Origin of the sequence: Mycobacterium sp. 4858 (assembly GCF_900240975.1) — a bacterium.
Taxonomy (GTDB): Bacteria; Actinomycetota; Actinomycetes; order Mycobacteriales; family Mycobacteriaceae; genus Mycobacterium.
This window is the reverse complement of record NZ_LT968775.1, coordinates 115,344-227,696: the sequence shown is the minus strand read 5'-3', so window position 1 is coordinate 227,696 and position 112,353 is coordinate 115,344. Positions and strand designations below refer to the sequence as shown.

Genomic DNA, 112,353 nt, shown 5'->3' with positions numbered 1-112,353 from the left:
GACCAGCAGGTCGCCGAGCTGCTCTTCGACGTGCTGGGCCCGATCGCGCTGGACAGCGGTTCCGGCGCGGCGCTGCACGGGGCCATCGAGGACCATTGGCGCTACGCCCAGGCGGCCACTGTGGCATCGGGCACGATCGAAGTGCAGAAGATGCTGGTGGCCCGGGACGTTTTGGGAGAACACCGATGAAAACCGAACTGCCCCAGGACATCAGCGACTTCGCCGCGGTCGCGGCCAAGCGATTCACCCGGCTCGGCGGCCCGCAGGCGGCGTTGCGCGCCGAGACCGACGACGGCGTCCGGGACGCCGCGCGCACCGCCCTGGGCGAGGTCGGCGCGTTCGACCTCGATGTCCGCTCGGAGGCGGACGACCTGCTCGCGGGGGCCGTGCTGTGCCGGGCCGCCGGCGCGGCAGCGTTGCCCTATCCGGTGGCCGAGGAGCTGTTGGCGATCGACGGCGCCCGCCTTGCCCTGGTCAACCCCGAGGCGCCGCGCATCGACCACGGCGACCTGCCCGGCGATTGGCTCGCCGCCGACCTCGACGGCAACCGCTACCGCCCGCGCCCGGCGTCGCGGACCGCCGCCAAACTCGGGCCGTTCCTCGTGCCCGCTTCCCTCGGCGAACCCGACGGAACCATTCCGGCCAGTGACGTTAACCTTCATCTCGTGCTGGGATCATGGCGGATTCTGGGGTCGGTGGAGCAGGCGCTGCACATCGTCACCGACCACGTGCGCGCCCGCATTCAGTTCGGTAAACCGCTGGCGGATTTCCAGGCCGTCAGGTTCGCCGTCGCGGAGGCCGCCGTCGCCGTGCGCGGACTGTACGAATTGGCGAAATTCACCGTCTGCCGGCCGGAATCGCTACCCATAGAGATCCATTCGGCGGACGCACTCGTTCTTCGGCTCAAGGCATCCGACACCGCGCGGCAAGTGCTACGCACCGCCCACCAGCTGCTGGGCGCGTTGGGTTTCTGCGATGAGTCCGACGTCAGCGTGCTCGACCGGCACACCCAACCGTTGATCCGCCTGCCGCTGGGCGCCGAGGCGCTGGCGTTGCGCCTGATCCCGGACGTCCGCGACGGCTCGCTGGAAACTCTGTTCAGCGGGCCGGTATCGGCGTGACCGAATCGCCGGCGGCCGAAGCGACGGCCAACCCGCTCGCCGACGGAGTCCCGTTCGGCGTCAAGCTCCACGAGCTCGCCGAGCAGCGCCCGAATGACCCTGGGGTCACCATCGTCGCCCTCGACGGCACCGCGCAGTCGCTGTCTTTCGGTGAACTCGACGCCCGCGCCAACCAGTGGGGCCGGGCGCTGGCCGCCAACGGCGCTGACACCGGTTCCCTCGTGGCCCTGGCGATTCCCAACTCCGAGCACCTGGTGCTGGCCACGCTGGGGTGCTGGAAGGTCGGCGCCGTTCCCGTGCCCATGCACTGGGACCTGCCCGAGTGGGAGCGCGACAGGGTGCGCGAGGTGATCAACCCCGCCGTGGTCGTGGACGAGGCGAGCCGGTGGCGCCTGGAGGCCCAAGCGGACGCTGAGGCCGCCGGCGCCCTGCCCAAGGCCGTCTCCCCCAACGTCAACGGCATCTGCAGCAGTGGTTCGACCGGCGTGCCGAAGGTGATCCTCAGCCTGGCTCCCTCGCTGTGGACTCCGCAGCACGGCGAGCCGTTCCTGTCGAACTGGACGCCGGTGGCCCAGCCCCAGACCATCATGGTGCCCGCGCCGATGTACCACACCAACGGCTTCGCCACCTTCTTCTTCCTGCTGGCCGGCGATCACCTCGTGATACTCGAAAAGTTCGATGCCGCTTTGGTTCTGGACGTAATCGAACGCTTCCGGATCACCAACTTCACCGCCACGCCGACCATGCTGGCGCGCATCGCGGCCCGGCCGGACGTCAGGCAGCGAGACCTGTCCAGCATCGTGTTCGTCCTGCAGGGCGCCGCCGTGATGCCTCCCTCGCTGATGCACACCTGGTTCGAACTGCTGAGCCCTCAGCAGAGCGTGTCGGCCTACGGCATGACCGAGAATCTCGGGCTCACCGCGCTGCGCGGCGACGAGTGGCTGGCTCATCCGGGCAGCGTCGGCCGCGGTTTCCGCGACACCGAGATCCGGATCCTCGACGCAGGAACCAGACAGCTGGGTCCCGGTGAGCACGGCGAAATCTATCTCCGCGCACCGATGAGCGCGGGCTCGCGCTATGTCGGCGGCGCGCCGCCGCTGCCATCGACCGGAGACGGCTTCCGCTCGGCCGGCGACATCGGCTATTTGGACGAGGACGGCTACCTCTACATCGTCGACCGCCGCGTCGACATGATCATCACCGGCGGGGCGAATGTGTTTCCGGCGGAGGTGGAGTCGGCGTTGGCCGGCCATGCCGGCATCGCCGACGTCGTCGTCATCGGCCTCGCGGATGCGCGATGGGGACGCCGGGTGCACGCGGTGGTTCAGCTCGCCGACGGCGCGAAGCTCACCGAGGAACAGGTGATCGAGTACGCGAAGAGCCGGCTTGCCCATTACAAGGCGCCCAAGACGGTCGAGTTCGTCGACGCGATTCCCCGGACCGCGGCGACCAAGGTCAATCGCTCGGCGATGATCGAGGCGCGCGGCGGCTGAGGGCGGCGCCGAAACCGTCAACCGATGGCGGCGATTCCGGAACTCGAGATGATGAAACCGCGACCCGACGTGACCGTGCACGTCACCCCGTCGGTCTCCGAACGGCACATGAACGGGCCGGTTCCCTTCGCCTGCCCATAGCCGAGGGTCGGCGTGCCCTCCGGCGGGTTGGCCAGACAGCTTTCGCCGGTGCAGCGCGAGAGTGCCCCCGTGGGATCCATCGTCACCGACTGCGGCGGGGAGATGCTGAAGCAGAACGCCGAGTCGGGGATTCCCCGGCGCTGATAGTCGATCTCGCAGCTGATGTTGCGTGACGGGGACAGGAAGGCCACGTAGTTGTCCTGATCCGCGGCGGCCCGCGGGACGAACAGAATGGCGGCGGCGCCGCCCAGGACGGTTGCCGCGACGGTCAGCGCGTATCTCAACACCCGCCAACCGTGCCATAGCGGGGGCACGCGACGCACCGATTCGGTGCATCTCGTTACCGACGTTCGCGTTCGACAGCGAAAGTGTTCGCGGCCATCGTCAGCACAGCGCGTCCCGCGTCCTCATCATCAAATACCCCGTATGGGTATATATATCAGGCCGGTGTATCACCGCCGTTGCAGAATGCACTTGAACATCGGTTTTGGACAGCATGATTCGTTAATCGTCAACTCGTCGTCAAGGGTCCGTCGGGCTACCTGACATATACCCCCGGGGGGTGATAGCATTTCCACTGCCATGCACCTGCAGATCACCCACACCAACCAGTGGCTGCGCTACACCACCGCAGTCCTGGCCCTTTTCTGGGCAGTGGGCGTCGCCGCGGGGTGCCATCTGCCGCACGTGCCCACAGCGATTCCGGGGACGTCATCCCATGCGGCGACTGCGGGCGGCCCCGAAGTCGCTACGCCGGCCCACCTTGCACCAGCCGGCGGCGATTCGTGCTCGCCGCTGGACCAGGCCTGCAAGCATGTGGCGCAGGCATGCTCCACAAGCGATCTGGTGGCGCTTGACGTCGTCATCGCAGCGATCGCGTTGGCCGGTTCACTGGCCGGCCCGGTGGTGTGGGCGCGGCGAGGCCCACCGCGAACCGCTCGATTCGTCTTTCATTGTTCGGGTCGAAATCTCTTGACCCGCTTCTGTATCGCTCGTATCTGATTGGTCAGCGTCAGGCCGCCGTGGGTTCGCCCGTCGGCCGGCCGCCGCTGTCCATGTTCATCGCCGCAGGCGAATCGCCAACGGCATTCATTGTGAGAAACGAGAGATAGATGAGTCTTGCCCTGTCTGCATGTCGAAATCATTCCGGCAGTCCCACTTTGGAGATCCGACGGGAGGCGCGGTCATGACGGCGCGCCCGGACCGGCCAGGCGCGCTGGTGATCGGGGCCGGGGTGAGCGGGTGGACCACCGCGCTGGTGCTGGCCCGCCGCGGCTGGCGCGTCGTCGTAGCCGCGGACCGGTTCGGCGTCGACACGGTGTCGACGGTGGCCGGCGCCCTGTGGGAATGGCCACCGTCGGTGTGCGGCCGCCACCACGACCAATCCGTATTGGGCCGTTCCGCGGAGTGGGCGCGCTACTCCTACATTCGCTTCGCGCGGCTCGCCGCCGATCCGCGAACCGGGGTCAGCCTGCGTCCGGCGGTGTTCTATTTCTCCCGGCCGGTCGATGAGGATCCGGCTGAGCTGACCAAGATGATTGAGGTCGAACGGTTCGTGCCCGGGTTCGTGCGCGATCCCGACCTGATCGCCGCCCACGGTGTCAGCCCCGACGCCGGGGTGGTGGACGCCTATTCCTACCTGGCACCCACCATCGACACAGCCTGGTACCTGGCGTGGCTGGGCCGCCAGTCAGAGGCCGCTGGAGTCACCGTCAGCCGGCACAGCGTCCGCGGCCCGCTCGCGGACCAGGAGGACGAGCTGCTGGCCGAGTACGGGGTCGAGCTGATCATCAACTGCTCGGGGCTGGGGGCGCGCGAGCTGGCCGGTGACCCGACCGTGGTGCCGCACCGAGGCGCGCTCCTGCGGGTGGTCAACGACGGCAACTACATGCCGCGTGTGACCGCGGCCCACGCGGTGGCCAACGACACGAGCACCGACAACCAGGACATGGTCTTCATCGTGCCCCGTGGCGCCAACCGGCTATTGCTGGGCGGCCTGGTCGAGACCGGTGAGTACAGCACCGACCTCGCCTTGGACAGTTATGCGCCCCTGCGGGAGATGCTCGACCGCTGCACAAGGTTCCTGCCGATTCTGCGGGACGCCCGACTGGACCCTGTCGACCCTGTCCGGGTCGGGCTGCGGCCGTTCCGCGAAGGCGGCGTGCGGCTGCAACACGAACCCGGCACCCGCGTCGTGCACAACTACGGGCACGGCGGTGCGGGCGTGACCCTGTCGTGGGGCTGCGCTGACGAGGCTGCCCAACTGGCCGACGCCGTGCTCGCCCAGCAGGGTGTCGCATGAACCGCTGCTGCGAGCGACCAAGGGCGAATTAGTCAGCACTTCAAGGGGCTTCAGCTCCTCTGGACATAGAAAGGATCAAATTCATGATGTCCATGCCTGCACCCGAGTGGGTGACGCTCTCAGCCTGGATTGTGACCGGCCTCGGCGCGCTCCTTGCCGCAGCCATCCTCGCGGATATCTACGTGGGTGGTCATCGGCAGCCACTACGCGCGATGGAGCTAGTCTGGCCGATCACCGCGATCTATGCCGGTCCGCTGGTGTGGTGGGCCTACTATCGCTGGGGCCGGCCGGCGACTCCACGCTGGCAGCGCCAACACGGGCGCGCGCCCAGGCCGGGACTGGCCGCGACGGCGGCGGTGCAGACGATTCCCGGCGGCGCCGTCTCGTTCGTCGGCCACATGATCGCCATGCCGTTGGTGATGTTGACCGGGGTGACCATTGCCGGTCAGGGCGTGTGGCCGATGATGTTGCTGATTGCGGCTTTTGCGCTTCCGTTGCTGATCGCCTTCGAGTATCACTCGCTAGCCCTGACCGGCCGGAACCAGTCCGTGGGCCAGCGACTGTGGGCGGCGTCGCGAATCTCGGTTCTCGCGATCGTCGCGTTCGACGTGGGCATGGGAGCCTCCATGCTGCTCGTCGCGTTCGTCTTCGCTTACTCCCCGGCCTCCATGGCGTTCTGGCTCGTCATGTGGGGCGGCATGTGGCTCGGGTTCGCCACCGCCTATCCGATGGTGTGGTGGCTGCTTTCCAAGGAGGCGACCGAAGCGGAGGGCACGTCCGCGGTCACCCGCACCTCGCGGGTAGAGACGGCACACTAACTACCCGCAACCTCGAAAGACGTTGTCGCCGTCGTCATTTACACAATCCGAGAACAGGCACCGGCGCCCCGGCCGATCGTCAACCCGCCGGCGGCGCCGAGGCCTGCTCCATTCGCCGAGCGCTCCTGAGCACTCCTTTGGCCGCTCGCATCGACAGCGCCGGCGAGAGCCGCTCGAGGTACCAAAATGCCTTCCACCACGCAGGCACCACGATGATCGCGTCCCCACGCAACACGGCATGTAGCGCGCGCTCGGCAAATTTGTCGGGCGCCATCGGGTGCAGCCGCTCCCACATCTTGAGGATCTGCTCGTCGCTGATGCCTGCCAGGCCGGTCCGTCCGTACTTGCCGCCGGTGAGAATCGGAGTCCGGATCACGCCGGGGCAGAGCACCGAGACCTGCACCCCGTGGCGCTCTCCCTCCAGACGCAACGTCTTCGAGAGCGCGACGACGGCGTGTTTGGCGGCGGTATAGCTGGCCTGGCCGGCGGTCGTCATCAGGCCGGCCATGGAGGCGGTGTTCACGATATGCCCGGAGTGCTGCCTGATCATGATCGGATACACCGTTTGGATACCGTGCACGACACCGCGCAGGTTCACATCGAACACGTCGTTCCAGTCGTCGAGCGTGTATTTGTCGACCTCACCGGCAACTCCGATGCCCGCATTGTTGAACAGGTAGTCGATCCGCCCGGAGTGCTGCACCGCCTCGGCGACGGCGCGCTCAAACGCCGGATAGTCGCGCACGTCCAGCTCGATCGCGTGCGCCTTGCCGCCGCGGCTGTTGAGGCGTTGTGCGAACTCCTGCGCGGGGCCGACCTGCCGATCGGCGATCCATACCTCGGCGCCCCCGTCGACCAGCGCGGCGGCCAACGCCGCGCCGATGCCGGACGCGCCGCCGGTGACAAATGCGACTTTCCCGGACACGCTCGCCGCCATTGCAGCAGCCTAAGCGCGGTAACCTCATTCTCATAGCGCGCGCCGCGCGCCGAGGAAGGGGACCACGCGCTCATGACCGACCTGGGCGACGACGTCGAAGTGACGCGCGGCGACCGCTTCATCAAGACGGCCGTCGCGATCCTGGGCGAAACCGGGCGCACCGACTTCACCGTGCAGGAGGTCGTCGCCCGCTCCAAGACGTCGCTGCGCGCCTTTTACCAGCACTTCAACAGCAAGGACGAACTGCTGCTGGCGCTGTTCGACCGGACCATCGCCCAGTCGGTGAAGACCTGGCGCGCCGAAACCCAGGGGCTGGACAGCACCGCCGCGCTGAAACTCGTCATCGACCGCATCAGCCAGCAACCGGAATCGAGCACCCAGGACAGCCTCAATCGCGCATTGACCCTCTACAACCAGCACCTGGCCGAGACCCGCCCCCGCGACTACGCGCGCGTGCTCTCCCCCTTGCATCAGCTCCTGCGCGACATCGTCGGGCAGGGCATCACCGAGGGGGTCTTCAACCCGGGACTCGACGTCGGCGCGGCGGCCGCCATCGTCATGCAGACGGTGATGGGCGCGCAGCGATTGCATTGGCTGGGAACGGAATTGAACGGAGCACCCGTTGACGCGGGCCAATTGTACGACTTCTGCAGCCGCGCCCTCGGCATCCGCGAGAGCGACGAGGAAGCGCCCACGCCGTCGCTGACCGAGCTGTTCGCCCAGATCGGCATGCGGCCGGGCACCCGCGCCGGCGAGTTCGCGATGACGATGCCCGTCAGCCCGGCCGTCGTCAACACGTCCGGCGCGCTGCAGGGCGGCCTGATCGCGACCCTTGTCGACGTGGCGGGCGGACAGTTCGGGCTCGAACATCTCCGGCCGGGCACCACGATGACGACCGCCGACCTGTTCATCCGTTACCTGCGCCCCATCCGGCAGGGTTCCGCGTATGCGGTGCCCCGGATGCTGCGGTCCGGGCGGCGGGCGATGGTGATGCAGGTCGACATCTACGGCGACGGCGACGACGAACTGCTTGCCACGGCGACCGTCAACTTCGCGATCATCAGCGGGCCGACGCCGACGTCCGGCCTGAGCGCGGACGGCTAACACCCTCTTGCGCACAAGTGGTAACGTCATTACCACCTACAGAGAATTCAAGACTTCTCCCGAGGAGATCGCCATGCCGTCTCGCGAACTTTCCTTCCCCGTGTTCGACGCGGACAACCACATGTACGAGCCGCAGGAGGCGCTGACCAAGTTCCTGCCGGAGAACCGCAAGCGCGTCATCGACTACGTGCAGGTTCGCGGTCGCACCAAGATCGTCGTGCGGGGCCACATCAGCGAGTACATCCCCAACCCGACGTTCGAGGTGGTGGCACGCCCGGGCGCTCAGGAGGAGTACTTCCGGCACGGTGCGCAGGGCAAGTCCTACCGCGAGATCCTGGGCGAGCCGATGAAGGCCATCCCCGCCTTCCGCGAACCGGGTGCCCGGCTGGAGGTGATGGACGAGCTCGGCATCGACTATGCCCTGATGTTCCCGACCCTGGCGAGCCTGGTCGAGGAGCGCATGAAGGACGACCCGGAGATGACCCACGACGTCATCCACGCGCTCAACCAATGGATGCACGAGCAGTGGTCGTTCAACTACAAGGACCGCATCTTCGCCACCCCGGTCATCACCCTTCCCATCGTCGAGCGCGCGCTCGAGGAACTCGAATGGTGCCTGGAGCGCGGTGCCCGCACGGTGCTGGTCCGCCCGGCGCCGGTGCCTGGCTACAAGGGCAGCCGGTCGTTCGGACTCGAGGAGTTCGACCCGTTCTGGCAGGCCTGCATCAAGGCCGAGATCCCGGTCTCGATGCACGCCTCCGACAGCGGCTACTCCGAATTCGCGAACGTGTGGGAACCCGGTGACGAGTTCCTGCCGTTCAAACCGACCGCCTTCCGCAGCTTCGCGATGGGCCACCGGCCGATCCTGGACGCAATGGGTGCGCTGGTCTGCCATGGTGCGTTGTCCCGCAACCCTGAGTTGCGGATCCTGTCGATCGAAAACGGCGCCGACTGGGTGCCGGACCTGTTCAAGGGCCTCAAGGGCGTCTACAAGAAAATGCCGCAGTCGTTCAGCGAGGACCCGATCGAGGCGTTCAAGCGCTGCGTCTACATCACCCCGTTCTGGGAGGACAGGTTCACCGAGATCGTCAAGATGGTCGGCACCGACCGGGTGCTCTTCGGCTCCGACTGGCCGCACCCCGAAGGCCTCAAGGACCCCATCTCGTTCGTGGACGAGCTCACCGACTTCGACGAGGCCGACATCGCAAAGATCATGGGCGGCAACCTGATGAAGCTGATGAAGGTTTCCGCGCCGGCCAAGAAGCCCGTCTCAGCCTGACTGTCATCGAGGCCTCAAGTTAACTTGCAGCGCTTCACGTTTGCTTTGCCGACTCCGCCATCGATAAACCGTGGCGCGGGTGCGGCTCCGTCGTGCGGGGCCAGCTGGTAGCCCCTAATCCGCCCATTGCGCGGTGAACGCCGCAACCGAGTCGGCGACGCGCTGACGAGCCGCTGCGGGGACGGCGAAGGCCTCGGTCAGGCCGTCGACAGCGCGGTCCACCAGTGGCCGCCATTTTGCCGCCCAGCCGTTGATGATTGCGCGGTTGCCGGGATTGGCGGCGATCGCGTAGCGGGCCAGGGCCGCGCTCCAGGCTCGGCTGCGCGTGGTATCGACGCGGGAGTCCTGCAGCAGGGCGGCGGTAAGGCCGTCGCCCTGGTCGTTGGCCAGATCGACGAACGCTTCCTTGAACAGCGCGTCGAGTGCGGGCTTGACCACGAGGTTGAGTGCGGTGAACGCCTCACCCCAGTCATAGGCCAGCAGGAGGCGTTCGAGGTTTTCGCGGGCGGGCTGCCATGCCGAGTCGGTTTCCCAGATCCGCCGTGTCGCTTCAGTGTTGGCCAGCTGCGTGCCGTGCGCGAGTGACAACGACTTAGCCCGGTACGCGGTCCATTGCAGGGCCCGCAATTCGTCGGCGGCCTGGAAGAATGCCGCGTTCGTGATGTAGGCACTGGGCGCCAATTGGCCGACGTAGAGGCTGGTGATCTGCAGAACGTGAAACAGGTAGCGGGCGGGCACGTAGATGCGGTTGAGCGTCTCGACCCATTCGGTGCCAAGCTTGGCGTCGTGGTCGACTGCCTCGTACTGGTCGACGACGCCTTCGGCATAGATCTCGCGGTCGTGTTGCAGCGCGATGTAGCGGCGGTAGTTCAGTGCGGCGGGATCGCGGAAGCCTTCCCAGTCTTTGGCTTGCAGGGGTGAGCCTTCGCGATGTTTGAGGTACCAGCGGTTGATTGCGCTGTCGGGGTCGAGGTCGAAAGGGGCAGGCTTGCGGTTGAAGTGGTAGTGAAACTGGCCGGTGACGGCTTCGTACTCGGTCGGCTTGCGCCGGGTGTCGCCGGCGATGCTCCACGTCTTGAGCCGCCGGGGCTCCGCGGTGGTCATGCGTTAGTCCTCTCGGTCCAGGTACCAGTGCAGTTCGTCGTCGCCGACGTAGCGGATCCGGCCGGCGAAACCCGCGAGTGCCGGCTCGAGCGTAGCGAGCGGGAAGGGTTGTCCTGCAGCGTATTCCAGGCTGACTCGAGTGACGCGCAAGAAACGCGGCGCGTGAATGCGCACATAGCCGGCGTGGTCTTCGATGGTGATGGCGGCGCCGGGATTGTCGGTGTAGATGGCCTCGGTGAGCGCGGAGACGATCTCGGGATCGAAGCCCCGCACGACGGGACCGACCAGCTTGGCCTGTTCGGCGGCTGCGGTCATCAATGGCTCCATTCTTCGTTGAGCGATACCACGATTTGGTCGCCCTCACGGCGCACCTCGTGGCTGCGCAGGCGGCAGGTGGCGGGATTGATCCCGGCGCCGGTCGACAGGTCGAATTCCCAGTTGTGCGCCGAACACGTCAGGAAGTCGCCATCGACGTCCCCGTCGGCCAGCGGGAAGCCCGCATGCGGGCACAACCCGTCGTAGGCGCGGATCTGTCCGGTGCGTAGGTGCGCGAGCAGGATGGGCCGGTCGCCGACGAAAAACTCTGCGACCTCACCTTCCCACAGGTCGTCGATGGTGGCGACGGGGATCCAGGTTTGGGCGCTAGTCATAGAAGGCCTCGACATGGTCGAGTGGGCCGACGCCAGACGCGCCAATACCGGCCCGCGGGTCCAGGACTATCCCGTTGTGGCGCAATCGGATCGGCGCGTCACGACGGGCCACCCGGTGTCCGACGACATGATGGGCGATCGCCGCACCGACGGCTTCGACCGTATCGGTATCGTCGACGGGGATCAACAGTTCGAGCACGTCGCCCTCAAACAAGGCGGTCAGCGGGAGCAGTGCCATGGCATTCAGCCCTTCGATCCGTTGGTTGATCCATTCAGCGCCCACGCGTATCCGTCGGCGTCTTGACCCTGCTCCTCGAGTGACAGCCCGAAATACTTCAGCACTGTTCCGAGTTCGGGTGGGCTGATCTCCCCAGAGAGCACACGGTCGATCAGCGACTGGTGGCCGGCGAAACGGTCGGGTCGCTGGGCGAAGATCCACCGGCATGGCTCCGAGCAGAACAGGTATTTGCGGCTGTTGTGTACATGCGTGAGCGGCGCGGGGTCGGTGTGAGCTCCGACAACGACCCCCGCGGCGCGAACGATCGGCAGCTGGCACAGATTGCAGGTGATCGGCAGCGTCTCGGGCAGGGTGGCCGCGATATCGCCGTTGCGGATGTTGTCGGTGATGACGTCCCAGTGCCTGCCGAAGTCACGGTTCCAACCAGGGTACTTCTCCTCGAGCCACAGCCGCTCGGCCTCAGATACCCCGGCATCCGGATTCCACCACACCGTCGGCCGGTAATACCACACGCCGAGGTGGATGGCGTGGTGATACCACGTCAACTCGTTGATGAATTCATCCCAATACCAAGGGAATTCGAGTCCGTAGTCGCGGAATTGGTCGGCGAACTGTTTGACCACCCAGTCCTCGATGAACTCCTTGAAGCTCATCCGCCGGCTTTCCAGCGGGGTGTAGTAATCCATCGACAGACCGGTCAGCAGCGCAAAGATGCGCCACGAACGCCAGAACATGTGGTCGATGAGGAACTGACCCCACTCGGCCTCGCCGTTGTCGATGAGCACCTTGATCGTGGGCTCGCCTTGTTGGGCATGGCGCGCCTCATCGGTTTGGATCGAGCTGATCAGCGCGCCGAACTCCAAATCACCCACATCGATGGCGTCAGCGGCCATGCCAAGGAACTGCAGGTTGGTGAAACCGGTCTCCAGCGTGAAGGTCAGCTGCAACGCGATCGACAAGGCATCGTTGGCGACGAACATGTCGTCGAACAGGTAACGCACCGCAAGGACGATCCAGTCATTGGTATGGAATGCCTTGAGCGCCCAGTCCCCTCGCGGCTCCTTTTCGAGCAGGCCGTAGGGAAAGAACGCCTGGATTTGACCGTGGCGAACCTCGTCGAGGGTGCCGAACGTCGCGGTGTTACGCCACGCGGCGGAGCGGCCGAAGCGCCCCATCCTGGCCTCGCCGATCGACGCCAAGTATTCGGGCATCGTGATCGCGCCGTAATGCGCGACGATCACCGATTTCCAGCCCGGGTCGAGTTGCTCGAAGAGCTTCGAGCGCCCGATCGCGTTCTTCAGCGAATAGGTGGTGGTGTCCTTGGTGACCTGGTTATGGACGTACTCGCGGTAGCCGATCTTGTACGGCTCGTCCCACTTGAGCCAGCCCTCGGAGGAGACGCGGTGTGTCCCGGAAAGCTCTTCGGGAAAAACCTCGTCCTCCGTGACGTAGCGGAACGTCCAGTTGGTGTCGCGGGCGAGGTCATACCAGTCGCTGCGGGAGAGTTTGGGCATATGTCGTCCTCGGTGTGGGCTGCGATCTGTGCCGCGTTGACTGCGTTGATGACGCGAACGCAACCTATGATTCCTCATGTGTTGAGGAGTCCTAAGGATTACGATCAGCCTGATTCACACCCCTCATCCGACCCGTCCGCCGGGCATACGCTCCGGTGCGAACAACCAGCCGACAGCAACCGAACAGGAGAACGTCCGCGTGAGCGTCACCGACGAACACCTCGCCAACAACCTCGCCTACGCGCGCGGTTTCACCGGACCACTGCCGCTGCCGCCAAGCAAGCACGTCGCGGTGGTCGCGTGCATGGACGCCCGGTTGGACGTCTACCGCATGCTCGGCGTGAAAGAGGGCGAGGCCCACGTCATTCGCGACGCCGGCGGCGTCATCATCGACGATGAGATCCGTTCCCTGGCCATCAGCCAACGACTGCTGGGGACCACTGAAATCATCCTGATCCACCACACCGACTGCGGCATGCTGACATTCACCGACGTCGAGGAGGACGTTCGCCAGTCGCTGCGCCGGATCGAGCGGAGCCCCTTCGTGACCAAGCATGAATCGTTGCGTGGCTTGGTGTTCGACGTGGCCACCGGCAAGCTGAACGAGGTCACGCTCTGAAGCCCGGGGAAGCACGCCACCGCAGTCTCGACTCGAAGATCGTCGCGGCGCTCGACCGCGTGGGCGATGCTCTGCACGTGCTGGCCAGGAGAGCAGCGGAAGCACACGATCTGTCGAGCACCCAGATGCGGGTATTGATTTGGCTTTTCGTCGGGCCGCCTCCCGCCGCGCGTAGCACCGCCCTGGCACGAGAACTCAACGTCGCCGACCCCACCGTCAGTGATGCCGTCGCCGCGCTCGTCCGCAAAGACCTGGTCGTGCGCAGCCCCGATCCAGACGACAGACGAAGGCACCACCTGGTGCTCACCCAAGTCGGCCGCAGGGCCGCGGCTGAACTATCCCGCTGGACCGCACCCGCTGAGATCGCTACATCCAAGCTGGACCGTGTCGAGGCCGAACAGCTGCTGGACAACCTGCTGCTCGTCATCGCGAAACTGCACGGGGCGCAACTCCTTCCGGTCGTCCGCGCGTGCAGCACCTGCGCGCAATTAGAGATCACATCGGTGGAGTCGCGAAGCTATCGCTGCAAGTTCTACGACACGCCGATGCACATCGACGACCTCCGTGTCGACTGCGCCGAACACGTCACCATCTAGCCGCGCGATCACCCGAGGATCGGGAGGCCACTGGGTGCGCAAGCACCCCTCGCGGGTGGCATGTAACCCCACTTCGGGGGGTATACGGCACAGTGGGGTCGCGGCCAGAACGACGGGAGGACACATGAGCGTGGCATCGGACGGGCGGGTGCCGGTCGCGATCGACGCCGACGTCGAGATGTTGACCCGGCAAGTCGAGGCCCTTCAAGCCTTGGGGCGCAAGGGGTCGGTCGAGGACGGCGAGGTATACGACGTCAGCGTTCGTTGGGGCGCGGCACTGGCCGGACGACTGCCGAGGTTGGTGCACTACAGTTCGCTCGGTCTGCTCGATGAAGCGGACCGGCGGCGCTTCGAGTCCTTGTGCGAGCAACTCCGCGAAGTTTCCGGTCTCGCCGAGAAGTTGGGCTTGCCGCGCCCGGTGCTACCCGGCGAGGCGACCGCGGCGGCGAAAAGACGTCACCGCCTCAGGATGCGGTCGCGTTCTGCGGAGCGGACGTCCCCAGGCTGAGAAAGTCCCTCTCCGGCAACACGATCCCGGTGCGCGGCTTCGGACATTCCGGATTGCGACACGTCAGCGCCACCATGTAGGCGTCCTCCTCCTCGTTGAGGAAGAGGAATCCCAAGTACAAGGCGTGTCCCACCTCGAAGTCGGTTCCGCCACACGCCTCGCAGTGGCCACCCTTGGCGGAGACGTTCTCCATAACACGGTGCCGCGCAGCGGAATTCAGGTCGATGAGCTCGGGCCGCACCATCGGTTCGGTCATGTCAAATCTCCACGTCTTTGTCGTAGTGCACATGGTCCTCACGCCAGCCGCCCAACCCTTTACCGATGCGGGAGTAGTCGTCGACGAACTCGATTCCGTTGATCCACTTGACCATCTTGAAGCCAACCTGCGTCTCCACCCGCAGCCGCAGCGGGGCGCCATGCTTGATGGGCAACGGGCGGCCGTTCATCTCATACGCCAGCAACGTCTGCGGTTTGTAGGCCAGTTCGAGGTCCATCACCTCGTAGAACTGGCCCCCTGGAGTCTCCGCCGCGGGTTCGTCGCGCCCGGTGTCCTGCATGCTCAGGAAGCAGATGTACTTGGCTTGCGGCAAAGGCCGCACCACATCCGCCAGCTGGGCCAGCGGAATGCCGCTCCACTCACCGATGCTGGTCCAGCCCTGCACGCAGTTGTGCAGCGTCCGCTGCGTCTGCCGCTCGGCGAGTGCCCGAAGCGCGGCCAGATCCAACGTCACCGGGTTTTCGACGAGGCCGCCGACCGGCAGCCGCCAGTCGACGAAGTTGTGGACCGCCATGACCTTGTATTCGGTGCTGGCGGGCGGCTTTCCGTTCACCCGGTGATCTTTGGTCACCTTGCGGACGGGGTAGTCCTGCCGCGAGTTCAGCGGGCGCAACAGGAGCAGCCGGGCGCCGGTGACCACGGCGCCAAGGATGCGGTGCACCTGGACGGGATGGCGCAGGCTCCATTTGGTGGCCGCGACGTGGACGGCGATGATCGCCCCGATGATGATCAGCGACAGTGCCGTCGCCCAATTGATGTTCCGGACGGAGCCGAAGATCATCGACGCCGTCAGCTGGCCCCAGCCCCAGAAGAAGATCATCGACAGGTGAACCAGGATGAAGACGACGAAGGCCAGCAGCCCCAGGAAATGCAGGCTCCGCGCCCATTGCCGGCCACCCCACATCCGCACGTACCACGGGAACCGGGCTTCGATCGCCGGGGACTGCGCGGCTCCCGTCAGGATCTGGAATGGCGCGAGGATGAAAACGACGCCGGCATAGGTCAGCTTCTGGATTGCGTCCATGGGCTCACCGGGCAGCAGCGGCGGCAGGTTGAACGACATGTAGGTGACGATGTCATTGGCGGCCTCGGGAAAGATCGACCACGAATAGGGCCAATAGCGGTGCCATTGACCGGTCGCGAAAAGCAGGACGTAGTAGGACAGGCCGAGCAGAATCCAGCAGATCACCGAGAAGAAGTGCCAATGGCGCCCCATGCCCAATTTCTTGTGACCGGGCAGCGCCACCAACGAGCTGTAGGACTCTTCTTCGTCGAGCGTGTCGTAGAGGCGATGGCGCGGCATGACCTTGCGGGTGAAGCGCGCCCATTCGCTGCCGGGTTTGCTGTCGTCGTGCCAGTACAACTTGGGGTGGGTGCCCAGGACCTCGATGCCGCTCCGGATGATCAGGGTTACGAAGAGGACGTTGAGCCAGTGGTCCACTCGTAGCCACACCGGGTAGTCAAGCGTCGTCATGCAGGGCTCCAGTCAGTCGTACCACTGCTGCCGTTGCGGGTAGGCCACGTTGACGCCGGACAGCACGGTCGCGTGCACCGCGATGAACCCCGCGGCGAACGCGAAAGCGAAGGTGCCCGGCGCCACGTCCCAACGGCCGGTCAGCGCTTCCAGCCCAGGCAGGGTGCCCCACCGGCTGGCCAGGTAAACCGCGAGGAAGGCCAGGCAGACCACGCTGCCGAAGTACCAGCCCGCCTCGGGGACGCGCGGTTTGAGGGCGAACGTCATCGCCGCCCCGGCCGCCAGGCAACAGATCGCCAGCACAGCTGCGTAGACCACGAAGTACCCGGGCACCGCCGGTTCGGTCATGACGACATAAGCGTGGACGGCCACCAGGCCGGCCAGCAGCGATACGCCCAATGCGGTCACCGTTCGCGGCAGGTTGAAGGCGACCCAGCCGTTCAGGGTGAAGACCGGTGCAGACATGACGCTTCGCCACGTCAAGATCAACCGCCGCGGCACGACATCGACCATGAGCGCGTGATACCCGCGCCGAGTAATCACAAACCGTACTGATTTAATTGCCGGACGGAATCCGGGCCGCGGCGCCGCCGCGCGCCACGCGCGAAACTGCTGCATCGAGCATCCGGACGCCATTGATACTCTTAATGCCTGCGCCTGGCGCGTGCACAGCGCTTTATGACCAGCTTGCGGAACTCGGTCCGAGAAAGGGTCCGTAGGAGGGACAGCCAAATGGCGGTCGAAAGGAACTGGAATGCGACCGTCGGTGCGGCCGACGACGTCCGCCGCGTTTTCGATCACGTTCCCGCCCTGTTGGTTGGCCTCGAAGGCCCCGACCACCGCTTCATCGCCGTCAACGCCGCCTACCGCGCCCTCAGTCCGCCGATCGACACCATCGGCCTGCTCGTGCGCGAGGTGTATCCCGAGCTGGAGAGCCAGCAGATCCTGCCGATGTTCGATCGGGTGTACGAGACGGGCGAGCCACAGTCGGGGACCGAGTGGCGGGTGCAGGCCGACTTCGAGGGCTCGGGGACGGCGCAGGAACACTTCTTCGATTTCATCGTCACGGCGCGACGCGGCGACGACGGCACGATCGAGGGTGTGCAGCTCGCCTTCATCGATGTGACCGACCGGGTGCGGGCCCGGCTGGCCGCTGAGTCGCGGATGCAGGAGTTGTCCGAGCGGTATCGCAACGTCCGCGACTCGGCCATCGTCATGCAGCAGGCATTGCTGGCACCCTCGGTACCCGTGGTTCCCGGCGCCGATGTCGCGGCCGAGTACCTCGTCGCCGCGGAGGACACGGCCGCCGGTGGCGACTGGTTCGATGCGATCCCTCTCGGGGACCGACTGGTTCTCGTCGTCGGCGACGTCGTGGGCCATGGCGTCGAGGCGGCCGCGGTGATGTCGCAACTGCGCACCGCGCTGCGGATGCAGATTTTGGCGGGTTACCCGGTCGCCGAGGCGCTCGCGGCGGTCGACCGCTTCCACGAACATGTGCCGGGGTCGAGATCGGCCACCGTGTGCGTGGGCTCGCTCGACTTCGTCACGGGCGAATTCCAGTACTGCACCGCCGGTCACCCACCGCCACTGCTGGTCGGGGCGGACGCCGACACGCGCTACCTCGTGCCGTCCGGAGCCGGCCCGTTGGGGAGCGGCACGGGTTTTCCGGTGCGCACCGAATTCCTCGACGTGGGCGACGCGGTCATGCTGTACACCGACGGCCTGATCGAGCGCCCCGGCCGGCCGCCGGCGGCCAGCACCGCCGAATTCGCCGACTTGGCCGCGACCATCGCCGGCGGTCAGGGCGGGTTCGTCATCGAGTCCTCGGCGCGTCCCATCGACCGTATCTGCTCGGAGACATTGGAATTGCTGCTGCGGCCGACCGGTTACAACGACGACATCACGCTGCTGGCAGCGCAGCGGCGCACGCCTCCACCACCGCTTCACATGACGGTGGATGCAACCATTCAGGCCGCGCGCGCGGTGCGCGGCCGCCTGCGTCAATGGCTCTCCGACGTCGGCGCCGCCTCCGACGACATTTCCGACATCGTGCACGCGATCTCGGAATTCGTCGAGAACGCGGTCGAACACGGTTACGCCACAGAGGTTTCCGACGGCATCGTCGTCGAGGCGTCGCTGGCCGGTGACGGCAATCTGTACGCATCGGTCGTCGACCATGGGCAGTGGAAGGATCACCGCGAAGGCGAGCAGGGTCGCGGCCGCGGCCTTGCCATGGCTGAGGCCCTGGTGTCCAGCGCACACGTCGCCCATGGGCCCGATGGGACAACCGCCAGGTTGACGCACTGCCTGTCGCGGCCGGCCAATTTCGTCACCGACACGCTCCTCAACCGGGTGGATCAGCACCGCTCGATCAACTCCGAATTCGAGTCGGTGGTCGCCGAACCCGGCCGCATCGTCGTCAGCGGCGACGTCGACTCCTCCAGCGCGTCCACGCTGGACCGTCAGATCGCCGTCGAAAGCCGTTCCGGTGTCGCGCCGCTGACGATCGACCTCAGCAACGTCACCCAGCTCGGCTCGGCGGGCGTGAGCGCGCTGGCCGCCGGCCGCGAACGAGCACAACGACACGGCAGTGAGTACGCGCTGATCGCCCCGCCCGGAAGTCCGGCGCACCATGTTCTGTCGCTGGTACAACTCCCGGTCGTCGGGGGTCTCACCGAGAATCTGGTCGCGGAAGGCTAGGGGCGGTCAGACCGCTGGCCGTGCCGCACCTGCTTGAACGGCACCCCCCGGTCGGCCGCGTATTCCCTCGGGAAGCCCAGCACCCGCTCACCGATGACGTTGCGCGCCATCTCCGTTGTGCCGCCGCCCATCGCGACAGTCTGGCGGGACAGGTAGCGCAGCCCGGTTTCCAGGCCGTCACCGGGTTCCCCGACCACGCCGGCACTTCCCGCGATCGCCATCGAGGTGTCGACATCCACGAACACGGTCTCGGCGTGGAACAACCGGATCAGCGTCCCGGCGGCCGGCGGCAGCGTGCCGTCTCGGACGCTGCGGTACACGTGACCGATCAGCTGCTCGGCCACCGCGCGCTGAACCAGTGCGCGGCCGGCCAGCTGCTGCACGCGTTCGTTACCGGCCTGTCCGGTCTTCTCGATAAGGCTCACATAGTCAACGGGATTCGCGTTGCCGCCCTCGCTGCCGCTACCACTGGCGAACTCGGACCCCTGCCCCACCGCCCGCCGCTCGTGGTATAGCTGCCGCGACGCGACCGCCCAGCCGTCGTTCACCTCACCCACGACGGCGTCATCGCCGACGTCCACCCCGTCCAGAAACTCCTCGCAGAACTCGGTGGAACCGCTCAGCATGGTGATGCGCCGCAAGGTGATTCCCGGATGAGCGATGGGCACCAGGAACATGGTCAGGCCCTCGTGCTTGGGCACATCCCAGTCAGTCCGCGCCAGACACAATCCGTAGTCGGCGGCGAACGCGCTGGTGCTCCACGTCTTGGCCCCGTTGAGCACCCAGCGATCGCCACGCCGCTCGGCACGGGTGATGACACCGGCCAGGTCGGATCCGCCGCTCGGCTCGGAGAGCAACTGCACCAGCACCTCGTCGCCGCGCAGGGCCGCACCGATGTGCTGCCTTTTCTGCTCCTCGCTACCGGTATCGAGCAGGGTGGCGCAGCAGATGGTGAAGGTCGGGGTGTTGAGGATCAGCGGCATTTCGTAAGCCAGGGACTCGGCGTCGAAAGCCTTCTGGTACTCGTAGTCCAGGCCGAGGCCACCGTACTCGCGCGGGAAACAGATCCCGGCGAATCCGCCTTCGTAGAGCCGCTTTTGCAGTTCTCGGGCCCTCCGCCAGGATCGTTCGTCGTCGCGCGGGGCGGGCGGCGGCGACTCCGGGTCGATGGAGGGCATGTTGTCCGCGAGCCATGCCCTGGCCCGGGCCGCGAACTCGGCGACGGATTCGGTCGGCGTCATCTGTTCGAACGTCCGGCCTTCTCGTATTCGTAGACGCGCAGATTGTGTTCCTCGGGCGTCCCGAACATCGAGCGGTACAACGTGATTCGGCGCAGGTACAGGTGCAGGTCGTGCTCCCAGGTGACGCCGATGCCCCCGTGCATCTGCACGCAGTCCTGCACGATCCGGCCGGCCATCTCACCCACGTAGGACTTGGCGACACTCGCGGCCAGGCCCGCCCCCGGCGAGTTCGCGGCAACGTCGGCGATCGCGGCGGCCGTGGTCGCGCGGCAGGCTTCCAGCCACAGCTTCATGTCGGCGAACCTGTGCTTGAGGGCCTGGTAGGAGGCGAGCGGCCGCCCGAAGGTGTGGCGGTCCAGGGCCCACCGGACGGTCAGGTCGAACACCGTCTGCAGGATGCCGACCACCTCTGCGCACTGCAGGATCTGGGCGATGTGGCCCAGACGGTCGATCAGCGCGGAGGTGTCGGCGGGCGCGCCGACGGCCGCCGACGACTCCACCACGACACCGTCGAAACGCACCCGGGCGTAGTGCTTGACCAGGTCGACCGACTGCTGGGGTTCGATGGTGACTCCCGGCGCATCCGTGGGGACCAGGAACTGGCAGATCTCGTCCTCGCAGCGTGCCACCACCAGCAGCACCGCGCTCTGCGCGCCGGCCTCGACCCGGTCCTTGGTGCCGTCGATGCGGAAGCCCGATTCGGTCGGAGTTGCCGTGGCCGTCGGGCTCAGCGGTGCCCAGCCCCGGCCCGGTTCCGAAACCGCCCACGACGCCACCGTTTCACCGGACATCAGCGCCTCGATGGTGCCGGTGTGCGGTTGCCAGTCCCCGCACTCGACGAGTGCGGCCAGCACGACGCTGACCGGATACAAGGGCCCGGGCGCCACCGTCTTTCCCAGTTGTTCGGCGACCATGGCCAGGTCCGCCAGGCCGCTGTCCGAGACACTGCCGCCGCCCAGTTCCTCCGGCACCAACAGCGCGGTCCAGCCGAGCTCCGCGGCGCGCCGCCACCAAGCCGGATCGAACGACACTCCCGCGGCGTGCAACTCCCGCACGCGGCGCAGCGGCGCTTCCTTTTCCAGGAACGCTTGGGTCGTCGAGGCGAACAGCGTCTTCTCGGGAGACTCGAGTGTCGTCATGCTGCCTCTCGTGGAGAATTCGCCGGCGTTTCCGATCGTAGCAACGAGCGCTACGGTAAGAGATACCGGAGTTCCCTCGATAGCGCTGTTCGTCGCTACATGGCGAACACGCGGCGCAGCGAACGCGCGTGTAGGGCCCGGTTCTCCTGAGAAACAACCCAATCGGGAACGAGCGAGTCGAATCCGTTGAATGCGGCTGCGATCACGTGCAATTCGGTGTGCACGTAGGCGTGCAACAGCCGGTTCGCGTAGTCGATGGCTTCGTCGCGGCACGGATCGATCTCCGCGCAGCTGACGAACGTGGGCGGCAGGCCCTCGAGGTTCGCCCGGTGCGCGGGGACGTGTTGACCGCTGGCGCTCGCGTGCCCGAGGTAATGGCCCCACGCCCGGCTCACGGCCGGCCCGTTGAGGCCCGGCGTGCGCTGGAATTCGCGCCGTGACTGGGTGGCGTCGGAGTCGAGCATCGGCTGGTGCAGGATCTGCATCAGGATCTGTGGGCCCTCGTCGTCGAACATGCGCTGACTGAGGCCCGCGACCAGCGCCGCACCGGCGTCCCGGCCCATCACCGCGATGCGGTTGACGTCGACGTTCAGCTCGGCGCAGTTGCGGATGGCGTAGTAGAAACCGGCCTCGACGTCGTCCAACGCCGCCGGGCAGGGATGTTCGGGCGCGAGCCGGTAGTCGACCGATACCAGCAGGCAGCCGGCCTCCCTGGCGAGCTCTGCGCATTGCGCGTGGTCGGTGTCCAGGTTGCCGGTGACGAAGCCACCGCCGTGGGCGTACAGGACAAGGGGGGAACCCAATCCCGCGCGATCGAGATCGGGACCGCGGTAGATGCGGAGGTTCAGCTGATGCCCGCCGGGCCCGGCGATGGTGCGCGTGTCGATGGCCACGCCGTCGGTGTTGGCCGCCGCGGCGCGTTCGGCGGCGAGCCGGTTGGCGTGTTCACGTTCGGCGGGCAGGGTTTCGGCGCGGAATTCGACGACGCCGAGCGCGGTGGCAGCCTCCCGGAGCACGGGGTCGATGCGAGTAAGGCCCTGCGGCCGCGTCAGATTCGTCTGTGTCATACCTTCTGGTCTTCCGGGCGCGTGATTGGGGGTTCGCCGGCCCCGGCGCGGGCGGCGCCGGAACCCCCTTCAAGGTAGACCCGCGATTCCGTGTGGTGAAGGACGAGATGCTTGCGCACGAGCGCGGGCCGAATTCACCGTTCCCCGGGGAGCGCCTTGACCGTCGCCGGCAGGCCATAGAGCGCGGTCGCGTTGCCGCGCATGATCCGCTCCCGTTGGTCGGCCGGGAATCGGTTGATCGCATAGGTGGGCGAGTCGTAGCTCCAGTGCGGGTAGTCCGTCGAGAACATCAGGTTGTCGCCCAGGTCCATCATCTCCAGGTACTCGCGGAAGTGCACGGTGTCGGCGTCTTCCAGCGGCTGGGTGGTGAATCGAACGTGTTCGCGCACATACTCCGAGGGGCGGCGCCGCACGTGGGGCAGGTCGCCGCGGCGAGCCTCCCAGATGCGGTCCATCCGCGACATCACAGGCATCGCCCACGTGAAGCCACCTTCGACGAACACCACCCGCAGCTCGGGGTGGCGGTCGAAAGCGCCGTCGAACACCAGGCTCATCAGATGCGAGACGTACAGCAGTGGCCAGGACGCGAAGAAGTCGTGCCAGTGTGCGGGGTTGCCAACGGGATACAGCGGGATCAGCTCGAACGGCGTCTGACCCATCAGGTGGGTGGCCACCGGGAAGCCGTTGCGCGCCGCGGCTTGGTAGAGCGGGTCGAAATGGGGGTTCCCGAAGGGGATCCCACGGGTCTGCGGTGTCATCAGCACCTGGGCCATGTAGGGGTGGCCCGCCCACCGTTCGACCTCGCGCGCCGCCTGCTCGGGGGTCTGCGCGCTGACGCTGATCGATCCGCGCCAGCGGCCGTGCCCATTGTTCTTGTCGAGCCAGACGTCGGCGAGCCAGTCGTTGTAGGTCGCCTTGAGCACATGCTCGGCCTGGGGCAGCTGCGCATCGCACATCGGCTCCAGCGTCGCGATGCTGACGCCGGCGTCGAGCAGCAACTGCTTGGCGGCGAACTCGGGGTCGCTGCCGGCGACCCCGCCACCCGGCGGGGCGGCGTCCATCCGCAGCGACATGGTCTTGTACGAGTCGGGCGTGTCGTAGAAATGCCGCACCGGGCTGACCGCGTTGCCCGTCGGCCAGATCTTGTCCACCCATTCGGCCGGCGCGTAGGACTTGAGCACGTCGGCCGACACCGGCAACGGGTGTACGTCGGTGTCGACGATGGTGACCGCTATCTCGTCCTCTTGACCGGTCGGTGAATCGACCCGTTCGATCGTCGTCATCACACACGCTCCTTGAGCCCGTAGAGTTCACTGGCGTTGCGCCACAACATCTTTTCGCGCTGGGCGCCATCCATCCCGTCGGCGATCGCCTCCGGCGCCGAAGTCGACCAATGCGGATACGCCGAGCCGTACATCAGCAGGTCGGACTTGCCACTGAACTCCATCCAGCGCTGCATGTCGCCGGTGTCGGTCGGTCCGTCGAACGCCGACGAGCAGAACCGGACGTGGCCAGGCAGGTATTCGCTCGGGTAACGGTCGACCCACGGCGTCTGATCGCGCATCGACACCCAGAAGGTGTCCAGCCGCCAGATCAACGGGGTGAGGATGTCGTAGCCGCCGTCGGCGAAGACGAACTTCAGGCCGGGGTGCCTGCCGAACACGCCCTCGACGATGAGGGTGGCCAAATGCACGAAGTAGTTCAGCGGCATGAACGCCGCGTAGCCGGGATAGGTGTGGGCGTGCCCGGCGAACGTGGGCGGGTAGTCGACGCCGTTGCCGCCGTTGATGCGTACCGCCACCGGCAGTCCGTGGGCGGCGGCGGCCTCCCAAATCGGCTCGAACATCGGCTTGCCGTAGGGCTCGCGGGACTGCATCGGAACGCCCACCTGTACCAGCTTCGGGTGACCGGCCAGGCGCTCGATCTCCGCGACGGCTGCCTTGGGGTCTTCCGGGTTGACGCGGATGGTGCCCCGGAACCGGTCGGCGGAGTCGGGTTCGAGCCAACGGTCGAGCAACCAGTCGTTGATCGCCGCGCAGATGCGGCTGTTGAGCAGGTAGTCGGCGATGTTGCCGCGGGTCAGCGGGTTGAGGATGGCGTAGTCGACACCGTGTGCCAACAGGTGGCGACGGACGGTGTCGGGGTCCGACCCCGGGTAGTGCTCCCCGTAGAGGTCTTGCCGGTAGTCGCCGCCGGGCGCTTGGTACCACTGCTGTTCGACGTCGGGAATCGACCGCAACTGGTGCGCGGCCGGGAGATAGCGCCGGATCTCGGCGTTGTAGCGGAAGTGCGGTTGCACGTTGGCATCGATGATCATGCGGTCAGGTACACCTCCCCGTCGGTGACGTCGACCGGGTAGGTGCGGACGCGACGCGTGGGGTCGGCGAGGTTTTGCCCGGTGGTGATGTCGAATTCCCAGTTGTGCCAGGGGCATCGGACGATCTGGCCGTCGCGTACCCTGCGCAGCCCGCCGGGTTCGTCGGGGGCGAACTCGTTGGTGCCACCGAGCAGACCGAGACACAGCGGGGCGCCCTCGTGCGAGCAGTAATTCACGATCGCATACAACTCGCCGCGCACGTTGTACACGCCGACGCCGAACTTCCCGACGTCGACCAGCTTCATCCCGCCGGGCGGCAGATCGTCCAGCGAACACACAAATCGCCGCTCGGGCATTCACCTCACCGCCTCAGGACGCCACCAGCATCAATACTGTGCCCGTTACGGTAACCTCGACAAGCCGTTGGGCTTAGTTGCTATTTATACTATGATAGCGATATTCCCGGCGTATCCAATCCGCTTACCGGCTGCTCAGGAGGAGCGCTGATGACGCTCAGCACCGACCCCGCCAACCAGCCCGCCACGCTCGACCTCACCGGCGAGACCAGCCCCTATCCGTTCTTCGAATACATGAGGCGCACGGACCCGGTTTGGCACGGCGCGCTGGCGGACCACTCGCAGATGCCGGAAGAGCTGCGGCCGGACGACGAGTGGGTGCTGTTCGGCTACGACCCGGTGTTCCAGGCGTTCCGTGACGACCGCATCTTCAGCTCCCACAAGTACGACGAGACCATCGGTTTGGTGATGGGACACACCATCCTGGCGATGGGCGGCAAGGAACACCACGACCACCGCAACCTGGTGGCCAAGGCCTTCCGCGCCACCGCGCTGGAACGCTGGGAGCCGTCGGTCATCGGACCGGTGTGCGATCGATTGGTCGACGAGATCAAGAACGACGGCCACGCCGACCTGGTCAAGGCGGTGACGTTCGAATTCCCCACCCGGATCATCTCCACCCTGCTCGGGCTGCCCCCCGAAGATCTCGACTTCTTCCGACGGCTGTCCCTCGATCTCATCTCCATCCCGACCGACATCGTCGCCGGGCTCAACGCGGCGGCGGAGTTACACGGCTACTTCCTCGAACAGGTCGAACAGCGGCGTCGCAAACCCACGAACGACATCATCGGCGACCTGGTCACCGCCGAGATCGACGGCGAAAAACTCAGCGACGAGGCGATCATCGCGTTCCTGCGGCTACTGCTGCCGGCCGGACTGGAGACCACCTACCGCTCGTCGGGCAACCTGCTGTACCTGTTGCTGACCCACCCCGAGCAACTGGCCCTCGTCTACCACGACCGGTCGCTGATTCCGATGGCGATCGAAGAGGGCCTGCGCTTCGAAACCCCTCTGACGATGGTCATGCGGACGACGACCGAAGAAGTCGAAATCGGCGGCAAGACAATCCCATCGAACGCTCAGATCGATATGTGCATGGGATCGGCCAACCGAGACGAGACCCGCTGGACCGACCCCAACACCTTCGACATCCGCCGGCCGCGCCAAGCACACATCGCCTTCGCCGGCGGCATCCACATGTGTCTCGGCATGCACTTGGCCCGGCTCGAGACGCGCGTCATGTTGAACAGCCTGTTCGACCGCGTCAAGGACCTGGCCTTGGTGGCCGACGACGGAACCGGCCAGGAGTCCAAGATCGTCGGGCTGACCTTCCGCTCCCCCAACAAGCTTCCGGTCACCTTCTCCCCGGCCGCATAGGAAGCCGCTTGAAAACTAAGGGAGCGCTCCTACACGACGTCGGCGGACCCTGGTCCGTCGAGGAAATCGAACTCGATCCGCCGCGCGCCGGCGAAGTCCTGGTCGAGATGGCGGCGGCCGGGCTGTGCCACTCCGACGATCACATCCTCAAGGGTGACATGTCGGCACCCAACGAGGTGATGCGATCCCTCGGCCTGCCGACCATGTTCCCGACGATCGGCGGACACGAGGGATCGGGCATCGTGCGGCAAGTCGGCGATGGTGTAACGGACTTCGCCCCCGGAGACCACGTGGTGATGTCGTTCGTCGCGGTGTGCGGCCAGTGCCGGTGGTGTGCGACGGGCATGGAATACATCTGCGATGTCGGCGCCTTAACCCTGACGCCGGGCATGCCCACCGACGGCACCTTCCGTCATCACACCGCCGACGGGCGGCCGCTCGGACATCTGGCGAAGGTCGGTGCGTTCGCCGAACACACTGTGGTGTCGACGAATTCACTGGTGAAGATCGAGCCGCAGCTGCCGCTGGCTCCGAGCGCGTTGCTGTCGTGCGCCATTCCGACCGGCTACGGTTCGGCCGCCAATCGCGCCGGCGTGCGGGGCGGTGACACCGTCGTCGTCATCGGAGCTGGCGGGATCGGCACCGGCGCGATCCAGGGTGCGCGGATCAGCGGTGCCGCGCAGATCGTCGCGGTGGACCCGGTGGAATTCAAGCAGAAATCCGCTTTGCAGTTCGGCGCGACCCACAGCGCCGCCACGGTCGCCGAGGTGCAGGACCTGGTGCGGGACTTGACCTATGGCGTCATGGCCGACGCCGTGGTGGTCTCACCGTCGCTGATCACCGCCGAGGATGTGCGCGATGCGCTGCAGCTCACCCGCAAAGGCGGGACGTGTGTGCTCACCGGCATGACCTCCCAGCTGACCCGCTCGGTCAAGATCGATCTGCAGGACTTCATCCTGATGAACAAGACGCTGGCCGGAACGATATTCGGCTCGTGCAATCCGAGGGCGGACATCTCGCGGCTCGCCCGGCTCTATCAAACCGGACAACTTCAGCTCGACGAGATGATCACCCGGCGCTATCGCCTCGAGGAGATCAACGACGCCTACGACGACCTTCGCAACGGCAAGATCGTCCGCGGCATCATCGATTTCGGGATCAGCTGAGGCCCTTTCGGCCCATCACCCGCTGCAATTGGCCGTAGGCGTCGATGGGGCTGTGCAGCGCCAGGCCGCCGTCGGCATGCACGACTTGGCCGGTCACCCAAGGCAATTCGAGCACGCCCACGATCGCGCCGGCCACGTCGACGGCGTCCCCCAAACCGCCCAATGCGGTCCGTTCGGACAGGGCCTCCACCCAGCCGGGCAGCTGTTCGGGTTTGGCCAGCATCGGCGTCCGCGTGACACCCGGGCCGACGGCGTTCACCCGGATGCCGTGCCCGCCCCACTCCGCCGCAGCGACCTTCACCAACATGTCCACCCCCGCCTTGGACACGCAGTAGGCGCCCATATCGCGGTCGGCGAGGGTACCGCTGATGCTGGAGACGGCAACGACCGAGCCGCCCACCCCGGCGTCGATCATCGCCCGCGCCGCGGCGCGGATCGTCAGCCAGGTGCCCGTGAGGTTGACGGTCAACACCCGGTTCCATTCTGCGGGCGACTGTTCGAGCAGCAGGCCCGAGGCGCCGATGCCGGCGCAGGTCACGACTCGGGTGGGCGCGCCGTGGTCGCGCACGGTTTGCGCCATAACGGCCGACACCGCGTCGGGATCGCTGACATCGCAGGCGATGTCGGCGCCGGCGAGGTCCCACACCACGACGTCGTGGCCCGCTTCGCGCAGTCGTGCGGCGACTTCACGGCCGATCCCGGACGCGCCTCCGGTCACCAGCGCCGTCATTGCGCCGGTCCGATCAGCTCGACCAGTACGCCGTCGGGCGGGGTGATGACGGCCGTCGGCGTTGTCTTCCCGCCGGCAGCCGGCGCGGTGATTCGATGAACACCGTCGGCGAGTGCGGGGCCGTCGCGCCAGAACTGCTTCGAGCGTTCGACGTCGGCCGTACGGATCGCGGCATGGTGAACACCCAACATCGGCTTCCTCTCGATTGCAGACCTGTCCACCATCATGCAACGTCGATTGTTGACGCGGAACTTTTGCCTACATCTTGATCGCGGGTATCAGCCTGCTCAGATTCCAGACCCGGTCTCTTCGTGCGCACAGGCAGGAGATCGCCAGTGCGCCAGCCGTTATCCCCACCAGCACGATGATCGCCTGCCATAGTCTGGCGTCGATGCCGCCCAGTATGAGCTGGCGGAGCCCGTTGACCCCGTAGGTCATCGGGTCGAAGCGGTGCAGAACCTGGAAGGGCCGTGACGTGGTTTCTACGGGATACATGCCGCCCGCGCTGACCAACTGCAACATAAGCAGAGCCATGATCAGCACCCGGCCCACCGCAGCACCGACGAGTGCGTTGATCGCCTGCGTCGCGGCCACGAACGCGCCGGATATCAGCATCATGAACCCCAGCATCGCCGCTGGGTGCACGGCGTGCACACCGAGGGCGAACCGGACCACGCAGTAGAGAATGACGGCTTGGAATACCGCGATCGCGGCGGCCGGCAGGTAGCTGGCGAGCACCACGCGGATCGCGAGCACCTCGGCGGCGATCGCGCGACTCTGCAAGGGCCGCAGCACCATCCACAGCACCAAGGCACCAAAGAACAAGGCGAGGGTGAGGAAGAACGGAGCCATCCCGGTGCCGAAGTTGGGCGCGGCGTTCTCATGTGAAGCTTCGAGTTGCACCGGACCTCCGATGGTGTCGGCGACCGCATCCTTTTGCTGGGTTGTCCAGTTGGGCACCTGCTTGGCCCCGTCGGCGAGTTTGGTCGCCAGCTCGGCCGATCCCGTCTTGAGTTGTCGTGCGCCGTCGTCGAGTTTGGCGATGCCGCCGGCCAATTCGGCATTGCCGGTGGCAACCTGCTGGGCTCCGTCGCGCAGCTGGGTCAGCTTGTTCGTCAGCTCCTGTCCCTTGCTTCCGACCTGGTCGAGCGCCGACCCGAGCGGACTGCCCGGGGTACGCAACCCCGCTGTCAAGGCGATCGCGGCGTTCTGCGCATCGGTGAGCTGCTGGCGAATCTGGGGCGTGAACTGGTGACCCCGGAGCTGATCTTGGATGCCGCGCAGGTTGTTCGCCAGCGGATCCTGTCGCGCGGAGAGCTGATCGATCACCGATGAAAGCGAGTTTGCGGCGGCATCCTGCGCTGTGGCGATGGCACCGATCTGGTCGTTGGCCTGCTGAAGCGCGGCCGCGCCCTGTTGCAGTTGCTGCGTGCTGCCGCCGATTTCCGACACCGCCTTGCTCACCGCCAGCAGCGGGTCCGTGGCCTGGTTGATTCCGTCTGACAGTTGCTTGGCCCCCGTGGCAAGCGTTGCCGAGCCGGACCGGGCGGTGTCTAGACCGGCCACCAGCTGACCGGCGCCGTCATCGAGTTGAGCGGCACCGTCGGCGGCCTGCTTGATACCCGCTCCCGACGAAACCACCACCGACAGCATCTGATTGACGGCTTGGCCCGAGATTCGGCTGGACACGGCGTTGAGCACCTGGCCGATGGCGGTGCGACCGATACTCGTCGAGATGTAGTTGTTGGCGTCGTTGTAGACGGCGATCAGGTTGGCCTTCTTGGGTTGCCCGGTCACCGGTGATGCGATCGCCGCGCTGAAGTCCGGCGGCAACTCGACCATGAAGTAGTACTTGCCGTGGTCGACTCCGTTGCGCGCCTCCGGCAAGTCCACGACGTGCCAGTCCAAACCGCCGTCCGCGGTCAGACTCTTGGCGATCTCCGCGCCGGCGTTGAATTGCTGCCCGGACACGACAGCGCCACGGTCGGAGTTGACTAGCGCCACCGGCATCTTGTTGGTGTGGCCGAAGGGATCCCAGAACGCCCACAGGTAGAGCGCCCCGTACACCAGCGGCAGCAGCATCAGCACGATGATGGCCACGCGCGTCAATCGGCTGCGGCCGAAACGTTTGATCTCCGAGCCGAATGCGAGTCCAGCCAGCATCTTCAGTCCTCTCCGGTCAGGATGCGATGATCGTGTAGTTCGTGGTCGGGCGCGTCCGTGCCGAGCGGGTTGGTCACCCCGACGACAACGGTGCGCCGCTTGGCGATCTCGCCGAGCCTGTCGACCGCGATCGCTCGCCGGGAATTGTCGCGAACCTGTTCGAGGTCGCCGACCACCAGGATCGGACGGTTCGACAGCAACGCCAGCGTGATTCGGAGAAAAAACAGCTCCAGGTCTGACAATTCAACGATGTAGGTGTCATGGGACGGTGGGGGTATTTCGTCGAAGACCTCGGTCAGCTCGGCCGGACCCGATTGCAGCGGCACCGATGAATACCACGGCGCCAGCCAACGGCGTTGCTCGGCGAGCACGGTCCCCACGGTCACCGATTCCTCCAGGTCGTCGATGTCTTCGAAGGCCGCGATCGAGCAGTGCCGACGGATCGCGCGCGCGGTCGTTTCGCCGAGGACGGTCAGCGTGCCGTGGCTCGGTTTGAAACGTCCCGCGAGCGTCAGCAACAGCGCGGTCTGGCCGGGTCCGCCGGGCATCTGAATCGCGTGAAACCCCGGCGTCAGGGCCAGGTCGACCCCCGAGAACAGCGGCCCGTGCTCGCCGTCGACCCCCAATCCGGCGGCGATGATCACGGGCGCGATGTCGTCCGGTTCGTCTTTGGCATCCATGGTGTGGCTTTCCCTAATCGCCGGAATTCGGAATCGATTCCAGCAGTGCGGTGATCAGTTGTGCGAGCAGATCGGGGTTGATGGTTCCCGGACGCAGCACCTCTTCCATCGCGACGCCCAGGTTGAGGGTGACGACGAGCTGGGCGATGTCGGTCAGCCGCCGGTCGCCCGGCACGGTGTCGGTCGATTCGACGATGTGCAGCGCCTGGTCGGCCGCGGCGCGACGGCGCTCGATCAGACGTTCCCGAATCTGCGGATCGCGCTGGGCGCGCAGCCAGTACTCGACGAGCAGCACGTAGTAGTCGGAATTGTCGCGGACCGAGTCGAGCACCGACCGGCTCACCTCGCGCGCGGCCGCGGTGGTGTCGCCGTCGCTGCGGTCCAGCGCTACCGCGATCTGCTCGCCGCGCAGCTCGAACTCGCGGTCGAGCAGGGCCAGGAACAGCTCGTCCTTCGACTCGAAGTTGGAATAGACCGCGCCCTTGGTGAAGCCCGCGGCCTGACCGATCGTGTCGATGGTGGCGCCGGCGAAACCCTCGGCGGCGAACACCTTCGACGCCGCATCCAGGATTCGGTCGCGAACCTCGCCCCGGGTGGGGCGGGTGCGAAGCGGTTTGACGGGCGACATGGCCAACAGCATACCCTTTAGTATCGAGTGGATACCAGCTGGTATCGAGGGAGGCGCGGAGCGGGCCAGTTCGGGCTGGATCCCGCGATCGCCTAAGCGAGCTTGGCCAAGGTGCGATCCCACAGCTCGCGCGCGAGCACGGGATCGTCGGCCGCGCGGTTCGCCCTGGCGACTTGGCCCTTCGCGTAGTACTCGCCGGGGGACCAGTCGAGGCCTGGTGTGGTGGAGGCCAGCCAGACCAGCTGGTCCGCGCCTCGATCCGGGGTCTTGATGAGGCGGCTCACCGGGGTGCGTTGCAGTCCTCCCGGGGAAGGTGCCGACCGGGATCGTCGCACACGCTGACTAAGCGGGTTGCTCAGCCCGGCCGCCGCTCAGGCCAGCGTGTAGCGCACCGGCAGGTGCTTGAGGCCGCCCACGAATGTGGTGGCGACCAACTCCGGCTCCCCGGTCAGCTCAATGGATTTCAGCCTGGGCAACAGCTCGGTGAAGAAGCTGTTGACCTCCATGCGGGCCAGGGCGGCGCCCATGCAGAAGTGCACCCCGTAGCCGAAGGCCAGGTGTTTGTTGGGCTCACGCCCGACATCGAAGCGGAACGGCTCGGTGAAAACCTCCTCGTCGCGGTTGGCCGACACGTAGGACAGCAGCAGTGAATCGCCGGCCGCGATGGGCACCCCCCGCACGGTGGTGTCTTCGGCTGCGGTGCGCATGAATTCCTTGACCGGGGTCACCCAGCGGATCATCTCCTCGGTGGCCAGTGGCATCAGGTCGAGGTTGTCGCGCAGTCGCGCAAGCTGGCCGGGGTTTTCGATGAGCGCGTGCAGGCCGCCCGAGATGGTCGCGCTGGTGGTGTCGTGGCCGGCGGTGGCGACGATGAGGTAGTACGACACCGTGTCGATGTCCGACAGCGGCTCGCCATCGACGCGGGCGTTGGCGATGGCGGACGCGAGATCCTCGGTCGGGTGCTCGCGGCGCGAATCGGTCACCTTGTTGAAGTACTGGAACATGTCGAACAATGCCGGCAGCTGGTCCTCGTTGGTGGCGCCGCGCTTGAATTCGGAGTCGTCGCTGCCGAATAATTCCTGGGTCAACTTGAGCATCCGGGGGAAATCCGCCTCCGGCAGGCCCAGGAGCGACATGATCACGTAGAGCGGGTAATTGACCGCCACTTCCTGGACGAAGTCACACTCGGGACCCGCGGCCATCATCTTGTCGACGTAGATCTTGGCCAACTCGTCGACGCGAACCCTCAACGCCCGCATCGCCTTTGGCCGGAACCAGTCGGACCCGATCGCGCGCACCACCCGATGCTGTGGATCGTCGAGGTGGATCAGCGTGCGCACGCCCGCGGCCGCCTGCATCTCGTCGCCCTCGGCCGTCGTCAGGACGGGGCGGGGCCAGTTGGTGAACAGCGTGTTCTCGCGTTCGATGTCCATGATGTCAGCGTGCTTGGTGATCGCCCAGAAGGGCCGGTAATCCGGCACCTCGACCCACGACACCGGTGCGTTCACGCGCAGGTGAGTCAGCGCCGCGTGCAGTCGCCGCTCGTCGGTGTACGCCAGGGGGTCAGCCAACAACCGTCCGGCGTCATCCATCGTGGCTGCGGTCATCGGCGAAACTCCTTCATCGCGGCGGTTATACAGGCATGAGTGGCGTTGTAGAAGATCGGCAGCACACGGTCGACCGCGCCCTCACAACGACTTTTCAGGGCGGCGCCGACCGTGTCGACGGGGCCCACGACCGCGAAAGCCGCGAGCATTTCGTCGTCGATCAGCGATCCCATCGCATCCCATTCACCTTGCTTGGACAGCAGGTTCAACTCGGTGTGCAAGTCGCCCCAGCCGTGCAGCGCAAGCACTTTCTGGTATGCGGGCGTGGATCCGTAGAAGGCGATCTGCTTTCGGGTGGCCGTCATCGCCGCCGCCAGCTCCGCTTCGTTCTCGCCGGTCGCCACCATCACCTCGCACGACACCTGGAAGTCGGCGCGGTCGCGGCCGCCGCGCTGCATGCCCCGCAACAACGCCGGCATCGTCACTTCGTCGAGGTAGCGCCTGGACACCATCGGGTGACCGAGGTGTCCGTCGCCCACCTCGCCGCACATCTCGGTCATCGCTTCGCCCACCGCGGCGATGAACACCTTGGGGGCCGGATACGGCTGGGGCTCCGGTGTGAACATCGGGGTCATGATCTTGTGGGTGTAGAAGTCTCCCTCGAAACGCAACTTGCCGTCGTCGTGCCACGCGGACCAGATCGCGTGCAGGGCGGCGACGAACTCCCGCATGCGACGGGCGGGATGACTCCACGGCATGCTGAAGCGCTTTTCGATGTGGGGCTGAATCTGGGTGCCCAGACCGAGGATGAACCGGCCCTGCGAGTACGCCTGTAGGTCCCAACCGATGTTGGCGACGATCATCGGATTGCGGGCGAAAGCCACCGCGATGTTGGTGCCGAGTTCGAGCCGCGACGTGTGTTCGGCGGCCAGCAGTAGCGGCAGAAACGGGTCATGACTGGTTTCTGCCGTCCAGCCGCCGTCGTATCCCTCGCGTTCCAGGGCGACCGCCGCATCGGTCACCCGCGCCAGCTGATTGGGAATGCCCCCGTCGACCTTGAGGCGGGCGGCGTCGGCCATGCGGGTAACTTTACAGTAAGCAATCCAGTATGTGACCCCGCAGATCTACTCGCGAGACGAAACTCCCATGAGGTAGGACATAGGCATGACAAAACCCCCGGATTGGGAGGAGACGCTCGAGGACCTCGACCGGCGCCGTCAGAAAGCGCGGGAGATGGGCGGTCCGGAACGGCTCGACAAACACCGCGGCAAGGGCAAGCTCGACGCCCGCGCGCGCATCGGCCGCCTGGTCGACCCGGGGAGCTTCCGCGAAATCGGCACGCTGGTCGGCGGCGACATCGCGGCCGACGGGCTGGTCGTCGGCTCCGGATCGATCAACGGTTCGCCGGTGATGTTGGGCTCGGAGGACTTCACCACCATGGCCGGCAGCATCGGACCCGGCGGTAACTCCAAGCGCTACCGCATCGCCGAACTCGCGCTGCGCGACAAGGTTCCCCTGGTGATGTTGCTCGAAGGCGCCGGTTTTCGTCCTGGCGGTGGGCATTACGGCCGGAGCCCGACCGACCTGCTCGCCCAGGCGCAGTGTTCGGGCCGGGTACCGACCGTCGCCGCCGTGCTCGGCCCGTCGGCCGGACACGGTGCGCTCGTCGCCCCGGTCTGCGACTTCCGGATCATGAGCAGACAGGGAGCGATCTTCACCGCCGGACCGCCGGTGGTCAAAGAGTCCACCGGAGAAGAGATCTCGAAGGAGGACCTCGGCGGACCCGTCACCGCCCTGCCGAGCGGGGTGATCCACAACGTCGCCGAAGACGACGAAGCCGTGATCGCCGATATTCGCCGGTACCTGTCGTACTTCCCGCCGAGCGCGTGGTCGTACCCGGCACCGCTGCCGCCGGACGAGGCCAGCGGGCCACGTGCGACGCCCGAACTGCTCAACATCGTCTCCCGCGACAACCGCCGCATCTACGACATGCGCGCCGTGCTCGACGTGGTCTTCGACCGGCCCGACTGGTTCGAGGTCCAGCCGCGGTACGGCAAGGCGATCATCTGCGCGTTGGCTCATCTCGGTGGCCACCCGGTCGCGGTCGTCGCGAATCAGCCCAATGTGCTCGCGGGCTCCATCGATGCCGACGCGGCGGACAAGGCGGCGCATTTCATCATGGTGGCCGACTCGTTCCACCTGCCCATCGTGTTCCTTGCCGACAACCCGGGCATGCTGCCCGGCAGTCGGTCCGAACGCAGCGGCGTGCTGCGTGCCGGTGCGCGGATGTTCGCCGCGCAGACGACGGCGACCACGGTCAAGCTGCACATCACGCTGCGCAAGGCATACGGATTTGGCTCCATGGTCATGTCGCTGTTGGGTTTCGATCACCAGAGCGCGACCTTCGCGTACCCGGGCGCGACTATGGGCGCCATGAGCGCGGCGGCGTTGGGACGGGCGACGCATGCCGGTGAGGACGTCACCGCGAAGCTGCGTGACGCCGAGTTGCAGGCGTCCTATCGCTCGGCCGAACATCTGGGCTTCGACGAACTCATCGATCCCCGCGAGACCCGCGACGCCCTGCTGAGTTCACTGCTTCGCGGCCTGTCCAGCAGACAGGCCGTGGCGGAGCCGGTCAGCCGGACCGTCATCCTGCCCTAGCGCGCGAGTTCCCTTGGGCGCGAACGTGCGTGCCTGCTCACGACACGCCGGTGCAACGTGTCGTTACGCGCACGCTCGAGGCGTTAGGCTCCCGCCCGGTACGCCGCGATGACGGGCTCCAGTTCGTCCGGCGTCGCGCCGTGCATGATCACCGCGTCGGCCCCGTAGTCGAATTCCTTGCGGACGCGCCCCGCGCATTGCCGGGCCGACCCGGTGGCCGACGGTTCCAGCCACTCGTCGGGAATCAACGTCGCGATGTGCTCGATCTGCTCGGCCGTGGCCTTGTGGTCGATCCCGCCCGCGATCGAGGTCACCACGGGGTCTTCCCGGAAGCGTTGCAGCACAGCGGGATCCCAGTCGTTCGTCCGCACCATCAGGTCGCCGTAGCCCTGCAGATAGGTGGCGAGGCGCGCGACCGTCTTCTTCAGCCGAAGCCCCTCGGGGAGGTGGTCACCGACCGTGGCGAAGCACGACCACACCCGGACGCTGTCCGGGTCGCGGCCGGCCTTCTCAGCCGCGGACTTGACGGTCTTGACGCAGCGCCGCAGCGTCTCGGGGGTGAAGTAGGTGTGCAGGATGACGTCGTCGAAGACCCGGCCCCCGAGTTCCAGGGTATTGGGCCCGAAAGCCACCAGCGCCAACCGGATGTCCTCGTCGAAGTCCGAGTCGAGGAACAGGATCGGGTATTTGCCCATGGGCCCGTCGTGGTTGAAGATCAGCTCCCCGCGCCACAGGCGGCGCATGACCTGTGCCCAGTCTTCCATCTGCGCGGTGGTGACCGCCGGTATGCCGAACGCGCCGTAGATCGCCGCGATCCCGCGGCCGATACCGAGCGTGAAGCGCCCGCCGGAGAGCCGGTGCATGGTGGTGGCCCACGACCCGGTGATCAGCGGGTGGCGGGTGTTGTGATTGGTTGCCGCGGTAGCGATCTGCATCCTGTTCGTCACCGCGCACGCGGCGCCGACGAGGGACGACGCCTCCTTGACGTTCCAGCGCTCGGAGATGAAGGCGGTGCCCATGCCGAGCTCCTCGCCGCGGCGGGCCTCGTCCATCAACGCCGCCGGGCCTTCTCCACCGGCACCGGCCAGCAGGTAGTACCCCAACTCATCAAGCGTGCGATCGCTCAACTCCAAACTCCTTGTTTGTAGCCGCAATTCCAGACTTCGGCGATCTTCCCATCGACGACGCGGAACACCTCGATGCTGGCGACGTTGGTTTCGGTGCCGCCCTTGGCGGTCATCGACGAGTCGTAGACGATCGCGACGTGCTCGCCGTCGTCCCCGGCCACGACGATGTTCAGATCGAAGCGCAATGTGTCGAGTATCGCCCAGACGTCCTCGATCCGGTTGACCGCCTGTTGGCGGGTGAGAGTGTGCGCCTCCCCCACCTCGTGCCGGATCACGGTGTCGGCGAACAGCTCCTCGGCCAGGGTCAGGTCGCGCTCGTTCCAGACCACCAGGTTGTAGAGCTCGACGACCTCACGGGCCGTGCGTGCGGTGGCCATCAGCCGGCGACCTCGCGCAGGAACCGATCGGTCACTTTCTGCACTCGCCGGGAGAAGACGTGCCCGACGTGGCTGCCGTCATACCAGAACAGTTCGCCACCCCAACGCTCCTGCAACGCGACCGCGGGATCGCGCATGGCCATCCGGTCGTGCCAGGCGCCGACGATGAGCCGGCGATGCGGCGGCGGTGCCGGATCGACTCGCAGCGGATCGATTACCGACGTCAGTTTCGCCACCTCCGGGGATGTCAACAGGTCGCGAAAGTCGTCCTGGGACGATCCCCAGCGGCCCAGGTGGCGGGCGATCATCGCGTTCAGCCCCAGGATCGGCGTGTACAGCGCGACCGCGTCGACCTGCCTCTCCAGGTGGGACACCAACGCCGCGACCGGAGTCCCCATGGAAATCCCGGCTACCACAACCGTGCTCGCTTGAGGTTGTGCCCACCGCACCACCGCTCGGACCTCCGACACAGCGCGCATCATGCCCGCGACGTTGCCCAACGGATCCATGTCCGGGTACGCGGGCCATTCGCGGCGCCGGCAGCCGTGGCCGGGCTGCACCGGCAGCGCAACGTTGAAGCCGAGCTGGTGATGTATTCGGCCGATCCGGCTCAACAACAGGTCTTCGGTGCCGCCCTGGCCGGCGCCGTGCACCCAGATGAGCCAGGGTCTCGGGCCGTCGCGGTGCCGGCACAGGTGCACCACAGCCCTCGCCGGTCCGCCGAGTCCCTCGGCTTGCAGGGTTTGCGGCAACGCCGGATCGTGCTCGAACGCCATCCGCTCGTACGCCAGGTTGCCGACGCGGCGCCGCCGCACCGAGGTCGCGCGCAGCGGCATCGGGTCCCCGTGCGCACGGTCGATGCCCAGAGCGGACAACTCCTCTGCCGCGGCCATGCAACCAACGAGGGGCCGCATTTCCGCCGGGCTCCCACCCAGCAGCGAAAAGCCGCTCAGCACAAGCTCGTCCAGGATGACCTCGCCGAACTGTCGCACGCCACGCGGTGACACCGGAGTCCAGCCGGTCGATTCGTTCAGCCCGGCCACCGTCCGGGGCAACAACATGGCGAGCTCACGGGTCGCCTCCCTGACCAGCCCCAGCCCGCGCGTCACCTTCGACATGCCATTCCCCTACGCCGGCTTTGAACCGGTATATCCGTCGGCCGCGCCCAGCGCCGTCGGCGCGACGAGCGCGATGCCCTGTGTCATTTCGCTCCTTGCCGTGCGCGGGCCGGACTGCTGAAATCTATACTGTAATCCACTTAGTATCTGGCAATCGGAGGCACCGGCGTGAAAGTGCCCTTCACCTGGAAGGTCACCGGGTGGTTCATGGTCGGGTGGTCGCCCGAATTCCCGGTTGGCCAAGTGCGGCCGCTGAAGTACTTCGGCGAGGATCTGGTCGCCTACCGGGACGAGTCCGGCGAGCTACACGTCCTGGAAGCACACTGCAAACACCTCGGCGCCCACATCGGCCACGGCGGCAAAGTGCTCGGCGACTGCGTCGAATGCCCCTTCCACGGCTGGCGCTGGGGCCCGGACGGCACCAACCGGTACATCCCCTATCAACCCGACCGGCCCAACCGCGCGCTGCGGCTGCGGGTGTACCCGGTGTGCGAGCAGTACGACTGCGTGTTCATCTGGCACCAGCCGGAAGGCAAGGAGCCGCAGTGGGACATGCCGGACATCTTTAGGAAATTTCCGCAATTCGAGACCGACCCGACGGCGTATTACCGCGCGTACCCGGAGTTCTCGCGACGCACCGAACACGAGCCCGTGCATCCGCAGATCGTCGCGGAGAATGCCCCCGACAGCGCACATTTCGAATACGTACACCATGCCACGGTGACGCCGCGGGTGCTGGACTGGAAGATCGTCGACCACGAGTGGCAGTTCGTCGCGGGCTGGCCGGACGCACGCAGCGACAACCCCGACGATCTCGCGCTGCGGTTCCACAGCCACCTGTTCGGCCTGGGCGGAGCGATCAGCGTCTTCGAGGGGGCCCAGAACCATCGGCTGATCTTCACCTGCACGCCGGTCGACGACGAGTGTTCGGACCTGTTCTACTCGATCTGGTGGCCGCGGGTCCCCGGCGACACATCCGAGGTACCGCAGGGCAAGCTGCGCGACGTGATCGAACAGCAATTCCTGTCCACCGTCTTCGACGATCTGCGAATCTGGCGGTACCAGAAGTACGTGGAGAATCCGGCGCTCTCCAAGGTGGACGCGAAAGGGTATATGGCACTGCGGAAGTGGGCCAAACAGTTCTACGAAGTACCGGCATGACACCGAAACTCTCCGAGATCGCGGCACCCGAGCGCACCGCGATCGTCACGCAGGAGTGCCAGGGGGCGGTGATCGGCCCGAACGCCGGCCTGGGGATGCTGGCCACCGAGGCGCGCCGAGTCGCCCTGCCGAATATCGTCCGGCTGTTGCCGGCGGCCCGGGCGGCCGGTGTCCGCGTCGTGCACTGCTTGGTGCAGCGGCGGCCCGACGGGCTCGGCTCCAACCACAACGCCAAGATCTTCGCCATGGGGCACGGTCAGGTCGACATCACCCCGGGCACCCCCGGGGCGGCCGTACTGCCCGAATTGGGACCGGAGCCAAGCGATCTGGTGCTCAGCCGCTGGCACGGCGTCGGGCCTATGGGCGGCACCGACCTGGACGCCATACTGCGCAACCTCGGGGTGTCCACCATCGTCGTCGTCGGGGTGTCGCTGAACATCGCCATCCCCAACGTCGTCATGGACGCCGTCAACGCCGCCTACCGCGTCGTCATGCCCCGCGATGCGGTCGCCGGCATACCCACCGAATACGGAGAGGCCATCATCGCCAACACCCTGTCGCTGCTCGCGACCATCACCACCACCGACGAATTACTCGACGTGTGGACGCGGCCATGACCGACACCGCACCCGGTGTTCGTGGCGGATTCCCCGACGTCAAACCCGTCGAGGACGCGCCCGAGGAACTGGGTCCATTCGTCGCCGCGCTGCGCCGCCTGCAGGACCTGACCGTGTCCACCAAGCCCGACCCCGCGCTTTGGGCCGCCGCGACCATGCACCTGGAGAGCGCTTGCGCGCTGCTGGACGGCCACCAGGTCCCGGAGACCGAGTCGGTCGCCGGCCGAGTGCTGAGCCTGCCCGGGTTGGCCCACCCCTTGATGCCGCCCTGGATGGTGACCGAGTCAGGCCCCGACCGCGTAACCATGGCCGGCCACTTCACCACAGCACACATCGGCGGAAACAACGCCGTGCACGGCGGCATGATCCCGCTGTTCTACGACTGGCTGCTCGGCATGGTCGTGTCCACCGCGGACATCCGGCCGACCCGCACGGCCTATCTGCACGTCGACTATCGCAAGATCACCCCGATCGACGAGCCGCTGACCGCTCAGGGACGAATCTCCGGTATCGACGGCCGGAAGGTTTTCATTGACGCTACTATGACAGCCGCCGATGGAACCTTGCTCAGCGAAGCCAACGGCCTGATGGTCCGCCTGCTACCCCACCAGCCGTGAGAGGCCAGATGTCCGACACAGCAACACAATTCACGGTGGCCGCTGTCGCGAAGGCCGTGGCGGCCGCGATTCCCGACCGGGAGCTGCTGATCCAGGGTGAACGGCGGTACACATACGCACAGGTGCTCGAACGGTCGCACCGCCTCGCCGCGTACCTGCACTCCCGCGGGCTGGGCTGCCACACCGAACGCTCCGGGATCCCCGGCCACGAGGCCGGTCAGGACCTGCTCGGCATCTACGCCTACAACGGGAACGAATTCGTCGAGGCACTGCTGGGCGCGTTTCAAGCCCGAGTCGCCCCGTTCAACGTCAACTTCCGCTACGTCAAGAGCGAGCTGCAGTATCTGTTGGCAGATTCGGGGGCGACCGCGCTGATCTACCACGCCGCATTCGCGCCACGGGTGGCCGAAATCCTGCCGGATCTCCCGCAGCTGCGGGTCCTGATCCAGATCGCCGACGACTCCGGCAACGAATTGATTTACGGTGCAGTGGATTACGAGACCATCATCGCGTCCTCCACGCCGGAGCCACCCCCGGTGCGGCCTTCGCCCGACGACCTGTACGTCCTGTACACGGGCGGCACGACGGGCATGCCGAAAGGTGTGCTGTGGCGCCAGCACGACATCTTCATGACGTCCTTCGGCGGGCGCAACCTGATGACCGGCGAGCCGTTCGGGTCCGTCGAGGAGATCGCGGCGGGAGTGGTCGCGGGCCCCGGCACCAAGTTGATGATCCTGCCGCCGCTGATGCACGGCGCGGCCCAGTGGAGCGTGATGACGGCGATCACGACCGGGCAGTCCGTCGTCTTCCCTTCGGTCGTCGATCGTCTGGACGCCGACGAGGTCGTCCGCACCATCGAGCGCGAACGGGTGGCCGTGGTGACGGTGGTCGGTGACGCGATGGCCCGCCCGTTGGTGGCCTCCATCGAGAAGGGGATCGCGGACGTGTCGTCGTTGGCCGTGGTCGCCAACGGGGGCGCGTTGCTCACCCCGTTCGTCAAGCAACGATTGATCGAAGTCCTACCGAACGCCGTGGTGGTCGACGGCGTCGGATCCTCGGAGACCGGCGCGCAGATGCACCACATGTCCACCTCGGGGGCGGTGTCCACCGGCACCTTCAACGCGGGGCCGGACACGTTCGTGGCCGACGAGGATTTCGGCACCATCCTGGAACCGGGCCACGACGGGATGGGCTGGTTGGCGCAGCGCGGCTACGTCCCGCTGGGCTACAAGGGCGATGCCGCCAAGACCGCCAAGACATTTCCCGTCATCGACGGGGTTCGCTATGCGATCCCGGGCGACCGGGCCCGCCACCGCGCCGACGGCACCGTCGAACTGCTGGGCCGCGATTCGGTGACGATCAACTCAGGCGGCGAGAAGATCTTCGTCGAGGAGGTCGAGACCGCCATCGCGTCGCACCCGGCGGTGGCCGACGTGGTGGTCGCCGGCCGTCCCAGCGAGCGATGGGGTCAGGAGGTCGTGGCCGTCGTCGCGCTGGCCGAAGGCGCCCGCGCGGACGCCGAGGAGTTGGTCGCCCACGCCGGGCAATCGCTGGCCCGCTACAAACTTCCCAAAGCGGTCGTGTTCCGCGCGGCGATCGAACGCAGCCCGTCGGGCAAGGCCGACTACCGGTGGGCGCGCGAGCAGGCAGTGAACGGCTGACGGCCGCGTGAACGCCCATATTGTCTACTGTAAGAATTACAGTATGATCTTGCGCAAGGCGCCTTGCCGTTCCCGCTGACGATGCTGGAGATCTAGGGTGACCACCGACGTGCATGCGGCAGCCAATGGCCAGACCGTCAGCCTGCGCGACCCCTACCCGTTCTTCGCGCGAAAGCGCCGCGAATCCGGGGTGTTCCGCGGGACGGTCATGGACTACTCCAAGACGCCCGAGTCGTTGATCCCCAAGCGCGAGTTCTCCGCGGTTTCGTTCGATGCGGTGAACAAGGTCTTTCGGGACGGCCGGGTGTTCAGCTCCGCGCCATACGACAAGACGATCGGCCTGTTCATGGGGCCGACCATCCTGGCGATGGAGGGAAAGAAGCATCGCGACCACCGCAACCTGGTGTCCGCCGCATTCAAGTCCAAGGCGCTGGCCCGGTGGGAGAACACCATCGTGCGGCCGATCTGCAACGCCCTGATCGACGAGTTCGCCGGCACCGGCGAAGCCGACCTGGTCCGGCAATTCACCTTCGAATTCCCCACCCGTGTCATCGCCCGGCTGCTGGGCTTGCCCGCCGACGACCTGCCGACGTTCCGTAAGCGCGCCGTGCAGCTGATCAGCTACCACGTCGACTACGAGCATGCCTTCGAGGCCTCGGCGGCGCTCAAGGACTACTTCCTGGAGCAGATCGCACTGCGCAAGTCCCGCCCCACCGAGGACATCATCGGCGACCTGGTCACGGCGGAGATCGACGGTGAAAGGCTAAGCGAGGAAGCGATTTACTCCTTCCTGCGGCTGCTGTTGCCGGCCGGGCTGGAGACCACGTACCGGTCATCGGGCAACCTGCTGTACCTGCTGCTCACCCACCCGGACCAGTTCGCCGCGGTACAGGCCGACCGCGCGCTCTTGCCGCAGGCCATCGAGGAGGGCGTGCGCTTCGAGACGCCGCTGACGACGGTCCAGCGATTCACCACCGAGGACACCGATCTCGAAGGCGTCGAGATCCCGGCGCGTTCGGTGGTCGGGGTGTGCATCGGCTCCGCGAACCGCGACGAGCGGCGCTGGCAGGACGCCGAGGAATTCGACATCTTCCGCACGCACCTGCCGCACATCTCCTTCGCCGCCGGCGAGCACACGTGTCTGGGCCTGCACCTGGCGCGGCTGGAGACCCGCGTCGCGGTCGAATGCCTGCTGGATCGGGTGACCAATGTCCGGTTGCTCACCGACGACGACCCCCACATCCACGGCCAGCCCTTCCGTTCTCCGACGGCGCTTCCCGTGACGTTCGACGCGAAGTAGGGTCCGAAAATGGTCAAAGTGATGTCGGGCTTCCGGGTCCTGGAACTTGCGCAATTCACGTTCGTCCCGGCGGCGGGCGCCATCCTGGCCGATTGGGGCGCCGACGTCATCAAGGTCGAACACCCGCTGCGCGGTGATACCCAACGCGGCTTCCTCAACATGGGCGGCATCCAGATCGATCCGGAGCGGCATCCGCTGATGGAGCATCCCAACCGGGGCAAGCGCAGTGTCGGAATCGACGTCTCCACGCCGGGTGGCCAGGAGGTGATCTACGAACTGGCCAAGACCGCCGACGTGTTCCTCACCAACTACATGCCGGCGCAGCGCCAGAAGCACAAGTTCGACGTGGAGCACATCCGCGCGGTGAACCCGAACATCGTGTACGCGCGCGGATCGGCCTACGGCGACAAGGGCGCCGAACGTGACACGGGCGGCTATGACGGGACGGCATTCTGGACGCGCAGTGGCATCGGATACGCGCTGACGCCCGAGGAGCTGGGTGGCGCACTGGGGCAAGGCATTCCGGCATTCGGCGACTCCATCGGCGGCATGTTCATCGCCGGCGGCATCTCGGCCGCGTTGCTGCATCGCGAGCGCACCGGCGAAGCCCTCGAGCTCGACGTGTCGTTGTTGAGCACGGCCTGGTGGGCCGCGGGAGCGAGCGTGACGCAGGGCATGGAGACCGGACAGGTGATGCGCACTCCCATGCCGGGCTCCGCCACCGCGATGTCGGTGAACCCCTTCATGGGCAACTACGAAACCTCCGACGGCGGCACCATCAACCTGTGCATCATCAGCCCGACCGGATTGATCCGCGACACTTTCGAGCATCTCGGCATTCCCGAGGCGGCTGATGATCCCCGCTTTTCCGACGTGCTCCCGCTGATACAGAATGCCAACGCGGCCGCCGAACTGATCGCAAAGGCCTTCGCCGGCAAGTCCTTCGACTATTGGCGGCAACACCTGAAGACGATGAAGGGCCAGTGGGCGCCGTTCCAGAGCTTGCTCGACCTGGTCGACGACGAGCAGGCCCTGGCCAACGACATGGTCAGCGAGGTCGAGCTCGCCAGCGGCGGAAAGCCTTTCCGCGTCGTGCGCGGTCCGGTGCAGTTCAACCACGAACCCCTGGTGACCACGCGTGCGCCCCAGGCCTCCGAGCACACCGAGCTCGTGCTGATGGAACTGGGCATGGATTGGGACCGCATCGAGGAACTGAAGGACTCGGGAGCCATTGCGTGAATGCGCCATGCCATGACTGACGTGGCGATCATCGGCGGCATTACCTAGCGATGCTCTGGCCGCAGGTGCATCGTTGATCGATCGGCACCTGCTTCATCACGCTCTCGGCGTGCGCGCCACACCCCGCCCAGGTGATCTTTCCGCAGCGCCGGCAGCGAACGGGGTAACACATGGTTGCTTCCTATCGTCCAGGGCGAAGCGAGTGCGCCACTACGCCCTCACAGCAGCTTTACGCTCGGCGATCTTGGCGTGGACCTTTTCCATGTCAAGACCCTTGACCTGATCGATCAAGTCGTCGAGCACGGCTGGTGACATCGCGCCCGGCTGACTGTAAATGAGGATGCCGTCGCGGAACGCCATGATCGTCGGCACCGAGCGGATGCCTACCGTCGCGGCCAGATCGCGCTCGGTGTCGGTGTCCACCTTGGCGTGCACGATCTCCGGGTGGTTCTGCGAGGACCGGTCGAAGACCGGCGCGAAAGCCCGGCATGGCCCACACCAAGGGGCCCAGAAGTCAACGAGCACAATCGGGTTTGCGACTACGGTCGACTCGAAATCGGCGGCGGTCAGCGTCTTGACGGTCATGGTTGCTCCTTTCGGATGATGGTGAGGATCGGGCCGAGGCGGCGGTCGCCGCTCATTGGGCCGGCCCGGCGGCGTCGTCCGCGATCTTGTCGGCGAATTCGCAAAATGCGCTGTAGGCGCGTGCCCCGTAGATCGTCGCCGGGCCACCATGCATGAGAATGCTGACGCCGATGGCCTCGGCGGCCTCTTCCTTGGATGCTCCGGCACGGGCCGCCCCCTGAGCGTGGGAGGCGATGCAGCCGTCGCATCCGGCAACGACCCCGATCGCCATCGCGATCAGCTCCTTGAACTTCTTGTCCAAGGCGCCCGAGGTCAGTGCGCCGTTGCTCATTTCGGCAAAACCCCGGTACACGTCCGGGATCATCTTGCGCAGGGCGCGGTGCTGGGGGTTGAGGTCGTCCAGCACCTGTTGGTAGTGGTTGTGTTCCGTCATGCCATGTACAATACCTATACGGGTAGGGGTATTCCGCGATATGCGCCCGATTTTTTCTTCGGTGCGCATATGCCCCGGCCATAGAGTCCATCGGCCCTAGGAACGCGTCACCGCGGGGCGCAATCTGGCCTCGGAGCGCCCGGCGTTCCCACGCGGCAACCATGTCGTGCGGCGATGCCGGCGCACGGGATAAGGAGCAACAATGGCACGAGTCGTCGTCCTCGGCGCCGGTATCGCCGGGCATACCGCCGCGCTACACCTTCGCCGGTGGCTGGGCCGCAGTCACGAAGTCGTCGTGATTTCTCCCAATGCCGACTGGAACTGGATTCCGTCCAACATCTGGGTCGGGGTCGGCCGCATGGATCCCGCCAAGGTTCTCATTCCGCTCGAACCCATCTACCGCCGCAAGGGCATCGTGTTTCATCAAGCGCTTGCCACCCTGATCCATCCGGAGGGCACCAAAGATCAGTCGGCGCCGTCGGTGGACTTCGCCTACACCGATGAGGAACACAACGGCCAGAGCGGCACCATCACGTATGACTACCTCATCAATGCCACCGGGCCGCGCCTGAACTTCGCGGCGACCCCCGGACTCGGCCCCGCCGGCCACTCATACTCGGTGTGCACCGCGGCTCACGCCGTCGAGGCGGCCGAGGCGCTCGACCGGGTCATCGCCAGGCTGAAGGCCGGCGAGAAGCAGCGCCTGGTCATCGGCGTCGGGCACGGCACCTGCACCTGCGAGGGCGCGGCCTTCGAATACGCCTTCAACGTCGAGCACACGTTGCGGGCCGCCGGTGTGCGGGACCTGGCCGACGTCGTCTACCTCACCAACGAGTACGAGCTGGGCGACTTCGGCGTCGGTGGCATGAGTTTCGTCGAAAAGGGCTTCGTGCAGTCCAGCCGGCTGTGGACCGAGTCGCTGTTCCGTGAGCGCGGCGTCAAAGCCATCACGCAGGCGGCCGTCCACGAGGTGATGGACGGCAAGCTGCGCTACGAACAACTGGACGGCAGAGAGCACGAGCTGGACTTCGACTTCGCCATGCTCCTACCGCCGTTCAAGGGAGCAGAACTGGCGGCATACGACAAGGACGGCAACGACATCAGCTCCGTCCTGTTCGCGCCGTCAGGCTTCATGAAGGTCGACGCGGACTACTCGGGCAAACCCTATGACGAATGGTCCGCCGAGGATTGGCCACACACCTACGAGTCCCCCGCCTACCCGAACATCTTCGCCCCGGGCATCGCGTTCGCGCCCCCGCACCCCATCTCCCGGCCGCGCACGAGTCCCAACGGGACCGTGATCACGCCCAGTCCGCCGCGCACCGGCATGCCGTCGGGCGTTATGGCCAAGACGGTCGCTGAAACCATCCGCGATCGAATCACCAAGGGAACGGCCGCGGTTGCGCACCGCGCCTCGATGTCGAGCATGGGCGCCGCATGCGTCGCCTCCGCAGGTACCGGTTTGCGCGAAGGCTCGGCCGCCGCCATGACGATGTTCCCGGTGGTACCCGATCCGGTGAAGTACCCGCAAACGGGTCGTGACATCGCCGGCACCTCCGGTGAGCTCGGGTTGGCCGGCCACTGGATCAAGCTGCTGCTGCATCATCTCTTCATTTACAAGGCGAAAGCCCGCCCATTCTGGTGGCTGATCCCCGAATGAAAGGCACTTCGATGGACGACGAAAACACCTATTCGGACGTGAACGCGCTGACGGCCGAGCGCATCGCCGATGCACCGCTGCCCACTCCGGCAACACTCCGGACGCGGCAGAACATCTTCGTGCAATTCGGGCGGTTCATCCGTATCAATCTCAAGATGCTGCGGATCATCTACGGGCACGGCTGACGGGCCGCCCAGGTGTGCGTCGACGAACTGGAGTTCGCCGTGCCATGGTGCGCTTGCTATTTCGCGTTCAAGGCATTTGGTAGGCGCACCTGCCGGGCTTGTGCTCGGTGAGCGGGACGGGTTGGCCATCGACCCGAATCGCACAGTCATGGGTACCGTTGTGGTCGGTGTAGTTCAACGCCAGAAGTTTGCTTCCGGTCACCTCCACCGTCTGCGACCACGGCGTCGAAACCCACTTGGTCGTGCTGGGCGGATACACCGGCGTGCCTGGGTCGGGGATGACCGAGAAAACGTCACCGCCGCCCAAGACCTGATAGGTAATGGTGTGTTTGCCCGGCCCGGGTGCGTTGTTTTGCGGCTGCAGCCCGCCGGTGGCGCCGACGCCCGCGTTGGCGTTCTCCTGCCACGTTTCTTGCCGTCGCTGTGGGGTGACGCACACCGCGTCGCCGTCGTATCCTTCGCGCCATACCAGGCCCGAAACACACGTCTTAGGCCCATAAGGGCCACCGCCTGCATAGCCGTCGCCTCGGGCGGCGGCGGCATTCTCATTCTGAACCTCTTGAGCGATGCCCGGCGGCACACAAACGTTGTCGCCGGGTCGCGTCAGCCGCGGAACCTGGCCGGCGATGTCGCCGGGAATGCATCCGCCGTTGGCCGAAGCGGGCGGTGACGCGACGACAGCTCCAGCGACGGTGAGGGCAGCCGCACAGACCGGCAACATGGGTGATTGCCACGTGCCGCGAATGAGCTTGGCCACGGGCGTGGGCTGCGATGCGAAGTGACTAGACATGCGAAGGCCTCCTAGAGGGTCCCGGCTGCTTCCGACGCGATGGCGGGCACGGCGGACAGAGAAATACGTTGTTCCCCAACGAATATGATGGGGCAGCGGTTTGGCGCGAATTTGCGCGTCAGAACTCACAGGCCGCCGGTGACGTCTTGTTCGACGTGGCCGAACTCGTCGTCTTGGCCATTGAACGTGCCGTGGCATGAGACCACCAAGTGATACTTGACGCCCAGCGGTGGCGCCAGGAAGTCAAGTCTGGTGGCATCATTCGGGTTGACGTTGAAGTCACGGTGCACCGCCGGCATCAAGAGCCCGTTCTTCGGCGCGGCGTCATACGTGCACTTGCCAGGCAATGTCGAGGTGTTCTTGACGTTCACCGCCACTGACGTCGGTGACTGCTCGACATTGACCGCGACCGCGTTCTTCGGCGGCTTCGGCGCAGGAGGCGACGGATTCGGCGTCTTGGAGCAATCCGAGCCGGCAGGCAGCTCGTAGTTACCGGTACACCGCACCGGAAGGTTGTTCGGGATCGCTGCTGCCTTACAAGTCTGCCCAGCCGGAACGGTCGGAGTCTCCGAACCCGCCGGACACTGGACGGCCGCCGGCGGCGCTTGGGGCGCGGCGGCCGGCTTACCGAGCACGACGGCGACGGCATCGTCATCTCCCTTGCGGAAGAAACCCACGCCGAAGTCCTTGTTGCTGCAGTCGTTGATGGCAGGAGCCGCCTCGCCAACGGCGATGCGGGTAGCCCCCTCCGCGTTGTTCGCGCTGCCGAAGGGAAAGGCCGTCGTGACGGCGAAGGTGCCCTTGTACTGTCCGGTCGGGGGCACCCCCGGCAGGTTGTTGCCGATGGCATGCTGCGCCTCCCCCTCCAGGGGGATGCTGTAGTTCAAAGGGGGACAAGTCGATCCTGCTCGCGCGTTGTTAACCCCCTGCCGGATGGCAGCGAGTGGATCGGCGGACGCGATCGGCGCCATCGTCAACGCGAGCGCCGAACCCGTCAGCGCCGCGAACGCAACTGCAACTGCTGCCCGGGTTCTGGTCATGGTGATCTCCTTTTCGTCGCCACCCGCGCACGCCGGATGCGGCAGGCCGGCGTGTCGGTGTCCGTCCGACATGCACGACGCTAAGTGGAATGGTCAGATGCGGTAATAAGGAGAATCCCTACTCTTGTGCGTTCATTGACCTGTCGGGGTTATTTGGGTACCTGCGGGGCAATTTCGTGAGCAAGTTTCACGGCGGCGGCGTTGGCCTGCTCCGCGGAGAGCCTCAACACGGCCACCTGCACGGTGTTGACGCGATTCCCCGCGGCGAACTCGACCCCGCCGCCACCCATGTACCGCATGCCGTCCGGCCCCGGCGTGCTGGGGTCGGGGAAGCCGGCCGCCGGCGGAGGGAGCTTGTCGTTCAGGGCGGTCCCCGGATTGCTGATGGTCAATGAGACCGATTCGTCGGTCGCCGTGTTCGTCCACATGCAGTCCCCCTGATCGGGATCCTTTCCTGTCGACACCCCTGTCGCCGGAGCGCCCAGCAACGACGTAATCTCCTGTGGCGCAATCATGGAGCACGCGTCGATGCGGGTTCCTGAGCGCGGCGTGGCGTTGGCCGCCGACTGCGACGGCCCTGATCGGCCCGCAGCGTTCCCCGGCCCGCTCGACCCGCATCCGGCCATCACACAGGACAGCGCGGCGACGATGGCCAGTGCTTTCGTTCGGTGGACCTCACCACCGGTCGTCCGGAGCCAATACCGTGTCCTGTCGATGGCCGTGCCCGCTTGTTGTCGCACAGGCGTCTCTTTTCTACTCGAATCTGGTTCACTGCAGGGATTTTCGTTCGGACGCACCTATTGCTTGGCCAGCACTACGGTAACGACGTCGACGCTGCGGTCATCGTGTCGGACGAAGCCCACACCGAAGGTCGTGTTACTGCAGTCGGCAATGGCGGGATTCGCTTTTGATGTGGCGCTTTGGATGGCCTTGATAATCGGGTCACCGGAACCCAGGAAGCCCACTTCGCCTGCCCTCAGTGCGGCGTTCTCGGTTCGCGCGTATTGCTGGGCCTCGTTTTCAAGGCTGGTCCGATACGTCAATGCTGGACAATGGGATTGGCTGCGCGCCTGGATGACAGAATCCGCCGCCACACCAAGTCCGGGACCAGGCTGCTGGTTTTGCGGCGGCGCGACTGACGGTTTGGTCGACTGGCCCAGCACGATCGTGACGACGTCGACACTGCGGTCATCGTGCCGGATGAAGCCCACCCCGAAGTCGGTGTAGTTGCAGTTCGCCAGTGCACTTTTCGCCTTGGCCATCGCGCTGTCATCAGCCTTGGCGAAGGGATCACCCGAACCGAGAAAGCCGACCACCGTCCCGGGATATCCGCCGGCCTGCGGCGGCTTTTCGGTGGTCGCGTACTGCTGGGCGATGCTGTCGAGGTCGCTACGCGCCGTCAGTCCTGGGCACGTCGTGGTGCCGCGAACATTGTTGACGTAGTCGCGCGTTTGCTGTTGATCGGCGTGGGCGATGCCGCTCGGTATTGCGCCCACGAACACGACAAGGCCGGTAATGGCGGTCGCGACCCCAAGCGGTGCTGATTGTGCTGTTCTCGTCATGACGGTTTCCTTCATCAGTGTTAGACGCGCCGCCGCGCCGGCGCCCGGGCCATCCCTGCGACGGTTCGTTGTGCGCCCAGCGTTACTAGGACTGTGGTCTCAGCGGGCGTTCGGGAGAAATAGGGGATTTCCCTATCGCTGCGATGCGGTCGGGTCGAATGGCACGGACGCGGGTCGCGGGGAGCGTACGGCCGGGCGGGTCAGCGGTCCCGGAATCGCACCCATCCGACAGCCGAACTGATCCGTTGCGCTGGGTCGCCGGCATCCTGGCAAACCTGGGCAACGAGCGCGGCCGACTCGGCAGCAAAGACACCGAACGCGTAATCGTCCGCCGGCACGCCCATCGCCGTCAGCAGCCGGACCTGCTTGCCATCAGTCGACACGGATGCGGCACTGGTGTTGAGACGATCAACGACGTCGCCGATCGAGTGGGCGGGTGCCTGCGGCCCGTACCACTCGACGAGGAACCCCTGTGTGTGCTCCTCGATATTCGCCATCGGCACCACGCTACCGATGCCGGCGATCGTCAACATCAGGGTTTTCCCTAGCACGTATCGGGTTCCCATTTCGGGGCTGCGAGTGCTCGGTGTAGCTGCACACGCCGACGTCCTCGCGAGGATTACCCGTTCGCGCTGATCGAAGACACCTTCTTGACCGGCGGCGCGTACGCGGGCTTGCCCAGCCCGAGGGTGTACTGGGCGATCATGTTGCGGAAGACCTCCAGTGTTCCGCCATAGATGCCCACCAGTGGGGCGAACCGGTAGGCGTATTCGGCGCTGCCGTCGTCGGCGGCCGCCTCGGCTCCGTACGGCAACGCGGACGCGGCGCCGAGGATGTCCATCAGTTCCGGGGAGATGTCGCGCATCGTTTGTGCGATGGCCACCCGGCCGAAAACGCTCGGGGTGGCCAGCGCCACCTCCAGTCGGGCAACGCTGCGGCCCAGTCGATACGCGACCGACTTGTCTTCGATGAGTCGGCGGCCCTCGCCGTCCGTGCGCGCCACGCAGGCCGCCGCCTTGTCCACCGCCTCGGACAGAAAACTGGCCTGGTGCATCATGATTGACGTATCCTGCAGACCGTCCGGGGCGGCGGCGACGGCGCCGTGCTCGACGTTGAGCGGTTCGCGCAGCACCGTCCAGCCCCCGTTCACCTCGCCCAGCCGGTATTTGTCGTCCACGCGGACGTCGCTGTAATAGACGATGTTGGTCCGATCGCCATCCACCGTGCGGATACCCTGGATTTCGATGCCGGGCGAATCCAGCGGCACCAGGAACATGGTCAGGCTCTTGTGTTTCGGCGCGTCCGGGTCGGTATTGGTGATCAGGAAGACGTATTGGCAGTTATGGGCGCCGGTGGTGAACATCTTGGAGCCATTGATGACCCAGCTCGATCCAACCGCCTCCCGTACCGCGCGGGTCTTACAGGTGGCGACATCGGAGCCGCCTTCGGGCTCGGTGTAGCCGAGGCACAACCGAACCTCGCCGCTGAAGACTTTCGGGAGCACCTCCTCACGCAGTTGCGGTGACCCGAACTTGTCCACCGAGCGGGCCACCATCGCGGTTGTCCCCCACGTCACCCACGGCACATGTGCCCGCCGCTTCTCCAACTCCCAGATGCGCCGCCGCACCCGGCTGAGACCACCGTCGGACTCCGGTTTCCATTCCGCCGCCAAATAGCCTGCGGCGCCGAACTTCAGGTGCAGGCCCTCGTCGAAGTTGTCGCCGGTTTCCCTGTCGCGGCGCCTGACCTCTTCGGTCATGTGCGTGGCCAGAAAGCTGCGCGCTTCGTCGCGGAATGCCTCGTCGGCTTCGGACAGCTCGACGCGGGAGAAATCCATCGTGTTGCCCCTTCCTACGCCGGCTGCGCCGCGCTCTCGCGGGCGGCCACGATCTCGGCCACCCGTTGGGACGTAGCCGCCGGATCGCCGCCAGCCAGTGGCCACCCGCGGGCGCGCACCAGATACGCCGTCGCCGCGGCCTCGGCCGAAACCCCGAGGCCGCCTTGAATATGGACCGCCATGGTCGCCGCCCTCGCCGCCTCCTCGGCCATGAAAACAAAAGCGGAAGGCGCCAATTCGGGCCGCTCGCCGGGTTCATTGTCCAGGAACCAGGCGGCGCGGCGAGCCAGGTTGCGGCCACCCTGGACGGTGATGGCCATATTTGCCAGCGGGTGGGAGATGGCCTGCAGCGTGGAGATGGGCACACCCAGCGTGTATCGGGTCTTGGCGAACTCAGCGGCGATGGTCATGGTCTCCTCCACCAGCCCGACGAGCGCCGCCGCGGTCAGCAGCCGCCATTCGTCCAGCGCCAAAAGGTAACTCGCCAGTGCATCGGGCCCCTCGGCGATGACCTCGCGCGTGTCGGCCACCGCGGGGTCCACCCAGGCCATGGGCAGGCGGCCGATATTGTCGACCTTCGCCGGGCGGGTGGCGAAGGTCAGGCGCACGACTTCCTCGCCTTCGCGGACGACGACGTGGTCAGCGATCGACCCCGACGGAATCAACCGCGGGCCGCGCCCGGCGTCGATGCGCGGGTCCAGCGCGGCAAGCTGTTCCCCGTCCGCGATCCCGGCGGCAGCCTCGCCCAGCGCGCCGAGCCGCCCCAGCAGCCGTGCGGTGCAGACGTGGTCGATCCACGGAACCGGTGCCAGCGTCCGGCCGACCTCCTCGGCCACCAGGGTGAGGTCGACCAGGGTCGCGCCGTCACCGCCGCAGGACTCCGGCAACGCCATCGTGGTCGCGCCCATCCCACACAACCTCTCCCACAGGTTCTTGTCGAAACCCGACGGCTCTGCGGCACGGACGGTTTCGATGGAGCAGTGCGTCTTGAAGAACTGCTTATAGGCGTCCCGCAGGGCCACATGATCGTCGGACAGGCTGTAGTCCAGTCGGCGTAGTTCGAAGCGGTCCATCGTCAGTGCTCCCGTTCTCGGTCAGGCGCGGTCGCCGAAGAAAAAATCCTGCGCGTTGTTGTAAAGGTAGTTATCCAGCACGTCGGCCGGCAGATCAAGGGCACGGGCCTCGGGGATGACCCGCCGCATGGGCAACACCGGCCAGTCGGACGCGTAGATCACCTTGTTGCGACCGCGCGTGCGCATGTAGTGCAGCAGGCTCTCCGGCAGCCGCTTGGGCGACCACGCCGACGTCATGAGGCGCAGGTTCGGGTACTTCAGCAGCAAGCGGATCGCGACGTCCCACCACGGGTCGGCGCCGTGAATCATGCACAGCCGCAGTTCGGGGAATCGTACGCACACGCGATCCAGGTGCATGGGGTGCTGGACCTCGCCGGGTATGGGCGGCCCCGGGATGCCGGTGTTGATGCACAGCGGAAGGTCCAGTTCCGCACATTTGGCATAGAGCGGGTAGTACACGGCGTCGCTGGGCGGGTATTGGCCGTCGCCCCAAAAGCTCGGCCCCACTACGGCATACGCGACGGGCAGGTCGCCCGCGATCTCGGCGAGCTTGCGCAGCGACGGCACCGGGCGCAGCAGGTTGACCCCGCCCTCGGCCAAGGCGAATCGATCCGGTTTGGCTTCGGCGAATTTGCGCGCGGTGGTGGACGGGTTGGTGAGCGAGTCCATCAGGATCGCCTTGTGCACACCTTGTTCGTCCATCTCGGCGAGCAATTCGGAGAGATCGACCGGGGCGAACATCGACTCGGGGCCCTTGAAGTAGTCGTCCCTGACCTTGAGCATCCACGTCGGCTGAGATTCGGCTTCGCCGAAGTGGACGTTCACCAGGCAGTCAATCACTTTGTCATTCATGACTTCCTTCGGCGTCGGACCCTACCAGCGCGCTCACCGGAGGGTGTTGAGTGGCTTGTTCTCTGGCCCATCGGTAGTTGGGCTTGCCGTTGCCGAGGCGTTCGATCTGCTCGACGAAGATGACGGCCTTCGGCGCCTTGAAATGCGCCAGTTGTGCCGTGCACGCGTGGTAGAGGCCGTCCGGGGTGAGCCGGGCGCCGGGTTGCATGGCGATGAGCGCGACGACCTCTTGACCCCACCGCTCGCTTGGTCGGCCGACGACCAGGGCATCGGCGACGCCCGGCTGAGCGCGCAGTACCTCTTCGACCTCTTCGACGAAAACCTTTTCGCCACCGGTGTTCACGACCAGCGAGTCGCGGCCCAGCAGGCGGATGGTGCCGTCCCTCTCCAGCGATGCCCGGTCGCCGGGTATCACCACCCGCCGGCCGTCGATCTCGGGGAAGGTCCGTTGCGTGGCCTCGGCGTCACCGAAATACCCGAGCGGGATGCGGCCTGTCCTGGCGGCCCAGCCGACTTCCCGCTCACCGGGCCGCAGAAATCGGCTGCGGTCGGCCGACACCACGCTGGCCCCCTCCCTGGGTTGGAAGGTTTCGCTGGCGGTCCCCCCGCGGCTGTGCCCGAACGCCATGTTGCCGCTCTCCGACGACCCATAGCCCTCGATGATGGTGATGTGTGGCAGGCATTCCATCAGTGCGCGTTTGTGTTTCGCGTTCGTCGCGGCGCCTCCGGTGCCGATCGCACGCAGCGAGGACAGGTCATAGGAACGCGCGCGCAGCTCGGCGATCAGCGGGCCGGCGTACGCGTCGCCCACCATGGTCATCATGCCCACCTTCTCGCGCTCCGCGGTTTCCCACACCGACCGGACGTCCAGCCTGTTGCTGTCGTCGTAAAGCACTACGGGCAGGCCGGCGCAGAGCGCGGAGAACGCGGTCCACATGCCGGCGGCGTGCATGAGCGGGGAGACGGCGAACCACGGCTGGCCGCCCGCGGCGACCTTGTCGTGAATCTCCGTGACGCTGGCATGATCGGCCCCGACCATCGACGACACGTACATGTCGCTCTGTCGCCACAGCACGCCCTTCGGACGCCCCGTCGTCCCGCCGGTGCACATCATGATGAGATCGTCCGGAGATCCGGTCTCCTCGCGATCGGGGCCGACGGACGCCAGGGCGTCGTCGAGCGAGATCGCCTTCGGCAGTTGTGGAACCGTACTGCCGTCCTCGATGGAGATCAGCAACTCGGTACCGATCGGCGGCAGGACGTCGGCGAACCGGGCGCCGAGGGAGCGGTGGTAGATGATCCCCCGTGGGCGGACGTAGTCGAGCAGGTCGCGGATTTCCCGGGGCGAGTAGTGGTGGTTCACGTTGACCGGGACGGTGCGCGCCTTCAGGCAGCCGACGACCATGTCCGGGTACAGGTCGTTGTACATCAGCAACGCGATGCGGTCCTGTCCACATTCCCAGCGCTGCAGCGCGTCACGGGTCGCGTAGACGCCGAAACCCCTGCCTTCGAGGTAGTTCGCCAACCGGTTGGTGCGGACCGCGGAGTCGGCGAAGGTGCTCTTGCGGTCGCCGCAGACGGTCATCAGCCGGTCCGGCACGGCGTCGGCGATGGCGTCCAGAACCGCGCCCACAGTCCATTCACTCATGGTGGGGCGCTAAACGGCCGACGGGACCGGAACGCCGAGCAGGTCGAGAGCATTGTCGCGCATCACTTTTCGGGCATCGGCTTCGCCGAAGCCGTTGAGTTCCCCGGCGAACGACACCGGCGTCTCGAGGCCTTCGCCGTGCGGCCAGTCGGACCCGAACAGGATCTTGTCGATGCCGATGACGTTGGCCAGCTCTTGCAAATCGTCCTCGTAGTAGGGGGCGATCCACACATTGTTGCGCAATTGCTCCACCGGGTCCTCGGGGAAATGCCGCGGGTAGTTGTTGGCGACCTTCTTCAGCCGCTTGATCAGCCGATGCACGAAATAGGAGCCGTTTTCGATGCTGACCGCCCTGAGCCCGGGGTGGCGGGTGAACACACCGTGCACGATCATCGAGGCCATCGTGTCGTGGATGGCGCGGTCGTCCAGGAGAACCTGATCCAGTGGGTCCTTTTCCCCGAACCCCTCGAAGGTCGCCTTGCCGCCCCACTGCGCGGCGATGTGCAGATAGCCGCTGTCGCTGAGGTGGAAGCCGACCGGCACCCCCGCCTCGGCGAGCCGGGCCCACACCGGGTCGTGGCTGGGATCGCCCAGCGATCTCGGCTTCACCACACCGGGCACCGGCGCGGGCCGCACCAGCACCAGCTTGGCGCCGCGCGCCAGCACGAACTCGACCTCTTCGAGCGCCTTGGCCGGGTCTGCCAGCGAAATGATGGGCGCGGCGATGATGCGGTGATCGGGCCGGTCGAAGCCCCAATCTTCGTCGAGCCACAGGTTGAACGCGTGCAGCGAGGCCATCGTGGCCTCGATGTCTCCCTTGAGCGCCTCCTCGACGCCGCACGCGAAAGTCGGCAGCATGAACACCGTTTCGACGTCCTGGGTCTCCATCACCGCGACCCGCGCGTCGCGGTTCTGGTACTCGGGGTGGCTGGCCAGCCGCTCGACCTTCATCAGCGAGGCGGGGTCGACGCCGTCGGGGATTTCGCCGCGGAACAACAGGTCCAGGCAGCCCGGCACGATGATCGGGTCAAAGGTCGGGTTGGGGATGAAGTGGTTGACCCGATCCCCGATCACGGCCCAGGTGCGCTTGCCGTCGTTGAGCATCTGCACGCCTCGCCGCTTGAACTTCTTGTCCAGGTGGCGGGTGAAGGCGTCCAGTGGTTCGTAGTAGTGGTTGTCGACGTCAATCGCCTTATAACCCAAGCTGGTCATGATCATCCTTTCCGGCATCACCGGCGAACACTAAGCGTCGGTCGGGTCGAGCGAAGGGAATCGGGGGGGCCGCTTCTCCAGAAAGCTGGTGATGCCTTCGATGACGTCCGGCCGCGGCATCGCCTCGTGCAGCAGCACCTCGGCACGCGCCGTGGCGTCCACGACATCGCGAGTGGCGTCACCGTATACCTGCCGCTTGATCACTTCCATGGACGCCGGCGAGCAGTTGCGTGCGATGTCCTCCGCGTATTCCAGCGCGCGGTTCATCAGATCCTCGGGCGCGACCACGTCCTTGACGAGGCCGAGGTCGGCCGCCTCCTCGGCGAGGAAGGTGCGGCCGCTCAACAGCAGATCCAGGGCGACGCCCCAGGTTGTCAGTCGCGGCAGTATCCAGGAGATGCCGAACTCGGCGATCAGTCCGCGGCGGGCGAAGACCGCGGCGAACTTGGCCCCGGCGGCCGCGAACCGCACGTCACACATGAGCGCCTGGGTCAGGCCGATGCCGACGCAGGCGCCGTTGATGGCGGCCACGACGGGCTTGCGCAGCGTGGTCACGAAATGCGGCGGCCGTTCCCCGACCAACTCGGCGAGGTTGGTCTGACTCGCCTTCTCCATCGTGTCGCCGTAACTCGGTGCGGAATTCGGCGTGCCCAGATACGCGCCGGCGCAGAATCCTTTGCCCCGGCCGGTCAGCACGACCACCCGGATGGCCGGGTCCTGTTCGGCGCGGTCGATCGCCGAGTAAAAGCCGGCGGCAATGTCCGGCCCCCAGGCGTTCAGGCGTTCAGGACGGTTGAAGGTCAGAATCGCCACGCCGCTGCCGGTGGACTCGTAGAGCACTGCGGCCTCGGAAGCGTCGTCCCCGCCGGACATCTCCCCCGCCACCTCCTCACGACCGCTACCCGATCCCGCGACGATTTGTACGCATACTGTATACCTATCGGTACCGTTTTCCACAACCGCCTTCGGGTGCCCACGAACCCCGGCCGAACAGGGGATTTCGGCTTGCTGAACCTCACCCCTGACCGCCGTCGACGGGGCTACTCATGACCAGGAGTGGCACGGATATCCCGGGTGTGGCGAGCACCACGCGCCGATCGCGTTTCCTCCTGGCGGCGAAAAGGGAAAGCCAACACAGATACCCACTACCGGGAGGGGAAACGCAATGGTTGACATCAAGAGCGGTCCGGTCGAGCTGATCCAGGGCATCGTCGAAGCCGTCTTCGGCAAGGCCAAGGAAATCGTGGGCACGATCATCGGCCGCAACGATCTGGTCAACGAGGGCCAGGCGCAGCAGGACAAGGCCGACGCGCAGCGCAGCGCGGCGAAGAAGGAAGCCGCGGCCGAGAAGGCCCGCGGCAAGGCCAAGGCCGCGGAGGCGCGCGAGCAGGCCGAACAGTAGACGGTTAGGCACAGGCCCGGTCACCTCGGTGGCCGGGCTCTGCTATGTATCCCGATGTGGCGCAGCGGTTTTGGCCGCCGATTAGGCCTCGATGAGCCCAAGCCGGCGGTATGCGTTCTCGATCTGCGACTTGGCCTCCGTCGGCAACTCCGCCTGCGGTGGCCGGGAATGCGGATACGCGCCTATCGGCAAGCCGAGAAGCGAGGCGGCGTACTTGAACGCGCCACCCCAGTGAGTGAAGTAATCGGCCCGTCCCGGATAGCACGTCCACCAGGATCCGACGTCGAGGTCGAATTGGTCCAGGCCCGACTCGCGGCCGAAGTCCATCGCCTCGAGCAGCTTGTCGCTTTGTACCAAATCCCAGTATTCCGAGAACAATCGCCGCCGCGGCGTCTCGAACAGATAGCCCGCGGTGCCCAGTTGCGCCGGACAGACGATCCCGTCGCGCAGCCAACCGGCGCGATACACCGTCTTGTCACACTCCCAGAGCACCAGGCCGGGCGCCAGCTGGTGGAGCATCCGGCTGCTGGCCGGCCTGAAGGCGCCCTCCTTGGTCGCGCACACGGCGGGCACCTCATCGTAGATCCGCGCGCTTTCGGCGGCGGTCAGCACGTAGCCGGACGACGGCGAGTTGAACATGCCCAAGGCGATGTCGGTGCGCGAGGCGATGTATTTGAAGAATCGCAGAACGCCCTCGCCGCCATGCACTTCCATCATCGGCGTTTGGATGTAGACGATGTCGGCGCCGGCTTCCTGGGCGTGCAACGTCAACTCCAGACAGTCCTTCGCGGCGATGGCGGCCGTGCAGGCTTGCACGACGACGTCGGGATTGACGGCACGCCCTTCCTCAATCGCTACCTCTAACAAGCGTTTTCGCTCATCGATGGTCAGCGACCAGAACTCCGAGAGACCGCTGGTGCACCACAACATCGGGTGCCCGAGGTCGCCGACGCAGTAACGGACCAGCGTCCGATAGGCCTCCCAGTCGATGTCGTCGCCGTCCGGCCCGCAGAACGGGGTGTAGAGCGAGTCACCGATTCCGCGCAATGCGCCGCGCGCCCAGGCGCGGGCCTCGCTTGCCGTCGCCACTTTCGACTCCTTCTTTCGGCCGAGCTTTTCGTTCCGGGCGGTCAGGTGAAGTCCGAACCACCGTCGACGTTGATGTTGGCCCCCGTCATGTAGGAGTTGCGCCGCGACGCGAGGAATGCGGCCACCGGCCCGATTTCCTCCGGCAGCCCCGCCCGTGGCATGTGGGCCGGATGGCCGAAGTGCTTGTCGATGGCGTCCATCAACGCGTAAAGATCGCCGCCGTCGACGCCCACCGATTTCGCCCAACCGACGAGCGACTCGGACGCGATGCTGCCGGGCGACACCACGTTGACCAAGATCTCGTCCTTGGCCAAGAACAGAGACAGATTCTTGGACACGCTGGTCAGCATCGACTTGGCCGCCGTGTAGGCGGGCAGCATGACGCTCTGCCGCTGGGTCGAGTGGGCCGAGAAGTTGACGATCCGCGCCCATTGCGCCTTGCGCAGCAGCGGAAGTGCCGCGCGGACACAGCGCACCATGCCCATCACCCCGTCTTCGACGGCCTGGCGCCATTGCTCGTCGGCCAAATCGTCGAACGTGCCCGCCGCTCCCGGCCCGACCGTATTGACAAGGGCATTGAGTTCTCCGCCCCATCGCCGGCCGAGTTCGGCGAACGCCTCGTCGACCTGACCGGGATCGGCAATGTCCGCGACGAGCCCGACGGCGTCGGGGCTACCGCGCCCCGTCAACTCCGCCGCGGCGCAGTCGAGCGCGTCACGACTGCGGCCGATCACCGCGACCCGGGCACCTTCGTCGGCGAGGCAGCGGGCCGTGGCCAAACCCATGCCGCGGCTACCGCCGACTACCACCGTTGCGGCATCCGCCAGCCCTAAATCCATGGCAATTCCCGTGGCTCATCGGATGACTGGGTGAATGGCTTGCGCCCGGTCATGTTCGCCCGCCCGGCCTATCGTTACCAAAACGCCTACGATAGGTATTACAGTAGCAGATGAAAAGTGCACGAAAGCCGGGTTGACGGACATCGTCGAGCGGCGACACGGCTAAGCTTGCGCAGGTGAGTCGGTACGGCTCTTGGACCGCATGCACAGGATACAGCGTGATGGAGGTGCCCGTAGTGGCAAAGCAGGCTACCGCCGATAGGCGTCAACGCCGCGAACGCGGATCCATCAATCCCGATGACATCATCAGTGGCGCATTCGAACTCGCGGAGCAGGTATCGATCGACAACTTGAGCATGCCGCTGCTTGGCAAACATCTGGGCGTCGGCGTCACGAGCATCTACTGGTACTTCCGTAAGAAGGATGACCTGCTCAACGCGATGACCGACCGCGCATTGAGCAAGTATCGGTTCGCCACCCCCTACGTCGAGGCCAGCGACTGGCGCGAGACATTGGCCAACCACGCGCGCCTGATGCGTAAAACGTTCATGGGTAACCCAATTCTGTGCGACCTGATTCTGATCCGCGCCGCGCTCAGCCCGAAGGCGGCACGGCTGGGTGCCGAGGAGATGGAGAAGGCCATCGCCAACCTGGTCGAAGCCGGGCTGTCGCCGGAGGACGCCTTCGACACCTACTCGGCGGTTTCGGTGCACGTCCGCGGCTCGGTGGTGCTGCAGCGGCTTTACGAGAAGAACCAATCCTCCCATGAGGGTGCGCGTGCCATCGAGGACGCCGTCGCCATCGACCCCGAGAAGACTCCCCTGCTGGCCCAAGTCAGCCGCATCGGGCACCGGATCGGCGCACCCGACGAAACCAACTTCGAGTACGGACTCGGCTGCATCCTGGATCACGCCGGCCGGTTGATCGAAGAAGGCAAGGGGCCGAAAGGCGGCAAGGCCGCGCCGTCACGGCCACGCAAGGCGGCCAAGTCGCCCGCGTCACGCGCACGCACCAAGGCCCCGGCCGCGCGCTAGCCGGATACCGAATAGGGTTACTACACTTCGGGTTCCGGCACGTCGAAGTGTTCGTCACGGAGCCGGAACGCTTCCTTGGTCCCATGCTGTGCGCGGGCCTTGACGAAGTTGAACTCTCCTGGCCCGAATTGCAGGTTGGTGCCGAAGGCGTGGAAGAGATAGCTCGCGACTTCCTCACCCTGGTATGCCTGGCTCTGCTCGACGAGGCGGAAAGCCTCCTTGGCGATGACCACCCCGTCGGCGGGCATCTTCGCCGCCTTCTCGGCCCAGTACCGCGCCCGCGCCGGGACGGCGGCGGAATCGCAGGTGTCGGTGAAGATCCCGAGATGTTCGAGCTCGCCGGCCTCGATGATGTCGCCGGTCAGCAGCAGGCGCCGGGCCAGCACCGGACCCAACCGGTGGAAGAACATGTGCAGGCTGCCGAGCGCGGGGCCGAGGAAGCGGGTGGCCGGCATGCCGACCTTCGTGTCGCGCGCTATCACGGAGATGTCGGTCATCAGCGCCATCTCGAAACCGCCGCCCAGCGCATATCCGGTGATCTCGCCCACCGTCACCTTGGGAAAGCCCATGAAGTTGTGGTAGAAGCCAAAAGACTTACGGTCCACGGTAAGTCGCCGACGTTGACTGGGACGGCGCTTGCCCGACGCGTCGCCGGGCGTGGTCGTTTCGCCATACCAGCCATAGGCGTTGTTCATGTCGGCCCCGGTGGAGAAGACGCCGCCCGCGCCGCGCAACAGCACCACCGTCAGGTCGTCGTCGTCGGCCACCCGATCCAGACAGCGGGCGATGGCGTCGCGCATGACGGCGTCGTAGGAGTTGCGGTGCGCCGGATTGTTCAGCGTGATCGTGGCGATGCGGCGGTCGGGGTCCATCTCGAACAGCACGCGATCGTCCGATGCGCTCCGGGGCGTCATGTGTCGGATTCCTTTCGCCGCCTGCCGAATTTGAACCCGGCCAGCCTCTCAGGCGGTGACGCCAAGGTGTTCACCTGGCCGGTGCAGAGCACTTCGCCGTGGAGTAGCAGCCGTGCCGTCGATGCGATGCCGCGTTCGACCTGCGATCGGACGATGTCGAACCGTAGCGCGGTCAACACCGGTGTCGGTCGTCGGAACGTCACGACCAGTGATCGCGTCTTGCCGGACAGGCCCGTGACGCAATTGTGGTGCTGGATGACGCAGTCGAAGAAGACGCCCAGAAAGCCACCGTGCACGCATCCCGGCGGGCCCTCGTAGACGAGCGGGAAGTTGACTCGCCCCGTTGCCTCGTCGGCATCGAGGTGATCGAACCGATACTCCGGGAAGCACGGATTGTAGGCGCCGATGTCGGTCGCATGGTCGAGATAGACGCGCCGGGGATCATCGGGGACGTCGCCGATTCGCGGCGCGTTGTCCACCGGCGCAGCGGCAGAGAGTTCGCTCTCCCATTCGGCGAACTTCTCCACCATGGTGTCGACGGTGGGATGGGGATGTTCGAGGGCCAGCAGCAGTGAGCTCAGGCGCCGCATGGCGCCGGCGGCCGCCACGGTCTGGGAGAGTGGCCGCTCGCCGAATCGGGCGTCACCCGATCGCGTTGACTCGGGTTCGGCGCAGCCCCCCGCTCGCCCCTCCTGCAAGGCCATGCGTCCCCCTTTTCTTCGCTCGGGTTCCGGCCCGGCTATTTCCGGCGGCGGCGTACCCTGCTAACTTATACAGCGTATCAATCGTATTGCCTACTGTATGGGTAACCGTAACGGCAGAAAGGCCGGATTCGACGGTGAGTCAGGAGGCCAACACGGCCGGCGCCGACGGTGCGGTGACAGTGTGCCGGGACGGCGGGGTGTTGCGGATAACGCTCGATCGCCCATCCCAGCGAAACTCGTTGAGCCAGAACATGATCAGCGCCTTGGTCGAGGCCCTCACCGACGCCGCCGCCGATGATTCGTTGCGCGCCGTGCACATCCGGGGCGGCGAGGATTTCTGCGCCGGGGTGGACTGGCTGGCCACCAACGACCGCCGGCGCCCCCGCGCCGGCGACCTGGTGCGGCGGATCCCCCATGCCGCTCATCGCGTGATCGAGCTGGTCGCCGGCATCCAGTTGCCAGTGCTCTGCAGTGTGCGGGGATGGGCCGCCGGGTTCGGCTGCAACCTCGCGCTGGCAGCCGACTTCACCGTCGCCGCCACCGACGCGGTGTTCTGGGAGCCCTTCGTTGACCGGGGCTTCAGCCCGGATTCGGGCGCGACCTGGCTGCTGCCCCGGCTGGTGGGGCTGGCACGGGCCAGGCGAATGCTGTTGTTGGGCGAGAAAGTCAGCGCGCGGGATGCGGCCGATTGGGGATTGATCCACCGGGCCGTAAGCCCGCCCGAGCTCGACGACGCGGCCGAGGAATTACTCGAGCGGCTGGCCTCCGGGCCGACGGTGGCGATCGGGCTTACCAAGCAGGCACTGGGCTTCGGCCAGGACACGACGTTGAGCCAATCCATGGCCCAGGAGCTGTACAACCTGGAGTTGTCCTGCCGGACAGCAGATTTCAAAGAAGGTCTGGACGCCTTCCGGCAACGACGCGGCCCGAAATTCCAGGGCCGGTGAGGGAGCAGGATGCCTACTGACTCGTTCGACACCATCAACTACGACGTCGACGGGCATACCGCCACCATCACCCTGAACCGCCCGGACGCCCTCAACGCGCTCAGCCCGCACATGATCACCGAATTGCGAGCCGCCTACGACGAGGCCGAAAACGACGACCAAGTCTGGCTGACCATCGTGACCGGCACCGGTCGCGCGTTCTGCACCGGTGCCGACGTCACGGCCATTCCCGAAGACGGCAAGGTCGTCTACGAGCGCCCGTACCTGTCGACCTATGACCAATGGGAGGCGCCGCAGGAGGGCACCCCTCCGTTCCGCACGGCCGCCAAGCCCGTGCTCGCCGCGGTCAACGGGTTGTGCTGCGGCGCCGGCATGGACTGGGTCACCACATCCGACATCGTGATCGCCTCGGAACAAGCGACTTTCTTCGATCCGCACGTCAGCATCGGCCTGGTAGCCGGCCGCGAGATGGTGCGGGTCTCGCGCGTGCTGCCCCGCTCCATTGCCCTGCGGATGGCCTTGATGGGCAAGCACGAGCGGATGAGCGCGGGGCGCGCCTACGAATTGGGATTGATCAGCGAAATCGTCGAGCACGAAACGCTTCTCGAGCGGGCCCACGAGATCGCCGGCATCGTCAACTCCAATGCGCCGCTGGCGGTACGGGGCACTCGTCTCGCCATCCTCAAGGGGCTCAACGTGCCGCTGCACGAAGCCGAGATCATGGCCGAAACGTTCCGCGAGCGCGTGTTGCGCACCGAGGATGCGGCCGAAGGGCCCAAGGCCTTCGTGGAGAAGCGCAAGCCCGATTGGCAGTGCCGATGACGTTCGAAACCATCAGGCTCGAGGTCGACGAGAGTGACCGGGTCGCGACCATCACGCTGAACCGGCCCGGACAGCTGAACGCGTTCAACCGCACCATGTGTGAGGAGGTGGCCCGCGCCTGGCGCATGGTCAAGCTCGATGATGCGGTCAACGCGGTGGTACTGCGGGCGGCGGGCGACCGGGCGTTCAGCGCCGGTCTGGACATCAAGACGCCCTACGGTCAGCCCGAAAACATCTGGAACCACGAGGATCCCGGCGAGGCACTCAGCCCCAAATGGCAGAAGATGTGGAAGCCGGTCGTGTGCGCCGTTCGGGGCATGTGCACCGCGGGTGCGTTCTACTTCGTCAACGAATCCGATGTCGTCATCTGCTCGGAGGACGCGACGTTTTTCGACTCGCACGTATCCGCCGGCCTGGTCTGCGCGTTGGAGCCGATCGGCCTGATGAGGCGCATCGGCCTCGGCGAGACGCTGCGCATCGCGCTGATGGGCAACGACGAGCGGGTCAGCGCCGACACCGCGCTACGGATCGGCTTGGTGTCGGAGGTCGTCCCCGCCGAGCAGCTCTGGGACCGCGCGCACGACATCGCCGCCACCATCGCCGCGAAGCCCCCGACCGCGACCCAGGGCACGGTGAAGGCGATTTGGGAATCGCTCGACAAACCCTATCGGGCGGCCATGGAACAAGGACTGATCTACACCCGCCTGGGCAACCCGCTCGGAACGGCCGAACTTGCCGCCCGACCGAGTTCCGGCGACGAAGGCGCCGCGCGCAATCCGAAGACCCGCTGATGCCCCCGCACCCCCTCAGCCAACGCATTGCCGACGTCCTCGACCTGCAGCCCGAGGCCGACGCCATCGAGTATGAGGGGCAATGGATCTCCTGGGCTCGCCTCGGCGCATCGGCACGGCGCATCGCCGCCCTGACGGCCGGCGCCGAAGCCGGGATGCTGCTGCGCAACCGGCCGGGTCAGGTGGCCGCCTTCCTCGGGGTGTTGCTGGGGGGCGGCACCGTGGTCGTCATCAACCCCGGCCGCGGTGAGGTGCGCACGCGGTCGGACATCGCCGCACTGCAGACCCCGCTGATCATCGGGGAGCACGACGAACTGACGGCGCTGGTGCCCCCGACGACCGCGACGACGGCCGTGCCGATCTCCGGTCGGCTAGACGATCCCCCAGCTGACTGCGTGACCACTTCACCCGCGGCGCAGACCGGTCCGCGGCCGGGCGTCGCGGTGCGCATGCTCACCAGCGGCACCACGGGACCGCCCAAACGAATCGACCTCGACTACGACACGCTGGCGCGCAGCGTGATGGGCGCCGAAGCCGATCGCGCCCCGGCGCCTACGGAGCTGCGGCGTGGAGTCGCGATCGTCAACTCGCCGCTGGTGCACATCGGCGGCGTGTTCCGCGTGTTGCAATGCATCGCCGAGGCGAGGCCGTTCGCGCTGCTCGAGCGATTCGAGCTGAATGCGTGGGCCGACGCGGTGCGCAGGCACCGGCCGCGCACGGTATCGCTGGTGCCCGCCGCTCTGCGCACGGTGTTGCACTCCGACGTGCCGCGAGCCGACCTGGCTAGCATCCGCGCGGTCACCTGCGGCACCGCCCCGCTGTCGGCCGACGACGCCGACACCTTCACCGAGAAGTACGGCATTCCGGTGCTGACCTCCTATGCGGCAACGGAGTTCGGTGGCGGCGTGGCGGGCTGGACCCTGCCCGACTACCGGCGATACTGGGCGGCCAAACGGGGCAGCGTCGGTCGCGCCAACCCCGGCGCCCAATTGCGGGTGGTGACTGACGACGGCGCGCCGCTCGGACCTGACCAGGTTGGTCTGCTCGAAGTGAAGCCGAGCCAGCTGGGGCCCTCGGCCCGGTGGATGCGGACCACGGATATGGCGCGTATCGACGCGGACGGGTTCGTCTGGATCGTCGGGCGGGCCGACCAGGCGATCATCCGCGGCGGGTTCAAGGTGATGCCCGACGACGTCCGCACCGCCCTGGAAAGCCACCGGGCGGTGGCCGGTGCCGCGGTGGTCGGGCGCTCCGATAGGCGCCTCGGCGCGACGCCCGTCGCCATGGTGGAATTGCGCGAGCCCGGCTCCACCGGACCCGACGCGATCGTGGAATATCTGCGAACACGGCTGGCGCGCTATGAGATTCCCACCGAGATCGCGATCGTCGACGCGATCCCCCGGACACCGTCGGGCAAAGCCGATCTGGGCGCGATCCAGCGCTTCTTCAGCGCACCCCACGGCGATCATGCGCGGTGACATCGCGACCGTCGCCGGGGTCCTCACGCGCCAGGCCCGCTCGCGGGCCGACCACGCCCTGCTCGTCTGCGACGACGACCGGATCAGTTATGGGGAAGCCGAGGCCCGCTCGGCCAAGCTGGCCCGCGGGCTGATCGCAGCCGGCGCAGGCAAGGGTACCCATGTGGGCCTGCTCTACCCCAACGGCCCGGAGTTCGTGGTCGCGATGCTGGCCGCGGCGCGGATCGGCGCCGTGGTGGTCCCCTTCTCCACGTTCGTCACCACCCGCGAACTGCGCCAGCAGCTGCTCGACAGCGATGTCGAAATACTCTTGAGCGCAGCGACTTTCCGCGTCCATGACTACGTGCAACGGCTCGAGCAGGTGCTGTCGGATCGCGACTTCAACTCCGACCGCCATTTGTTCTCGCCGGCCGCGCCACAACTGCGGCAGGTCGGCATCGCCTACCGCCCGGGCGCGGCGCGGCGCCGCCGGGACATCGTTCGGTTCTACCGGCTCGCCGATACCGTGGACCCCGAGCTGCTGGCGGCGACCCAGGACGACGTCAACGGCTGCGACCCTTTGGCCATCGTCTACACGTCGGGCTCCACCAGCTCCCCCAAGGGCGTCGTGCACACGCATGGCGGCCTGCTCGGACATCAGCAAAACCTCAACAAGATTCGCGGTTTGACGGCGGACGACAGGCTGTTCTGCAATTCGCCCTTCTTCTGGATCGGCGGCTTCGCGTTCGGGCTGCTGGCCACGTTGGTCGCCGGGTCGACGCTGGTGTGCTCCAACGCCGCCGACCCCGGAAGGACACTTGACCTGCTGGAGGCCGAACGACCGACCGTGACCAACGGTTTCAGCGCCGGGATCGCTCACCTGACCGAACATCCGAGCTTTCCGGGCCGGGACTTGTCATCGATGCGTCGGGGCAACCTCTATCCGATCATGGCGCCCGACGTTCGACCGGCCGACCCCGAACTGCGGCACAACATGCTGGGCATGACCGAAGCCGGCAGCGTCGTGCTGATCGGCGACGACGAAACCGATCAACCGGAGAACCGACGCGGGTCGTTCGGCAAGCCGGCACCCGGTTTCGACACCAGGATCATCGGCGCCGAAACGGGAGAACCGGTGACCGCAGGCGACGCCGGCGAACTGTGCATCCGCGGACCGTATGTGATGCAACGCTATTACGGACGCAGTCGCGAGGAGTGCTTCGATGCCGACGGCTGGTTCCACAGCGGCGATCTGGTGCGGGTGGACGCGGACGGATTCTTCTACTACCTCGGCCGGCTCGGCACGATGATCAAGACGGCGGGAGCCAATGTCTCGGCGGTCGAGGTCGAACGGGCTATCGCCAGCGTCACCGGCGGGCTGGCAGCGCACGTCATAGGCGTTCCCGATGCCCGGCGGGGCCAGCTGGTCGCGGCGGTCGTGGTGGTGCCGGACGGTGCTGCCTTCGACCCGGCGGCGTTGCGCGACCGGCTCAAGGCGGAGCTGTCGGCATACAAGATCCCCCGGCGCTTTGTGGCCGTCTCACGCTCGGAGCTTCCGTTGCTCTCCAGTGGCAAGGTCGACACCCGAGGACTGAGGGAGCTCTTCGGTGCCTGACACCCTCGACCGACTGGTACGGCTGCGCTCCGACCACGACGGCGACAAGCCGATGGTGATCGACCCCACGTCGCGGGTCAGTTATCGCGAACTCGACTCCACTACACGAGAATTGGCCGCGGTGTTCGTCGAAGCCGGTGTGGGCAAAGGCACGCGGGTGGGATTGATCATGCCCAACAGCACCCGCTGGGTGCAGGTCGCTGTCGCCTTGACCCGCGTCGGGGCCGTGCTGGTTCCGCTGAGCACCCTGCTGACGGCGCGGGAGCTGGCCGCCCAACTGCGGGCCGCCGCGGTGCAACTGCTGGTCGGCGTCGAGGAATTCCGCGGGCACCGCTATCTGGACGACCTCGCGCCGCGGACCCAACTTCCCGCCCTGCGTCAGGTCTGGACGGCCGACCGGCTCGCCGACGCGACCGCCGGCCTTCGAGCCCGCCGACTGGTCGACGCCCTGACGGAAAGGGTCAACGCCGCCGACCCGTTGGTCATCATGTTCACCTCCGGCAGCAGTGGGCCGCCCAAGGGAGTCATGCACTCTCACGGCAGCGCGCTCGGCGCGACCCGGTCGAGCCTGGGCGCGCGATGCATCACCCCCGACACCCGTCTGTATCTCCCGATGCCATTCTTCTGGGTGGGTGGCTTCGGCAGCGGAATCCTGGCCGCGCTGCTAGCCGGCGCCACCCTGGTGACCGAGGAGATACCCCGGCCCGAGACGACACTGCGACTGCTGGAAGCCGAGCGGGTGACGTTGTTCCGCGGCTGGCCCGACCAAGCCGAGACGCTCGCCCGCCACGCCGCCACCGCCGGCGCCGACCTATCGGCCCTGCGACCCGGAAGCCTGCAGGCCGTGCTCCCGCCCGAACAGCGGGCCCAACCCGGCGCCCGCGCCACGCTGTTCGGCATGACCGAGGCGTTCGGTCCGTACTGCGGCTATCCCGCCGACACCGATATGCCGGCGACTGCGTGGGGCAGCTGCGGAAAACCATTCCCCGGCATGGAAGTTCGCATCGTCGACCCCGACAGCGGCGATCCCGTCCCGGGCGGAACGGTCGGCATGATCCAGATTCGGGGACCGCACACACTGCGCGGCATCTGCGGCCGCGGCCGAGAGGACGTGTTCACCGTCGACGGCTTCTACCCCACCGGCGACCTGGGCCGCCTCGACGAGGAGGGGTTCCTGTTCTACCACGGACGCTGCGACGACATGTTCAAGGTGAGCGGCGCCACCGTCTATCCCGGTGAGGTCGAACAGGCGCTGCGCACCATCGACGGCGTCCGTGGCGCCTTCGTCACCAACGTGCCCACAACGGCGGGCCAACGGGTCGGTGCGGCCGTGGTGTCCGACGGACCGCTGACGGCCGACCAGCTGAGTCGGCACGCGCGAAACCTGCTGAGCGCCTTCAAGGTACCGACGGTGTGGCTACCGCTGACATGCGACGACGACGTCCCGCGCGGCGGCACCGGCAAGGTCGACCTACCTCGACTGCGGGAGATGCTGAGCGACGCGAATCGGGATCAGGAGACCCGGGTCCAGGGTTGACAGTTCTGCGACTCGAACGCCTTGACCGAGGTGTTGATGTTCGCGTACATCGGACCGATCGAGGTATTCGTCTGTAGCACATGGTCCTTGTTCGCATCGGGCGTGCTGTAGGTGAACCACGAGCACATCGACTCCTGTGTCGGCACGTTGTTGATCCAGACACCGAAGACCGATCCCGACCCACCCGTGTGGTAGAGGCCCGGCGCGATGTCGACACCCACGACGAAGACACCGTTGCCGGGAATCGGGTCGAGCATGTCGGCGACGGCCGGCGGCGCCAGGGCGATAGCTGTCACAGTCGCCACGAATACGGCCGATGCGCGAATCGTTCGGGGCACTTGTCCTCGCTCTGTGTCGTTTGGCCCCCTTGAGATGGCAGCCTATGCCGAGGCAGGCGCGCAGGACAACGGTTAGCCCGACGGCGGACGGCTCCCCTCATCGACGACGCCGCGCGCGGTCAGGTGCTCGATCAACGGAACGGCGCCCGCGGCCAGGTGTTGCGCCATCGCCGCGCGTGCGAGGTTCTCGTCGCGCTTTTTCAGCGCGGACAAGATGCGGCGGTGGTCCCTCATCGACTGTTCGGGCCAGCCTTGGATGGCGGGAAACACCGATTCCGGTGCGTAGCGGGTGATCTGGGACATCAGCTGGGCCAGCTTGGGCGAATCCGCGGCGACGTTGATGGCCCGGTGGAATTGGTGGTTGAGGCGCACCGTGCGCTCGTCGTCGTCACCGGCGTAGGCGTCTTCGAGCTCCGCCTGGATCTGTTTGAGTTCGCGCAGTTGGTCGTCGGTGATGTTGATCGCGGCCCGCGCCGCGAGTTCACCGCCGACGTGCGCCTGCACGTTCGCGACGTCGGTGACGTCGCGAGCGGTCACCGGCAACACCATGAAACCCCGCCGGGGCTGTTGGTCGATCAAGCCCTCCGCGCGTAGGGCAAACAGCGCTTCCCGCACCGGTGTGACGCTGATTCCCAACTCGGCGGCCAATTGGTCCAAACGGACGTAGGACTCCGCGACGTAGGTGCCATCGAAGATCCGCTGGCGGATCAAGCGCGCGACGTCGTCGGAAAGCTGCGGTCGCGCCGCGAAATCCGGAACCGTCATCGCTACACCCGATACTCGGCGAGCAGTCGCTTGCTGATGATGGACTTCTGGATCTCGCTGGTTCCCTCGCCGATGAGCAGGAACGGCGCATCACGCATCAGCCGCTCGATCTCGTATTCCTTGGAATAGCCGTAGCCGCCGTGGATCCGGAAGCTCTGCTGGGTGACTTCGGCGCAGTACTCGCTGGCCAGGTACTTCGCCATCCCGGCGGCGACGTCGTTGCGCTCCCCCGAATCCTTTAGCCGCGCCGCGTTGACCATCATCAGGTGTGCCGCTTCGACTTTGGCGGCCATCTCGGCCAGCTGAAATGCGATGGCCTGATGCTCGGCGATGGGCCTGCCGAAGGTGTGGCGCTGCTGGGCGTAGCGGACGGCGAGCTCGAAGGCGCGGATGGCCACACCACACGCCCGGGCCGACACGTTGACCCTGCCGACTTCGATCCCGTCCATCATCTGGAAGAAGCCCTGCCCGGGGGTGCCGCCCAGAACGTCATCGGCGCCGGCCCGGTAGCCGTCGAAGATGAGTTCGGTGGTGTCGATCCCCTTGTAACCCAGCTTGTCGATCTTGCCGGGTATGACCAGGCCTGGCACGACTTCGCCGAAACCCGTCGGCTTCTCGACCAGGAACGCCGTCAGGTTCCGGTGCGGCTTGTCGGCACCTTCGTCGGTGCGGACCAGCACGGCGATCAGCGTCGAGCTTCCCCCGTTGGTCAGCCACATCTTCTGCCCGTCGATGGTGTAGTCGCCGTCGGGTTGCCGCCGGGCCCGCGTCCGGATCGCGGCGACGTCGGAACCCAGCTCGGGCTCCGACATCGAGAACGAGCCCCGCGTCTCGCCGGTCGCCATCCGCGGCAGGAACCGCTGCTGCTGCGCATCGGTGCCGTGCTGGCCCAGCATGTAGGCCACCATGAAATGGGTGTTGAGCACGCCCGACACGCTCATCCAGCCGCGCGCCAGTTCCTCGACACACAGCGCGTACGTCAGCAGCGACTCCCCCAGCCCGCCATACTCCTCGGGAATCATCAGCCCGAACAGGCCCATATCCCGCATCCGGTCGACGATGTCCTGCGGATAGGTGTCGCCGCGCTCCAGCTCCGGGGCGTTGGGAATCACTTCCTTCTCGACGAATTGCCTTACCGTGTCGATGATCTCGGTCTGGAATTCGGTCAGGCCGAGGGTCTGGGCGAGTTTGGTCATGCGTCGTCTTTCCGTTTCGGCTTGCTCAGCAAGCGATTGTCTTCGCGTCCGTCAGGCGTTCGATGTCGCCGGCCGTGAGGCCCAGGCGCCGCTGCAGGACCTCGGCGGTGTCTTGGCCCAGGGCGGGCGCCGGTGCGCCGGCGGGGTGGGCGCCGTCGAACGCTACCGGCAGGCCTGGGGCGAAGTACTCCCCCAGGCCCTCCTGATGCAATCGGGTGAAAAGCGGGTTCCCGGTCACCTTCGGGCCCGCCGCGACCTCGGCGAAGGTGCGATACCGCTCGAACAACACCGTGGTTCCCGACAGGGCGGCGATGATCTCCTCGGCGGTGTGGTCGGCGAACCAGGTGGCGAACAGCCCGGACAGCACGCCGCGATGGCGGTAGCGGTCACCCTCGGATTCGAAGTCGACCCCCAACGCGTCGGCGAGCGCACCGACCGCGGCGCCGGTGCCCGTCACGTCGACCAGGTCGCGAAAGTGCCTGCGGGTCAGGGTGACAACCATGAACCTGGCATCGTCACGGCTGGCGAAGTCCTGGCCGTACTGGCCGTAGATGGCGTTGCCCAGTCGCTCGCGTTCGGTGCCGGTGACCTGCGGCTCGGTCAACAATCCCAGGTTTCCGGCGGTGGTCAGCGCGACGTCCTCGAGCGCCAGGCTGATCCGCGCGCCCGCACCGGACTCGTCACGGCGGCGGAGTGCGGTGACGACGGCCAGCGCCGCGTACAAGCCGCAGCAGACATCCCAGGCCGGCAACACGTGGTTGATCGGGCCGGCATGATCGGCCGGGCCGGTGACGAGCGGGAAACCGATGCCGGCGTTGACCGTGTAGTCGACCCCGGTCGACCCGTCGCCACGCCCGAGCAGCTGCACGTGGATGACGTCGGGGCGCCCGTCTGCCAGGGCCTGGTAGCTGAGCCACGGCAAGCCGGCGGCGTTGGTCACCACCACACCGTCCCCCTCGACGATGAGCCGCCGGACCAGGTCTTGTCCTTCCGAGGAACGCAAATCGATGGTGGCCGAGCGCTTTCCCTTGTTCAGCCCCGTCCAGTAGATCGACGTACCGTCCTCCGCCAGCGGCCACCGCTGCACGTCGGAAGCGCCACCGATCGGGTCGATCCGAATCACCTCGGCACCAAGCTGACTCAACGTCATGCCGCACAGAGGGGCGGCGACGAAGCTGGACACCTCGACGACGGTGAGACCACTCAGGGGCCCGGTCACTTCGGGGCGACCCGCTCGAACACCGCGGCCAGACCCTGGCCGCCGCCGATGCACATGGTCTCCAACCCGTAGCGAGCCTCACGCCGGGTGAGCTCGCGGGCCAGGGTGGCCAGCATCCGCCCGCCGGTCGCGCCGACCGGGTGGCCCAGCGAGATGCCCGATCCGTGCACATTGGTCCGCTCGTGGTCGGCGGCGCCGAAATTCCATTCCCGCATCACGGCGAGCGCTTGGGCGGCGAAGGCTTCGTTGAGTTCGATGACGTCGATGTCGGACAGCCGCAGGCCCGCCTTGCCGAGCGCCGCCTCGGTCGCGGGCACGGGCCCGATGCCCATGACGTGGGGCGCCACCCCCGCCAGCCCCCATGACACCAGGCGCACCAACGGCGTCAGACCGTATTCGTCCGCCTTCTCGGGCGTGGTCACCACGCACATCGACGCCGCGTCATTCTGACCGCTGGCGTTGCCGGCGGTGACCGTCGCCTCGGGATCCTCGTTCAGCAGAACGGGTTTGAGTTTGCCCAGCGACTCCACCGAGGCGTCGGCGCGCGGATGCTCGTCGGTGTCGATCAGCTCCTCGCCCTGGCGGGTGCGCACCGCCACCGGGATGATCTCCTCCGCCAGGATGCCGTCCTTCTGGGCGGCCACCGCCCGCTGGTGCGACCGCACGGCGAGCTCGTCCTGCTCCAGACGCGAGATGCCGTACTGGCGGCGCAAATTCTCGGCCGTCTCCAGCATGCCGCCGGGTACGGGGTGGTGGCGCCCGCCGGCGGTGGTGCGCCCCCGCGCGAGCGCGTCATACACGCGGACACCGGTTCTCCCACCGCCCCAACGCATGTCGGTGGAATAGAAGGCGACGTTGCTCATGCTCTCGCAGCCGCCGGCGACGACGAGATCGTGATCGCCGTTGCCCACCTGCAGGCAGGCCTGGATGACCGCCTGCAGACCCGACCCGCAGCGGCGGTCGACCTGCATTCCGGGAACCGTCACGGGCAGGCCGGCGTCGAGGGCCACCACCCGTCCGATCGCCGGCGCCTCGCTGTTGGGATAGCAGTGGCCGAGGACGACGTCGTGCACCGCCTCGGGCGCGATGCCGGTTCGTTCGAGCAGACCCTTCAGGGCGGTGACGCCCAGGTCGACGGCGGTCAGCGATTTGAACATGCCACCGTAGCGGCCGATCGGGGTCCGTACCGGTTCACAAATGACCGTCTCGCGCATCATCCCTCGCTCAGATGTGCCGGCCGCCCGTGACTTCCATCACGGTGCCGGTCATGTATGAGGACAGATCGGAGGCCAGGAACAGAGCGACGCCGGCGACCTCGCTGGGTTCGCCGGCGCGGCCCATGGGGATCTCGGCCACCTTCTGGTCCCAGATGCGTTGTGGCATGGCCTCCGTCATGGCCGACCGGATCAACCCGGGGGCGATCGCGTTCACCCGGACTCCCAGGTAGGCAAGCTCTTTGGCCGCGGCTTTGGTCATGCCGACGATCCCGGCTTTGGCCGCCGAGTAATTGGTCTGGCCCACCATGCCGACCTTGCCCGAGACGGACGACATGTTCACGATGGCGCCGCGCTTGTTTTCCCGCATGACGGCCGCGGCCAGCCGGGTTCCGTTCCACGTGCCCTTCAGGTGCACGTCGATGACCTGATCGAACTGCTCTTCGGTCATCTTGCGCATGGTCGCGTCGCGGGTGATCCCGGCGTTGTTGACCATGATGTCAAGGCCGCCGAAACTCTCGACCGCGGTCGAGATGAGGGCTTCGACCTCTGCGGCCCGGGTGACATCACACTGTTTCGCCAACGCGACATCGCTGCCGCCCAGCTGCGCGGCGGCGGCTTCGGTCGCCCCAACGTTCAGGTCGCCGAGCACGACGCGGGCACCCTCGGCAACGAATCGCTGCGCAATGGCGAAACCCAGGCCTTGTGCACCGCCCGTGATGACCGCGGTCCGACCGTCCAGCAACGACACCTGATTCCCGCCTCCCTGTGCTTCCCGCCGGGGACGCCCCGACTGTCGAATATCATATTTCATATAGGATCTGCTCCGATGCCGGGTTCACACCCGGCCGCTGAGCTGGCCGGCCGACCGCGGCTGAGCGACTCGCTACCAACGAGATGTCGAACAGGGAGCGACCCGCCTATGACCACCGAAGAACGACCCGAGGTCTCCGACGACGACTTTCGGGAGATCCTCGCCCAGACCCGGCACTTCGTCCGCACCGCGGTCGTCCCGCGCGAACAGGAGATCCTGACCGAGGACCGGGTGCCCGACGACCTGCGCGACCAGGCCAAGAAGATGGGCCTGTTCGGGTACGCGATCCCCCAGCAGTGGGGTGGCCTCGGGCTGAACCTGATGCAAGACGTCGAGCTGGCCATGGAATTGGGCTACACCTCGCTGGCACTGCGATCGATGTTCGGCACCAACAACGGCATCGCCGGGCAGGTGCTGGTCGGCTTCGGCACCGACGAGCAGAAGGCCCGCTGGCTGGAGTCGATGGCGTCCGGCGACGTCGTCGCCTCCTTCGCCTTGACCGAACCCGGCGCCGGTTCCAACCCGGCCGGCCTGCGAACGAAAGCCGTTCGCGACGAGGATGATTGGGTGATCTCCGGGCAGAAGCGCTTCATCACCAATGCGCCCGTCGCCGATCTGTTCGTGGTGTTCGCGCGCACCCGGCCCGCGGATGACCAGGGACCCGGAATCGCGGTGTTCCTGGTCCCGGCAGTGTCGCCGGGCGTCGAAGTCGGCGCCAAGGACGCCAAGATGGGTCAGGAGGGCGCGTGGACCGCGGACGTCACCTTCAACGATGTCCGCGTCGAGGGCGGCGCTCTCATCGGCGGAAGCGAGGACATCGGCTATCGGGCGGCGATGACCTCACTGGCCCGCGGCCGGGTCCACATCGCCGCCCTCGCGGTGGGCGCCGCTCAGCGCGCGCTCGACGAATCGGTCTCCTACGCCGCCACCGCGACGCAGGGCGGCACGCCGATCGGGCACTTTCAGTTGGTGCAGGCGATGATCGCCGACCAGCAGACGGGGGTGCTGGCCGGCCGCGCGCTGGTCCGCGAATCCGCCCGCCTCTGGGTCTCGGGCGAAGACCGCAGGGTCGCGCCGTCGGCGGCCAAACTGTTCTGCACCGAAATGGCCGGCAACGTCGCCGATCTCGCGGTGCAGATCCACGGCGGCAGCGGCTACATGCACGGCGTCCCGGTCGAGCGCATCTACCGCGACGTGCGACTGCTGCGGCTGTACGAGGGCACCAGCGAGATTCAGCGATTGATCATCGGGTCCAATCTCATCAAGGCGGCACAGCGTTGACGGGGTGGCCGAACCCAGTAAAGGAGCAGCTATGAGCGGAAAGCTTGCAGGTAGAGTCGCATTCATCACCGGAGCGGCGCGCGGGCAGGGCCGGGCGCACGCGGTTCGCCTCGCGCGCGAGGGGGCCGACATCATCGCCGTCGACATCGCCGGCAAGCTCCCGTCCTGCGTCCCCTACGATCCGGCGACTCCCGACGACCTGGCCGAGACCGTTCGCCTGGTTGAGGAAACGAACCGTCGGATCATCGCCTTGGTGGTGGACACGCGGGACTTCGACGCGCTTCGCCGGGCCGTCGAGGACGGCGTCGCCGCGTTCGGGCGGCTGGACATCATCGTCGCCAACGCCGGCGTCGCGGCTCCGCAGGCCTGGAACGACATCACGCCGGAGAACTTCCGCGATGTCATGGACATCAACGTCACCGGCACCTGGAACACCGTGATGGCCGGCGCGGACAAGATCATCGAGGGCGGGCGGGGCGGATCCATCATCCTGATCAGCTCCGCGGCCGGCATGAAGATGCAGCCGTTCATGATTCACTACACCGCCAGCAAGCACGCCGTCACCGGGATGGCGCGGGCTTTCGCGGCCGAGCTCGGCAAGCATTCGATCCGGGTCAACAGCGTGCACCCCGGCCCGGTGAACACGCCGATGGGGACGGGCGACATGGTCGCGGCCGTGGCCAACACGATGGAGACCAACCCGCAGCTGTCGCACGTGCTCACGCCGTTCCTGCCGGACTGGGTTGCCGAGCCCGAGGAGATCGCCGACACCGTGTGCTGGCTGGCCAGCGACGAATCCCGCAAGGTCACCGCGGCCAGGATCCCCGTCGACCAGGGGTCGACGCAGTACTGATCGGCGGCTCGGGAATAGATTCGCGGCATCGGCGCTTGCAGGCCACATGAAAGCCTTCACCGAGAGCGAACGTCAGGAGTTCTTGGCCGCCACGCACGTGGCGGTGCTGTCCGTCGACGCCGCCGACGGCCGGCCGCCGGCCAGTGTGCCCATCTGGTACGACTACACCCCCGGTGGGGACATCCGGATCATGACCGGGGCGGCCAGCCGCAAGGCCCGACTGATCGATCGGGCCGGCAAGGTGACGCTGGTGGTCCAGCGCGAGGAGGTGCCGTACCAGTACGTGGTGGTCGAGGGCACCATTGTCGACACCGCCAAGCCCGCACCGGCCGACGTTCAGCAGGCCGTCGCCATCCGCTACCTCGGCGAGGAGGGTGGGCGGGCGTTCATCCGCAGCATGGAGGGTGTGGAAGAGGTCATGTACACCATCCGCCCGGACCGCTGGACGAGCGCGGACTTCACCGGCGACCTCTGAGGCGTCAGCCGATCAGCTCCAGCGTCCCCAGCTCGCGGATCGCCTGACAGCCGCGGCCGAGCATGGCCAGCACCATGTCGTCGCCGCGCTCGGTCGCGGCGGCGAACGCGAACCCCAGCGCCGAAATCAGCGGTGCCTGCAGTACCCCGAGTCGATAATCACGCCAACACGTTTCGGCGTCGTAACCGGTGACACCGCCCACTGCCAGAGCGCGATGGTAGTCGGCGACCAGCTGTTCTTCGATGCTCGCGCGCAGTTGGGGGCTGAGACTGGTCGCGGTGAAGTAGGCGAGGTCCCTGGCCGGCAATCCGACGCCGAGCGTCTGCCAGTCGACCACGCTGACCCGGGTTAGGTCCGGATCGAACAGCAGGTTGTCCAAACGATAGTCGCCGTGCAGCAGCGCGAACCGGTCGTATTCGGAAAGCAGCCACGGCGTGATCAATCCCATTGCGGTGCTGAAGGTATCGCGATCTTGAGCGCTCATCCGATCGCCCAACTTGTCCAGCGTGATGTCAGCACTCATCTTCGCTACCTCGCCCATGCCGCCCGCGCCCGCTTCATCCGGCCTGCCGAACGCGACGCCCGCGAAATCCAGCCAGACCGGATCGCACCAGCTGGGCGCGTGCAGGCCGGCCAGGGCGGTGACCGCGAGGCGCGCTTCTCGCTCCCCGCACCCCGCGAGCTGATCGCCCTGGACCGCGGGGGCCTGATCGGCGAGCAGCAACGCGAATTCCATGGCATCCTCGGTGATCTCGGAGTAGAAGCAGCGCGGCGTCGGCACCTGCACCCGGTCCGCGACAGACGAGTAGAACGCGCATTCGCTGCGATATCCGATGACCACCCGGTCGCGCACCGTGTCGTCCTGCGCCGGCAGCTTGATGACGAACGTGTGCGGCAGGTCGCCGGGATCCGTCGCGTATCGCGCGGAGACCCGGTAGGTTGCGCCGGTCTGCCCGGTGCCGATGGCGACCACGTCGACGTCGGCAACCTGCACGGATGTGCCCCGCTGACTGAGCGCGGCCGACAACCACTCCGGTGTCACGTCGCCGGGATACCGCGGAATCGACACCACAGCACTCATGAAACAGCACGCCTCCTGTACCCGGACAGCCCCGTCCGACTGACAAACTGTAAGGCATACCGCAAGAGCCGCAGTCGGCAACGGTGAGCTAGTCGGCGAGAATCCGCCATTCGGCGGCCTCGCGCTGCCGGCGCCAGAACTCATCGAAACGCCCACCCGCCGCGAGTAATTCGGCCACCGTTCCATCCTCGATCACCCGGCCCTCGTCGAGGAACAGGACGCGGTCGGCGTGGCCGATACTGGCCAAGCGGTGCGCGACGATCACCTGGGTGCGCGACCGCGGGTCGAGCGTCAGCGCATCGACCACCGCGGCCTCGTTTTCGGTATCCAACGCGCTGGTCGCCTCGTCGACCAACAATATCGGCGCCGGCTTGAGCAGCGCCCGCGCGATGCTGACCCGTTGGCGTTCACCGCCGGACAGCGCCGAGCCGGCCTCGCCGACCACCGTGGCAGCGCCCTCGGGCAGTCGCGCAATGAGTTCGTCGACGCGGGCCAGCGCCACGGCCCGGGCGAACTGCTCCTCGCCGGCGCCCGGATCGCCGGCCAACACGTTGTCACGGATCGACCCGTGAAAAAGGTACGGATGCTGAAACACGACAGCGCTCGCCGCCCGCCGCGAGTCGGCGTCCAGCGACACCGCGTCGACGCCGTCGATCAAGACGCGGCCGCGACCGGGTTCGTGCAGGCCGGCGATCAGGCCCAGGATGGTGCTCTTGCCCGATCCCGACGGCCCGACGATCGCCGTCGTGCTGCCCGGCTCCAAGGTGAAGCTCACCCCGTCGAGCACCGGCGCGGTCGCGCCGTCATAGCTGAACCTGACGTCGTCGAACTCGATGCGGGGCGCCGCGGCGCTGGGCAACGTGGCGGTCCCGGCGTTCATCAGCGGCGACGTGAGGACGGCGCGAATGCGGCCGAGCGTCGCGCGGGTGCTCTCCAACGCCGGTGCCAGCTCGCTGATCGCGGTGAACGGCTCCAGGTAGCGCACGATCACCACGATGAGGGCGATCGCTTCAGGGACGGTGACGGTCCTGTCCACGGTCATCACCGCGGTCGCCCCGGCCAGCAGGATCAGCGACAGCTGGCTGGCGAGGCTGAACAGCAGCTGGCCGGGAACCTGCATGGACAGCAACCGCATGGTCGCCCCGTGCTGCGCGGTCAGCGCGTCGCCGACCAGACTGCGCGCCGGCTCGACCCGTCGCGCCGCCCGCAACGCCTGCTGGGTGCGGGCGAATTCGATGATCCGTTCGGTGAGCACGCTGTTGGCCTCGTCGGCCGCGGCATCCGCGCGCCTGGCCAGCCGCGCCGACGCCCACAGCGCACCCAGCAGCAGCGGTACACCGCCCAGCGCGGCCAGCCCGAGCTGCCAGGAGATCGGGAGCAAAGCCAGCCCGATGGCCGCGGGCAGCAGGATGGCGGAGGTCAACGGCGTCAGCAGGTTGACGACGAGACCGACCAGTTCCGGCCCGGTGGCGGCGATCGCCTGCCGCGCGGTCGCGGTGCGCTCGGCGGTGAACCACTCCAACCGCACCCGGGGCAACCGGTCCGCCACGTCGTGCTGGCTGTGATCGAGCACGGCAAAACCGAGTTCGAAGCCGATGCGCGCTGTCGCGGTGTCGATGACCCAGCCGATCACGGTGGCGGCGGTGAGCCACCCCAACCACACCAGTGCGCGCTCCGGGGCGTCGCCGAACAGGGCGCCCACCAGTGGCACCAGCAATACGGTCGCCGTTGCGCGTACCGCCACGGAGGCCAGTGCGAGCGCGGTGTAGGCGATCACCCGGGCGCGGCGATCCGCCGGAACCAGGCCCAACCACGTGCGGATCATCGCGCCCCCTCCCGGGCCGTCGCGACCACCCGATCCCGCCGGCCGCCGTCCCACAGCCGTCGGTAGCGGCCGTCGGCGGCCAGCAGCTCGTCGTGCGTGCCTCGTTCGGCGATCCGCCCGTGGTCGAGCACGACGATCTGGTCGGCGCCGGTGATGGTGTGCAATCGATGGGCGATCACCAACACGGTGCGGTCCTGGGCTAGCCGGTTGAGGGCTTGCTGGACAAGGTATTCCGACTCCGGATCGGCGAACGCGGTGGCCTCGTCGAGGATCAGCACCGGGGTGTCCGCCAGGATCGCGCGGGCGATGGTGAGCCGCTGCCGTTCACCGCCCGACAGTCCGGTGCCCGCTCCGAGCACGGTGTCGTAGCCGTCCGGCAATCGCATGATCCGGTCGTGGATCTGCGCCTGGCGCGCGGCCTCCTCGATTTGCGCCGCGGTGGCGTCCGGGACGGCCAGGGCGATGTTGTCCGCGACGGTGCCGTGCACCAGCTGGGTTTCCTGCAGGACGAACCCCAACTTCGTGTAGAGCTCATCAGCGGTCATCGACCGGATGTCCTGTCCGCCAATGAGTATGGCGCCGCTCTCGACGTCGTGGAAGCGGGCGAGCAGGGCGGCCAGCGTCGACTTGCCGGACCCGGACGGCCCGACGAGTGCGGTGACCGTGCCCGGGCGCAGCGTCAGCGAGACCCCCCGTATCACCGGGACACCCGGTCGATAGCCGAAGCTGACGTCGTCGAACACCACCGTCGCCGACGGATCTGCGGACCCGTCCGGCTGACGCAGCGCCAGCTCGGGCTCGTCGAGCGTGTTCTGCAGGCGCCGGGCAGCCAGCATGCCCGCGCTGATGCCACCCATCCCGTAGGCGATGCCGAGCAGCCGCGCGCCGAACGTGGTGCCCAGCAACAGGAATGGCAGAAGGTTCATCGGGTTCATCCGCCCCGTGATGGTGAGCAGCGTGCCCGTGAGGGCGATGAGCCACAGGAAGGTCGAGGGGCGGGTGACCAGGTCCATGAGCGTCTTCTTGCCGGCCAGTGGGCGTTGCCACGAGACCAGGAATTCGACGTAGGAGTCCAGGAGGCGCCGGAAGCCGGATGCGGCCGCGCCACCGAAGACGCGGATCACCGGCTGGCCCTCCAGGTAGGCGCCGGCCTCCCCGCTCATCTTCTCGGCCCAGCGCTGTGATTGCGCGATGCGCGGGCCCGACTGGATCGTGAGCGACGAGGTCAACGCCAGGTACACGACGACGGGCAGGAACAGCACGAGCGCGACGCGCCAGTCGACGACGAACAGGTAGATCAGCACCGCCACGGGCGCGATGATCGCCGCGACGGCATCGGGGATGGCGTGCGTGACCAGATAGTGCAGCGACAGCGTGTCGTCCTGCAGCAGCTGCTTGATCGAGCCCGATCCGCGCGCGGTGAACCAACCCAGCGGCAGGCGAGAGAGCTTGCGCAGCAACCGCGAACGCAGGTGCGCGGCGAACCGCGCGTCGACGACGTGCAGCCACAGCGTGAGCCCCGCACCGAGCACGGTGCCCGTTCCCAGCAGGGCGACGGCCGCGATCCCGACGTCCCAGAGGCGTGCCGCGGGCGCCCCCGCCACCAGCAGCCGGGCCAGCTCGACCAGCAACACGAACGGCGCCAGCTGCACCACCGTGATGACGGCCTGCAACACACCGGAGAGGATCAACGCCCAGCGCAGCGGCCCCAGCAATCGGCCGGCGCCCTGGGCACGCCACCTGCCGCGCGCCGCCGGGACGGGTGCACGGTCGACTGGCTCTGGCGCCGAAACCCGCTCGCGCACAGGGTCATCCGCGGGCCCCGTCTCGTCGCCGCGGTGGGTGCCCATCGCACGCCCGGCGCTCCAGTACGCCTGGGCGTGTACCTCGGACTTGGGAAAGCCGAATTCATCGCGCAGCCGCGTCCGGACGTGCTTGAGGACGGTCGCCTCGGGCGTGGCCCAGGCGTACCAGTTGGACCAGTCCCGGTTCTCGATCGCCGCCGCAAGCGATGTCTCGTCACGCCGGGGCACCCAGTGCACGCGCAGCCGCGGGTGCCGCGCGACCGGGATCAGGACGTCATTCTCGTCGTGCTGCTCGAGATACATCTCGATCGGCACGTCGTCGGGGACGACTCCGATGATCCCGTTCATGCCCGGGATCGACGCCGAATCGCCGATCAGCAGATAGCCGGACGGCTGCTCGTCGGGCACATCGAAACGCGACGAGCCCATCAGCGCCATGACGGCGATCGTGGCGCCGGGTTGGACGGTGCGCGCCCACTTGGACGCCGGGCCGGCGGGCTCGTGCAGCACGATGTCGACGGCGAAGCGGCCGCTGGGGACGTCCGCCTCCGAGATCGTGTAGGCGCGCTGGAACTCGGTGCTGGATCCGTCCGGGTCTGGGAACCAGAACCGCAGCCACGCGGCGGGTTCGGCATCCACGTCTTCGAACAATGTCGGTGACATCATCCGGACCCGCACGAAATGTGGTGCGATCGGGACGGTTTCGAGCACCGTTGCGGTGTGGTCGCGAGCACCGAAGCTCCGCAACATCACACCCTGGAACCCGCGTGCCATCAGCGGTCCTTCCCCGCGGCACGCAGGGCCGCGACGACTTCACCGAGAGAACGGCCCGGCGGACCCTCCGCTGGATAAGTTACCGCAAAACTAAGGGTTGCCTTACCAAAGGTCAAACCAGGGTCGGCGGCGGGCGGCTAGTAGCCTGGTGGTGTGAGCGGTGAGTCGTCGGCGTCGCCGGTATTGCTCTACGACGGGGTCTGTGGTGTCTGCAACTCGGCGGTGCAGACGATCCTCCGGTTCGACCCGAACGGCACGCTGCGCTTCGCGGCGCTCGACAGCGACTTCGCCCGGGCCGTCTTCGATCGGCATCCGGCTATCGGGAACGTGGATTCGATGGTTTTCGTCGACGAGCCCGGCCAGCCCACTGAACGCGTGGCCGTCCGGTCCGCCGCCGCCATGCGGGTGGTCGATTACCTCGGCGGGCCGTGGAAGCTGCTCCGAGCGGCCCGCGTCATCCCCACTCCCCTGCGCGACTGGCTCTACGACAAGTTCGCCGGCGTCCGCTATCGCATCTTCGGCAAACACGACACGTGTCCGTTGCCGCCACCGGAGGTTCGCGCGCGCTTCCTGGACGCTTAGTCCACGGCGAGGTCGGCCTCGGACTCCTTACGCTTCAACTCGGCCAGCTTGCGGTCCTCGGCGGCAAATTCGCGATGGTGAGCCGCCGATTCGCGGTGCACGTCGACATGCGACACGCCTTGTTCGACCGTCTCGTCCTGCACCCGTGCGACTTCTTCGTGCCTGAGGGCCGATTCCTCGAAGCTGCGCGCGGCCGACAGCCCGGCTTGGGCCGCGCGTTCGCGGGCCGCCGCGGCCCTGCCTTCGGCGCGCTCTACGTCCTTCGCGGTGAGGGCTTCCTCGAGTGGTTGGTTTCCGGTGGCCATGGCGTCTCCTCGTGTCCGTGCAGTGCATGTACCCCGCACGGACGGTTTGACGCCTGACGATCGCGATATCGGAGTGCGGGCGGAGGGACTCGAACCCCCACGCTCTTTCGAGCACCGGCACCTAAAGCCGGGGTGTCTGCCAATTCCACCACGCCCGCAGCGTGCCGATCGTACCGCTGAGGGCACGGACGGACGCGGTTGTGGTATGCCTCGACGAATTCGTCGGACCCAAATCGTGAGCGGTACCGTCAAGGGGTGTCCACTACCCGTCGTCGCAGGCCCGCGCTGATCGCCTTGGTGATCGTCGCGGCCTGCGGCTGCCTCGCGCTGGGCTGGTGGCAGTGGACCCGGTTCCAGTCGGTATCGGGCACGTTCCAGAACCTCGGCTACGCGCTGCAGTGGCCGCTGTTCGCCTGGTTCTGCATATATGCGTATCGCAAATACGTGCGCTACGAAGAGATGCCGCCGGAACCCCGCCGCGACACCGGGCTCACCGAGATACCCGCCGGCCTGCTGCCCGAGCGCCCCGGGCCGATGCAACCACCGTCCGACGATCCCGCGCTGTCGGAGTACAACGCCTACCTGGCCGAGCTTGCCAAACAGGACACCGAGAAACAGAACAGGACCACCGCATGACCACACCGGAGACGCCCGAGGCGTCGGCGTCGGCATTCCCCGTCGAGAAGATCCGCACCGCGTTGCTCGGCTACCGGGTCATGGCGTGGGCGACGGGTCTGTGGCTGATCGCGCTGTGCTACGAGATCGTCTCGCACCTCGTCTTGCACCACGAGATCCGCTGGATCGAGGTGGTCCACGGCTGGGTGTACTTCATCTATGTGCTGACCGCGTTCAATCTGGCGGTCAAGGTGCGCTGGCCGATTGCCAAGACGATCGGTGTGCTGCTCGCCGGGACCATCCCGCTGCTGGGGATCATCGTCGAGCACTTCCAGACCAGGGACGTCAAGGCGCGCTTCGGGCTGTAGGGCTCGTACGCTGCCGGCCCGACGCTGCGAACGCCCTATGCCAGCTCGCGCAGCGCCGGTACCAGCAGCGCGAGAGCGCGACCGCGATGGGAGACGGCGTCCTTCTCCTCGGGGCTGAGCTCCGCCGCGGTGCGGTCGGAGCCGTCCGGCACGAAGACCGGGTCATAGCCGAAACCGCCATCCCCCCGCGGTTCTCGTGCGATGCTGCCGGTCCACTCGCCGCGTACGACGACCTCGCCGGCCGGGCCGGCCAGGGCGCAGGCGGACACGAAGGCGGCACCGCGCCGCTCGTCGGGCACGTCACGCAACTGCGCCAGCAGCAGCGCGGTGTTCGCCGCGTCGTCGCCGTGCCGGCCCGACCAGCGCGCCGACAGCACCCCGGGCATGCCGTTCAACGCGGCCACCTCCAGACCGGAGTCGTCGGCCACCGAAGCCAGGCCCGTCGCGGCGAAGGCGTCCCTCGCCTTGGCCAACGCGTTGTCTTCGAAGGTTGCGCCGTCTTCGGGCGCTTCGTCGAAGGAGGGGACGTCGCGAAGAGACACCAGCCTCAGCGCCGTCAAGCCGGCCGCGTCGAGCACCCGGCGCAATTCGGCCAGCTTCTTGGTATTGCGGCTGGCGACCAGCAACTCGGTCACCGGTTGGTCCGATCCATGCCGTCGCCTCCCCAAGAGCCACCCACGCGTACGACAACAAATTAGCCGGAATCGGCGGCGCCGCCTTCAGCCCGGCCTAGGTCCGACCAGGACCTCCGACGTCGAAAGGCTTGACAGCCCCGCCGAGCGCGGCGCACTGTGATACACGTCATATGACCACTGGTCATACCAGGCAGAGAGGGACAGCTCATGACCACGAGGGACAAGTACACCGACGTGCCCTCCCCGTACTCGTGGGAGGTGCCCAGCACCGGCAACGCGCGCTTCACCTGGGAGTACGACGAAGGGCGCGCCCGACTTCTTTCCCTCTACCAAAAGGGAAAGGACAAGCAGTGGGATGCCCAGTCGCGCATCGACTGGGCGCAAGACGTCGACCCGATGAACCCGGTTGGGCTGCCCGACGAATTTCATCCGCTGTTCGGCAGCCCGATGTGGGACGCCGCAGACGACGCACGTCGCGCCGAGATGCGCCAGCACTTCCAGGCCTGGCAGTTCTCGCAGTTCCTGCACGGCGAGCAGGGCGCGATGGTGTGCGCGGCCAAGATCGTCGAGGTCGTCCCGGACTTGGACGCGAAGTTCTACGCGGCCACCCAGACCATGGATGAGGCCCGACACGTCGAGGCGTTCTCGCGGTTCCTGCAGGAGAAGGTCGGGGTGGTCTACCCGATCAACAAGCACCTGACCGCACTGCTGGACGACACCTTGCACGACTCCCGCTGGGACATGCCCTACCTCGGCATGCAGGTGCTCATCGAGGGGCTTGCCCTCGCCGCCTTCGGGGTGCTGCGTGACATGGCGGCGCCCGACTCGCTGGCCAAGGGGGTGCTCGCCTACGTCATGCAGGACGAGGCCCGGCACGTCGCGTTCGGCCGCATCTCACTGAAGGACTACTACTCCGCACTGACCGAGGCCGAGTGGGACGAGCGCGAAGAGTTCGTCGTGGACGCCTGCTACCTGATGCGCGACCGGTTCCGCGGCGAGGAGGTCTTCGAGACCCTCGGCCTGGACGTCCAAGCGTGCGCCGAGTGGGTCGACACGTCCCCGCTGATGATCCAGTTCCGGTCACACCTGTTCAGCCGCATCGTGCCGATCGTCAAGGACATCGGGCTGTGGGGCGAGAAGGTGCAGAAGGCCTTCCGGGACATGGGTGTCCACGACATGGCGGGCGTCGACATCGAGGCGCTGATGAAGGCCGACGAAGACCAGGCCGAGGCTCTGGATAAGGCACACGCCGAGATGGCCGACCGGGCCCTCGAGGTGGACCAGGTGATCGCGGCGGGCGCGAGCTGAGCCACCGGACGCTTCGGCGCTCCGTCGCCAACGCGGGGTGTCAGCTGCCGAAAGACTTGGGCGCCGGGCCACTCTCGGGCAACTCACCCGGATAAGGCAGTGCCAGCGCCTCGCGCTGGGCGGCGAACAACTTGTCGCAGGCGGCGAGCGCCACGTCGAGCAGTTTGTCCAGCGTCGAGCGCGGGAAGGTCGCGCCCTCGCCGGTCCCCTGCACCTCCACGAGCGTCCCGGTGTCGGTGGCGACGACGTTCATGTCGACCTCGGCCCGCGCGTCCTCCTCGTACGGCAGGTCCACCCGGATCCTGCCGTCGACCACCCCGACGCTGACGGCCGCGATGGCGCAGGACAACGGCCGGGGATCGGACAACTTGCCCGCCGCGGCCAGGTACGTCACGGCGTCGGCCAGCGCCACGAAGGCACCCGTGATGGCGGCGGTCCGGGTGCCGCCGTCGGCCTGCAGCACGTCGCAGTCGACGGCGATGGTGTTCTCCCCCAACGCCGCCAGGTCGATGCAGGCCCGCAGCGACCGGCCGATCAGCCTGCTGATCTCCTGGGTGCGGCCGGACAAGCGTCCCTTCACGGATTCGCGGTCGGAGCGCGTGTGGGTGGCCGACGGCAGCATCGCGTACTCGGCGGTCAGCCAGCCGAGACCCGATCCTTTGCGCCAGCGCGGCACCCCGTCGGTGACGCTGGCGGTGCACATGACCTTGGTGTGCCCGAACTCGATGAGCACCGACCCCGCTGGGTGCTCGGTGAATCCCCGGGTGATGACCACGGGGCGAAGCTCGTCGTCAAGGCGACCGTCTTCTCGTCTCGTCACGACGCCAACCCTAACGCGGGGTGCTCAGACCCTTTCGGAGCGGCGGATGTCGAACGTCTCGCCGCACACCACCGCATGCACGGGGCCGTCGAACTCGGCCTTGGCCTCGCTGATCACGTCCTCCCGCGAGGTCCACGGCGGGATGTGCGTCAGCAACAGTTCGCGAACGCCGGCCTGCGCCGCCGCCCGGCCGGCCTCGGTGCCCGACAGATGGAGCGCGGGCGGACGGTCCGGCGAATGCGTCCAGGAGGCTTCGCACAGGAAGACGTCGGCGTCCCGGGCCAGCTCGACCAGTTGCTCACACATTCCGGTGTCACCGCTGTAGACCAGCGAGGCGCCGGTCGAATCGGTGATCCGCAGGCCGTACGACTCGGTCGGGTGGGCCACTACCCGCGGCGTCACCGTGAGCGAGCCGAGCGTGACCGGTTCGCCGTCGACCCAGTGCCGAACGTCGAAAATGTCTGAGCAGTCATCGATTTCGCCGCCGTACGGCGACGACGCCGCACCCAACCTCGACCAGGTGTCGCCGGGGCCGTACAACAGCGCCTTACCGTCCGGCCGCGACGGGTGGTAGCGCCGCCACACGAACAGGCCGGGCAGATCGAGGCAGTGGTCGGCGTGCAGATGGGACAAGAGCACGTGCACTGAGGCGGGATCGGCGTAGCGCTGGAGCGCGCCCAGCACGCCGCCGCCGAAGTCGATGACCATCGGCGGTGTATCCGGTGCCCGAAGCAGATAACCCGACGCGGGCGAATCCGGCCCCACCACGCTGCCCGAGCAGCCGAGCACGGTTATTCGCACGGACACTACTGTGCCATGCCCGGTAGGACCGTGACGAAAACATCGCCGCATTCGTGTGATGAGAATCTCGCCGCCATCAGCACTACTCAATTCTCACGTGGTGAACGGGTTGCACGCCGGTGACCGCGGGGCCCAGGAACCGCGCCGCCAACGCGGTGAACGCCTCGGGGTCGCCGGTCGCCTCGAAGACCCGTGTCGCGGGCGGGGCGTCATGAGGGCGCAGGAGCTCACGTTCGGTGAGCACCCGAAGCACCTCCTTGGCGGTTTCCTCGGCGCTCGACACCAGCGTCACGTGCTCGCCCATCGCGAGCTGGATCAACCCGGACAGCAGCGGATAGTGCGTGCACCCGAGCACCAGCGTGTCGACCTGCGCGCGCTGCAGCGGTTCGAGGTAGCCCTCGGCCAGCCCGAGCACCTGGCGCCCGCTGGTCACGCCCCGCTCCACGAAATCGACGAAGCGCGGACACGCCACGGCGGTGATCTCGGTATCGCGGGCGGCGGCAAACGCGTCCTGGTACGCGTGCGAGTTGATGGTGGCCTGCGTGCCGATGACGCCGATGCGGCCGTTGCGGGTCGTGGCGACCGCGCGACGCACCGCCGGCAGGATCACCTCGACGACCGGTACGTCGTAGCGTTCGCGCGCGTCCCGCAGGCATGCCGCCGACGCCGTGTTGCACGCGATCACCAACGCCTTGACCCCGCGCTCGACGAGGTCGTCCCCGATGGCAAGCGCATGCGCGCGAACCTCGGGGATGGTGAGCGGACCGTATGGCCCGTGGCCGGTGTCGCCGACGTAGACGATGTCCTCGTCGGGCAATTGGTCGATGATTGCCCGCGCGACGGTCAGCCCGCCGACGCCGGAATCGAAGATCCCGACGGGCGCCATCGGCGAGCTCATGTCTTGGGACGCGGCAACGCGGTGCCGGCTTTTCTCTTCGCGCGGGCCTTACGTTCCGGTGCGGACAACCAGTAGGCGGCGACGACGCCGGCGAGAGCACCGCACAGGTGCCCCTGCCACGACACCCCACCGCATCTGCCGAGCACCGGCATGGCGCCCAGCAGCACGCCGCCGTAGGCGAACAACACCACCAGCCCGATCGCGATGTCGGCGAACCTGCGCACGAAGATCCCGAACACGAGCAGGAAGGCCAGCCAGCCGAAGATCAGGCCGGAGGCCCCGATGTGGTCGGTCGGACCGCAGGCGCTGCCCACGTTGCCGATGAGCCAGGTGCCGAAGCCGCCCAGGATCCACACGATCGCAGTGGCCCAGATGAACCGGCTGAGACCGGCGAGCGCCATCAGGAAACCCAGCACCAACAGCGGGATCGTGTTGGCCATCAGATGCTGCCAGTTGGCGTGCAGGACCGGCGCGAAGATGATTCCCCACAGGCCGTCGGCTTCGAGCGGCCGGATGCCGTTCTCGTCCAGGGAATGCCCGGTCAGCTGGTCGATGAGCTCGATCAGGTAGAGCAGGGCGACGAAGGTGAGGATCGTCGTCCCGCCCACCACCCACGCGGGCCGCTTCGGCTGCTTGGCCGGTGCGCCGGGGCGTCCCTTGGGGGTGGTCTTACCCATAGCTGCAGGTTACCGGCGCGGGCGGTGGCGAACCCCTCATGGGGCGAACGCCCCGGGCAAGATGTCGCGGTAGGTCGGTATGCCGGCGACCGGATCGGCGGCGAAGACGCCGGCCAGCACCGCACGCGCGACGCAGTCGGCCGCGGCGGCACCCACCTCCGCGGCCAGCCGCATCTCCGGCGAAAAGGAGGCGGGCGCGTCGGGCGGGGCCGGCACTTCTACCGCCCCCGTCGCCAGGGCGAACACGGTGTCGCCGTCGTACGGGGTGTGCGCGGGCCGAATGGTGCGCGCCAGCCCGTCCTGGGCGGCGACGGCGACGCGCCGGCACGCGGCCGGGCTCAGCGCCGCGTCGGTCGCAACCACCCCGATGACGGTGTTGAGCGGGTTCTCGAGCGGCCCGGACGCGGTCGGCAGGCGGGCGAAGGCGTCGACCTGCTCGCCCGGCGGCGGCCGCAGGGCGAACTCCTCGATCAAGTCCGCCATCCACGGCAGACCGGTGGCCCGGTCGGCGACATCACCGGCGGAGTTCACCACGACCACCGCGCCGACGGTCACCCCGCACGGCAGCGCCGTCGAGGCCGTCCCGACGCCGCCCTTGAGCACCCCGGCACGTGCCCCGACGCCGGCGCCGACGCTCCCCACCGCCGGCGCATCCGCACGGCCCACGGCGGCTTCGCAGGCCAGGTAGCCGAACTCCGCCGTCGGGCGTCGGTCCCAGCCACCGACGGGCAGGTCGAAGATCACCGCGCCGGGCACGATGGGCACCACCCCGCCGTCCATCGCCACGCCGCGTTCCCGCTCCTCGAGCCAGCGCATGACGCCGTCGGCGGCGGCCAGACCGTAGGCGCTGCCACCGGCGAGCAACACCGCGTCGACGTACCGGACGGTGTTGGCCGGGTCCAGCAGGTCGGTCTCCCGGGTACCGGGCGCGCCGCCGCGGCAGTCGACCGCGCCCACGGTGCCGGGCGGGGTCAGCACGACGGTGACGCCGCGGGCCCATCCTTGGCCGAGGGTCGCGTCGGGGTCGAGCCGGTGATGGTGGCCGACGCGGATGCCCGCGACGTCGGTGATGGCGTTCATCCGGCAGCCAACTGGGTCATCTGTTCCCCATCAGCACCAGGACGAGGTACTCCTGCAACACGGTCAACCACTGGTAAACGTCGAAGTGCACGGCCAGCGGGTGATCGGCGGGCAGGCGCTCGGGTCCCTCCGGGCCGACCTCGAGCATCACTCCCAGCGTCAGCCGGATGTCGTTGACCGCCGCGACCCAGGCGTTCGCATCCTCCTCGGTGAGGTCGAACCGTCCGCCGCCACTGGGAACGGTGTCCAACAACCGTTGTGCCGCAAGGCGTTTGGCGTCGATGATCTCGGGCTCGTGCAGGCTGCGCAGCGCGGCGTTGAGGCTGTCCGCATCGTCGGGGCCCAGCGCGTGACCGTCGTCTTGACGGAAGAAATCGGGCAGCAGCCGGCGCAGAGTCGGATCCTTCGGGGGATCGCTGTTCCCGGTCTTTATGCCGGTGATCTCCTCGAGTTCGTCTGCGGGCGCGGAGGATTCACGCTCGTCGAGCAACCCGACCATGGCTGTGGCCAGGTTTCTCAGCAGTGCCGCCTCATGAGACGCCAGGGCGGACCGAAAACGGGGACCGTCCGCGGTCTCGACGCGCTTCCACTTGCGCACAGGTAATCGCCGAAGCCCTCGAGGATCAGCGGTCCTGCTGCATGGTCGCCCACAACCCGGCGGCATGCAGCTTGGACACGTCGACTTCCATGGACTCCCGGCTGCCGGCCGACACCACCGCCCTGCCTTCGTTGTGTACCTGCAACATCAGCTTGGTGGCGTGCGGCTCGCTATAGCCGAACAACTTCTGGAACACATACGTCACGTAGGTCATCAGATTGACCGGGTCGTCCCACACGATCGTGACCCACGGGCTCGCCGTGACGTCTACCGGAGCGGACTCGCGTTGTCCTGTAGTGCCCGGCTTAGCGGGCGCTGACATTACAACCATGGCTTACACGATACCGAGGGCCGGGTGACGTTTCCGAGCCCCCGACGCCAGCCGATACCGTTATGGAATGAACGACCCGGTCGTAACTGGGCTGCTTACCGACAAATACGAGTTGACGATGCTGGACGCGGCGTTGCGCGACGGCACCGCCTCTCGCCCGACGACCTTCGAGTTGTTCGCCCGCCGACTCCCCGAGGGCCGCCGGTACGGCGTGGTCTGCGGGACCGGCCGGTTGCTCGAAGCGTTGCCGCGGTTCGGCTTCGACGACGAGGCGTGTCAGATGCTGGCGCGGTTCCTCGATGCGGACACGTTGCGTTACTTGCGCGAATTCCGGTTCACCGGCGACATCGACGGCTACGCGGAAGGCGAGCTGTACTTCCCCGGCTCTCCCGTGCTGTCGGTGACCGGCACTTTCGCCGAATGTGTCGTGCTCGAGACGCTGGCATTGTCGATCTTCAACCACGACACGGCGGTCGCGTCCGCGGCGGCACGGATGGTGAGTGCGGCCAGGGACCGTCCGTTGATTGAGATGGGATCGCGGAGAACCCACGAACACGCCGCGGTCGCAGCGGCACGGGCCGCCTATATCGCCGGCTTCGCCGCGTCCTCCAATCTGGAGGCGCAGCGCCGATACGGAATCCCCGCGGAGGGCACCTCGGCGCACGCGTTCACCATGCTGCACGCGAGCGGGGAACCCGCCGAGGTGACCGAGCTGGCCGCCTTCCGCGCCCAGGTGGCGGCGCTGGGCGTCGGCACCACGCTGCTGGTGGACACATATGACGTGACGACCGGTGTGGCCAATGCGGTGACCGCCGCCGGGGAGTCGCTCGGCGCAGTCCGCATCGACTCGGGCGAGCTGGGTGTCCTGGCGCGCCAGGTCCGCGAGCAGCTCGACCGGTTGGGGGCCCACCGGACCCGCATCGTGGTCTCCAGTGACCTCGACGAGTTCTCCATCGCCGCCCTGGGTGCCGAACCGGTGGACAGTTACGGCGTCGGCACCTCGCTGGTGACGGGCTCGGGCGCACCGACGGCGAACATGGTCTACAAGCTCGTCGAAGTCGACGGGATGCCGGTGCAAAAGCGCAGCAGCCACAAGGAATCCCGCGGCGGCCGTAAAGAGGCGGTGCGCCTGACACGCCCGTCCGGCACGGTCACCGAGGAGCTGGTGTATCCCGCGGGCCATCGGCCCCCGGTGACCGAGCCGTACCGGGTGTTAACCGTCCCGCTGGTCCGCGGCGGCGAGGCGGTGTCCGAACCGAATGTGGCCGCGGCGCGCGAGCTGGTAGCTTCCGGACTGCGCAGTCTGCCGTGGGAGGGTCTGAACCTGTCGAGCGGGGAGCCCGCGATCCCCACGACCCTGATCCCCGCCGGCTCGGTAACACCGCAGAGCAAAAGAGGCTGATCACGTCCGAGGTGTCCGTGCCCGAGTTGCTGGCCGTCGCCGTGGCCGCCCTCGGCGGCAGTGAACGCAGCGGCCAACTCGAGATGGCCAACGCCGTGGCACGGGCGTTCGAAACCGGCGAGCATCTCGTCGTGCAGGCCGGTACGGGCACCGGAAAGTCGCTGGCCTACCTGGTGCCCGCGATCGTCCGGGCCATCGACGACGACTCACCGGTCGTCGTGTCCACCGCCACCATCGCGCTGCAGCGGCAGCTCGTCGACCGCGATCTGCCCAGGCTGATCGATTCCATCGTCGACGCGCTCCCCCGCCGCCCGCAGTTCGCGCTCCTCAAGGGCCGCCGAAACTATCTGTGTCTGAACAAAATTCACAACGGCGGCGCCGAAGCCGAGGAGGATGCGGGGGACCGGCCGCAGGAGGAGCTCTTCGACCCCATGGCAGCCACCGCGCTGGGACGCGACGTCCAGCGACTCACCGCCTGGGCGTCGACGACCGATTCCGGTGACCGCGACGACCTGAAACCCGGTGTGCCGGATCGATCGTGGTCCCAGGTCAGCGTTTCGGCGCGGGAGTGCCTGGGCGTGGCCCGCTGCCCGTTCGGCTCGGAATGCTTCTCCGAACGGGCGCGCAGCCGGGCCGGCGGAGCCGACATCGTCGTCACCAACCACGCGCTGCTGGCCATCGACGCGGTCGCCGACTCTGCGGTGCTGCCCGAACACGCGCTGCTGGTCGTGGACGAGGCCCACGAATTGGTCGACCGGGTGACCTCGGTGGCCACCGCGGAGCTGACGCCGGCCACCCTGGGCGTCGCGGCAAGGCGGATCGCGCGGTTGGTGAATCCCGAACTGACACAACGGCTCGAAGCGGCGACGGCCAACTTCGCGGCGGCGATCCACGAAGCCACGCCGGGCCGCATCGACCGCCTCGACGAGGAGCTGGCGACCTACCTCACCGCGCTGCGCGACGCCGCGAGCGCCGCGCGCTCGGCGATCGACACCACGAGCGACGCGAAAGCGGCCGCGGCCCGCGCCGAAGCGGTGGCGGCGCTGAGCGAGATCTCCGATACCGCGTCGCGGGCCCTCACGTCGTTCGGCCCCGCGATTCCCGATCGCACCGAGGTGGTGTGGGTCGATCACGAGGACAACCGGGGCTCCATGCGGCCGGTGTTGCGGGTGGCACCCCTGTCGGTCGCGGGCCTGCTGCGCGGCCGGGTGTTCTCCCGTTCCACGACGGTGCTGACCTCGGCGACCCTGACCATCGGCGGATCCTTCGACGCGATGGCCGCGGCGTGGGGTCTGACCGCCGAAGACACCGGGCCAGAGCCGACCCGCTGGCGCGGTGTCGACGTCGGCTCGCCGTTCCAGCACGCCAAGGCCGGAATCCTCTACGTCGCGGCTCACCTGCCGCCACCGGGCCGGGACGCCACCGGATCTGCCGAGCAGCTGACCGAGATCGCCGAGCTCATCACCGCGGCGGGCGGACGAACTCTGGGGTTGTTCTCGTCGATGCGGGCGGCCCGGGCCGCCGCGGAGGCCATGCGCCAACGGTTGTCGACGCCGGTCCTGTGTCAAGGCGACGACAGCACCTCCGCGCTGGTCGAGCAGTTCAGCGCCGACGCGCCGACGTCCCTGTTCGGCACCTTGTCGCTGTGGCAGGGCGTCGATGTGCCCGGGCCATCACTGTCGCTGGTGCTCATCGACCGCATCCCGTTCCCGCGCCCCGACGACCCGCTACTGGGCGCGCGGCAACGCGCGGTCGCGGCGCACGGCGGCAATGGCTTCATGGCGGTCGCCGCCAGCCATGCCGCATTGTTGTTGGCGCAGGGCTCGGGCCGGCTGTTGCGCCGCGTCAACGACCGGGGAGTCGTCGCGGTGCTGGATTCGCGGATGGCCACCGCAGGCTACGGCGGCTACCTGCGGGCCTCGCTGCCGCCGTTCTGGCAGACCACCAACCCGGCGCAGGTTCGCGCCGCGCTGGAGCGGCTGCGCACCGCGGCCGAGGGTCTGCCCGCTTGACGTCAGCGGGCCAGCGTGACCAGGCCGAGCTCGGCGCTGCCGGCGAGCATCGGGTGATGGGGCAGCACGCGCACCGTATACCCGACGGACCCCGCCAGCGGTAGCGACAGCGTCGTCGAAAACACCTGGTTGCCGCCTTCGGCGGTGCCGGTGTACGACATCTCGACGGTGGTCGGGTCCAGGAGCGCGTCGCTGGCATCCACCCGGCCCACCAGCCCTTGGACCCTGACCTCGTCGGGCGCGAGCCCGTCCAGCGCCACGGTGGCGGTCAGCGTCAGCTTGGAGCCGAGCACCGGCGTGTCCGGCAGCCCCGTGCTGTCCACATCGGTGATGGAGATCTTGGGCCAGGCCTCTTTGGCGCGCCGACGGTACGCGGCCAGCTCGCGGGCGGCGCCGAACTCGCCGGCGTCCTCACCGTCTTCGGCGGGGCCCACGGTCCTGCGCAGCGACTGCGCCGCGTGGGTGTAGTACTGCTCGACGTAGTCGCGCACCATGCGCGAGGCGAGCACCTTCGGTCCGAGCGTCTGCAGTGTGTGCCGCACCATCTCGATCCACCGGGGCGGCACGCCGTGTTCGTCACGCTCGTAGAACTTCGGGGCCACCGCCTGCTCCAGCAGGTCATAGAGCGCGCTGGCCTCCAGGTCGTCGCGGCGCGCCTCGTCACTCAGGCCGTCGGCAGACGGTATCTCCCAACCGTTTTCGCCGTCGTACCATTCGTCCCACCACCCATCGCGGATGGACAGGTTCAGGCCGCCGTTGAGCGCGCTCTTCATCCCGGAGGTGCCGCAGGCCTCCAGCGGCCGCAGCGGGTTGTTCAGCCAGACGTCGCAACCCCAGTACAACAGCCGCGCCATCGACATGTCGTAGTCGGGCAGGAAGGCGATGCGATGGCGCACCTCGGGCCGGTCGGCGAAGCGCACGACCTGCTGGATCAGCGCCTTGCCCCCGTCGTCGGCCGGGTGCGACTTCCCCGCGACGATCAACTGAATCGGCCTGTCCTCATCGAGCAGCAGGCGTTCGAGCCGCTGGGGATCGCGCAGCATCAGCGTCAAGCGCTTATAGGTGGGCACCCGCCGGGCGAAACCGATGGTGAGCACATTCGGATCGAATGCCGTTGATATCCAACCCAATTCGGCATCCGACGCGCCGCGTTCCAGCCACGATTTGCGCAGCCGGCGCCTGACGTCCTCGACCAGCAACGTGCGCAGTTGCGAGCGGATCCACCAGAGGTGACCCGCGTCGACCTGCTTCAGCCGCAGCCACACGCCGGGATCGCCGAAGGAATCCGACCCGGCCAGCTCACGCCCCAACTGCAGCCACTGGGGCGCCGCCCAGGTGCGCGCGTGAACTCCGTTGGTGATCGAGCCGATCGGCACCTCATCCGCGTCGAACCCCGGCCACAGCTCGTTGAACATCGCGCGGCTCACCTCGCCGTGCAGCAGCGAGACGCCGTTGGCCCGCTGCGCCAGCCGCAAACCCATGTGCGCCATGTTGAACTTGGTCGGATCGTCCTCGGCGCCGAGCGCAAGGATGCGGGCAGTCGGCACACCCGGCAACAACGCGGGCGCATCCTTGCTACCGACCTTCTCGGGCTTCTTGTCGGGGTCGTCTCCGTTACCGGGGTCATCTCCGGCATGCCCGTCGAAATACAGCCGCACCATGTCGATCGGGAACCGGTCGATGCCGGCGGCCACCGGGGTGTGGGTGGTGAACACCGTGCTGGATCGCACGACGGTCAGCGCGGTGTCGAAGTCCAACCCGGCGTCGGTCATCAATTCGCGGATGCGTTCCGCCCCGAGGAACCCGGCGTGCCCCTCGTTCATGTGAAACACCTCGGGTGCGGGCAGGCCTTCGATGACGGTGAACGCGCGGATCGCCCGCACCCCGCCGATGCCGGCCAGCAGCTCTTGGCGCATCCGGTGCTCCTGGTCACCGCCGTAGAGCCGGTCGGTGATGCCGCGCAGCTCGTGCTCGTTCTCGGGGACGTCGGAATCGAGCAGCAACAGCGGGACCCGACCGACCTGCGCGACCCAGATCCGCGCGTGCAGTTGGGCGGAATCGGGAAGCGTCAACTCGACCAGGACGGGGTCCCCGGCGGCGTCGGTGAGGAGTCGCAACGGCAGCCCCTGGGGGTCCAGTGACGGGTACGTCTCGTTCTGCCAGCCGTCCGCGGTGAGCGACTGGCGGAAATACCCGGACCGGTAGTACAGGCCCACCGCCACGAGCGGCACCCCGAGATCGGAGGCCGACTTCAGATGGTCCCCGGCGAGGATGCCCAGGCCGCCGGAGTAGTTGGGCAACACCTCGGCCACGCCGAACTCCATCGAGAAATAGGCGACGGCCGCCGGCATCGCCACGCCTTCGGCTTGCTGCTGCTGGTACCACAGCGGACGGCTCAGGTAGTCGTTCAGGTCGGCGGCCAGCGCATCGAGCCGGCCCAGGAACGCCTCGTCGAGCGCCAGCTCGTCGAGGCGTGCCGGATTCACCGCGCCCAGCAACGCCACCGGGTCAGAGCCGCACCGCTCCCACAGCTCCACGTCGACGGTCGCGAACAGGTCCTGGGTCGGCCTGTCCCACGACCATCGCAAGTTGGTCGACAGCTGGTCGAGCGCGGCCAGCCGTTCGGGAAGGTGTGCACGGACGGTAAAGCGGCGGAGGGCTTTCACGCGTCCTTACCTTACTGAGGATTTCGTCCCGCGCACGGCGGCAGCGACCCGCTTTTCCCGCCGAGGGTGTGACCGGACACTAGGGTGGGTATCGGGTAGTTATCGGGGCCGCAACGGTGCTTCCCCGCAGAGGCAGTTCCCCACGACAGGAAGTTTCGCCAGACGAGAGGCATTCCGCGACGAGCACACCGCGGTTTGGCCGCACACAATTCGGAACGGAGCTGTGGTGCCTGGTCGTGTCGAGATCGATGACGTCCAACCCGTCGTTTCCTGCGGCGCGTATCCCGCCAAGGCGGTGGTCGGCGAGACCGTCCCGGTCCGCGCGGCGGTGTGGCGGGGAGGGCACGAAGCCGGCGCCGCGACCCTGGTGGTGCGCTACCTCGGGCCGCGCTATCCGCAGGTGACCGAAACCCGCCGGATCAAAGCGGTTCAGGCTCCCGTGAAGCCCGCAACCGAAGTCGACGGAGGGGTGGACCAGCAACGGGTCAAGCCGCTGCTGCTGCCGATGACGTTGGGCCTCGAGCCCTATGTCTTCCACGGGCAATTCACGCCCGACCGGGTCGGCCTGTGGACGTTCCGGGTGGACGGCTGGGGCGACCCCGTCCACTCCTGGCGTCACGGCGTGGTGGCCAAGCTGGAGGCCGGCCAGGGTGAGACGGAACTGTCCAACGACCTTCTGGTCGGCGCCGCGCTGTTGGAGCGCGCCGCGATGGGGGTGCCCCGCGCGCGGCGTGACCCACTCCTGGCGGCCGCCGAGGCGCTGCGGAACCCCGGGGACCCGGTCACCCGTTCGGCGCTGGCGCTGGCGCCGGAAACCGAGGAGATTCTGGCCGAGTATCCATTGCGGGATATAGTCACGCGCGGCGAACAGTACGGCGTCTGGGTGGATCGTCCGCTGGCCCGCTTCGGCTCCTGGTATGAGATGTTCCCCCGCTCGACCGGCGGCTGGGACGCCGAGGGCAACCCCGTTCACGGCACGTTCGCGACGGCGGCCGCCCAGCTGCCGCGGATCGCGGCGATGGGTTTCGACGTCGTGTACCTGCCGCCGATCCACCCGATCGGCAAGGTTCACCGCAAGGGCCGCAACAACTCTCCCACCGCCGCGCCCGGAGATGTCGGTTCCCCGTGGGCTATCGGCAGTGACGAGGGCGGCCATGACGCCGTCCACCCCGACCTGGGCACCATCGAGGACTTCGACGCGTTCGTCGCCGCGGCCCGGGAACTGGGCATGGAGGTGGCGCTCGACCTGGCGTTGCAGTGCGCGCCGGACCATCCGTGGGCACGCGATCATCGTGAGTGGTTCACCGAACTGCCCGACGGCACCATCGCCTATGCGGAGAACCCGCCCAAGAAGTATCAGGACATCTACCCGCTCAACTTCGACAACGACCCGGCGGGTCTCTACGACGAAGTCCTGCGCGTCGTCCGGCACTGGATGGACCACGGCGTCAAGTTCTTTCGGGTCGACAACCCGCACACCAAGCCGCCGAACTTCTGGGCGTGGCTGATCGCGCAGGCGAAGAGCATCGACCCCGACGTGCTCTTCCTGTCGGAGGCCTTCACGCCGCCGGCCCGGCAGTACGGTTTGGCGAAGCTCGGGTTCACCCAGTCCTACAGCTACTTCACCTGGCGTACGGCCAAGCAGGAACTCATCGAATTCGGCGACGCCATCGCCGGATCAGCGGACTTCCGGCGCCCGAACCTGTTTGTGAACACCCCGGACATTCTGCATGCCATCCTGCAGCACAACGGCCCGGGCATGTTCGCGATCCGCGCGGTGCTGGCCGCGACCATGGGCCCGGCGTGGGGCGTGTATTCCGGCTACGAGCTGTTCGAACACCGCGCGGTGCGGGAGGGTAGCGAGGAGTACCTGGACTCGGAGAAGTACGAACTGCGGCCGCGCGATTTCGCGGGTGCGCTCGCCGAGGGACGCTCGCTCGAGCCGTTCATCGCGCGGCTCAACGAGATTCGCCGTCTGCATCCCGCGCTGCAGCAGTTGCGCACCATCCATTTTCACAGCGTGGACAACGACGCGTTGCTGGCCTACAGCAAGTTCGACCCTGCGACCGGCGACTGTGTGTTGGTGGTGGTGACGCTCAACGCGTTCGGCGCCGAGGAGGCCACCCTGTTTTTGGATATGGCGGCATTGGGTATGGAGCCCTACGAGCGATTTTGGGTGCGCGACGAAATCACCGGCCAGGAATTCCAATGGGGGCAGGCCAATTACGTCCGCATCGACCCTGCGCGAGCGGTGGCGCATGTCATCAACATGCCACTCATCCCGCGGGAGTCCCGGATGAAGCTGCTCCGTAGGCCACCACACGGACCGGAGGGATTGTGACATGAGCCAAGCCGATCAACTCGCCAGGACGCATCTGGCGCCCGACCCCGCCGACCTGTCGCGCCTGCTGGCCGGCACGCATCACAACCCGCACGGGGTCCTGGGCGCCCACGAATACAGCGACCACACCGTCATCCGGGCGTTCCGCCCGCACGCGGTTGAGGTCGCCGCGCTCGTCGGAGACGATCGGTTCCCGTTGGAGCACGTCGAGTCTGGCCTGTTCGCGGTGGCTTTGCCATTCGTCAACCTGATCGACTACCGCCTGGAAGTCAAGTACGAGGGATCCGACCCGTACACGGTCGCCGACGCCTACCGCTTCCTGCCCACCCTGGGCGAGGTCGACCTCTTCCTGTTCGGCGAGGGGCGCCATGAACGACTCTGGGATGTGCTCGGCGCGCATCCCCGCTCGTTCACCACGGCAGACGGTGTCGTCAACGGGGTTTCGTTCGCGGTGTGGGCGCCCAACGCCAAGGGCGTCAACCTGATCGGCGAGTTCAACGGCTGGACGGGCAGCGATGCCCCGATGCGGTCGTTGGGTTCTTCGGGTGTCTGGGAGCTGTTCTGGCCCGACTTCCCCGCGGAGGGCCTGTACAAGTTCCGCGTGCACGGCGCCGACGGGGTGGTGACCGAGCGCGCCGATCCGATGGCCTTCGCCACCGAGGTGCCGCCGCACACCGCGTCCCGCGTGACGCGTAGCGAGTACACCTGGCGGGACGCGGACTGGATGCAACAGCGCGCCCAACGCAATCCCGTGTTCGAACCGATGAGCACCTACGAGGTACACCTGGGCTCCTGGCGCCCCGGCCTCAGCTACCGCGACCTGGCCCACCAGCTCACCGCGTACGTTCTCGAGCGCGGGTTCACCCACGTGGAGCTGCTGCCGGTCGCCGAGCACCCGTTCGCCGGGTCGTGGGGCTACCAGGTGACCTCGTACTACGCGCCGACGTCGCGATTCGGCACACCCGACGAGTTCCGCCTGCTGGTGGACGCCCTGCACCAGGCCGGCATCGGCGTCATCGTGGACTGGGTGCCGGCGCACTTCCCGAAGGACGCCTGGGCGCTGGGGCGGTTCGACGGAACGCCGCTCTACGAGCACTCCGACCCCAAGCGTGGCGAACAACTCGACTGGGGTACTTACGTTTTCGACTTCGGCCGAAACGAGGTGCGTAACTTCCTGGTGGCCAACGCGTTGTATTGGCTCGAGGAGTTCCACGTCGATGGGCTACGGGTGGACGCGGTCGCTTCCATGCTGTACCTGGACTACTCGCGCCCCGAGGGCGGCTGGACGCCGAACATCTACGGCGGTCGCGAGAACCTGGAGGCCGTGCAGTTCCTGCAGGAGATGAACGCCACGGTGCACAAGTCGGCGCCGGGCATCGTCACCATCGCCGAGGAGTCGACGTCCTGGCCAGGTGTCACGCGCCCGACAAACCTTGGTGGCCTGGGCTTTTCGATGAAGTGGAACATGGGCTGGATGCACGACACGCTCGACTACATCAGCCGCGATCCGGTATACCGCAACTACCACCACGGCGAGATGACGTTCTCGATGCTGTACGCGTTCAGCGAGAACTATGTGCTGCCGATCAGCCACGACGAGGTGGTGCACGGCAAAGGCACGCTGTGGGGCCGGATGCCGGGCAACAACCACGTCAAGGCCGCCGGGCTGCGCAGCCTGCTCGCCTACCAGTGGGCGCATCCCGGCAAGCAGTTGCTGTTCATGGGGCAGGAATTCGGCCAGCGCGCCGAGTGGTCCGAGGAACGCGGCCTGGATTGGTGGCAACTCGACGAGCAGGGGTTCTCGAACGGCATCCTGCGGATGGTGCACGACATCAACGACATCTACCGCAGCCATCCGGCACTGTGGAGCCAGGACACCATTCCCGACGGCTACTCCTGGATCGACGCCAACGACTCGGCCAACAACGTGTTGAGCTTCTTGCGGTATGGCAGCGACGGCTCGGTGATGGCCTGTGTGTTCAACTTCGCAGGCAGCGAGCACAGCGGCTATCGGCTGGGTCTGCCGTCCGCCGGCCGCTGGCGCGAGGTGCTCAACACCGACGCGACCGACTACAACGGCACCGGGATCGGCAACATGGGCGGGGTGGACGCCACCGAGGACCCGTGGCATGGCCGTCCGGCCTCGGCGGTGCTGGTGCTGCCGCCGAACTCGGCCCTGTGGCTCGAGCCCGCGTAACCCGTTACAGGCCACCCGTTACAGGCCGACGCCCAACGCCGACTTTGCGTTGAATTGCGGCCCGTTTGGCCCCGACAACCCGACGTTCGGCGACCGGGAAGCTCAGTAGAGGGCGTTGGCGAGGTTGCGCCGCCCGGCGACGACCTCGGGGTCCGCCGGATCGAAGAGCTCGAAGAGCTCGATCAGCCTGGTGCGTACGCGGCTGCGCTCGTCCCCGGATGTGCTGCGCACCAAGGCGATCAGCCGATCGAACGCCGCGCTGACATCCTGGTTGAGGATCTGGACGTCGGCTGCCGCGAAGGCCGCATCGATGTCGCCCGGTGCCGCGTCGGCCGCGGCGAGGGCGTCCGGCGGGTGTGCGGTCGCACGCATGAGAAAGTCGATCTGCCGGATCGCGCCCTTTGCTTCGACGCTGCCCGGGTTGGCACCCAATATCGCTTGATACAAACCTCTGGCCGCCTCGAAATTCCCGGCCTCGAGTTGTTCGCGCGCCGCGGCCAGCTCGGGATCAACCTCGTCGGCGTCCTCGGAATTGCCTGGGCCCCTGAGCTTCCCGGCCGTCGCCGACAGAAGCGAGTCGATCCACCCTCGCAGCTGGTCGGGCGGCTGCATGCCCTGAAAACTGGACAGCGGCTGCCCGGCGGCCAGAGCCACGACCGTCGGCACCGCGTCGACGCCGAATATCTGGGCCACCCTGGGCGCCACGTCGACGTTGACCGTCGCCAGCGACCACTTGCCGCCGTCCTCGGCGGCCAGCCCCGACAAGATGTCGACGAGCTGGACGCAGGCGTCGCTGCGCGGTGACCAAAGCAGCACCACCACGGGCACTTCCTCGGACCGGAGCAGGACTTCGGTCTCGAAATTGGCCTCGGTGATTGCGGATACCCCAGGGCCGCCGTCACCGGCCGCCGGTGCGCCGCCGGCCGGCTGCTGCTGGGCCCGCTGCTTGAGGCCGGACAAGTCGACCGCACCGGCAAGCGCGGGGCCAATCGAGGGTCGCGGACGCGTCACGACGTCAAGTTTGGCATGCGCGTCGGCGACCGATCCACCCGGCCGGGTGGCGCCTCGGCGGACCGGAAATCAGTCCCGAGGGGCCTCGATCAGGATGTATGACGAAGATCACAAAAGTTCCCGCGTGGGCCGACCCAGCAACCTCGTTGAGAGTCGACCCACGCCGACGAAACCGGCTACTTCGCGTTTGCCCGCAGGATCAGGGCGTCGCCCTGACCACCCGCGCCGCACAGGGCGGCGACGCCGTAGCCGGAGCCCCGGCGGGCCAGTTCCAGCGCCACATGCAGTGTTATCCGCGCGCCCGACATGCCGATCGGATGCCCGACGGCGATCGCCCCGCCGTTGACGTTGACGATGTCGGGATCGAGGCCGAGTTCGCGGGTCGAAGCCAAAGCGACCGCCGCGAACGCCTCGTTGATCTCCACCACGTCGAGCTGGTCGGCGGAGATGCCCTCGCGGCCGAGCGCCTTCTTGATCGCGTTGGCCGGCTGCGACTGCAGGGTCGAGTCCGGTCCGGCCACGACGCCGTGTGCACCGATTTCTACCAGCCAGGTCAGCCCGAGCTCTTCCGCCTTGGCCTTGCTCATCACCACCACGGCCGCCGCCCCGTCGGAGATCTGAGACGCCGAACCGGCGGTGATGGTGCCGTCGCGACGGAATGCCGGCTTGAGGCCCGACAGGGACTCGACGGTGGTGTTGGCGCGGATCCCCTCGTCCTCGGTGAACTGCAGCGGATCACCCTTGCGCTGCGGAATGTTGACCGGCACCACTTCGTCGGCGAAGACGCCGTCCTTCCACGCCGCGGCCGCCTTCTGATGCGACCGCGCAGCGAACTCGTCCTGCTCCTCGCGAGTGAACTTGTCCACGTCATTGCGTTGCTCGGTGAGCGCGCCCATCGGCTGGTCGGTGAAGACGTCGTGCAGGCCGTCGTAGGCCATGTGGTCCAGGACCGTGACGTCGCCGTACTTGTAGCCCGCCCGGCTGTCCATCAGCAAATGCGGCGCCTTGGTCATGGACTCCTGCCCGCCGGCCACCACCACGTCGAACTCCCCGGCGCGGATCAGCTGGTCGGCGAGCGCGATCGCGTCGATGCCGGACAGGCACATCTTGTTGATGGTCAGCGCCGGAACGTCCCAGCCGATGCCGGCCGCCACGGCCGCCTGGCGGGCCGGCATCTGGCCGGCCCCGGCCGTCAGCACCTGGCCCATGATCACGTACTCGACCGCGGAGGCGGGCACGTTGGCCTTCTCGAGCGCGCCTGCGATGGCAATGGCCCCCAGATCGCTGGCCGAGAAATCCTTCAACGAACCCATCAGCTTGCCGATCGGCGTCCGCGCTCCAGCAACGATCACCGAAGTCGTCATTACTTTCTCCTAAGGGCTACTAACGCTCCCCTGGACGGCCGATTTGGCCTCCCGGAGAAGCGCAATCTTTGCCGCCAGGTTACCTTTATGTGATGACGACCGATCAAGTTGACGCCCGTCAGGTCCTGGCCACCGCACTGGTGACGGCGATCGATCACGTCGGCATCGCAGTCGCCGACCTGGGCGCGGCCATCGCGTGGTATCACGACCACCTCGGCATGATCGTCGCGCACGAGGAAGTCAACGAGGAGCAGGGAATCCGCGAGGCCATGCTGTCCGTGCCGGGCGCGCCGGCCGGTACCGCTCAGATCCAGTTGATGGCACCGATCGACGACTCCTCGACCATCGCCAAGTTCATCGACAAGCGCGGGCCCGGCATCCAACAGATGGCCGTCCGGGTGAGCGACCTCGACAGCGTGATCGAGCACCTGCGCTCTCAGGACATCCGGCTCCTCTACGATGCGCCCCGCCGCGGTACGGCAAACTCGCGGATCAACTTCATCCACCCCAAGGACGCCGGCGGCGTTCTCATCGAGTTGGTCGAACCGGCCACCTGAGGCTCAGCGGTCAGGACCACTTCCGGGTAGGCCCGCGCGTGGCGCGGTGGGTCCAGCACGAGGCATGCCAATGGCGTCGATCGTCGGCCCCTCCGAGGGTCGGATCAGTCGGCCAGACCACCAGATGAGCTGTGCCCGCGCGTATTTCGTGATCGCAACCGGGACAGCGGTAGGTCTTGACCGCTCGGACCGCCGCGACGGGACGCACCTCGTACTCGTGGCCGTCCGGCCCGGTCTCCACCCGGAGCGGCGCCGGCGGCGAGGGTGACGGGCGCCGCCGACGTGGCGGTGTACGACGCCGGGCCATGCCGCCAGCCTAGCCGCGAGGCTCAAAACAGCCGGTATTCGTCGCTGTCCATTCCGCGCATCTTGTCGTAATCCAATGTGATGCAACGGATCCCCCGGTCGGTGGCGAGCGTGCGCGCTTGCGGCTTGATCTGCTGGGCCGCGAACACCCCCTTCACCGGTGCCAGCACGCTGTCGCGATTGAGCAACTCGAGGTAGCGGGTGAGCTGCTCGACGCCGTCGATCTCCCCCCGCCGCTTGATCTCCACCGCGACGGAACCGCCCTGCTCGTCACGGCAGAGCAGGTCGACCGGCCCGATCGCGGTCATGTATTCGCGACGAACCAGCGTGTAACCCTCGCCGAGCAGTTGCACGTGCTCGGCGAGCAACGCCTGCAGGTGGGCTTCGACGCCGTCCTTGACCAAACCGGGGTCAACGCCGAGGTCGTGGCTGGAGTCGTGCTCGACCACCTCGACCGTGATGCGCAACTGTTCGCCGGCCTTGTTCTGTACCACCCACACGGGCGCCGGATCACCGGCCTCCTCGCTGAGCCAGCAGGGCGGACTCATCCAGTTCAGCGGCTTGTAGGCGCGGTCGTCGGCGTGCACGCTGACCGAGCCGTCCGCCTTGAACAACAGCAACCTGCGCGCCGACGGAAGATGCGCGGTCAGCCGGCCGACGTAGTCCACAGTGCACTGGGCTATGACTAGACGCACCCGACTCACCTTAGAGCGTGGCCGACAAATTAGGCTGACGCCACCATGTCGGCCAACCAGAGCTTGGCAAAACGCATCGGCCGGGTGCTCGAGACGGTCACCCGTCAGAGCGGCCGGCTACCGGAGACCCCGGCGTACGGCTCCCTGCTGCTGGGCCGAGTCACCGAGAGCCAGCGACGGCGCCGCATCCGCATCCAGCTCATCCTGACCGTGCTGGTCCTTGGCGCCAACCTGATCGGTATCGTGGTGGCGCTGCTGCTGGTGATAGTCGCCATCCCGCAGCCAAGCATCTTCCACGACGCGCCTGCCTGGATTACGTTCGGGGTCTCACCGGCCTACATCGTGTTGGCCCTGGCGGTGGGCACCTATTGGATCACCCGCCGGACGGTGTTCTCGCTGCGCTGGGCGATCGAGGAGCGCTCGCCGAACGCGGAAGACGAGCGCAACACCTTCCTGGCCCCATGGCGGATCGCCCGCTTCGACCTCATCCTGTGGGGTGTCGGCGCGGTGGTCTACACAATGCTCTACGGCCTGGTCAACACGCTGTTCATCCCGCGGTTTCTCATCGCGGTGGGCATCTGCGGCATCTTGGTGGCCACCGCCAGCTATCTGATCGCCGAGTTCGCCCTGCGCCCCGTCGCAGCGCAGGCACTGGAGGCGGGGCCACCGCCACGACGTTTCTCGGCCGGGATCATGGGCCGGACGATGGTGGTCTGGTTCCTCGGGTCCGGCCTGCCCGTGCTCGGCATCGCCTTTCTCGCGGGCTTCCAGGCCCTGATGCGGAACCTGACCGAGACCGAGTTCGCGGTCGGCGTGTTGATCGTGTCGATGGCCACGGTGATCTTCGGTTGCCTCTTGATGTGGATCCTGGCCTGGCTCACCGCAACTCCGGTGCGCGTGGTCCGTACGGCATTGCGCCGCGTAGAGCGCGGTGATCTGCGGGGCGATCTCGTCGTTTTCGACGGCACCGAACTCGGTGAGCTCCAACGCGGTTTCAACGCGATGGTCGACGGGCTGCGCGAGCGCGAACGCGTCCGCGACCTCTTCGGACGGCACGTCGGGCGCGAGGTCGCCCTCGCCGCCGAACGCGAGCGGCCGCAGCTGGGCGGCGAAGAACGCCATGTCGCAGTCGTATTCATCGACATCGTCAGGTCTACCCAACTGGTGACCAGCCGGCCTCCGGCCGAAGTCGTTTCGGTGCTCAACCAATTTTTTGGCATCGTCGTCGAGGAAGTGGACCGACACTGCGGGCTGGTCAACAAGTTCGAAGGCGACGCGACGCTGGCCATCTTCGGAGCCCCCAATCATCTGGACCGTCCGGAAGACGAGGCGCTGGCCACCGCGCGCGCCATCGCCGAGCGGCTCGACAACGAAATGCCCGAGTGCCAGGCCGGTATCGGTGTGGCGGCGGGGCAAGTGGTCGCCGGCAACGTCGGCGCCAGGGAACGCTTCGAGTACACCGTGATCGGGGGGCCGGTCAACGAGGCGGCCCGCCTGTGCGAGCTGGCCAAGTCACACCCCGGCCGGCTGCTTGCGACGGCCGGCGCGCTGGAGGGCGCGAGCGAGAAGGAACGCGCCCGTTGGAGTTTGGGTGAGACCGTGACGCTTCGCGGACACGAGCGCCCCACCCGGTTGGCTTCGCCCGCCGACTCGCCTGCGTGACGCGATTGATTTTCGGCCCGAGTGGGTAACGGGATTAAGGACATCGCCCCTCATAGAGATTGGTGTTGACATGCCCGGTAGTACAACAGCCCGCCGTGTTTCCCTCGCCGCGGGCGTCGCGGCGGCCATCGCCTTGAGTTCGCTGACAGCGGGTTGCGGCTCGAGCAACAACAACAAGAATCCGACGACGTCGACGGTCACCACCACGGTCACGACGCCGACCAGCGTCACCACGACCCCCCCGGCCGCGACCACTACTGCCGCCCCGGGTGGCGGGGGGCCCGAGACCGGGCCCGGCGGTGCCACGACCGCCGGACCGGGTGGGTCCGGCGCCGGCGCCGGACCCGGCGGGGCCAGCGCGGGTGTGCCGGGCGCGGGGGCGTCTGCCGGCCCCGGCGGCGCGGGCGCCTGCGCCGGTGGCGTCTGCGTCGGGACCCCTCCCAGCCCGTAGGCCTCACGCGCTATGACGCCTGTCCCACCGGCGTCATAGCGCCATGGCGCAAGGCGGTGCCCGCGTAGGGCCTACGCGGGCACCCACGCACCACTCACGTCGTAGATCTGCGTCTGCGGTGCTCGTCCGGACAGGCCTCGTTCGCCCGCGCATACCACAAGAGCCGATGTAGTGCATCTTGGCGGCGCGCCAAAACCCTTCCGGGTCAATACATTTCCTCTATTGAGCGATAGAAGATCGTGCATTGACCCGCAGATCCACCCGCAACGATAGTTGCGACGGGCCAAGGCGTCGGCCGGGCGACCTGAGAAGGGTGCATCGTGACAACCAATGGACTGCTGGACCGTGCGAGGATCGTCGCAAGGCCGGGATGGAGCCGCTGGCTGGTTCCCCCCGCCGCGCTGTCGATCCATCTGGCCATCGGCTCGGTTTACGCGTGGAGCGTCTTCAAGATCCCGCTGGAGAAATCGCTACATGTCTCCGGTACGGCCAGCGCCATGCCCTTCACCATCGGCATCGTGATGCTGGGAGTGTCGGCTGCGGCTTTCGGCACCCGCGTCGACCACTACGGGCCCCGCTGGGCGATGTTCGTTGCCACCGTCTGCTTCTGCGGCGGGCTGCTGATTGCGGGATTGGGAGTTTCGGTCCGTCAGTACTGGATCGTCTTGTTGGGCTATGGCGTGGTTGGTGGCGTCGGGCTGGGTATCGGCTACATCTCTCCGGTGTCCACGTTGATCAAGTGGTTCCCCGACCGCCCGGGCATGGCCACCGGCCTGGCAATCATGGGCTTCGGCGGCGGAGCGCTGATCGCGTCGCCGTGGACCAACAGCCTTCTCGCCGCGTTCGGAAGAAACAGCAGTGCGGGTGTCGCCAAGACCTTCCTGGTGATGGGCTGCACCTACGCGGTGTTCATGTCGATGGGGTGCGTGCTGATCCGGGTGCCCGCACCCGGATGGGCGCCCAACGGCTGGAAACCCAAGCCGGACAAGACCGTATCGTCGGCCAGCGTCGCCGGCGTGGCGGCGGCGAACGCGATCAAGACGCCCCAGTTCTGGCTCTTGTGGGCGGTGCTGTGTTTCAACGTGACCGCCGGGATCGGCATTCTGGAGAAGGCGTCACCGATCTACCAGGACTTCTTTCCGGCCGCTCCCAGTGCGGCCGTGCTGGCTTCCGCGGCCGCCGGGTACGTCGCGCTGCTTTCGCTGGCCAATATGCTCGGCCGCATCGGCTGGTCATCGTTGTCGGACCTGGTGGGCCGCAAGGCGATCTACCGGCTCTATCTGGGCGGCGGCGCCCTTCTGTATCTGACGCTGCTCCTGACGACCAACTCCAACAAAATTGTGTTCCTGCTGTGCACGCTGCTGATCCTGTCGTTCTACGGCGCGGGGTTCTCGACGGTTCCTGCTTACCTGCGTGACCTGTTCGGCGTCTTCGAGGTCGGTGCCATCCACGGCAGGTTGTTGACCGCGTGGTCGGTTGCGGGCGTGTTGGGCCCACTCACCGTCAACGCGATTGCGGACTCGCAGAAGGCGGCCGGCAAACACGGCCCGGAGCTGTACGTCGTGTCATTCGCGGTGATGATCGCCCTGTTGGTTCTCGGCGTGGTTTGCAACGAGCTGATCAGGCCGGTAGCCGAGAAACATTACCGGGAAGCATGGTCCGACGACACCTCGTCGGCAGCCGAGACGACGTCCCCCCGACAGCCCGAAAGGCAACCATGACCACACCGACGGCGGACACTCCCGGCCGGCGCGTCAGTCTCGTCCTCATACTCCCCTGGCTGTGGGTGGCCGTCCCGTTCGCGTACGGGGTCTGGCAGCTCTGCACCAAGATCACCCA

114 protein-coding genes and 1 tRNA gene (2 of these 115 running past the window's edge) are annotated in these 112,353 nt (G+C 67.1%); 47 read left to right on the top strand and 68 right to left on the bottom strand.

The window, feature by feature from the left end; genetic code table 11:
- The 3 genes in view from C1737_RS01185 to C1737_RS01175 are tightly spaced (each overlapping or abutting the next) and all read left to right on the top strand, a layout consistent with a single transcriptional unit that may run on beyond the window.
- Positions 1–189, top strand: the end of a protein-coding gene (locus tag C1737_RS01185) for an acyl-CoA dehydrogenase family protein (protein WP_197508948.1). The gene continues 969 nt to the left of window position 1, outside the view; the window shows 189 of its 1,158 coding nt (coding positions 970–1,158); the start codon falls outside the window, past its left edge; its stop codon occupies positions 187–189.
- Complete coding sequence (locus tag C1737_RS01180; protein ID WP_102417002.1) at positions 186–1,121, top strand: acyl-CoA dehydrogenase family protein; 936 nt, start codon at positions 186–188, stop codon at positions 1,119–1,121. The genes C1737_RS01185 and C1737_RS01180 overlap by 4 nt, the downstream gene beginning before the upstream one ends.
- Complete coding sequence (locus C1737_RS01175) at positions 1,118–2,614, top strand: class I adenylate-forming enzyme family protein (RefSeq protein WP_102417001.1); 1,497 nt, start codon at positions 1,118–1,120, stop codon at positions 2,612–2,614. Before C1737_RS01180 ends, C1737_RS01175 begins: the two co-directional genes overlap by 4 nt.
- 17 nt (positions 2,615–2,631) lie before the next feature.
- Here the strand turns inward: C1737_RS01175 and C1737_RS01170 are convergent, their stop codons facing one another.
- Entirely contained in the window at positions 2,632–3,042 is a 411-nt protein-coding gene (locus C1737_RS01170; RefSeq protein ID WP_233214608.1) for a hypothetical protein, read from the bottom strand.
- Between the two features lie 295 nt (positions 3,043–3,337).
- On the opposite strand from C1737_RS01170, the gene C1737_RS26530 reads away from it, so the two are divergent.
- From C1737_RS26530 to C1737_RS01160, 3 genes are all read left to right on the top strand, one after another.
- Positions 3,338–3,757: a hypothetical protein gene (locus C1737_RS26530; protein ID WP_142393408.1), complete on the top strand. Its 420-nt coding sequence runs from the start codon at positions 3,338–3,340 to the stop codon at positions 3,755–3,757.
- A 184-nt stretch (positions 3,758–3,941) separates the two neighbouring features.
- A complete protein-coding gene (locus C1737_RS01165; protein ID WP_199182765.1) occupies positions 3,942–5,057 on the top strand; it encodes an FAD-dependent oxidoreductase in 1,116 nt (371 codons plus the stop codon).
- Between the two features lie 131 nt (positions 5,058–5,188).
- Positions 5,189–5,875, top strand: coding sequence for a DUF4396 domain-containing protein (locus tag C1737_RS01160; protein ID WP_233214607.1), 687 nt, complete (start codon positions 5,189–5,191; stop codon positions 5,873–5,875).
- 79 nt (positions 5,876–5,954) lie between these two features.
- Here C1737_RS01160 and C1737_RS01155 read toward each other — a convergent pair whose 3' ends face one another.
- Positions 5,955–6,812: an SDR family oxidoreductase gene (locus tag C1737_RS01155; protein ID WP_102416998.1), complete on the bottom strand. Its 858-nt coding sequence runs from the start codon at positions 6,810–6,812 to the stop codon at positions 5,955–5,957.
- A 72-nt stretch (positions 6,813–6,884) separates the two neighbouring features.
- Here C1737_RS01155 and C1737_RS01150 point away from each other — a divergent pair, with 72 nt between their 5' ends.
- Together C1737_RS01150 and C1737_RS01145 are read left to right on the top strand one after the other, a co-directional pair.
- Complete coding sequence (locus C1737_RS01150; protein ID WP_102416997.1) at positions 6,885–7,916, top strand: hotdog fold thioesterase; 1,032 nt, start codon at positions 6,885–6,887, stop codon at positions 7,914–7,916.
- A gap of 73 nt (positions 7,917–7,989) precedes the next feature.
- Positions 7,990–9,195 (top strand): amidohydrolase family protein, encoded by a 1,206-nt coding sequence (locus tag C1737_RS01145; protein ID WP_067916563.1) that lies wholly within the window; start codon positions 7,990–7,992, stop codon positions 9,193–9,195.
- A gap of 114 nt (positions 9,196–9,309) precedes the next feature.
- On the opposite strand, the gene C1737_RS01140 is transcribed toward C1737_RS01145, so the two are convergent.
- Genes C1737_RS01140 through C1737_RS01120 form a run of 5 tightly spaced genes read right to left on the bottom strand, consistent with a single transcriptional unit; the run spans position 9,310 to position 12,701 of the window.
- On the bottom strand, positions 9,310–10,299 hold the full coding sequence (locus tag C1737_RS01140) for an aromatic/alkene monooxygenase hydroxylase subunit beta (protein ID WP_068097287.1): 990 nt from the start codon (positions 10,297–10,299) through the stop codon (positions 9,310–9,312).
- 3 nt (positions 10,300–10,302) lie between these two features.
- On the bottom strand, positions 10,303–10,614 hold the full coding sequence (locus C1737_RS01135) for an MmoB/DmpM family protein (protein WP_102416996.1): 312 nt from the start codon (positions 10,612–10,614) through the stop codon (positions 10,303–10,305).
- Positions 10,614–10,949 carry a Rieske 2Fe-2S domain-containing protein gene (locus C1737_RS01130; protein WP_068097281.1) on the bottom strand — a complete coding sequence of 112 codons (336 nt, stop codon included), beginning with the start codon at positions 10,947–10,949 and terminating at the stop codon, positions 10,614–10,616. The genes C1737_RS01135 and C1737_RS01130 overlap by 1 nt, the downstream gene beginning before the upstream one ends.
- Positions 10,942–11,232: a toluene-4-monooxygenase system B family protein gene (locus C1737_RS01125; protein WP_233214606.1), complete on the bottom strand. Its 291-nt coding sequence runs from the start codon at positions 11,230–11,232 to the stop codon at positions 10,942–10,944. The genes C1737_RS01130 and C1737_RS01125 overlap by 8 nt, the downstream gene beginning before the upstream one ends.
- Positions 11,193–12,701: an aromatic/alkene/methane monooxygenase hydroxylase/oxygenase subunit alpha gene (locus tag C1737_RS01120; protein WP_102416995.1), complete on the bottom strand. Its 1,509-nt coding sequence runs from the start codon at positions 12,699–12,701 to the stop codon at positions 11,193–11,195. Before C1737_RS01120 ends, C1737_RS01125 begins: the two co-directional genes overlap by 40 nt.
- Before the next feature lie 199 nt (positions 12,702–12,900).
- Here C1737_RS01120 and C1737_RS01115 point away from each other — a divergent pair, with 199 nt between their 5' ends.
- The 3 genes from C1737_RS01115 to C1737_RS01105 all read left to right on the top strand — a co-directional run bounded on the left by C1737_RS01115 (position 12,901) and on the right by C1737_RS01105 (position 14,424).
- On the top strand, positions 12,901–13,320 hold the full coding sequence (locus tag C1737_RS01115; protein ID WP_102416994.1) for a carbonic anhydrase: 420 nt from the start codon (positions 12,901–12,903) through the stop codon (positions 13,318–13,320).
- Between the two features lie 59 nt (positions 13,321–13,379).
- Positions 13,380–13,916, top strand: a complete 537-nt coding sequence (locus C1737_RS01110; RefSeq protein WP_231980468.1) for a MarR family winged helix-turn-helix transcriptional regulator — start codon at positions 13,380–13,382, stop codon at positions 13,914–13,916.
- Between the two features lie 124 nt (positions 13,917–14,040).
- Positions 14,041–14,424, top strand: a complete 384-nt coding sequence (locus C1737_RS01105; protein ID WP_082974713.1) for a hypothetical protein — start codon at positions 14,041–14,043, stop codon at positions 14,422–14,424.
- Here C1737_RS01105 and C1737_RS01100 read toward each other — a convergent pair.
- The 3 genes from C1737_RS01100 to C1737_RS01090 are packed head-to-tail and all read right to left on the bottom strand — an operon-like array spanning position 14,381 to position 16,688.
- On the bottom strand, positions 14,381–14,680 hold the full coding sequence (locus tag C1737_RS01100) for a hypothetical protein (RefSeq protein WP_067916562.1): 300 nt from the start codon (positions 14,678–14,680) through the stop codon (positions 14,381–14,383). The two genes, C1737_RS01105 and C1737_RS01100, sit on opposite strands and share 44 nt — an antisense overlap.
- A 1-nt stretch (position 14,681) precedes the next feature.
- Positions 14,682–16,175 carry a molybdopterin-dependent oxidoreductase gene (locus tag C1737_RS01095; protein ID WP_102416993.1) on the bottom strand — a complete coding sequence of 498 codons (1,494 nt, stop codon included), beginning with the start codon at positions 16,173–16,175 and terminating at the stop codon, positions 14,682–14,684.
- 12 nt (positions 16,176–16,187) lie between these two features.
- Positions 16,188–16,688 (bottom strand): oxidoreductase, encoded by a 501-nt coding sequence (locus C1737_RS01090; RefSeq protein ID WP_102416992.1) that lies wholly within the window; start codon positions 16,686–16,688, stop codon positions 16,188–16,190.
- A gap of 219 nt (positions 16,689–16,907) precedes the next feature.
- Between C1737_RS01090 and C1737_RS01085 the strand changes: the two genes are divergently transcribed.
- Positions 16,908–18,875 (top strand): SpoIIE family protein phosphatase, encoded by a 1,968-nt coding sequence (locus C1737_RS01085; protein ID WP_067916556.1) that lies wholly within the window; start codon positions 16,908–16,910, stop codon positions 18,873–18,875.
- Here C1737_RS01085 and C1737_RS01080 read toward each other — a convergent pair.
- The 6 genes from C1737_RS01080 to C1737_RS01055 form a co-directional block, all read right to left on the bottom strand.
- Positions 18,872–20,116: an acyl-CoA dehydrogenase family protein gene (locus C1737_RS01080; RefSeq protein WP_102416991.1), complete on the bottom strand. Its 1,245-nt coding sequence runs from the start codon at positions 20,114–20,116 to the stop codon at positions 18,872–18,874. The two genes, C1737_RS01085 and C1737_RS01080, sit on opposite strands and share 4 nt — an antisense overlap.
- On the bottom strand, positions 20,113–21,255 hold the full coding sequence (locus tag C1737_RS01075) for an acyl-CoA dehydrogenase family protein (RefSeq protein WP_068097255.1): 1,143 nt from the start codon (positions 21,253–21,255) through the stop codon (positions 20,113–20,115). The genes C1737_RS01080 and C1737_RS01075 overlap by 4 nt, the downstream gene beginning before the upstream one ends.
- A 95-nt stretch (positions 21,256–21,350) precedes the next feature.
- Positions 21,351–22,322, bottom strand: coding sequence for an alpha/beta hydrolase (locus C1737_RS01070; RefSeq protein WP_102416990.1), 972 nt, complete (start codon positions 22,320–22,322; stop codon positions 21,351–21,353).
- Between the two features lie 134 nt (positions 22,323–22,456).
- Positions 22,457–23,605 carry an amidohydrolase family protein gene (locus C1737_RS01065; protein ID WP_102416989.1) on the bottom strand — a complete coding sequence of 383 codons (1,149 nt, stop codon included), beginning with the start codon at positions 23,603–23,605 and terminating at the stop codon, positions 22,457–22,459.
- The gene (locus tag C1737_RS01060) at positions 23,605–24,639 is read right to left on the bottom strand and encodes an amidohydrolase family protein (RefSeq protein ID WP_102416988.1); all 1,035 of its coding nucleotides are present in this window, start codon (positions 24,637–24,639) and stop codon (positions 23,605–23,607) included. Before C1737_RS01060 ends, C1737_RS01065 begins: the two co-directional genes overlap by 1 nt.
- Positions 24,636–24,995: a Rieske (2Fe-2S) protein gene (locus C1737_RS01055; RefSeq protein ID WP_067925387.1), complete on the bottom strand. Its 360-nt coding sequence runs from the start codon at positions 24,993–24,995 to the stop codon at positions 24,636–24,638. Before C1737_RS01055 ends, C1737_RS01060 begins: the two co-directional genes overlap by 4 nt.
- Before the next feature lie 150 nt (positions 24,996–25,145).
- Here C1737_RS01055 and C1737_RS01050 point away from each other — a divergent pair, with 150 nt between their 5' ends.
- Positions 25,146–26,372, top strand: a complete 1,227-nt coding sequence (locus C1737_RS01050; RefSeq protein WP_068097243.1) for a cytochrome P450 — start codon at positions 25,146–25,148, stop codon at positions 26,370–26,372.
- Positions 26,373–26,380: 8 nt separating this feature from the next.
- On the top strand, positions 26,381–27,538 hold the full coding sequence (locus tag C1737_RS01045) for a Zn-dependent alcohol dehydrogenase (protein ID WP_102416987.1): 1,158 nt from the start codon (positions 26,381–26,383) through the stop codon (positions 27,536–27,538).
- Here the strand turns inward: C1737_RS01045 and C1737_RS01040 are convergent.
- The 8 genes from C1737_RS01040 to C1737_RS01005 all read right to left on the bottom strand — a co-directional run bounded on the left by C1737_RS01040 (position 27,531) and on the right by C1737_RS01005 (position 34,365).
- Positions 27,531–28,268 (bottom strand): SDR family NAD(P)-dependent oxidoreductase, encoded by a 738-nt coding sequence (locus C1737_RS01040; RefSeq protein WP_068097240.1) that lies wholly within the window; start codon positions 28,266–28,268, stop codon positions 27,531–27,533. The genes C1737_RS01045 and C1737_RS01040 overlap by 8 nt on opposite strands.
- Positions 28,265–28,459, bottom strand: coding sequence for a VOC family protein (locus tag C1737_RS01035; protein WP_102416986.1), 195 nt, complete (start codon positions 28,457–28,459; stop codon positions 28,265–28,267). The genes C1737_RS01040 and C1737_RS01035 overlap by 4 nt, the downstream gene beginning before the upstream one ends.
- Before the next feature lie 67 nt (positions 28,460–28,526).
- Positions 28,527–30,431, bottom strand: a complete 1,905-nt coding sequence (locus tag C1737_RS01030; RefSeq protein ID WP_102416985.1) for a YhgE/Pip domain-containing protein — start codon at positions 30,429–30,431, stop codon at positions 28,527–28,529.
- A 2-nt stretch (positions 30,432–30,433) separates the two neighbouring features.
- Entirely contained in the window at positions 30,434–31,111 is a 678-nt protein-coding gene (locus tag C1737_RS01025; RefSeq protein WP_102416984.1) for a hypothetical protein, read from the bottom strand.
- Between the two features lie 13 nt (positions 31,112–31,124).
- Positions 31,125–31,751, bottom strand: coding sequence for a TetR/AcrR family transcriptional regulator (locus C1737_RS01020; protein WP_068097232.1), 627 nt, complete (start codon positions 31,749–31,751; stop codon positions 31,125–31,127).
- 80 nt (positions 31,752–31,831) lie between these two features.
- On the bottom strand, positions 31,832–32,023 hold the full coding sequence (locus C1737_RS01015; protein WP_067922344.1) for a hypothetical protein: 192 nt from the start codon (positions 32,021–32,023) through the stop codon (positions 31,832–31,834).
- A gap of 87 nt (positions 32,024–32,110) precedes the next feature.
- Positions 32,111–33,331: a cytochrome P450 gene (locus tag C1737_RS01010; RefSeq protein WP_102417715.1), complete on the bottom strand. Its 1,221-nt coding sequence runs from the start codon at positions 33,329–33,331 to the stop codon at positions 32,111–32,113.
- 11 nt (positions 33,332–33,342) lie between these two features.
- Positions 33,343–34,365 carry an LLM class F420-dependent oxidoreductase gene (locus tag C1737_RS01005; protein ID WP_102416983.1) on the bottom strand — a complete coding sequence of 341 codons (1,023 nt, stop codon included), beginning with the start codon at positions 34,363–34,365 and terminating at the stop codon, positions 33,343–33,345.
- Between the two features lie 85 nt (positions 34,366–34,450).
- On the opposite strand from C1737_RS01005, the gene C1737_RS01000 reads away from it, so the two are divergent.
- Entirely contained in the window at positions 34,451–35,947 is a 1,497-nt protein-coding gene (locus tag C1737_RS01000; RefSeq protein ID WP_102416982.1) for an acyl-CoA carboxylase subunit beta, read from the top strand.
- 83 nt (positions 35,948–36,030) lie between these two features.
- Here the strand turns inward: C1737_RS01000 and C1737_RS00995 are convergent, their stop codons facing one another.
- The 3 genes from C1737_RS00995 to C1737_RS00985 are packed head-to-tail and all read right to left on the bottom strand — an operon-like array spanning position 36,031 to position 38,569.
- The gene (locus tag C1737_RS00995; protein WP_102417714.1) at positions 36,031–37,074 is read right to left on the bottom strand and encodes a TIGR03857 family LLM class F420-dependent oxidoreductase; all 1,044 of its coding nucleotides are present in this window, start codon (positions 37,072–37,074) and stop codon (positions 36,031–36,033) included.
- Entirely contained in the window at positions 37,071–37,451 is a 381-nt protein-coding gene (locus tag C1737_RS00990; RefSeq protein ID WP_067922353.1) for a nuclear transport factor 2 family protein, read from the bottom strand. The genes C1737_RS00995 and C1737_RS00990 overlap by 4 nt, the downstream gene beginning before the upstream one ends.
- On the bottom strand, positions 37,451–38,569 hold the full coding sequence (locus tag C1737_RS00985; protein WP_102416981.1) for a PHB depolymerase family esterase: 1,119 nt from the start codon (positions 38,567–38,569) through the stop codon (positions 37,451–37,453). The genes C1737_RS00990 and C1737_RS00985 overlap by 1 nt, the downstream gene beginning before the upstream one ends.
- Before the next feature lie 168 nt (positions 38,570–38,737).
- Between C1737_RS00985 and C1737_RS00980 the strand changes: the two genes are divergently transcribed.
- The 6 genes from C1737_RS00980 to C1737_RS00955 all read left to right on the top strand — a co-directional run bounded on the left by C1737_RS00980 (position 38,738) and on the right by C1737_RS00955 (position 45,164).
- Complete coding sequence (locus C1737_RS00980; protein ID WP_102416980.1) at positions 38,738–39,730, top strand: Rieske 2Fe-2S domain-containing protein; 993 nt, start codon at positions 38,738–38,740, stop codon at positions 39,728–39,730.
- On the top strand, positions 39,727–40,347 hold the full coding sequence (locus C1737_RS00975) for a cysteine hydrolase (protein WP_102416979.1): 621 nt from the start codon (positions 39,727–39,729) through the stop codon (positions 40,345–40,347). Before C1737_RS00980 ends, C1737_RS00975 begins: the two co-directional genes overlap by 4 nt.
- Positions 40,344–40,964, top strand: a complete 621-nt coding sequence (locus C1737_RS00970) for a PaaI family thioesterase (RefSeq protein WP_102417713.1) — start codon at positions 40,344–40,346, stop codon at positions 40,962–40,964. The genes C1737_RS00975 and C1737_RS00970 overlap by 4 nt, the downstream gene beginning before the upstream one ends.
- 8 nt (positions 40,965–40,972) lie before the next feature.
- On the top strand, positions 40,973–42,625 hold the full coding sequence (locus C1737_RS00965; RefSeq protein WP_102416978.1) for an acyl-CoA synthetase: 1,653 nt from the start codon (positions 40,973–40,975) through the stop codon (positions 42,623–42,625).
- A 97-nt stretch (positions 42,626–42,722) separates the two neighbouring features.
- A complete protein-coding gene (locus C1737_RS00960) occupies positions 42,723–43,925 on the top strand; it encodes a cytochrome P450 (protein ID WP_102416977.1) in 1,203 nt (400 codons plus the stop codon).
- A gap of 21 nt (positions 43,926–43,946) precedes the next feature.
- Positions 43,947–45,164: a CaiB/BaiF CoA-transferase family protein gene (locus C1737_RS00955; protein ID WP_102417712.1), complete on the top strand. Its 1,218-nt coding sequence runs from the start codon at positions 43,947–43,949 to the stop codon at positions 45,162–45,164.
- A 210-nt stretch (positions 45,165–45,374) separates the two neighbouring features.
- Here C1737_RS00955 and trxA read toward each other — a convergent pair whose 3' ends face one another.
- Entirely contained in the window at positions 45,375–45,749 is a 375-nt protein-coding gene (gene trxA, locus C1737_RS00950; protein WP_067922367.1) for a thioredoxin, read from the bottom strand.
- Positions 45,750–45,801: 52 nt separating this feature from the next.
- Entirely contained in the window at positions 45,802–46,182 is a 381-nt protein-coding gene (locus C1737_RS00945; protein ID WP_067922370.1) for a carboxymuconolactone decarboxylase family protein, read from the bottom strand.
- A gap of 202 nt (positions 46,183–46,384) precedes the next feature.
- Here C1737_RS00945 and C1737_RS00940 point away from each other — a divergent pair, with 202 nt between their 5' ends.
- Complete coding sequence (locus C1737_RS00940) at positions 46,385–47,842, top strand: NAD(P)/FAD-dependent oxidoreductase (RefSeq protein WP_102416976.1); 1,458 nt, start codon at positions 46,385–46,387, stop codon at positions 47,840–47,842.
- Between the two features lie 11 nt (positions 47,843–47,853).
- Positions 47,854–48,027, top strand: coding sequence for a hypothetical protein (locus tag C1737_RS26660; protein WP_156751764.1), 174 nt, complete (start codon positions 47,854–47,856; stop codon positions 48,025–48,027).
- A 67-nt stretch (positions 48,028–48,094) separates the two neighbouring features.
- Here C1737_RS26660 and C1737_RS00935 read toward each other — a convergent pair whose 3' ends face one another.
- The 11 genes from C1737_RS00935 to C1737_RS00885 all read right to left on the bottom strand — a co-directional run bounded on the left by C1737_RS00935 (position 48,095) and on the right by C1737_RS00885 (position 58,914).
- On the bottom strand, positions 48,095–48,946 hold the full coding sequence (locus tag C1737_RS00935; RefSeq protein WP_142393407.1) for a hypothetical protein: 852 nt from the start codon (positions 48,944–48,946) through the stop codon (positions 48,095–48,097).
- Complete coding sequence (locus tag C1737_RS00930) at positions 48,943–49,857, bottom strand: hypothetical protein (protein ID WP_142393406.1); 915 nt, start codon at positions 49,855–49,857, stop codon at positions 48,943–48,945. Before C1737_RS00930 ends, C1737_RS00935 begins: the two co-directional genes overlap by 4 nt.
- 149 nt (positions 49,858–50,006) lie before the next feature.
- On the bottom strand, positions 50,007–50,285 hold the full coding sequence (locus C1737_RS00925) for a hypothetical protein (RefSeq protein ID WP_067922381.1): 279 nt from the start codon (positions 50,283–50,285) through the stop codon (positions 50,007–50,009).
- Between the two features lie 369 nt (positions 50,286–50,654).
- On the bottom strand, positions 50,655–51,434 hold the full coding sequence (locus C1737_RS00920; protein WP_233214605.1) for a hypothetical protein: 780 nt from the start codon (positions 51,432–51,434) through the stop codon (positions 50,655–50,657).
- 185 nt (positions 51,435–51,619) lie between these two features.
- Positions 51,620–51,952, bottom strand: coding sequence for a hypothetical protein (locus tag C1737_RS00915; protein ID WP_082972798.1), 333 nt, complete (start codon positions 51,950–51,952; stop codon positions 51,620–51,622).
- Between the two features lie 86 nt (positions 51,953–52,038).
- The gene (locus C1737_RS00910; RefSeq protein WP_102416971.1) at positions 52,039–53,256 is read right to left on the bottom strand and encodes an acyl-CoA dehydrogenase family protein; all 1,218 of its coding nucleotides are present in this window, start codon (positions 53,254–53,256) and stop codon (positions 52,039–52,041) included.
- Between the two features lie 14 nt (positions 53,257–53,270).
- Entirely contained in the window at positions 53,271–54,329 is a 1,059-nt protein-coding gene (locus C1737_RS00905) for an acyl-CoA dehydrogenase family protein (RefSeq protein WP_102416970.1), read from the bottom strand.
- Positions 54,330–54,350: 21 nt separating this feature from the next.
- A complete protein-coding gene (locus tag C1737_RS00900; RefSeq protein WP_102416969.1) occupies positions 54,351–55,181 on the bottom strand; it encodes an amidohydrolase family protein in 831 nt (276 codons plus the stop codon).
- A complete protein-coding gene (locus C1737_RS00895) occupies positions 55,174–56,829 on the bottom strand; it encodes an acyl-CoA synthetase (protein ID WP_102416968.1) in 1,656 nt (551 codons plus the stop codon). The genes C1737_RS00900 and C1737_RS00895 overlap by 8 nt, the downstream gene beginning before the upstream one ends.
- 9 nt (positions 56,830–56,838) lie before the next feature.
- A complete protein-coding gene (locus tag C1737_RS00890) occupies positions 56,839–58,041 on the bottom strand; it encodes an amidohydrolase family protein (protein WP_068093508.1) in 1,203 nt (400 codons plus the stop codon).
- A 30-nt stretch (positions 58,042–58,071) separates the two neighbouring features.
- Positions 58,072–58,914, bottom strand: coding sequence for an enoyl-CoA hydratase (locus C1737_RS00885; protein WP_067922516.1), 843 nt, complete (start codon positions 58,912–58,914; stop codon positions 58,072–58,074).
- A 292-nt stretch (positions 58,915–59,206) separates the two neighbouring features.
- On the opposite strand from C1737_RS00885, the gene C1737_RS00880 reads away from it, so the two are divergent.
- Positions 59,207–59,443, top strand: coding sequence for a general stress protein CsbD (locus C1737_RS00880; RefSeq protein ID WP_067922399.1), 237 nt, complete (start codon positions 59,207–59,209; stop codon positions 59,441–59,443).
- A gap of 81 nt (positions 59,444–59,524) precedes the next feature.
- On the opposite strand, the gene C1737_RS00875 is transcribed toward C1737_RS00880, so the two are convergent.
- Together C1737_RS00875 and C1737_RS00870 are read right to left on the bottom strand one after the other, a co-directional pair.
- Positions 59,525–60,532 carry a dihydrodipicolinate synthase family protein gene (locus C1737_RS00875; RefSeq protein WP_067922401.1) on the bottom strand — a complete coding sequence of 336 codons (1,008 nt, stop codon included), beginning with the start codon at positions 60,530–60,532 and terminating at the stop codon, positions 59,525–59,527.
- Positions 60,533–60,573: 41 nt separating this feature from the next.
- Positions 60,574–61,371: an SDR family NAD(P)-dependent oxidoreductase gene (locus tag C1737_RS00870; RefSeq protein WP_067922404.1), complete on the bottom strand. Its 798-nt coding sequence runs from the start codon at positions 61,369–61,371 to the stop codon at positions 60,574–60,576.
- A gap of 221 nt (positions 61,372–61,592) precedes the next feature.
- Here C1737_RS00870 and C1737_RS00865 point away from each other — a divergent pair, with 221 nt between their 5' ends.
- Complete coding sequence (locus tag C1737_RS00865; protein ID WP_068093505.1) at positions 61,593–62,405, top strand: TetR/AcrR family transcriptional regulator; 813 nt, start codon at positions 61,593–61,595, stop codon at positions 62,403–62,405.
- A 20-nt stretch (positions 62,406–62,425) separates the two neighbouring features.
- On the opposite strand, the gene C1737_RS00860 is transcribed toward C1737_RS00865, so the two are convergent.
- A complete protein-coding gene (locus C1737_RS00860) occupies positions 62,426–63,319 on the bottom strand; it encodes an enoyl-CoA hydratase/isomerase family protein (RefSeq protein ID WP_102416967.1) in 894 nt (297 codons plus the stop codon).
- Positions 63,316–64,023: a hypothetical protein gene (locus C1737_RS00855; protein ID WP_102416966.1), complete on the bottom strand. Its 708-nt coding sequence runs from the start codon at positions 64,021–64,023 to the stop codon at positions 63,316–63,318. The genes C1737_RS00860 and C1737_RS00855 overlap by 4 nt, the downstream gene beginning before the upstream one ends.
- Before the next feature lie 134 nt (positions 64,024–64,157).
- Here C1737_RS00855 and C1737_RS00850 point away from each other — a divergent pair, with 134 nt between their 5' ends.
- The 6 genes from C1737_RS00850 to C1737_RS00825 are packed head-to-tail and all read left to right on the top strand — an operon-like array spanning position 64,158 to position 71,192.
- Complete coding sequence (locus C1737_RS00850) at positions 64,158–64,970, top strand: enoyl-CoA hydratase/isomerase family protein (RefSeq protein WP_102416965.1); 813 nt, start codon at positions 64,158–64,160, stop codon at positions 64,968–64,970.
- 9 nt (positions 64,971–64,979) lie between these two features.
- Entirely contained in the window at positions 64,980–65,792 is an 813-nt protein-coding gene (locus C1737_RS00845; protein ID WP_068093441.1) for an enoyl-CoA hydratase/isomerase family protein, read from the top strand.
- Positions 65,789–66,583, top strand: a complete 795-nt coding sequence (locus C1737_RS00840) for an enoyl-CoA hydratase/isomerase family protein (RefSeq protein ID WP_068093499.1) — start codon at positions 65,789–65,791, stop codon at positions 66,581–66,583. Before C1737_RS00845 ends, C1737_RS00840 begins: the two co-directional genes overlap by 4 nt.
- Positions 66,583–68,061, top strand: coding sequence for a class I adenylate-forming enzyme family protein (locus C1737_RS00835; protein ID WP_102416964.1), 1,479 nt, complete (start codon positions 66,583–66,585; stop codon positions 68,059–68,061). Before C1737_RS00840 ends, C1737_RS00835 begins: the two co-directional genes overlap by 1 nt.
- Positions 68,051–69,655, top strand: a complete 1,605-nt coding sequence (locus C1737_RS00830) for a class I adenylate-forming enzyme family protein (protein ID WP_102416963.1) — start codon at positions 68,051–68,053, stop codon at positions 69,653–69,655. Before C1737_RS00835 ends, C1737_RS00830 begins: the two co-directional genes overlap by 11 nt.
- Positions 69,648–71,192: a class I adenylate-forming enzyme family protein gene (locus tag C1737_RS00825; RefSeq protein WP_102416962.1), complete on the top strand. Its 1,545-nt coding sequence runs from the start codon at positions 69,648–69,650 to the stop codon at positions 71,190–71,192. The genes C1737_RS00830 and C1737_RS00825 overlap by 8 nt, the downstream gene beginning before the upstream one ends.
- On the opposite strand, the gene C1737_RS00820 is transcribed toward C1737_RS00825, so the two are convergent.
- The 6 genes from C1737_RS00820 to fabG form a co-directional block, all read right to left on the bottom strand.
- Positions 71,168–71,530: a hypothetical protein gene (locus C1737_RS00820; protein ID WP_067922413.1), complete on the bottom strand. Its 363-nt coding sequence runs from the start codon at positions 71,528–71,530 to the stop codon at positions 71,168–71,170. The genes C1737_RS00825 and C1737_RS00820 overlap by 25 nt on opposite strands.
- A gap of 72 nt (positions 71,531–71,602) precedes the next feature.
- Positions 71,603–72,295: a GntR family transcriptional regulator gene (locus C1737_RS00815; RefSeq protein WP_102416961.1), complete on the bottom strand. Its 693-nt coding sequence runs from the start codon at positions 72,293–72,295 to the stop codon at positions 71,603–71,605.
- Between the two features lie 2 nt (positions 72,296–72,297).
- Positions 72,298–73,491 (bottom strand): acyl-CoA dehydrogenase family protein, encoded by a 1,194-nt coding sequence (locus C1737_RS00810; protein ID WP_102416960.1) that lies wholly within the window; start codon positions 73,489–73,491, stop codon positions 72,298–72,300.
- Between the two features lie 25 nt (positions 73,492–73,516).
- The gene (locus C1737_RS00805; RefSeq protein WP_102416959.1) at positions 73,517–74,710 is read right to left on the bottom strand and encodes a CoA transferase; all 1,194 of its coding nucleotides are present in this window, start codon (positions 74,708–74,710) and stop codon (positions 73,517–73,519) included.
- Positions 74,707–75,924 (bottom strand): acetyl-CoA C-acetyltransferase, encoded by a 1,218-nt coding sequence (locus C1737_RS00800; protein WP_102417711.1) that lies wholly within the window; start codon positions 75,922–75,924, stop codon positions 74,707–74,709. The genes C1737_RS00805 and C1737_RS00800 overlap by 4 nt, the downstream gene beginning before the upstream one ends.
- A gap of 10 nt (positions 75,925–75,934) precedes the next feature.
- Positions 75,935–76,738, bottom strand: a complete 804-nt coding sequence (fabG, locus tag C1737_RS00795; RefSeq protein WP_102416958.1) for a 3-oxoacyl-ACP reductase FabG — start codon at positions 76,736–76,738, stop codon at positions 75,935–75,937.
- Between the two features lie 108 nt (positions 76,739–76,846).
- Between fabG and C1737_RS00790 the strand changes: the two genes are divergently transcribed.
- From C1737_RS00790 to C1737_RS00780, 3 genes are read left to right on the top strand one after another with little or no spacing between them, the layout of a single operon-like run.
- A complete protein-coding gene (locus tag C1737_RS00790) occupies positions 76,847–78,019 on the top strand; it encodes an acyl-CoA dehydrogenase family protein (RefSeq protein ID WP_102416957.1) in 1,173 nt (390 codons plus the stop codon).
- A gap of 31 nt (positions 78,020–78,050) precedes the next feature.
- Complete coding sequence (locus tag C1737_RS00785; RefSeq protein WP_102416956.1) at positions 78,051–78,872, top strand: mycofactocin-coupled SDR family oxidoreductase; 822 nt, start codon at positions 78,051–78,053, stop codon at positions 78,870–78,872.
- 46 nt (positions 78,873–78,918) lie between these two features.
- A complete protein-coding gene (locus tag C1737_RS00780) occupies positions 78,919–79,347 on the top strand; it encodes a pyridoxamine 5'-phosphate oxidase family protein (protein ID WP_102416955.1) in 429 nt (142 codons plus the stop codon).
- Between the two features lie 4 nt (positions 79,348–79,351).
- Here the strand turns inward: C1737_RS00780 and C1737_RS00775 are convergent, their stop codons facing one another.
- The 3 genes from C1737_RS00775 to C1737_RS00765 form a co-directional block, all read right to left on the bottom strand.
- A complete protein-coding gene (locus C1737_RS00775) occupies positions 79,352–80,428 on the bottom strand; it encodes a phosphotransferase family protein (RefSeq protein WP_102416954.1) in 1,077 nt (358 codons plus the stop codon).
- A gap of 88 nt (positions 80,429–80,516) precedes the next feature.
- A complete protein-coding gene (locus C1737_RS00770; RefSeq protein ID WP_102417710.1) occupies positions 80,517–82,253 on the bottom strand; it encodes an ABC transporter ATP-binding protein in 1,737 nt (578 codons plus the stop codon).
- Positions 82,250–84,832: an ABC transporter ATP-binding protein/permease gene (locus tag C1737_RS00765; RefSeq protein ID WP_102416953.1), complete on the bottom strand. Its 2,583-nt coding sequence runs from the start codon at positions 84,830–84,832 to the stop codon at positions 82,250–82,252. Before C1737_RS00765 ends, C1737_RS00770 begins: the two co-directional genes overlap by 4 nt.
- Positions 84,833–84,985: 153 nt before the next feature.
- On the opposite strand from C1737_RS00765, the gene C1737_RS00760 reads away from it, so the two are divergent.
- Positions 84,986–85,414 carry a thiol-disulfide oxidoreductase DCC family protein gene (locus tag C1737_RS00760; protein WP_068093399.1) on the top strand — a complete coding sequence of 143 codons (429 nt, stop codon included), beginning with the start codon at positions 84,986–84,988 and terminating at the stop codon, positions 85,412–85,414.
- Here C1737_RS00760 and C1737_RS00755 read toward each other — a convergent pair.
- Positions 85,411–85,719 carry a hypothetical protein gene (locus C1737_RS00755; RefSeq protein WP_102416952.1) on the bottom strand — a complete coding sequence of 103 codons (309 nt, stop codon included), beginning with the start codon at positions 85,717–85,719 and terminating at the stop codon, positions 85,411–85,413. The genes C1737_RS00760 and C1737_RS00755 overlap by 4 nt on opposite strands.
- 74 nt (positions 85,720–85,793) lie before the next feature.
- Positions 85,794–85,877: transfer RNA gene (locus tag C1737_RS00750), tRNA-Leu, on the bottom strand.
- Between the two features lie 97 nt (positions 85,878–85,974).
- On the opposite strand from C1737_RS00750, the gene C1737_RS00745 reads away from it, so the two are divergent.
- A complete protein-coding gene (locus tag C1737_RS00745) occupies positions 85,975–86,355 on the top strand; it encodes a hypothetical protein (protein WP_068093395.1) in 381 nt (126 codons plus the stop codon).
- Positions 86,352–86,702, top strand: coding sequence for a DUF3817 domain-containing protein (locus tag C1737_RS00740; RefSeq protein WP_067922452.1), 351 nt, complete (start codon positions 86,352–86,354; stop codon positions 86,700–86,702). The genes C1737_RS00745 and C1737_RS00740 overlap by 4 nt, the downstream gene beginning before the upstream one ends.
- Positions 86,703–86,737: 35 nt before the next feature.
- Here C1737_RS00740 and rdgB read toward each other — a convergent pair whose 3' ends face one another.
- Complete coding sequence (gene rdgB, locus C1737_RS00735; RefSeq protein WP_102416951.1) at positions 86,738–87,337, bottom strand: RdgB/HAM1 family non-canonical purine NTP pyrophosphatase; 600 nt, start codon at positions 87,335–87,337, stop codon at positions 86,738–86,740.
- Between the two features lie 207 nt (positions 87,338–87,544).
- Between rdgB and C1737_RS00730 the strand changes: the two genes are divergently transcribed.
- Positions 87,545–88,645, top strand: coding sequence for a ferritin-like domain-containing protein (locus C1737_RS00730; RefSeq protein WP_102416950.1), 1,101 nt, complete (start codon positions 87,545–87,547; stop codon positions 88,643–88,645).
- A gap of 40 nt (positions 88,646–88,685) precedes the next feature.
- Here C1737_RS00730 and rph read toward each other — a convergent pair whose 3' ends face one another.
- The 7 genes from rph to clpS form a co-directional block, all read right to left on the bottom strand.
- Entirely contained in the window at positions 88,686–89,465 is a 780-nt protein-coding gene (gene rph / locus C1737_RS00725) for a ribonuclease PH (RefSeq protein WP_067922461.1), read from the bottom strand.
- 24 nt (positions 89,466–89,489) lie between these two features.
- On the bottom strand, positions 89,490–90,272 hold the full coding sequence (locus tag C1737_RS00720; RefSeq protein ID WP_199182764.1) for a cyclic nucleotide-degrading phosphodiesterase: 783 nt from the start codon (positions 90,270–90,272) through the stop codon (positions 89,490–89,492).
- A 76-nt stretch (positions 90,273–90,348) separates the two neighbouring features.
- Positions 90,349–91,164: a glutamate racemase gene (murI, locus tag C1737_RS00715; RefSeq protein WP_067922467.1), complete on the bottom strand. Its 816-nt coding sequence runs from the start codon at positions 91,162–91,164 to the stop codon at positions 90,349–90,351.
- Entirely contained in the window at positions 91,161–91,841 is a 681-nt protein-coding gene (locus C1737_RS00710) for a rhomboid family intramembrane serine protease (RefSeq protein ID WP_067922470.1), read from the bottom strand. The genes murI and C1737_RS00710 overlap by 4 nt, the downstream gene beginning before the upstream one ends.
- Positions 91,842–91,877: 36 nt before the next feature.
- A complete protein-coding gene (locus C1737_RS00705) occupies positions 91,878–92,921 on the bottom strand; it encodes a P1 family peptidase (RefSeq protein ID WP_068093381.1) in 1,044 nt (347 codons plus the stop codon).
- Between the two features lie 16 nt (positions 92,922–92,937).
- Entirely contained in the window at positions 92,938–93,519 is a 582-nt protein-coding gene (locus C1737_RS00700) for a DUF2017 domain-containing protein (RefSeq protein WP_068093377.1), read from the bottom strand.
- Positions 93,520–93,544: 25 nt separating this feature from the next.
- A complete protein-coding gene (gene clpS, locus C1737_RS00695; RefSeq protein WP_067922479.1) occupies positions 93,545–93,850 on the bottom strand; it encodes an ATP-dependent Clp protease adapter ClpS in 306 nt (101 codons plus the stop codon).
- Positions 93,851–93,917: 67 nt separating this feature from the next.
- On the opposite strand from clpS, the gene C1737_RS00690 reads away from it, so the two are divergent.
- On the top strand, positions 93,918–95,252 hold the full coding sequence (locus C1737_RS00690; protein WP_068093372.1) for a nicotinate phosphoribosyltransferase: 1,335 nt from the start codon (positions 93,918–93,920) through the stop codon (positions 95,250–95,252).
- Positions 95,249–97,264: an ATP-dependent DNA helicase gene (locus tag C1737_RS00685; protein ID WP_068093491.1), complete on the top strand. Its 2,016-nt coding sequence runs from the start codon at positions 95,249–95,251 to the stop codon at positions 97,262–97,264. Before C1737_RS00690 ends, C1737_RS00685 begins: the two co-directional genes overlap by 4 nt.
- 2 nt (positions 97,265–97,266) lie before the next feature.
- On the opposite strand, the gene glgP is transcribed toward C1737_RS00685, so the two are convergent.
- On the bottom strand, positions 97,267–99,930 hold the full coding sequence (glgP, locus tag C1737_RS00680; RefSeq protein WP_102416948.1) for an alpha-glucan family phosphorylase: 2,664 nt from the start codon (positions 99,928–99,930) through the stop codon (positions 97,267–97,269).
- Positions 99,931–100,156: 226 nt separating this feature from the next.
- On the opposite strand from glgP, the gene C1737_RS00675 reads away from it, so the two are divergent.
- Entirely contained in the window at positions 100,157–102,271 is a 2,115-nt protein-coding gene (locus tag C1737_RS00675; protein WP_199182763.1) for an alpha-1,4-glucan--maltose-1-phosphate maltosyltransferase, read from the top strand.
- Between the two features lies 1 nt (position 102,272).
- Positions 102,273–104,468, top strand: coding sequence for a 1,4-alpha-glucan branching protein GlgB (glgB, locus tag C1737_RS00670; protein WP_068093366.1), 2,196 nt, complete (start codon positions 102,273–102,275; stop codon positions 104,466–104,468).
- 102 nt (positions 104,469–104,570) lie between these two features.
- Here glgB and C1737_RS00665 read toward each other — a convergent pair whose 3' ends face one another.
- Together C1737_RS00665 and C1737_RS00660 are read right to left on the bottom strand one after the other, a co-directional pair.
- The gene (locus C1737_RS00665; RefSeq protein ID WP_102416947.1) at positions 104,571–105,479 is read right to left on the bottom strand and encodes a tetratricopeptide repeat protein; all 909 of its coding nucleotides are present in this window, start codon (positions 105,477–105,479) and stop codon (positions 104,571–104,573) included.
- A gap of 176 nt (positions 105,480–105,655) precedes the next feature.
- Entirely contained in the window at positions 105,656–106,843 is a 1,188-nt protein-coding gene (locus C1737_RS00660; protein ID WP_067923014.1) for an acetyl-CoA C-acetyltransferase, read from the bottom strand.
- A gap of 89 nt (positions 106,844–106,932) precedes the next feature.
- Here C1737_RS00660 and mce point away from each other — a divergent pair, with 89 nt between their 5' ends.
- Entirely contained in the window at positions 106,933–107,400 is a 468-nt protein-coding gene (gene mce / locus C1737_RS00655; protein WP_199182762.1) for a methylmalonyl-CoA epimerase, read from the top strand.
- A gap of 10 nt (positions 107,401–107,410) precedes the next feature.
- On the opposite strand, the gene C1737_RS00650 is transcribed toward mce, so the two are convergent.
- Positions 107,411–107,707 (bottom strand): hypothetical protein, encoded by a 297-nt coding sequence (locus C1737_RS00650; RefSeq protein ID WP_082973080.1) that lies wholly within the window; start codon positions 107,705–107,707, stop codon positions 107,411–107,413.
- Between the two features lie 22 nt (positions 107,708–107,729).
- Positions 107,730–108,401 (bottom strand): endonuclease NucS, encoded by a 672-nt coding sequence (gene nucS, locus C1737_RS00645; RefSeq protein WP_067923010.1) that lies wholly within the window; start codon positions 108,399–108,401, stop codon positions 107,730–107,732.
- A gap of 45 nt (positions 108,402–108,446) precedes the next feature.
- On the opposite strand from nucS, the gene C1737_RS00640 reads away from it, so the two are divergent.
- From C1737_RS00640 to C1737_RS26805, 4 genes are all read left to right on the top strand, one after another.
- Positions 108,447–110,063 carry an adenylate/guanylate cyclase domain-containing protein gene (locus C1737_RS00640; protein WP_068098282.1) on the top strand — a complete coding sequence of 539 codons (1,617 nt, stop codon included), beginning with the start codon at positions 108,447–108,449 and terminating at the stop codon, positions 110,061–110,063.
- Between the two features lie 70 nt (positions 110,064–110,133).
- On the top strand, positions 110,134–110,514 hold the full coding sequence (locus tag C1737_RS26525) for a hypothetical protein (protein WP_142393404.1): 381 nt from the start codon (positions 110,134–110,136) through the stop codon (positions 110,512–110,514).
- 320 nt (positions 110,515–110,834) lie between these two features.
- The gene (locus C1737_RS00635; protein WP_233214604.1) at positions 110,835–112,235 is read left to right on the top strand and encodes an OFA family MFS transporter; all 1,401 of its coding nucleotides are present in this window, start codon (positions 110,835–110,837) and stop codon (positions 112,233–112,235) included.
- A protein-coding gene (locus tag C1737_RS26805; RefSeq protein WP_197516436.1) for a hypothetical protein crosses the window boundary here: on the top strand, positions 112,232–112,353 show its 5' portion. Its footprint extends 16 nt past the window's final position; 122 of the gene's 138 nt are visible here — the first part of the coding sequence; it begins with the start codon at positions 112,232–112,234; the stop codon falls past the right edge of the window. The genes C1737_RS00635 and C1737_RS26805 overlap by 4 nt, the downstream gene beginning before the upstream one ends.

Bases quoted from the DNA above. Each gene is read 5' to 3' on its own strand.
- C1737_RS01180 (WP_102417002.1), top strand. From the start codon at position 186: ATGAAAACCGAACTGCCCCAGGACATCAGCGACTTCGCCGCGGTCGCG.
- C1737_RS26530 (WP_142393408.1), top strand. From the start codon at position 3,338: ATGCACCTGCAGATCACCCACACCAACCAGTGGCTGCGCTACACCACC.
- C1737_RS01165 (WP_199182765.1), top strand. From the start codon at position 3,942: ATGACGGCGCGCCCGGACCGGCCAGGCGCGCTGGTGATCGGGGCCGGG.
- C1737_RS01155 (WP_102416998.1), bottom strand. From the start codon at position 6,812: ATGGCGGCGAGCGTGTCCGGGAAAGTCGCATTTGTCACCGGCGGCGCG.
- C1737_RS01150 (WP_102416997.1), top strand. From the start codon at position 6,885: ATGACCGACCTGGGCGACGACGTCGAAGTGACGCGCGGCGACCGCTTC.
- C1737_RS01145 (WP_067916563.1), top strand. From the start codon at position 7,990: ATGCCGTCTCGCGAACTTTCCTTCCCCGTGTTCGACGCGGACAACCAC.
- C1737_RS01140 (WP_068097287.1), bottom strand. From the start codon at position 10,299: ATGACCACCGCGGAGCCCCGGCGGCTCAAGACGTGGAGCATCGCCGGC.
- C1737_RS01135 (WP_102416996.1), bottom strand. From the start codon at position 10,614: ATGACCGCAGCCGCCGAACAGGCCAAGCTGGTCGGTCCCGTCGTGCGG.
- C1737_RS01130 (WP_068097281.1), bottom strand. From the start codon at position 10,949: ATGACTAGCGCCCAAACCTGGATCCCCGTCGCCACCATCGACGACCTG.
- C1737_RS01120 (WP_102416995.1), bottom strand. From the start codon at position 12,701: ATGCCCAAACTCTCCCGCAGCGACTGGTATGACCTCGCCCGCGACACC.
- C1737_RS01105 (WP_082974713.1), top strand. From the start codon at position 14,041: ATGAGCGTGGCATCGGACGGGCGGGTGCCGGTCGCGATCGACGCCGAC.
- C1737_RS01100 (WP_067916562.1), bottom strand. From the start codon at position 14,680: ATGACCGAACCGATGGTGCGGCCCGAGCTCATCGACCTGAATTCCGCT.
- C1737_RS01095 (WP_102416993.1), bottom strand. From the start codon at position 16,175: ATGACGACGCTTGACTACCCGGTGTGGCTACGAGTGGACCACTGGCTC.
- C1737_RS01090 (WP_102416992.1), bottom strand. From the start codon at position 16,688: ATGGTCGATGTCGTGCCGCGGCGGTTGATCTTGACGTGGCGAAGCGTC.
- C1737_RS01085 (WP_067916556.1), top strand. From the start codon at position 16,908: ATGGCGGTCGAAAGGAACTGGAATGCGACCGTCGGTGCGGCCGACGAC.
- C1737_RS01080 (WP_102416991.1), bottom strand. From the start codon at position 20,116: ATGACGCCGACCGAATCCGTCGCCGAGTTCGCGGCCCGGGCCAGGGCA.
- C1737_RS01075 (WP_068097255.1), bottom strand. From the start codon at position 21,255: ATGACGACACTCGAGTCTCCCGAGAAGACGCTGTTCGCCTCGACGACC.
- C1737_RS01070 (WP_102416990.1), bottom strand. From the start codon at position 22,322: ATGACACAGACGAATCTGACGCGGCCGCAGGGCCTTACTCGCATCGAC.
- C1737_RS01065 (WP_102416989.1), bottom strand. From the start codon at position 23,605: ATGACGACGATCGAACGGGTCGATTCACCGACCGGTCAAGAGGACGAG.
- C1737_RS01060 (WP_102416988.1), bottom strand. From the start codon at position 24,639: ATGATCATCGATGCCAACGTGCAACCGCACTTCCGCTACAACGCCGAG.
- C1737_RS01055 (WP_067925387.1), bottom strand. From the start codon at position 24,995: ATGCCCGAGCGGCGATTTGTGTGTTCGCTGGACGATCTGCCGCCCGGC.
- C1737_RS01050 (WP_068097243.1), top strand. From the start codon at position 25,146: ATGACGCTCAGCACCGACCCCGCCAACCAGCCCGCCACGCTCGACCTC.
- C1737_RS01040 (WP_068097240.1), bottom strand. From the start codon at position 28,268: ATGACGGCGCTGGTGACCGGAGGCGCGTCCGGGATCGGCCGTGAAGTC.
- C1737_RS01035 (WP_102416986.1), bottom strand. From the start codon at position 28,459: ATGTTGGGTGTTCACCATGCCGCGATCCGTACGGCCGACGTCGAACGC.
- C1737_RS01030 (WP_102416985.1), bottom strand. From the start codon at position 30,431: ATGCTGGCTGGACTCGCATTCGGCTCGGAGATCAAACGTTTCGGCCGC.
- C1737_RS01025 (WP_102416984.1), bottom strand. From the start codon at position 31,111: ATGGATGCCAAAGACGAACCGGACGACATCGCGCCCGTGATCATCGCC.
- C1737_RS01020 (WP_068097232.1), bottom strand. From the start codon at position 31,751: ATGCTGTTGGCCATGTCGCCCGTCAAACCGCTTCGCACCCGCCCCACC.
- C1737_RS01010 (WP_102417715.1), bottom strand. From the start codon at position 33,331: ATGGATGACGCCGGACGGTTGTTGGCTGACCCCCTGGCGTACACCGAC.
- C1737_RS01005 (WP_102416983.1), bottom strand. From the start codon at position 34,365: ATGGCCGACGCCGCCCGCCTCAAGGTCGACGGGGGCATTCCCAATCAG.
- C1737_RS01000 (WP_102416982.1), top strand. From the start codon at position 34,451: ATGACAAAACCCCCGGATTGGGAGGAGACGCTCGAGGACCTCGACCGG.
- C1737_RS00990 (WP_067922353.1), bottom strand. From the start codon at position 37,451: ATGGCCACCGCACGCACGGCCCGTGAGGTCGTCGAGCTCTACAACCTG.
- C1737_RS00985 (WP_102416981.1), bottom strand. From the start codon at position 38,569: ATGTCGAAGGTGACGCGCGGGCTGGGGCTGGTCAGGGAGGCGACCCGT.
- C1737_RS00975 (WP_102416979.1), top strand. From the start codon at position 39,727: ATGACACCGAAACTCTCCGAGATCGCGGCACCCGAGCGCACCGCGATC.
- C1737_RS00970 (WP_102417713.1), top strand. From the start codon at position 40,344: ATGACCGACACCGCACCCGGTGTTCGTGGCGGATTCCCCGACGTCAAA.
- C1737_RS00965 (WP_102416978.1), top strand. From the start codon at position 40,973: ATGTCCGACACAGCAACACAATTCACGGTGGCCGCTGTCGCGAAGGCC.
- C1737_RS00955 (WP_102417712.1), top strand. From the start codon at position 43,947: ATGTCGGGCTTCCGGGTCCTGGAACTTGCGCAATTCACGTTCGTCCCG.
- trxA (WP_067922367.1), bottom strand. From the start codon at position 45,749: ATGACCGTCAAGACGCTGACCGCCGCCGATTTCGAGTCGACCGTAGTC.
- C1737_RS00945 (WP_067922370.1), bottom strand. From the start codon at position 46,182: ATGACGGAACACAACCACTACCAACAGGTGCTGGACGACCTCAACCCC.
- C1737_RS00940 (WP_102416976.1), top strand. From the start codon at position 46,385: ATGGCACGAGTCGTCGTCCTCGGCGCCGGTATCGCCGGGCATACCGCC.
- C1737_RS26660 (WP_156751764.1), top strand. From the start codon at position 47,854: ATGGACGACGAAAACACCTATTCGGACGTGAACGCGCTGACGGCCGAG.
- C1737_RS00930 (WP_142393406.1), bottom strand. From the start codon at position 49,857: ATGACCAGAACCCGGGCAGCAGTTGCAGTTGCGTTCGCGGCGCTGACG.
- C1737_RS00925 (WP_067922381.1), bottom strand. From the start codon at position 50,285: ATGTGGACGAACACGGCGACCGACGAATCGGTCTCATTGACCATCAGC.
- C1737_RS00920 (WP_233214605.1), bottom strand. From the start codon at position 51,434: ATGAAGGAAACCGTCATGACGAGAACAGCACAATCAGCACCGCTTGGG.
- C1737_RS00915 (WP_082972798.1), bottom strand. From the start codon at position 51,952: ATGTTGACGATCGCCGGCATCGGTAGCGTGGTGCCGATGGCGAATATC.
- C1737_RS00910 (WP_102416971.1), bottom strand. From the start codon at position 53,256: ATGGATTTCTCCCGCGTCGAGCTGTCCGAAGCCGACGAGGCATTCCGC.
- C1737_RS00905 (WP_102416970.1), bottom strand. From the start codon at position 54,329: ATGGACCGCTTCGAACTACGCCGACTGGACTACAGCCTGTCCGACGAT.
- C1737_RS00900 (WP_102416969.1), bottom strand. From the start codon at position 55,181: ATGAATGACAAAGTGATTGACTGCCTGGTGAACGTCCACTTCGGCGAA.
- C1737_RS00895 (WP_102416968.1), bottom strand. From the start codon at position 56,829: ATGAGTGAATGGACTGTGGGCGCGGTTCTGGACGCCATCGCCGACGCC.
- C1737_RS00890 (WP_068093508.1), bottom strand. From the start codon at position 58,041: ATGACCAGCTTGGGTTATAAGGCGATTGACGTCGACAACCACTACTAC.
- C1737_RS00885 (WP_067922516.1), bottom strand. From the start codon at position 58,914: ATGTCCGGCGGGGACGACGCTTCCGAGGCCGCAGTGCTCTACGAGTCC.
- C1737_RS00880 (WP_067922399.1), top strand. From the start codon at position 59,207: ATGGTTGACATCAAGAGCGGTCCGGTCGAGCTGATCCAGGGCATCGTC.
- C1737_RS00870 (WP_067922404.1), bottom strand. From the start codon at position 61,371: ATGGATTTAGGGCTGGCGGATGCCGCAACGGTGGTAGTCGGCGGTAGC.
- C1737_RS00865 (WP_068093505.1), top strand. From the start codon at position 61,593: ATGGAGGTGCCCGTAGTGGCAAAGCAGGCTACCGCCGATAGGCGTCAA.
- C1737_RS00860 (WP_102416967.1), bottom strand. From the start codon at position 63,319: ATGACGCCCCGGAGCGCATCGGACGATCGCGTGCTGTTCGAGATGGAC.
- C1737_RS00855 (WP_102416966.1), bottom strand. From the start codon at position 64,023: ATGGCCTTGCAGGAGGGGCGAGCGGGGGGCTGCGCCGAACCCGAGTCA.
- C1737_RS00845 (WP_068093441.1), top strand. From the start codon at position 64,980: ATGCCTACTGACTCGTTCGACACCATCAACTACGACGTCGACGGGCAT.
- C1737_RS00840 (WP_068093499.1), top strand. From the start codon at position 65,789: ATGACGTTCGAAACCATCAGGCTCGAGGTCGACGAGAGTGACCGGGTC.
- C1737_RS00835 (WP_102416964.1), top strand. From the start codon at position 66,583: ATGCCCCCGCACCCCCTCAGCCAACGCATTGCCGACGTCCTCGACCTG.
- C1737_RS00830 (WP_102416963.1), top strand. From the start codon at position 68,051: ATGCGCGGTGACATCGCGACCGTCGCCGGGGTCCTCACGCGCCAGGCC.
- C1737_RS00815 (WP_102416961.1), bottom strand. From the start codon at position 72,295: ATGACGGTTCCGGATTTCGCGGCGCGACCGCAGCTTTCCGACGACGTC.
- C1737_RS00810 (WP_102416960.1), bottom strand. From the start codon at position 73,491: ATGACCAAACTCGCCCAGACCCTCGGCCTGACCGAATTCCAGACCGAG.
- C1737_RS00800 (WP_102417711.1), bottom strand. From the start codon at position 75,924: ATGCGCGAGACGGTCATTTGTGAACCGGTACGGACCCCGATCGGCCGC.
- fabG (WP_102416958.1), bottom strand. From the start codon at position 76,738: ATGAAATATGATATTCGACAGTCGGGGCGTCCCCGGCGGGAAGCACAG.
- C1737_RS00790 (WP_102416957.1), top strand. From the start codon at position 76,847: ATGACCACCGAAGAACGACCCGAGGTCTCCGACGACGACTTTCGGGAG.
- C1737_RS00785 (WP_102416956.1), top strand. From the start codon at position 78,051: ATGAGCGGAAAGCTTGCAGGTAGAGTCGCATTCATCACCGGAGCGGCG.
- C1737_RS00780 (WP_102416955.1), top strand. From the start codon at position 78,919: ATGAAAGCCTTCACCGAGAGCGAACGTCAGGAGTTCTTGGCCGCCACG.
- C1737_RS00775 (WP_102416954.1), bottom strand. From the start codon at position 80,428: ATGAGTGCTGTGGTGTCGATTCCGCGGTATCCCGGCGACGTGACACCG.
- C1737_RS00770 (WP_102417710.1), bottom strand. From the start codon at position 82,253: ATGATCCGCACGTGGTTGGGCCTGGTTCCGGCGGATCGCCGCGCCCGG.
- C1737_RS00765 (WP_102416953.1), bottom strand. From the start codon at position 84,832: ATGGCACGCGGGTTCCAGGGTGTGATGTTGCGGAGCTTCGGTGCTCGC.
- C1737_RS00755 (WP_102416952.1), bottom strand. From the start codon at position 85,719: ATGGCCACCGGAAACCAACCACTCGAGGAAGCCCTCACCGCGAAGGAC.
- C1737_RS00740 (WP_067922452.1), top strand. From the start codon at position 86,352: ATGACCACACCGGAGACGCCCGAGGCGTCGGCGTCGGCATTCCCCGTC.
- C1737_RS00730 (WP_102416950.1), top strand. From the start codon at position 87,545: ATGACCACGAGGGACAAGTACACCGACGTGCCCTCCCCGTACTCGTGG.
- murI (WP_067922467.1), bottom strand. From the start codon at position 91,164: ATGAGCTCGCCGATGGCGCCCGTCGGGATCTTCGATTCCGGCGTCGGC.
- C1737_RS00710 (WP_067922470.1), bottom strand. From the start codon at position 91,841: ATGGGTAAGACCACCCCCAAGGGACGCCCCGGCGCACCGGCCAAGCAG.
- C1737_RS00705 (WP_068093381.1), bottom strand. From the start codon at position 92,921: ATGAACGCCATCACCGACGTCGCGGGCATCCGCGTCGGCCACCATCAC.
- clpS (WP_067922479.1), bottom strand. From the start codon at position 93,850: ATGGTTGTAATGTCAGCGCCCGCTAAGCCGGGCACTACAGGACAACGC.
- C1737_RS00690 (WP_068093372.1), top strand. From the start codon at position 93,918: ATGAACGACCCGGTCGTAACTGGGCTGCTTACCGACAAATACGAGTTG.
- glgB (WP_068093366.1), top strand. From the start codon at position 102,273: ATGAGCCAAGCCGATCAACTCGCCAGGACGCATCTGGCGCCCGACCCC.
- C1737_RS00660 (WP_067923014.1), bottom strand. From the start codon at position 106,843: ATGACGACTTCGGTGATCGTTGCTGGAGCGCGGACGCCGATCGGCAAG.
- C1737_RS00650 (WP_082973080.1), bottom strand. From the start codon at position 107,707: ATGGCCCGGCGTCGTACACCGCCACGTCGGCGGCGCCCGTCACCCTCG.
- C1737_RS00640 (WP_068098282.1), top strand. From the start codon at position 108,447: ATGTCGGCCAACCAGAGCTTGGCAAAACGCATCGGCCGGGTGCTCGAG.
- C1737_RS26525 (WP_142393404.1), top strand. From the start codon at position 110,134: ATGCCCGGTAGTACAACAGCCCGCCGTGTTTCCCTCGCCGCGGGCGTC.